This is a genomic window from Photobacterium sp. J15 (assembly GCF_963870815.1).
GTDB lineage: Bacteria > Pseudomonadota > Gammaproteobacteria > Enterobacterales > Vibrionaceae > Photobacterium > Photobacterium marinum.
Genome location: NZ_CAWMUI010000001.1, coordinates 3,515,173 through 3,630,515, shown reverse-complemented (window position 1 = coordinate 3,630,515; position 115,343 = coordinate 3,515,173). Strand labels below are relative to the sequence as shown.

General features: G+C 50.5%; 109 protein-coding genes (2 of these 109 only partly in view). 58 read left to right on the top strand and 51 right to left on the bottom strand.

The window, feature by feature from the left end:
• Positions 1-941, top strand: the 3' portion of a protein-coding gene (dinF, locus tag AACQ93_RS16320; protein WP_064606289.1) for an MATE family efflux transporter DinF. The gene continues 409 nt to the left of window position 1, outside the view; 941 of the gene's 1,350 nt are visible here — the last part of the coding sequence; its start codon lies beyond the left edge, outside the window; its stop codon occupies positions 939-941.
• A gap of 104 nt (positions 942-1,045) precedes the next feature.
• Positions 1,046-1,438 (top strand): 3D domain-containing protein, encoded by a 393-nt coding sequence (locus tag AACQ93_RS16315; protein WP_064606287.1) that lies wholly within the window; start codon positions 1,046-1,048, stop codon positions 1,436-1,438.
• 184 nt (positions 1,439-1,622) lie between these two features.
• Here AACQ93_RS16315 and nfuA read toward each other — a convergent pair whose 3' ends face one another.
• The gene (gene nfuA, locus AACQ93_RS16310) at positions 1,623-2,201 is read right to left on the bottom strand and encodes a Fe-S biogenesis protein NfuA (RefSeq protein WP_007469490.1); all 579 of its coding nucleotides are present in this window, start codon (positions 2,199-2,201) and stop codon (positions 1,623-1,625) included.
• A 123-nt stretch (positions 2,202-2,324) separates the two neighbouring features.
• Positions 2,325-3,020: a ComF family protein gene (locus tag AACQ93_RS16305; protein ID WP_064606286.1), complete on the bottom strand. Its 696-nt coding sequence runs from the start codon at positions 3,018-3,020 to the stop codon at positions 2,325-2,327.
• Between the two features lie 58 nt (positions 3,021-3,078).
• Between AACQ93_RS16305 and bioH the strand changes: the two genes are divergently transcribed.
• From bioH to AACQ93_RS16290, 3 genes are all read left to right on the top strand, one after another.
• Entirely contained in the window at positions 3,079-3,849 is a 771-nt protein-coding gene (gene bioH / locus AACQ93_RS16300) for a pimeloyl-ACP methyl ester esterase BioH (protein ID WP_064606284.1), read from the top strand.
• Positions 3,850-3,957: 108 nt separating this feature from the next.
• On the top strand, positions 3,958-4,329 hold the full coding sequence (locus AACQ93_RS16295) for a hypothetical protein (RefSeq protein ID WP_064606282.1): 372 nt from the start codon (positions 3,958-3,960) through the stop codon (positions 4,327-4,329).
• 41 nt (positions 4,330-4,370) lie between these two features.
• The gene (locus tag AACQ93_RS16290; protein ID WP_064606275.1) at positions 4,371-4,832 is read left to right on the top strand and encodes a hypothetical protein; all 462 of its coding nucleotides are present in this window, start codon (positions 4,371-4,373) and stop codon (positions 4,830-4,832) included.
• An 84-nt stretch (positions 4,833-4,916) separates the two neighbouring features.
• On the opposite strand, the gene AACQ93_RS16285 is transcribed toward AACQ93_RS16290, so the two are convergent.
• From AACQ93_RS16285 to AACQ93_RS16270, 4 genes are all read right to left on the bottom strand, one after another.
• Positions 4,917-7,247, bottom strand: coding sequence for a Tex family protein (locus AACQ93_RS16285; protein WP_064606272.1), 2,331 nt, complete (start codon positions 7,245-7,247; stop codon positions 4,917-4,919).
• Between the two features lie 143 nt (positions 7,248-7,390).
• Positions 7,391-7,864, bottom strand: a complete 474-nt coding sequence (gene greB / locus AACQ93_RS16280) for a transcription elongation factor GreB (protein ID WP_036801242.1) — start codon at positions 7,862-7,864, stop codon at positions 7,391-7,393.
• Between the two features lie 219 nt (positions 7,865-8,083).
• The gene (locus tag AACQ93_RS16275) at positions 8,084-10,183 is read right to left on the bottom strand and encodes a methyl-accepting chemotaxis protein (RefSeq protein WP_064606269.1); all 2,100 of its coding nucleotides are present in this window, start codon (positions 10,181-10,183) and stop codon (positions 8,084-8,086) included.
• Complete coding sequence (locus tag AACQ93_RS16270; protein ID WP_064606267.1) at positions 10,180-11,223, bottom strand: SGNH/GDSL hydrolase family protein; 1,044 nt, start codon at positions 11,221-11,223, stop codon at positions 10,180-10,182. The genes AACQ93_RS16275 and AACQ93_RS16270 overlap by 4 nt, the downstream gene beginning before the upstream one ends.
• 406 nt (positions 11,224-11,629) lie before the next feature.
• On the opposite strand from AACQ93_RS16270, the gene ompR reads away from it, so the two are divergent.
• A complete protein-coding gene (gene ompR / locus AACQ93_RS16265; protein WP_007469470.1) occupies positions 11,630-12,352 on the top strand; it encodes an osmolarity response regulator transcription factor OmpR in 723 nt (240 codons plus the stop codon).
• 27 nt (positions 12,353-12,379) lie between these two features.
• Positions 12,380-13,717 carry a two-component system sensor histidine kinase EnvZ gene (gene envZ, locus AACQ93_RS16260; protein WP_064606262.1) on the top strand — a complete coding sequence of 446 codons (1,338 nt, stop codon included), beginning with the start codon at positions 12,380-12,382 and terminating at the stop codon, positions 13,715-13,717.
• 79 nt (positions 13,718-13,796) lie between these two features.
• Here envZ and AACQ93_RS16255 read toward each other — a convergent pair whose 3' ends face one another.
• The 7 genes from AACQ93_RS16255 to AACQ93_RS16225 all read right to left on the bottom strand — a co-directional run bounded on the left by AACQ93_RS16255 (position 13,797) and on the right by AACQ93_RS16225 (position 22,612).
• Positions 13,797-15,167: a uracil-xanthine permease family protein gene (locus tag AACQ93_RS16255; RefSeq protein WP_064606771.1), complete on the bottom strand. Its 1,371-nt coding sequence runs from the start codon at positions 15,165-15,167 to the stop codon at positions 13,797-13,799.
• A gap of 376 nt (positions 15,168-15,543) precedes the next feature.
• Positions 15,544-17,625 (bottom strand): ATP-dependent DNA helicase RecG, encoded by a 2,082-nt coding sequence (recG, locus tag AACQ93_RS16250; RefSeq protein ID WP_064606259.1) that lies wholly within the window; start codon positions 17,623-17,625, stop codon positions 15,544-15,546.
• Positions 17,626-17,645: 20 nt separating this feature from the next.
• Positions 17,646-18,353: a tRNA (guanosine(18)-2'-O)-methyltransferase TrmH gene (gene trmH, locus AACQ93_RS16245; protein ID WP_064606256.1), complete on the bottom strand. Its 708-nt coding sequence runs from the start codon at positions 18,351-18,353 to the stop codon at positions 17,646-17,648.
• Between the two features lie 90 nt (positions 18,354-18,443).
• Positions 18,444-20,549 carry a bifunctional GTP diphosphokinase/guanosine-3',5'-bis pyrophosphate 3'-pyrophosphohydrolase gene (gene spoT, locus AACQ93_RS16240; RefSeq protein WP_007469462.1) on the bottom strand — a complete coding sequence of 702 codons (2,106 nt, stop codon included), beginning with the start codon at positions 20,547-20,549 and terminating at the stop codon, positions 18,444-18,446.
• A gap of 18 nt (positions 20,550-20,567) precedes the next feature.
• Complete coding sequence (gene rpoZ / locus AACQ93_RS16235; protein ID WP_007469460.1) at positions 20,568-20,843, bottom strand: DNA-directed RNA polymerase subunit omega; 276 nt, start codon at positions 20,841-20,843, stop codon at positions 20,568-20,570.
• A gap of 54 nt (positions 20,844-20,897) precedes the next feature.
• On the bottom strand, positions 20,898-21,524 hold the full coding sequence (gene gmk / locus AACQ93_RS16230) for a guanylate kinase (RefSeq protein ID WP_064606254.1): 627 nt from the start codon (positions 21,522-21,524) through the stop codon (positions 20,898-20,900).
• Between the two features lie 224 nt (positions 21,525-21,748).
• A complete protein-coding gene (locus tag AACQ93_RS16225) occupies positions 21,749-22,612 on the bottom strand; it encodes a YicC/YloC family endoribonuclease (RefSeq protein WP_064606252.1) in 864 nt (287 codons plus the stop codon).
• A gap of 240 nt (positions 22,613-22,852) precedes the next feature.
• On the opposite strand from AACQ93_RS16225, the gene rph reads away from it, so the two are divergent.
• Both rph and pyrE read left to right on the top strand, forming a co-directional pair.
• Positions 22,853-23,569 (top strand): ribonuclease PH, encoded by a 717-nt coding sequence (gene rph / locus AACQ93_RS16220; protein ID WP_007469451.1) that lies wholly within the window; start codon positions 22,853-22,855, stop codon positions 23,567-23,569.
• Between the two features lie 120 nt (positions 23,570-23,689).
• Positions 23,690-24,331 (top strand): orotate phosphoribosyltransferase, encoded by a 642-nt coding sequence (gene pyrE / locus AACQ93_RS16215; RefSeq protein ID WP_007469449.1) that lies wholly within the window; start codon positions 23,690-23,692, stop codon positions 24,329-24,331.
• 79 nt (positions 24,332-24,410) lie between these two features.
• On the opposite strand, the gene slmA is transcribed toward pyrE, so the two are convergent.
• From slmA to coaBC, 3 genes are all read right to left on the bottom strand, one after another.
• Positions 24,411-25,001 (bottom strand): nucleoid occlusion factor SlmA, encoded by a 591-nt coding sequence (gene slmA / locus AACQ93_RS16210; RefSeq protein ID WP_007469447.1) that lies wholly within the window; start codon positions 24,999-25,001, stop codon positions 24,411-24,413.
• 185 nt (positions 25,002-25,186) lie between these two features.
• Positions 25,187-25,642, bottom strand: a complete 456-nt coding sequence (dut, locus tag AACQ93_RS16205; protein ID WP_064606250.1) for a dUTP diphosphatase — start codon at positions 25,640-25,642, stop codon at positions 25,187-25,189.
• The gene (coaBC, locus tag AACQ93_RS16200) at positions 25,629-26,852 is read right to left on the bottom strand and encodes a bifunctional phosphopantothenoylcysteine decarboxylase/phosphopantothenate--cysteine ligase CoaBC (RefSeq protein ID WP_064606248.1); all 1,224 of its coding nucleotides are present in this window, start codon (positions 26,850-26,852) and stop codon (positions 25,629-25,631) included. The genes dut and coaBC overlap by 14 nt, the downstream gene beginning before the upstream one ends.
• A 223-nt stretch (positions 26,853-27,075) precedes the next feature.
• On the opposite strand from coaBC, the gene AACQ93_RS16195 reads away from it, so the two are divergent.
• The 7 genes from AACQ93_RS16195 to AACQ93_RS16165 all read left to right on the top strand — a co-directional run bounded on the left by AACQ93_RS16195 (position 27,076) and on the right by AACQ93_RS16165 (position 32,810).
• Positions 27,076-28,749 carry a methyl-accepting chemotaxis protein gene (locus tag AACQ93_RS16195; RefSeq protein ID WP_064606246.1) on the top strand — a complete coding sequence of 558 codons (1,674 nt, stop codon included), beginning with the start codon at positions 27,076-27,078 and terminating at the stop codon, positions 28,747-28,749.
• Positions 28,750-28,855: 106 nt separating this feature from the next.
• Positions 28,856-29,530, top strand: coding sequence for a RadC family protein (gene radC / locus AACQ93_RS16190; RefSeq protein ID WP_064606244.1), 675 nt, complete (start codon positions 28,856-28,858; stop codon positions 29,528-29,530).
• 171 nt (positions 29,531-29,701) lie between these two features.
• Positions 29,702-29,938: a 50S ribosomal protein L28 gene (gene rpmB / locus AACQ93_RS16185; protein ID WP_007469437.1), complete on the top strand. Its 237-nt coding sequence runs from the start codon at positions 29,702-29,704 to the stop codon at positions 29,936-29,938.
• 13 nt (positions 29,939-29,951) lie between these two features.
• Positions 29,952-30,119 (top strand): 50S ribosomal protein L33, encoded by a 168-nt coding sequence (gene rpmG / locus AACQ93_RS16180; RefSeq protein WP_004405486.1) that lies wholly within the window; start codon positions 29,952-29,954, stop codon positions 30,117-30,119.
• Between the two features lie 208 nt (positions 30,120-30,327).
• Complete coding sequence (locus AACQ93_RS16175; RefSeq protein WP_198160135.1) at positions 30,328-30,813, top strand: hypothetical protein; 486 nt, start codon at positions 30,328-30,330, stop codon at positions 30,811-30,813.
• A 22-nt stretch (positions 30,814-30,835) separates the two neighbouring features.
• Entirely contained in the window at positions 30,836-31,651 is an 816-nt protein-coding gene (gene mutM / locus AACQ93_RS16170) for a bifunctional DNA-formamidopyrimidine glycosylase/DNA-(apurinic or apyrimidinic site) lyase (protein ID WP_064606242.1), read from the top strand.
• A 154-nt stretch (positions 31,652-31,805) separates the two neighbouring features.
• Positions 31,806-32,810, top strand: a complete 1,005-nt coding sequence (locus AACQ93_RS16165; RefSeq protein ID WP_064606240.1) for an NAD-dependent epimerase — start codon at positions 31,806-31,808, stop codon at positions 32,808-32,810.
• Between the two features lie 59 nt (positions 32,811-32,869).
• Here the strand turns inward: AACQ93_RS16165 and coaD are convergent, their stop codons facing one another.
• On the bottom strand, positions 32,870-33,352 hold the full coding sequence (coaD, locus tag AACQ93_RS16160) for a pantetheine-phosphate adenylyltransferase (protein ID WP_064606238.1): 483 nt from the start codon (positions 33,350-33,352) through the stop codon (positions 32,870-32,872).
• A 41-nt stretch (positions 33,353-33,393) separates the two neighbouring features.
• Positions 33,394-34,431 carry a glycosyltransferase family 9 protein gene (locus AACQ93_RS16155; protein WP_064606236.1) on the bottom strand — a complete coding sequence of 346 codons (1,038 nt, stop codon included), beginning with the start codon at positions 34,429-34,431 and terminating at the stop codon, positions 33,394-33,396.
• Positions 34,432-34,523: 92 nt separating this feature from the next.
• On the opposite strand from AACQ93_RS16155, the gene AACQ93_RS16150 reads away from it, so the two are divergent.
• A complete protein-coding gene (locus AACQ93_RS16150) occupies positions 34,524-35,234 on the top strand; it encodes a 3-deoxy-D-manno-octulosonic acid kinase (protein ID WP_064606234.1) in 711 nt (236 codons plus the stop codon).
• Here the strand turns inward: AACQ93_RS16150 and waaA are convergent.
• Complete coding sequence (waaA, locus tag AACQ93_RS16145; RefSeq protein ID WP_064606233.1) at positions 35,224-36,510, bottom strand: lipid IV(A) 3-deoxy-D-manno-octulosonic acid transferase; 1,287 nt, start codon at positions 36,508-36,510, stop codon at positions 35,224-35,226. The genes AACQ93_RS16150 and waaA overlap by 11 nt on opposite strands.
• Before the next feature lie 203 nt (positions 36,511-36,713).
• Here waaA and AACQ93_RS16140 point away from each other — a divergent pair, with 203 nt between their 5' ends.
• From AACQ93_RS16140 to AACQ93_RS16095, 10 genes are read left to right on the top strand one after another with little or no spacing between them, the layout of a single operon-like run.
• A complete protein-coding gene (locus AACQ93_RS16140; RefSeq protein ID WP_064606231.1) occupies positions 36,714-37,772 on the top strand; it encodes a UDP-N-acetylglucosamine 2-epimerase in 1,059 nt (352 codons plus the stop codon).
• Between the two features lie 4 nt (positions 37,773-37,776).
• Positions 37,777-38,547: a glycosyltransferase family 2 protein gene (locus AACQ93_RS16135; RefSeq protein ID WP_064606228.1), complete on the top strand. Its 771-nt coding sequence runs from the start codon at positions 37,777-37,779 to the stop codon at positions 38,545-38,547.
• 46 nt (positions 38,548-38,593) lie between these two features.
• Positions 38,594-39,784: a UDP-N-acetylglucosamine 4,6-dehydratase gene (locus AACQ93_RS16130; RefSeq protein WP_064606226.1), complete on the top strand. Its 1,191-nt coding sequence runs from the start codon at positions 38,594-38,596 to the stop codon at positions 39,782-39,784.
• A gap of 27 nt (positions 39,785-39,811) precedes the next feature.
• A complete protein-coding gene (locus AACQ93_RS16125; RefSeq protein ID WP_064606222.1) occupies positions 39,812-40,957 on the top strand; it encodes a LegC family aminotransferase in 1,146 nt (381 codons plus the stop codon).
• Position 40,958: 1 nt separating this feature from the next.
• On the top strand, positions 40,959-41,951 hold the full coding sequence (locus AACQ93_RS16120; protein ID WP_064606220.1) for a GNAT family N-acetyltransferase: 993 nt from the start codon (positions 40,959-40,961) through the stop codon (positions 41,949-41,951).
• 11 nt (positions 41,952-41,962) lie between these two features.
• Positions 41,963-42,964 carry an N-acetylneuraminate synthase gene (gene neuB / locus AACQ93_RS16115; RefSeq protein WP_064606218.1) on the top strand — a complete coding sequence of 334 codons (1,002 nt, stop codon included), beginning with the start codon at positions 41,963-41,965 and terminating at the stop codon, positions 42,962-42,964.
• Entirely contained in the window at positions 42,964-44,127 is a 1,164-nt protein-coding gene (gene neuC, locus AACQ93_RS16110) for a UDP-N-acetylglucosamine 2-epimerase (protein WP_064606216.1), read from the top strand. The genes neuB and neuC overlap by 1 nt, the downstream gene beginning before the upstream one ends.
• 2 nt (positions 44,128-44,129) lie before the next feature.
• Positions 44,130-45,119 carry a hypothetical protein gene (locus AACQ93_RS16105; RefSeq protein WP_064606215.1) on the top strand — a complete coding sequence of 330 codons (990 nt, stop codon included), beginning with the start codon at positions 44,130-44,132 and terminating at the stop codon, positions 45,117-45,119.
• Between the two features lie 17 nt (positions 45,120-45,136).
• Complete coding sequence (locus AACQ93_RS16100; RefSeq protein WP_064606214.1) at positions 45,137-46,192, top strand: nucleotidyltransferase family protein; 1,056 nt, start codon at positions 45,137-45,139, stop codon at positions 46,190-46,192.
• On the top strand, positions 46,192-46,890 hold the full coding sequence (locus tag AACQ93_RS16095) for an acylneuraminate cytidylyltransferase family protein (RefSeq protein ID WP_064606213.1): 699 nt from the start codon (positions 46,192-46,194) through the stop codon (positions 46,888-46,890). Before AACQ93_RS16100 ends, AACQ93_RS16095 begins: the two co-directional genes overlap by 1 nt.
• Before the next feature lie 158 nt (positions 46,891-47,048).
• On the opposite strand, the gene AACQ93_RS16090 is transcribed toward AACQ93_RS16095, so the two are convergent.
• Genes AACQ93_RS16090 through lpxM form a run of 4 tightly spaced genes read right to left on the bottom strand, consistent with a single transcriptional unit; the run spans position 47,049 to position 51,447 of the window.
• The gene (locus tag AACQ93_RS16090) at positions 47,049-48,137 is read right to left on the bottom strand and encodes a glycosyltransferase family 52 (protein WP_064606211.1); all 1,089 of its coding nucleotides are present in this window, start codon (positions 48,135-48,137) and stop codon (positions 47,049-47,051) included.
• An 18-nt stretch (positions 48,138-48,155) separates the two neighbouring features.
• Positions 48,156-49,247, bottom strand: coding sequence for a glycosyltransferase family 4 protein (locus AACQ93_RS16085; RefSeq protein WP_064606209.1), 1,092 nt, complete (start codon positions 49,245-49,247; stop codon positions 48,156-48,158).
• Positions 49,244-50,485 (bottom strand): O-antigen ligase family protein, encoded by a 1,242-nt coding sequence (locus AACQ93_RS16080; protein ID WP_064606207.1) that lies wholly within the window; start codon positions 50,483-50,485, stop codon positions 49,244-49,246. Before AACQ93_RS16080 ends, AACQ93_RS16085 begins: the two co-directional genes overlap by 4 nt.
• Positions 50,486-50,496: 11 nt before the next feature.
• Positions 50,497-51,447, bottom strand: coding sequence for a lauroyl-Kdo(2)-lipid IV(A) myristoyltransferase (gene lpxM, locus AACQ93_RS16075; RefSeq protein ID WP_064606205.1), 951 nt, complete (start codon positions 51,445-51,447; stop codon positions 50,497-50,499).
• Positions 51,448-51,772: 325 nt separating this feature from the next.
• On the opposite strand from lpxM, the gene AACQ93_RS16070 reads away from it, so the two are divergent.
• Entirely contained in the window at positions 51,773-52,417 is a 645-nt protein-coding gene (locus tag AACQ93_RS16070) for a TetR/AcrR family transcriptional regulator (RefSeq protein WP_064606203.1), read from the top strand.
• A 34-nt stretch (positions 52,418-52,451) separates the two neighbouring features.
• Here the strand turns inward: AACQ93_RS16070 and AACQ93_RS16065 are convergent, their stop codons facing one another.
• Genes AACQ93_RS16065 through gpmM form a run of 3 tightly spaced genes read right to left on the bottom strand, consistent with a single transcriptional unit; the run spans position 52,452 to position 55,926 of the window.
• A complete protein-coding gene (locus AACQ93_RS16065; RefSeq protein ID WP_064606202.1) occupies positions 52,452-53,168 on the bottom strand; it encodes a divergent polysaccharide deacetylase family protein in 717 nt (238 codons plus the stop codon).
• A 50-nt stretch (positions 53,169-53,218) separates the two neighbouring features.
• Entirely contained in the window at positions 53,219-54,367 is a 1,149-nt protein-coding gene (locus AACQ93_RS16060; RefSeq protein WP_064606763.1) for a peptidoglycan DD-metalloendopeptidase family protein, read from the bottom strand.
• Between the two features lie 17 nt (positions 54,368-54,384).
• Positions 54,385-55,926 carry a 2,3-bisphosphoglycerate-independent phosphoglycerate mutase gene (gene gpmM, locus AACQ93_RS16055; RefSeq protein ID WP_064606200.1) on the bottom strand — a complete coding sequence of 514 codons (1,542 nt, stop codon included), beginning with the start codon at positions 55,924-55,926 and terminating at the stop codon, positions 54,385-54,387.
• 433 nt (positions 55,927-56,359) lie between these two features.
• Between gpmM and AACQ93_RS16050 the strand changes: the two genes are divergently transcribed.
• The 4 genes from AACQ93_RS16050 (at position 56,360) to cysE (ending at position 59,446) form a co-directional block, all read left to right on the top strand.
• The gene (locus AACQ93_RS16050; protein ID WP_007469392.1) at positions 56,360-56,809 is read left to right on the top strand and encodes a rhodanese-like domain-containing protein; all 450 of its coding nucleotides are present in this window, start codon (positions 56,360-56,362) and stop codon (positions 56,807-56,809) included.
• Between the two features lie 138 nt (positions 56,810-56,947).
• Complete coding sequence (secB, locus tag AACQ93_RS16045) at positions 56,948-57,418, top strand: protein-export chaperone SecB (protein ID WP_007469390.1); 471 nt, start codon at positions 56,948-56,950, stop codon at positions 57,416-57,418.
• 17 nt (positions 57,419-57,435) lie between these two features.
• Complete coding sequence (gene gpsA / locus AACQ93_RS16040) at positions 57,436-58,452, top strand: NAD(P)H-dependent glycerol-3-phosphate dehydrogenase (RefSeq protein WP_064606198.1); 1,017 nt, start codon at positions 57,436-57,438, stop codon at positions 58,450-58,452.
• Positions 58,453-58,624: 172 nt separating this feature from the next.
• Positions 58,625-59,446 carry a serine O-acetyltransferase gene (gene cysE, locus AACQ93_RS16035; RefSeq protein ID WP_007469385.1) on the top strand — a complete coding sequence of 274 codons (822 nt, stop codon included), beginning with the start codon at positions 58,625-58,627 and terminating at the stop codon, positions 59,444-59,446.
• Positions 59,447-59,578: 132 nt separating this feature from the next.
• Here the strand turns inward: cysE and trmL are convergent, their stop codons facing one another.
• The 3 genes from trmL to AACQ93_RS16020 form a co-directional block, all read right to left on the bottom strand.
• Entirely contained in the window at positions 59,579-60,043 is a 465-nt protein-coding gene (trmL, locus tag AACQ93_RS16030) for a tRNA (uridine(34)/cytosine(34)/5-carboxymethylaminomethyluridine(34)-2'-O)-methyltransferase TrmL (protein ID WP_064606196.1), read from the bottom strand.
• A 124-nt stretch (positions 60,044-60,167) separates the two neighbouring features.
• The gene (gene cpxA, locus AACQ93_RS16025) at positions 60,168-61,529 is read right to left on the bottom strand and encodes an envelope stress sensor histidine kinase CpxA (RefSeq protein WP_064606193.1); all 1,362 of its coding nucleotides are present in this window, start codon (positions 61,527-61,529) and stop codon (positions 60,168-60,170) included.
• The gene (locus tag AACQ93_RS16020; protein WP_064606191.1) at positions 61,526-62,221 is read right to left on the bottom strand and encodes a response regulator; all 696 of its coding nucleotides are present in this window, start codon (positions 62,219-62,221) and stop codon (positions 61,526-61,528) included. Before AACQ93_RS16020 ends, cpxA begins: the two co-directional genes overlap by 4 nt.
• A 198-nt stretch (positions 62,222-62,419) precedes the next feature.
• Between AACQ93_RS16020 and AACQ93_RS16015 the strand changes: the two genes are divergently transcribed.
• Positions 62,420-62,923: a CpxP family protein gene (locus AACQ93_RS16015; protein ID WP_064606190.1), complete on the top strand. Its 504-nt coding sequence runs from the start codon at positions 62,420-62,422 to the stop codon at positions 62,921-62,923.
• A 560-nt stretch (positions 62,924-63,483) separates the two neighbouring features.
• Positions 63,484-64,446, top strand: coding sequence for a 6-phosphofructokinase (gene pfkA, locus AACQ93_RS16010; RefSeq protein WP_064606188.1), 963 nt, complete (start codon positions 63,484-63,486; stop codon positions 64,444-64,446).
• 138 nt (positions 64,447-64,584) lie between these two features.
• Here the strand turns inward: pfkA and tpiA are convergent, their stop codons facing one another.
• Complete coding sequence (gene tpiA / locus AACQ93_RS16005; RefSeq protein ID WP_064606186.1) at positions 64,585-65,355, bottom strand: triose-phosphate isomerase; 771 nt, start codon at positions 65,353-65,355, stop codon at positions 64,585-64,587.
• A gap of 382 nt (positions 65,356-65,737) precedes the next feature.
• On the opposite strand from tpiA, the gene AACQ93_RS16000 reads away from it, so the two are divergent.
• Positions 65,738-66,085 carry a 5-carboxymethyl-2-hydroxymuconate Delta-isomerase gene (locus AACQ93_RS16000; protein WP_064606761.1) on the top strand — a complete coding sequence of 116 codons (348 nt, stop codon included), beginning with the start codon at positions 65,738-65,740 and terminating at the stop codon, positions 66,083-66,085.
• 96 nt (positions 66,086-66,181) lie between these two features.
• On the opposite strand, the gene AACQ93_RS15995 is transcribed toward AACQ93_RS16000, so the two are convergent.
• The 6 genes from AACQ93_RS15995 to AACQ93_RS15970 form a co-directional block, all read right to left on the bottom strand.
• A complete protein-coding gene (locus tag AACQ93_RS15995; RefSeq protein WP_064606184.1) occupies positions 66,182-66,535 on the bottom strand; it encodes a DUF3135 domain-containing protein in 354 nt (117 codons plus the stop codon).
• Positions 66,536-66,751: 216 nt separating this feature from the next.
• On the bottom strand, positions 66,752-67,495 hold the full coding sequence (locus AACQ93_RS15990) for a ferredoxin--NADP reductase (protein WP_064606182.1): 744 nt from the start codon (positions 67,493-67,495) through the stop codon (positions 66,752-66,754).
• A gap of 9 nt (positions 67,496-67,504) precedes the next feature.
• Positions 67,505-68,125, bottom strand: a complete 621-nt coding sequence (locus AACQ93_RS15985; RefSeq protein ID WP_064606180.1) for a helix-turn-helix transcriptional regulator — start codon at positions 68,123-68,125, stop codon at positions 67,505-67,507.
• A gap of 174 nt (positions 68,126-68,299) precedes the next feature.
• The gene (gene glpX / locus AACQ93_RS15980) at positions 68,300-69,307 is read right to left on the bottom strand and encodes a class II fructose-bisphosphatase (protein ID WP_064606178.1); all 1,008 of its coding nucleotides are present in this window, start codon (positions 69,305-69,307) and stop codon (positions 68,300-68,302) included.
• A gap of 183 nt (positions 69,308-69,490) precedes the next feature.
• Entirely contained in the window at positions 69,491-71,008 is a 1,518-nt protein-coding gene (glpK, locus tag AACQ93_RS15975) for a glycerol kinase GlpK (RefSeq protein ID WP_064606176.1), read from the bottom strand.
• Positions 71,009-71,057: 49 nt separating this feature from the next.
• Positions 71,058-71,900, bottom strand: coding sequence for an MIP/aquaporin family protein (locus tag AACQ93_RS15970; RefSeq protein WP_064606174.1), 843 nt, complete (start codon positions 71,898-71,900; stop codon positions 71,058-71,060).
• A gap of 715 nt (positions 71,901-72,615) precedes the next feature.
• Here AACQ93_RS15970 and zapB point away from each other — a divergent pair.
• Positions 72,616-72,858: a cell division protein ZapB gene (gene zapB / locus AACQ93_RS15965; protein ID WP_064606172.1), complete on the top strand. Its 243-nt coding sequence runs from the start codon at positions 72,616-72,618 to the stop codon at positions 72,856-72,858.
• A 55-nt stretch (positions 72,859-72,913) separates the two neighbouring features.
• Here zapB and rraA read toward each other — a convergent pair whose 3' ends face one another.
• The 7 genes from rraA to priA all read right to left on the bottom strand — a co-directional run bounded on the left by rraA (position 72,914) and on the right by priA (position 80,738).
• Positions 72,914-73,399 carry a ribonuclease E activity regulator RraA gene (rraA, locus tag AACQ93_RS15960; RefSeq protein WP_064606170.1) on the bottom strand — a complete coding sequence of 162 codons (486 nt, stop codon included), beginning with the start codon at positions 73,397-73,399 and terminating at the stop codon, positions 72,914-72,916.
• Between the two features lie 114 nt (positions 73,400-73,513).
• Positions 73,514-74,425, bottom strand: coding sequence for a 1,4-dihydroxy-2-naphthoate polyprenyltransferase (locus AACQ93_RS15955; RefSeq protein ID WP_064606168.1), 912 nt, complete (start codon positions 74,423-74,425; stop codon positions 73,514-73,516).
• Between the two features lie 153 nt (positions 74,426-74,578).
• Positions 74,579-75,910, bottom strand: a complete 1,332-nt coding sequence (hslU, locus tag AACQ93_RS15950; RefSeq protein WP_064606166.1) for an HslU--HslV peptidase ATPase subunit — start codon at positions 75,908-75,910, stop codon at positions 74,579-74,581.
• Between the two features lie 10 nt (positions 75,911-75,920).
• Entirely contained in the window at positions 75,921-76,448 is a 528-nt protein-coding gene (gene hslV / locus AACQ93_RS15945) for an ATP-dependent protease subunit HslV (protein WP_064606164.1), read from the bottom strand.
• A gap of 170 nt (positions 76,449-76,618) precedes the next feature.
• The gene (locus AACQ93_RS15940) at positions 76,619-77,197 is read right to left on the bottom strand and encodes an SPOR domain-containing protein (RefSeq protein ID WP_064606162.1); all 579 of its coding nucleotides are present in this window, start codon (positions 77,195-77,197) and stop codon (positions 76,619-76,621) included.
• Between the two features lie 160 nt (positions 77,198-77,357).
• Positions 77,358-78,362, bottom strand: coding sequence for a DNA-binding transcriptional regulator CytR (cytR, locus tag AACQ93_RS15935; RefSeq protein WP_007469337.1), 1,005 nt, complete (start codon positions 78,360-78,362; stop codon positions 77,358-77,360).
• Between the two features lie 174 nt (positions 78,363-78,536).
• Positions 78,537-80,738, bottom strand: a complete 2,202-nt coding sequence (gene priA, locus AACQ93_RS15930; protein WP_064606758.1) for a primosomal protein N' — start codon at positions 80,736-80,738, stop codon at positions 78,537-78,539.
• 246 nt (positions 80,739-80,984) lie between these two features.
• On the opposite strand from priA, the gene rpmE reads away from it, so the two are divergent.
• Together rpmE and AACQ93_RS15920 are read left to right on the top strand one after the other, a co-directional pair.
• The gene (gene rpmE / locus AACQ93_RS15925; RefSeq protein ID WP_007469331.1) at positions 80,985-81,197 is read left to right on the top strand and encodes a 50S ribosomal protein L31; all 213 of its coding nucleotides are present in this window, start codon (positions 80,985-80,987) and stop codon (positions 81,195-81,197) included.
• A 288-nt stretch (positions 81,198-81,485) separates the two neighbouring features.
• On the top strand, positions 81,486-82,736 hold the full coding sequence (locus AACQ93_RS15920; protein WP_064606160.1) for a malic enzyme-like NAD(P)-binding protein: 1,251 nt from the start codon (positions 81,486-81,488) through the stop codon (positions 82,734-82,736).
• Positions 82,737-82,818: 82 nt separating this feature from the next.
• Here AACQ93_RS15920 and metJ read toward each other — a convergent pair whose 3' ends face one another.
• Positions 82,819-83,136, bottom strand: coding sequence for a met regulon transcriptional regulator MetJ (gene metJ, locus AACQ93_RS15915; RefSeq protein WP_007469326.1), 318 nt, complete (start codon positions 83,134-83,136; stop codon positions 82,819-82,821).
• Between the two features lie 183 nt (positions 83,137-83,319).
• Here metJ and AACQ93_RS15910 point away from each other — a divergent pair, with 183 nt between their 5' ends.
• From AACQ93_RS15910 to metF, 3 genes are all read left to right on the top strand, one after another.
• On the top strand, positions 83,320-84,483 hold the full coding sequence (locus AACQ93_RS15910) for an O-succinylhomoserine (thiol)-lyase (protein ID WP_064606158.1): 1,164 nt from the start codon (positions 83,320-83,322) through the stop codon (positions 84,481-84,483).
• A 2-nt stretch (positions 84,484-84,485) separates the two neighbouring features.
• Positions 84,486-86,906, top strand: a complete 2,421-nt coding sequence (locus AACQ93_RS15905; RefSeq protein WP_064606156.1) for a bifunctional aspartate kinase/homoserine dehydrogenase II — start codon at positions 84,486-84,488, stop codon at positions 86,904-86,906.
• Positions 86,907-87,210: 304 nt separating this feature from the next.
• The gene (metF, locus tag AACQ93_RS15900; protein ID WP_064606154.1) at positions 87,211-88,110 is read left to right on the top strand and encodes a methylenetetrahydrofolate reductase; all 900 of its coding nucleotides are present in this window, start codon (positions 87,211-87,213) and stop codon (positions 88,108-88,110) included.
• Positions 88,111-88,187: 77 nt separating this feature from the next.
• Here metF and AACQ93_RS15895 read toward each other — a convergent pair whose 3' ends face one another.
• The gene (locus tag AACQ93_RS15895; protein ID WP_007469317.1) at positions 88,188-88,757 is read right to left on the bottom strand and encodes a PadR family transcriptional regulator; all 570 of its coding nucleotides are present in this window, start codon (positions 88,755-88,757) and stop codon (positions 88,188-88,190) included.
• Between the two features lie 461 nt (positions 88,758-89,218).
• Positions 89,219-91,849 (bottom strand): phosphoenolpyruvate carboxylase, encoded by a 2,631-nt coding sequence (gene ppc, locus AACQ93_RS15890; RefSeq protein ID WP_064606152.1) that lies wholly within the window; start codon positions 91,847-91,849, stop codon positions 89,219-89,221.
• 602 nt (positions 91,850-92,451) lie between these two features.
• Between ppc and argC the strand changes: the two genes are divergently transcribed.
• The 4 genes from argC to argH all read left to right on the top strand — a co-directional run bounded on the left by argC (position 92,452) and on the right by argH (position 97,519).
• Positions 92,452-93,465, top strand: coding sequence for an N-acetyl-gamma-glutamyl-phosphate reductase (gene argC / locus AACQ93_RS15885; protein ID WP_064606150.1), 1,014 nt, complete (start codon positions 92,452-92,454; stop codon positions 93,463-93,465).
• Between the two features lie 11 nt (positions 93,466-93,476).
• Entirely contained in the window at positions 93,477-94,256 is a 780-nt protein-coding gene (gene argB, locus AACQ93_RS15880) for an acetylglutamate kinase (RefSeq protein ID WP_007469311.1), read from the top strand.
• Positions 94,257-94,382: 126 nt separating this feature from the next.
• Positions 94,383-95,597 (top strand): argininosuccinate synthase, encoded by a 1,215-nt coding sequence (locus AACQ93_RS15875; protein WP_064606148.1) that lies wholly within the window; start codon positions 94,383-94,385, stop codon positions 95,595-95,597.
• Between the two features lie 44 nt (positions 95,598-95,641).
• On the top strand, positions 95,642-97,519 hold the full coding sequence (argH, locus tag AACQ93_RS15870; protein WP_064606146.1) for an argininosuccinate lyase: 1,878 nt from the start codon (positions 95,642-95,644) through the stop codon (positions 97,517-97,519).
• Between the two features lie 124 nt (positions 97,520-97,643).
• On the opposite strand, the gene AACQ93_RS15865 is transcribed toward argH, so the two are convergent.
• From AACQ93_RS15865 to AACQ93_RS15855, 3 genes are all read right to left on the bottom strand, one after another.
• A complete protein-coding gene (locus AACQ93_RS15865) occupies positions 97,644-97,907 on the bottom strand; it encodes a DUF3624 domain-containing protein (RefSeq protein WP_064606144.1) in 264 nt (87 codons plus the stop codon).
• 140 nt (positions 97,908-98,047) lie between these two features.
• Positions 98,048-99,499, bottom strand: a complete 1,452-nt coding sequence (locus AACQ93_RS15860) for a dihydrolipoyl dehydrogenase (protein ID WP_064606142.1) — start codon at positions 99,497-99,499, stop codon at positions 98,048-98,050.
• Between the two features lie 92 nt (positions 99,500-99,591).
• Complete coding sequence (locus AACQ93_RS15855; protein WP_064606140.1) at positions 99,592-100,320, bottom strand: glutathione peroxidase; 729 nt, start codon at positions 100,318-100,320, stop codon at positions 99,592-99,594.
• A gap of 170 nt (positions 100,321-100,490) precedes the next feature.
• On the opposite strand from AACQ93_RS15855, the gene oxyR reads away from it, so the two are divergent.
• Positions 100,491-101,393: a DNA-binding transcriptional regulator OxyR gene (oxyR, locus tag AACQ93_RS15850; protein WP_064606138.1), complete on the top strand. Its 903-nt coding sequence runs from the start codon at positions 100,491-100,493 to the stop codon at positions 101,391-101,393.
• Positions 101,394-101,471: 78 nt separating this feature from the next.
• On the opposite strand, the gene AACQ93_RS15845 is transcribed toward oxyR, so the two are convergent.
• Positions 101,472-104,018 carry a penicillin-binding protein 1A gene (locus tag AACQ93_RS15845; protein ID WP_064606136.1) on the bottom strand — a complete coding sequence of 849 codons (2,547 nt, stop codon included), beginning with the start codon at positions 104,016-104,018 and terminating at the stop codon, positions 101,472-101,474.
• Positions 104,019-104,162: 144 nt separating this feature from the next.
• On the opposite strand from AACQ93_RS15845, the gene pilM reads away from it, so the two are divergent.
• The 9 genes from pilM (at position 104,163) to dam (ending at position 113,047) form a co-directional block, all read left to right on the top strand.
• On the top strand, positions 104,163-105,164 hold the full coding sequence (gene pilM / locus AACQ93_RS15840; RefSeq protein WP_064606134.1) for a type IV pilus biogenesis protein PilM: 1,002 nt from the start codon (positions 104,163-104,165) through the stop codon (positions 105,162-105,164).
• Positions 105,161-105,760: a PilN domain-containing protein gene (locus tag AACQ93_RS15835; RefSeq protein WP_064606132.1), complete on the top strand. Its 600-nt coding sequence runs from the start codon at positions 105,161-105,163 to the stop codon at positions 105,758-105,760. Before pilM ends, AACQ93_RS15835 begins: the two co-directional genes overlap by 4 nt.
• Positions 105,753-106,349, top strand: coding sequence for a type IV pilus inner membrane component PilO (locus AACQ93_RS15830; protein WP_064606130.1), 597 nt, complete (start codon positions 105,753-105,755; stop codon positions 106,347-106,349). The genes AACQ93_RS15835 and AACQ93_RS15830 overlap by 8 nt, the downstream gene beginning before the upstream one ends.
• A gap of 1 nt (position 106,350) precedes the next feature.
• Positions 106,351-106,881, top strand: coding sequence for a pilus assembly protein PilP (locus AACQ93_RS15825; protein ID WP_064606128.1), 531 nt, complete (start codon positions 106,351-106,353; stop codon positions 106,879-106,881).
• A gap of 18 nt (positions 106,882-106,899) precedes the next feature.
• Positions 106,900-108,615, top strand: coding sequence for a type IV pilus secretin PilQ (locus tag AACQ93_RS15820; protein ID WP_064606126.1), 1,716 nt, complete (start codon positions 106,900-106,902; stop codon positions 108,613-108,615).
• 310 nt (positions 108,616-108,925) lie between these two features.
• Positions 108,926-109,447: a shikimate kinase AroK gene (gene aroK, locus AACQ93_RS15815; RefSeq protein WP_007469286.1), complete on the top strand. Its 522-nt coding sequence runs from the start codon at positions 108,926-108,928 to the stop codon at positions 109,445-109,447.
• A gap of 19 nt (positions 109,448-109,466) precedes the next feature.
• A complete protein-coding gene (gene aroB, locus AACQ93_RS15810; protein WP_064606124.1) occupies positions 109,467-110,546 on the top strand; it encodes a 3-dehydroquinate synthase in 1,080 nt (359 codons plus the stop codon).
• Between the two features lie 14 nt (positions 110,547-110,560).
• Entirely contained in the window at positions 110,561-112,114 is a 1,554-nt protein-coding gene (locus tag AACQ93_RS15805; protein WP_064606122.1) for an AAA family ATPase, read from the top strand.
• Positions 112,115-112,222: 108 nt separating this feature from the next.
• Complete coding sequence (gene dam / locus AACQ93_RS15800) at positions 112,223-113,047, top strand: adenine-specific DNA-methyltransferase (protein WP_064606120.1); 825 nt, start codon at positions 112,223-112,225, stop codon at positions 113,045-113,047.
• A gap of 31 nt (positions 113,048-113,078) precedes the next feature.
• Here the strand turns inward: dam and AACQ93_RS15795 are convergent, their stop codons facing one another.
• Positions 113,079-113,300: a DUF2970 domain-containing protein gene (locus tag AACQ93_RS15795; RefSeq protein ID WP_007469278.1), complete on the bottom strand. Its 222-nt coding sequence runs from the start codon at positions 113,298-113,300 to the stop codon at positions 113,079-113,081.
• A gap of 196 nt (positions 113,301-113,496) precedes the next feature.
• On the opposite strand from AACQ93_RS15795, the gene rpe reads away from it, so the two are divergent.
• From rpe to trpS, 3 genes are all read left to right on the top strand, one after another.
• A complete protein-coding gene (gene rpe, locus AACQ93_RS15790) occupies positions 113,497-114,171 on the top strand; it encodes a ribulose-phosphate 3-epimerase (RefSeq protein ID WP_007469276.1) in 675 nt (224 codons plus the stop codon).
• Positions 114,171-114,860 (top strand): phosphoglycolate phosphatase, encoded by a 690-nt coding sequence (locus tag AACQ93_RS15785; protein ID WP_064606118.1) that lies wholly within the window; start codon positions 114,171-114,173, stop codon positions 114,858-114,860. The genes rpe and AACQ93_RS15785 overlap by 1 nt, the downstream gene beginning before the upstream one ends.
• Before the next feature lie 92 nt (positions 114,861-114,952).
• On the top strand, positions 114,953-115,343 hold the start of the coding sequence (gene trpS / locus AACQ93_RS15780) for a tryptophan--tRNA ligase (protein ID WP_007469273.1). 626 nt of this gene lie beyond the right edge of the window; 391 of the gene's 1,017 nt are visible here — the first part of the coding sequence; its start codon is at positions 114,953-114,955; its stop codon lies beyond the right edge, outside the window.

Sequence of the window (115,343 nt, the reverse complement as noted above, 5' to 3'; positions counted from 1 at the left end):
TTCGGATTTGGGGGGCGCCGGCAGCATTGGCTAACTTGGTGATCATGGGCTGGCTACTGGGAACCCAGAATGCCAGATTGCCAATGTGGCTGCTGATCATCACTAACGTGGTCAATATCGTGCTCGATATGCTATTTGTGCTCGGCTTTGGCTGGAAAGTACAGGGCGCGGCAGCAGCATCGGTGCTGGCAGATTACAGTGGCCTGGGGTTGGGGCTGTGGTTTGTTTCTCGGGTTTGGTTGTCACAGGCATTGCCGCAGCTGCGGGAGAAAATCAGCTCGGTCCGCCATGGTATGGGGCAGTTGTTGAAACTAAACCGCGACATTTTCCTGCGCAGCCTGTGCTTGCAGACGGCATTTACCTTTATGACATTCCAGGGCGCGACCCTGGGAGATAACGTGGTGGCGGCCAATGCTGTACTGATGAGTTTCCTGATGCTGGTCTCTTATGCGATGGACGGTTTTGCCTATGCGATGGAAGCGCTGGTGGGTAAGGCTATCGGGGCGCGTAGCCGTGATGCGCTTGGCCGCTCTCTGGTTGGGACGACCTTCTGGAGCCTGATCATTTCGCTGGTGCTGACGCTGGCCTTCACCCTGTTTGGTCGCGAGATCATCGGTATGATTTCAGATATTCCTGCCGTACGTCAGGAAGCCACGCAGTATCTGCCTTGGCTGGCCGCAGTGCCCTTGGTATCTATGTGGTGTTTTTTGCTGGATGGGATTTTTATCGGTGCAACACGCGGTACCGAGATGCGTAACAGTATGTTTGTCGCGATTTGTTTCTTTTTCGCGGTTTGGTGGTTGCTGAGTGGATGGGGCAACCATGCCTTATGGGGCGCAATGCTCGGATTTATGGCGATGCGCGGGATCAGTCTGGCTGTGATTTTTACGTATCAGTGGCAGAAAAATATTTTTCTTGAGTCTGCCTGTGCAAACAGTTAGTTAGCCTTTTTCAACTAAAATTGGCTAATTTTTCAACAAAAAATACTACCTGTCATAGTATAAGTCTGTTTAAAATGCGAACGATTTATGAACAGGTAGTCGACATGAAACAAGCAATCATCGGGATCTTTTTTGCGCTGATGGCACTGAGCTGGGGAGCTTCGGCACAGGCTGGTATTCAGGGGAAATCGTTGCGCGTTACTGCCACTGCCTATAATTCGGTACGTGCGCAGACTAATGATAATCCGAGTATTGCCGCCTGGGGTGATCGGCTTAAGCCGGGAATGAAAGCCATTGCGGTATCCCGTGATTTGCTAAAGATGGGGATCACCCATGGAACCCGGGTTAAGATCTCCGGCTTGCCGGGTGAGTACGTGGTGTTGGATAAAATGAATAAGCGCTGGTCCCGCAAGATTGATATCTACATGGGGACTGATGTCCGGGCTGCGAAAAAGTGGGGTCGTCGCAAGGTGACCATTACCGTAATTAAAGCCTGATAGCCAGAGCGATATTCAGTTAATTGGAAAACTGAGCAGATATAAAAAACCAGCCGTCGACGGCTGGTTTTTTTCTGCCTGTAACCGGGCAGGATTAGAACTGTATAAGAAAGTGTTGCTTTGGCCGGTAGGGTAGCGAGCTGGCAACACTTGCTTTGTCTGGCTCTTATTCAGGTTGGCACGCTTAGTAGTAAGAGTGCTCACCGCGTGCGTGTTCAGTGACATCGCGAACACCGGTCAGTTCACCGGCAAACTGAGCCAGCAGTTCTTTCTCGATGCCTTCTTTTAGCGTTACGTCAACCATAGAACAGCCGTTACAGCCGCCGCCGAACTGAAGGATTGCAATGCCGTCTTCAGTGATTTCAGACAAGGATACATGGCCACCGTGACCGGCCAGCTGCGGATTAACCTGAGTTTGGATAACGTAGTCGACACGTTCCATCAGTGGAGCGTCGTCGGACACTTTACGAACCTTGGCATTCGGTGCTTTCAGGGTAAGTTGCGAACCCATCTTATCTGTCACCAGATCGATTTCTGCATCTTCCAGGAAAGGCAGGCTTAGCTCATCAACATAGGCTGAAAACAGGTCGAACTTGATTTCAGTATCGCTGGCTTCAACGGCTTCAGGCGGGCAGTAGGACACGCCGCATTCTGCGTTTTGTGTACCCGGGTTAACCACGAATACGCGGATGTTGGTACCTTCCGGCTGCTGGGCAAGAAGCTTGCCGAAGTGCTGCTGAGCATTTTCAGTAATAATAATCATAGACACGACGTAATACCTGACTTAATTAGTAAGATTAATTCTATTCTACTCCGAGACGCCCTTTCTATCACCCCTTATTCTTCGCAACTATGATTTCATCACATATCCAGGTGATTTTTGTGATCATTTTGCCGGAGGGGTATAGCAGATACAGTAGATGTCGACTTGTTTTACCCCGTGTCGAAGCAGCAATCGTGTCAGTTCGGCTACTGTGCTGCCTGTGGTCACGACGTCATCGACAATTGCGACATGGTCGGGAAGGGCTTTTGCTTTAAGTATAAAGGCCCGGCGCAGGTTTCTCTTTCGCTCCTGTCTGCTGAGTTGCCGTTGCACTTTAGTATTGCGGGTGCGGCGGATGGTATCCGGCTGACATTGGCTGCCTGTTATATCGGCAATGGCACGGGCTAGCAAGGTGCTTTGGTTGAAGCTGCGCCACAGTCGCCGCTGCGGATGCAAGGGTACTGGGATTAGCAGTGGTGCCGGATTCGTTATTTGCCGGGCAAGCTGTTGTCCCAGAGGCTCGGCCAGCCAGAATTTGCGGCGGAATTTGAACTGGTGAACCAACTGGCGCAGCGGGAAGTCATATTCGCCGAGTCGGTAGATGTGCTGCCACGGCGGCGGTTTCGACAGGCATCGGCCGCATCGGCTGACTGGGGTCAGAGTTGTGCTGCCGCAGCGAGTACAGTAGGGTGGTTGGGGAAAATGACTGAGGCAGTGTCGGCACCAGATCGCCTCACCGCGGTGTAGCGGCAGATGACACAGCTGGCATTGCGGTTTGGTCCACTGAAAGATTGATCTCAGCGATGAAGGGGATAACATCCTTGCCATCCTTTCAGGCTGCAACCAGCCTGTTCCGTAGTTAAAGAAGGAAGTGTAAATGACAGCCAAGCTTCACTGGCAAACTGAAGGGCAAGGTTCGGATCTGGTTCTCATTCACGGTTGGGGAATGAACGGGGCGGTCTGGCAGCAGTTGTTGCCTTTGTTGACGCCGCACTACCGGGTGCATGCGGTGGATCTGCCGGGTTACGGACACAGCCGGGAACTGTCTGCGGAATCTGTTGAGGAAATGGCACACATGTTGCTTGAAAATTCACCAGAGTCTGCAGTGTGGTTAGGCTGGTCCCTTGGCGGGCTGGTGGCAACCCGGGCGGCGTTATTGGCGCCTGAGCGGGTCGGCAAACTGGTGACCGTGGCCAGTTCACCGCGCTTTGCAGCTCAAAACACATGGCGGGGAATTAAACCTCAGGTTCTGGATGACTTTCGTCGCCAGTTGGGGGAAGACTTCCAACAGACAGTGGAGCGTTTTATGGCGCTGCAGGCGATGGGAAGCCCGACGTCAAGGCAGGATATCAAGCAGCTGAAACAGGCGGTATTATCACGTCCTCAGCCTGCTCCTAGTGCGCTGGAAATCGGCTTAAAGCAGCTTGCCGAGGTGGATTTGCGCGAGCAGTTGAGCGAGGTTTCACAGCCCTGGCTGCGCCTGTACGGTCGGCTGGACGGATTGGTGCCGGTAAAAGTTGCTTCTGAACTGGATGAGCTGGCTCCTCAGTCGCAACGGCAAGTGTTTGCCTCTGCATCTCATGCGCCGTTCATTTCCCATCCGGAAGAATTTGTGCAGGCCCTGCGTTCGTTCACCGGGCATCACTGATCATTTCCCCTGTCATGTGTGGCGGATCGGCAACATTTTTGTAAACATTTTTTTTATGTTGCCGATAACACTATAAATGGAGTTGCTCTGTGACAGAGAGAGGCCATAATGACAGTAGGAAGTGTTGCGAGTACAAATACTTATTCGCCAGCGACGCTAAAGGCGTCAGCTGCAGCTTCAGCCAAAGCTGCGGAAGGGACTCAGGCGGCAGATAAAACATTAACCGCAGGTGCCGGTGACAGTACGGTGTCGATCTCGGAAGAGGCGAAACGTATGCAGGCGGCAGATGCGGGCAAACACAACACCAAGGCTGATGAGGATAACCCGCAGGCAGCAACGAAGGCAGAGTCATTTGCCTACGGTGCATTGGGGATGGATCACCCTGATGAAGTGAAGCAGAATACCGATGATTTCTATACTGCAGGGCAAGTGCTGTCAGCCCTGGGTACGGTCGCTACGGTAGTGCTCGCGATAGCCTGATTACCCCCATCATCAGCTGATGGCCGGAGAAGTGCATCAGCATGATTGTTTCACCCGTACAAGTGGGAGCACCGACTATAGCTCCTTCCGTTAACCCGCCAACTGAACAGGTTGCGCGGGATAATCGCGTGCGTGAAAAAATTGTTCCTCCGAATCAGGCTGCTGAATCTGCACGGGAAAAACCGCTGAGCAGTGAGGAAAAGCAGCTAAAGAAGCCATCCTGGGATCCCAGCGAACACCCTGACTACAATGAACTGCCGGTGGCCGAGAAAAATTATGGTTACCAGGAGGACATGGAGCAGCTGGTGAAGGCCCTGTCGGTTGACACTTATACCAAAGATGTCAGTGAGCTGGGTTACTCAATGCATATAAAGCTGCCAAGAGACCTGCTTGATGAGCTGGAACAAATCAGCGATACCGAGCGCACTAAAGGGGTGGTAGCTCACTACTACGCCCAGTCTGTGGTCCCCAATCCGCCGACTGAATATCTGGTTGTGTTATAGAAAGAATATTTCACAGTGAATCAAAAAAGAGCCGGCATTTATTGCCGGCTCTTTTGTTATCACTGGAAACTCGCTTCGGGTGTTTTACTTCTTCTTCGCGTTGGCAAAAGCCGCGGCAAAGGCACCGCCCATCGCACTGTTGCCTGCTGGGGCATTGCTGCGTGGGTTATTGCGAGGCTGTCGCTGCTCACGAGGCTGCTGTCGCTGGCCTTGTGGTTTGCGGGTCGGTTTTTCCTGTCCCGGCTCGTCGTTCAGGCGCATTGACATGCCGATACGCTTGCGCTGCAGATCCACTTCCATCACTTTGACCTTGACGATATCACCTGCTTTGACGACTTCGCGCGGGTCAGATACGAACTTGTCGGACAGGGCTGAGATATGCACCAAGCCGTCTTGGTGAACACCGACATCGACAAAGGCTCCGAAGTTGGTGACATTGGTGATCACACCTTCCAGGATCATTCCCGGAACCAGGTCTTTCACTTCATTGACGCCTTCGGCGAAGGTCGCGGTCTTGAACTCCGGACGCGGGTCGCGGCCCGGCTTGTCCAGCTCGCTGATGATGTCGGTCACGGTTGGCAGACCGAATTTCTCATCAGTGTAGTCGGCGGCTTTCAGGCCGCGCAGGAACTCGCTGTTGCCGATAATCGCATCCAGGGCTTTATCGTTGGCAGCAGCAATGTTTTTCACTACGGCGTAGGATTCCGGGTGAACAGCTGAGCTGTCGAGCGGGTTTTTACCGTTCATGATCCGCAGGAAACCGGCACACTGTTCGAATGCCTTAGGACCGAGGCGGGCGACTTTCTTCAGTGTGGTGCGGGCTTCGAAGCGGCCATTCTCGTCACGGTAGTTAACGATGTTCTGGGCGATGGTGCCGTTCAGGCCGGCAACTCGGGTCAGCAGTGCCGGTGAAGCGGTGTTCACATCCACGCCGACGGCGTTTACACAGTCTTCGACTACGGCATCCAGGCGCTTGGCCAGCATGCTCTGGCTGACATCGTGCTGGTACTGACCGACACCGATAGATTTCGGATCGATTTTCACCAGTTCGGCCAGCGGGTCCTGCAGGCGGCGGCCGATAGAAACGGCACCACGCAGCGACACATCCAGGTTCGGGAATTCATTGGCCGCCAGTTCTGATGCTGAGTAAACCGAGGCGCCGGCTTCGCTCACCATCACGCTCTGGATTTTCAGGTTGTTATCTTTTAGCAGGGTGGCAACAAAGCTGTCGCTTTCGCGGGATGCGGTGCCGTTGCCGATCGCGATTAGGTTGACGTTGTGCTTGGTGATCAGGGCTAGAACAGTCGCTTCGGACTGGGCAACCTGACGCTGCGGCTGGTGCGGATAGATGGTGGCGGTATCCAGCAGCTTACCGGTTTCATCAACCACGGCGACCTTACAGCCGGTACGCAGGCCCGGGTCCAGAGCCAGGGTGACGCGCGGGCCAGCCGGGGCGGCCATCAGCAGATCTTTCAGGTTGTCGGCAAATACCTGTATGGCACCGTCTTCGGCTTTTTCACGCAGTGCGCTCATCAGCTCGGTTTCCATGTGCATCAGGATCTTGATGCGCCATGCCCAGCTGATCACTTGCTTGCGCCAGCTATCAGCCGGCTGGCTGCCTGGCTTCACACCATAGTGGTCGGCAATCATCACTTCGCAGTAAGAGCCGCGTACGCCTTCTTCCTGCTGCGGGTCGGCATTAAGAGACAGCTGAAGGAATCCTTCATTACGGCCACGGAACAGCGCCAGGGCACGGTGCGACGGGATCTGCTTCAGCTGTTCGCTGTATTCGAAGTAATCCTTGAACTTGGCTCCTTCCTGCTCTTTGCCTTCTGCAACGCGGGAGGTCAGTTCGGCATTACCTTGCAAATGGCGGCGGATTTTATCCAGCAGGGCTGCGTCTTCGGCAAAGCGCTCCATCAGGATTGCGCGGGCACCGTCCAGGGCGGCTTTGGTGTCAGCTACGCCTTTGTCGGCATCAAGGTATTGTGCGGCGGTGGCTTCCGGCTCGTTTTCTGGCTGGTTCCACAGGGTTTCTGCCAGCGGCTCAAGGCCCGCTTCAATCGCAATCTGGCCTTTGGTGCGGCGTTTTGGCTTGTACGGCAGGTACAGATCTTCCAGGCGGGTTTTGCTGTCGGCACCTTTGATTTCGGCTTCTAGCTCCGCAGTTAGTTTGCCCTGCTCAGTGATGGATTTGAGGATAACCTGGCGGCGATCGTCCAGTTCACGCAGGTAACCGAGGCGGGATTCAAGGTTACGCAGCTGGGTATCGTCCAGTCCGCCGGTGACTTCTTTACGGTAGCGGGCAATGAAAGGAACTGTGTTACCGTCATCCAGCAGGGTGACGGCTGATTTTACCTGGTCTTCGCGTACCGCGAGTTCTCTGGCAATCGTCTGATTGATAGCGTTGCTCATCCGTTGGTATCTCTTGGTTGTTCAGGGCAGCCCGGCTCCGCGGGCTGTCGTTATTATTGGAATATACCGGAGTGCCGGCCGGTTGTTATAACAAGGGTAGCCGGGTGTTCGGTATTATGTGTTAGGTTCTTGTCAGCTCATGGTTATTTGACGTACCGGATGTGGTTGACGAACCACTCTTTTTTGCCGGCTGGCGTGCTGACTTCAAATTCGTCATCGACTTCTTTTTTCAGCAGGGCCCGGGCCATTGGGGAGTCGATAGAGATGTAGTCGTTGCGGCCGTAGATTTCATCTGGGCCGACGATACGGAAGGTTTTGGTTTCGCCGTCTTCGTTTTCAATTTCGACCCAGGCTCCGAAGAAGACTTTGCCGTCTTGCTGTGGTGAGTAGTCAACCACCTGGACCTGTTCCAGCCGTTTGCGCAGATACCTGACCCGGCGGTCGATTTCGCGCAGGCGCTTTTTGTTGTATTGGTAATCCGCGTTTTCACTGCGATCGCCTAAGCTGGCGGCCCAGGTGACTTTCTTGGTGACTTCAGGGCGTTCCTCTTTCCACAGGAAATCGAGCTCGTCTTTGAGCTTGTTGTAGCCTTCGCGCGTGATTAAGTTGGTCTTCATTGTTGTTGTCCAGCTTCCTAATGCCTGCCAAATAGTCTTATGGTTTGTCGGTGGCGTCAATCTCACCGGTTGAAAATATTGTGGCTGAAAATCAAGAAGGCGAGAGAATTCTCATTTGGCGGGGGCAGGTTTTATCCGAGAGGGGCCCGGCGGTGATTTCGTTCAGGCCCGAACCTTTAGGGCGGGCCTGAACAAAGGGGGCTAGCTCAGAGCCTCTGATCAGAAGTTAAACTTGTTCAGTTTGGCTTCGACGTCACTGGTCTGGGTCAGCATGCCCTGCGCTTCGTGGCTGGACATCTCCGCACCTTGCGCGGCTTTGGTGGTGATGTCAGTGATGGCGCTGATGTTGCGGTTGATGTCTTCCGTCACCTGATGCTGCTCTTCGGCGGCGGTGGCAATCTGGCACATCATTTCCTGGATGGTTGATGTGGTTGCCATCAGTGCATCCAGCTCTTCAACCGCTTTCTTGCTGCCTTCAATGCTATTGTGGCTGAAAGTCTGGCTACTGGTGATGGTATCGACGGTCACCTGGATCTGACTCTGGAAGCGGTCGACCATTTGTTGGATTTCTTCTGTCGAGCTCTGGGTCTTGGATGCCAACTGGCGGACTTCATCGGCGACAACCGCAAATCCCCGGCCGTGTTCGCCGGCACGGGCCGCTTCAATGGCGGCATTCAGTGCCAGCAGGTTGGTTTGATCCGAAATAGTACGGATGACTTCCAGAATCGAGCGGATCTGATGGCTCTGGGTTTCCAGTTCGGTAATGGTTGCGGTGGCGTTTTCCATTGCCTCGCCCAGCTGGTTGACCATATCAGCACTGTCATTGACTACGTTACCGCAGCGGGTAATCGCCTGGTTGGCTTCTTCCACCGAGCCGGCCGTATTGGCGACGTTGTAGGCTACTTCACTGGCGGTGCAGGCCATTTCGTTAATCGCGGTGGCCACCTGTTCCAGCTCCAGACGTTGCTGCTGGACATCGGTATGCGAGGTTTGGGCTATATCGGCTGAGTGGTTGGCAGCTTGCTTCAGCTGGCCGACGGAGCCGGCAATATCGCGGATCATCCCCTGCAGGGAAGCCATCAGGGCATTAATGCCAGACATTAGTTCGCCGGTTTCATCTTTGCGGGTGACATCCATCCGGTAGGTCAGATCCCCGCCAGCCTGGCTGAGTTGCTGTACCAGCTGAACCACCTGCTGGATCGGAGTGGAGATGCGCTTGGCCAAAATATACAGCACGGCCAGTGCCGCTACGGAGATTAGTACCCCGGCCAGAACCTGGCTGTTGAGGAACTCATCGAAGGAGGATTTCAGCTCGTGTTGCAGCTTATTAATTTCACTCAGCTGCTCGGCTTTCGGTACCGAGATCCACAGCATCCACGAAGTTGCAGTGTTGCCGACTTTAATCGGGGTTGCCAGGCTTGAGTACTTGTCGGTTGATAGCCACAGCTGTTGGCCAGCCTGGAACTGAGAGCGGTATCGGTTCCAGTCCGGCAGGACATTACCCAGCTTCGCGTCCGGGGCGGTATCGGCTGCGACTACCCCGCGGTAGCTGATGATGCTGATATGGGCATTCGGACCGAATTTCTCTTTCTGAAGTTTAAGTGCCAGTTCATTGATGAAATTCACCGACAGGTCGATACCAATCATACCGATAGTGCGACCGTTAGCTTTTATTGGGGCAACCAGGTTGGCCATCAGCACCTGTTGACCCTGAACGTTATAGGCCCAAGGGTCGATCAGGCAACTGCGACCACTTTCGACCGGGCACAGATACCACTCACTGACGCGGGTGCCGTTGTTAGTCTGCTTCTGAATGTAGAAGCGATCTGTGTCGACTGATGATGGCTTGAGCTGGTTGTCGCCACTGCGGGTCCAGTACACATTGAACTGGCCTTTGCCGTCGATTGCTTCGTAAAGATCATCTTTGCCATCCCAGGCATTCGGCTCGAATGCAATATAAGCACCGAGGAATTGCTGGTTGCCAGCCAGCAAGTCACGCACCATCAGTGACAGCTCTTCACGGGTGACTTTGTTCTGTCCGTCGCGGTTATCTGCCATTCCGGAGATGACGCTGGCCATGGCCTCGACCGAGTTCATCGCTACTGACAGCTGGCTCTGGATCTGGCCGGAATGGAACTTACCGGTTTCCTCAAGCAGCTGGCTCAGGGTGTGATCGGCAAAAGCATGGGTTTTGCCGTAGACCATCTCTTCCAGCTGGTTGGAGTATTTCACTCCAACCATTAGCACTGCCAGCAGCGAGAAAAACAGGCACGTTGCCGCGCCTATAATGATTTGGTGACGTATGGATTTGAAATTCATAATGTCCTTCCGCTTATGACGAGGCTGGCCGCTTCTTTAGCCATGATCTTGTGCATTGCCGTTGTCGGGTGGAGGCCATCCCAGAAAAGGTTGCGGTTCGGCTGGGCAATGACTTTGCCGGTTGCATAGCTGTAAGCTTCGCCAGTCACGTTTGTCAGGGTGATCGCCAGCTCCTTGTCCTGGTATTTACCTTTGGTTTTTACCTCGTTGCTGACTTTGTTGAACAGGTCAAAGGCATCAAAGTAATAGATCTCGACGTCCGGGTGGGCTGCAGCCAGCTGGTCCAGGCCGGCTTTCAGTGCCTGGTTGTGTGACTGGATAAAACGGGTGGTTTTTTTCTGTTGGCCGGCAAACCACGGCGCATCGACAAAGTCAGGGATGTTGGCAGCCAGGACTTGTTTGGCTCCGGCATCGATCAGGGTTTCGATATCGGTAAGGGCGAAGCCAGCGGCCTTGTTACCGGTCTGGTCAAGATCGCCGAACAGGGTGAACCACAGGTTGTTGGTACCACTCATATAGCTGACCAGCTCATTGCCTGTGAACTGACCTTTGTTGGCGATGCGCAGTTTGATTTGCTGGCCGGTGTTAGTCAGTACGTCAAGGCCGGACTTGGCAGTGAAGCCGTTGGCTGCATCAATATCAAGGAAGTTGCCAAGGCCGGACATTGCACCGCCGACAGCCCAGTTGGTGCCTGGCAGCGCGTTGTGGTGATAGTGGTAGGTGATTTGTTTGCCTGCCTGATCTTTTAGTACAACCTGACTGTCAATTTCACCGTGACCGCGAACTGGTGCTGGTTTGGCAAGGAAACCGGCCAGGTATTCTGTCCATACCGGTCCGTTGCTGAAGCGACCGTCAAAGTTTGGCTTGTCGGCACGGATGCCGATTTTACCGGACGTTGCCTGGTTCATATCAACGGTGATCATGTGCTTGTTGCCGATGTCGGACAGGCTGTCACCGAAGTTGGTGATGCGGTCGAATTCTGCGGCATGGGAGCAGAATGGCAATAGAGTCAGAAGTGTCGTTAGTGCGTATTTTTTCATGATTGTTATCTTGGCTGATGTAACTGCGGCAATGCGGAGTGCAATTGCATGGTGTCAGTTACAGATGTATGTTGTGACAGAATAGAAGATTGCTATGCAACGATGATTTGTATGTATAAATTCAGTGCAAGCAATTGATTATTGTGATTATAGGGAATGGTATTTTGTTATCAAATTTATCAGTGCTAACCATATGATATATATGGTGAATGAGACAAACCTGACTCATATGGGAAAAATTAATCGTGAAATTGTTAGCCGGGGCACGACTTAAGTTTTGTGCACTATGGACATAATACGTAACAATTTATTTCTCTGTTTGCGGGGTAACCGCCAGGTGGTTTGGGTAACATAAACAGCAAATGCACTGTGGTGATTTTTGGTGCGAAGATGATGCAGGTAGGTAATGATGCAGGAAAATTTTAAGATTCTGGTTGTTGATGATGACATGCGCCTGCGTGCGCTGTTGGAGCGCTATCTGTCGGAGCAGGGCTTCCAGGTCCGCAGCGTAGCGAACGGTGAGCAGATGGACCGTTTGCTGGCCCGCGAAACGTTTCATTTAATGGTATTGGATTTGATGCTGCCGGGGGAGGATGGCCTGTCGATTTGCCGCCGCCTGCGCAATGCCAATAACATGTTGCCGATCCTGATGCTGACCGCCAAGGGCGATGAAGTTGACCGGATTGTCGGCCTTGAAGTCGGTGCTGATGATTATCTGCCGAAGCCGTTTAACCCGCGTGAGCTGCTGGCCCGTATTCGTGCCGTATTGCGCCGCCAGATCATCGAAGTACCGGGTGCACCGAGTGCCGAAGGCAAGATGATTGAGTTCGGTGAGTTTCGCCTTAACCTGGGTACCCGTGAGATGTTCCGCGGTGATGAATCCATGCCACTGACGTCCGGTGAGTTTGCGGTGCTGAAAGCCCTGGTGACAAATGCCCGGGAGCCGATGTCCCGTGATAAGCTGATGAATATGGCCCGCGGCCGTGAATATTCAGCGATGGAGCGCTCGATTGACGTTCAGATTTCCCGCCTGCGCCGGATGATTGAAGAAGATCCGAGTCGTCCGCGCTATATTCAGACGGTCTGGGGCTTGGGCTATGTCTTCGTTCCTGACGGCAAAGAGGCATAAACTGAATCCTAATCTGAGGCAATCATAATGCGGATGTTCCCGCGCAGTACGTTTACCCGTACCCTGATCCTGCTGGCTGGCTTGCTGATAGCCAGCCAGATTTTTTCTTATCTGGCCGTCCTGAACTATGCCTTGCTGCCCAGCTTGCAACAGTTCAACCGGATTCTGGCTTATGAAGTGCGGCTGATGCTCAAAGAAGATGTTGAGCTGGCTGACGGTGAGACTTTCCACCTTGATACCCCGGTCCGGCGCCGGTTGCTGGAGCAGTTGGGGGTTACCCTGCATCCGGATGGCAGCCCGGATAACCAGGAGTTCCTGCAGGCCACTGAGATTGAATACCTAAGCGAAGAGATGACCCGGGCTCTGGAAGCGCCGACGGAAGTGCGGCTGGTGCTGGGGGCGGACAGCTATGTGTTGTGGATGCGCTGCACGGCGATGCCGGGCTTTCTGATGCGGATCCCGTTGTCTGAATTGCAGGAAGAGGATTTTGCGCCGCTGTTCCAGTACAGCCTGGTGATAGCTCTGATGGTGATTGCCGGTGGCTGGCTGTTTATCCGGATCCAGAACCGCCCGCTGGTGGCACTGGAGAAAGCCGCTTTGCAAGTTGCACGGGGAGAGACGCCACCGCATTTGCCTGAGCGCGGCGCATCGGAAATTCGTGCGGTAACCAAATCGTTCAACCGCATGTCGGAGGGCATCAAGCAGCTGGAAGAAGACAGGGCATTGCTGCTGGCTGGGGTTAGCCATGACTTGCGCACACCGCTGACTCGGATCCGGCTGGCAACTGAGATGATGTCGCCGGAAGACAGTTATCTGGCTGAGAGCATGATTAAGGACACCGAAGAGTGTAACGAGATCATCAGCCAGTTTATGGATTACCTCAAATCGACCAAAAAGCAGGAAGAAGAAGCGCTTGAGCTCAATTCACTGCTGCAGGAAGTGGCGGAAACCGAAGGCGGTTATGAACATGAGATTGAGCTGGCGCTGGATGATATTCCCGGCGTGGTGCACGTTAACGGGGTTGCGATCAAGCGTTCGGTAGCCAACCTGGTAACCAATGCCCTGCGTTATGGTAACGGCTGGGTGAGGATTGCCAGCGGTGTAACCGCCGATCGCAAGACGGCCTGGTTCTGTGTTGAAGATGACGGCCCGGGGATTGAACCGGAACAGGTAGCGAAGATGTTCCAGCCGCTGACTAGGGGAGATACTGCCCGTGGTTGTGAATCGGAAGGGACCGGTCTTGGCCTGGCAATCGTAAAGCGGATTATTGATCAGCATGAAGGGTCGATTTCCGTTACCAACCGCAGTGATGGTGGTTTGAAGGTACAGGTTAACCTGCCGCTGAATGCCGCTAAGAAGCTTTAATCATCTAGAATTCGTCTACATAAAAAGAAAGCGAGAGCCTGTGTGGCTCTCGCTTTTTTATCGGCTTTATTTCTTGCTGTTATTTTTTCTCTTCCGGCAAAACCAGATTCAGGATAATCGCCGTGATACCGCCTGCCGCCATTCCAGATGACAAGATGCTCTTAATCCATTCCGGCATGAACTGAAGAATCTCCGGCTTCTGGGCGATACCCAAACCCATAGAGAAAGACAGAGCCATGATCAGGATGGCGCGGCGGTCCAGCTCGCAACGGGAGATGATCCGTACGCCGGAAGCGGCAATGGTGCCGAACATTACAATGGTCGCACCGCCCAGCACCGGTTCTGGGATCAGCTGAACAAGGTTAGCAACCCCAGGGAACAGGCCAAGCAGAACCAGCATACCCGCTACGAAGTAGCCGATGTAGCGGCTGGCAACTCCAGTCAGCTGGATGATGCCGTTGTTCTGGCTGAAGGTGGAGTTCGGAAAGCTGTTGAGCACTGCGGCCACTGCCGAGTTGATACCGTCTGCCAACACGCCGCCTTTGATGCGTTTCATATAAACCGGGCCGGCAACCGGCTGCTCAGAGGTTTCTGATGTCGCAGTGATATCACCGATAGCTTCCAGTGATGTGATCGCAAAGACAATAACCAATGGGATCAGTAGTGACCACTCAAAGCCCAGTCCGTACTGCATTGGCTGTGGGATCGCAATCAGTTCAGCGTTGCTCATACGGGAGTTGTCTACCATGCCGCTCATCCAGGCAAGCAGGGTGCCGGCAGCCATGGCTATCACAATGGATGAGACGCGCAGGTACGGGTTTTTCACCCGGTTCAACAGCACAATCAGGCCTAGAACCGTACCGGCTAGCATCAGGTTATCCAAGCTGCCGAAGGTACCGTTTTCAATCGCGGCATAGCCGCCGCCCATGGAAGTCAGACCGATCTGGATCAGGGTCAGGCCGATCAGGGTAACCACAATGCCGGACACCAGTGGGGTGATCACGCGCTGGGCGTGTTGCAGGACGCGGGAGATAAGTACTTCTGTCAGAGAGGCAACCAGAATTGTGCCGAAAATTGCCGCCATCATGGTCGGCACGTCTGCGCCACCGGCTTTCAGTGCCAGCCCGGCACCGATGATTGGACCAAGGAAATTAAAGCTGGTGCCCTGAATCGAGAGCAGGCCGGAGCCAACCGGGCCGAAAGTGCGGATTTGGATGAAAGAGGCAATGCCTGAAGCAAACAGTGACATGCTGACGATCGTATTGGTATCGCCTGCCGGAATGCCGAGGGTCTGGCAGATGATCAGCGACGGGGTGACGACGGCAACAAACATGGCCAGCAGGTGCTGGACCGCGGCGAACAAGGTTTGCGGCAGGGGCGGACGGTCCTCAAGACGGTAAATCAGATCGGACTTTACAGGTGTTTCGATATCACTGTGTTGGCGAGTCATGGCCATGTATTTCCTTGGTGTCTCTCTGTGGTCCCGACTATTACGCTGAATGGGTAGCAGTCCGTGGCGGATGGATAACTCTGTGATTGCTGTTAATCAGATCCAGACCGTCACCGGGAGAGAGGGGGTGGATGAAATTTGTGCGCTATTGTAATTATCTTTCTGCAAATAGCAAACGTTTGCGTGATTTTGTTTAAATTATTTTCTGTTAGCAGGAGAAGCCGGGGTTAAGGTCGGAAAAGTTAAGTAAAGTGTGTAGTTGCAGATGTTGACTTGGATGCCGGGATCACAGTGGCGAATCAAATCGAATATATCAATGGAAAAGCAGGCCAGAAAGCCTGTTTTTTTACAGTTTCTGGCCGCAATTAAGCTGACATTAGGCGTTGGAGTAATTTTCTCGCTGACCCAGCCAGCGATCGATAATCGCTTTGGTGTTATCCGGGTAATTGTCGTGAAGATAGCGCGCCAGTTTCTGGACCTGGGGGATCAGATGCTGGTCGCGGACCAGATCGGCAATCTTGAATTCCGCGATACCGGTTTGCTTGGTGCCGAGCAGTTCACCGGGGCCGCGGATTTCCAGATCCCGCTGGGCAATCACGAAGCCGTCGCTGCTTTCGCGCAGTACGCCCAGGCGTTTCTGGGCTGTTTTGGACAACGGGGCATGATAGAGCAGGACACAATGGCTGGCGACATTGCCCCGACCGACGCGACCGCGCAACTGGTGGAGCTGAGCCAGACCCAGGCGCTCCGGGTTTTCAATGACCATCAGGCTGGCGTTAGGCACGTCGACCCCGACTTCAATCACAGTGGTGGCAACCAGGAGGTGAAGTTCACCTTCTTTAAAGCGCTGCATCACTTCCTGTTTTTCTGCCGGTTTCATCCGTCCGTGTACCAGCCCGATTTTCAACTCCGGCAACTGGGCTGTCAGCTCATCGGCCGTATCGGAGGCGGCTTGGGCCTCCAGTACTTCGGATTCATCAATCAGGGTGCAGACCCAGTAGGCCTGACGGCCTTCGTTAAGGCAGGCAGAGCGGATCCGCTGGATAATCTCAGCCCGGCGCGAGTCCGGCAGGGCGACGGTCTGGATCGGTGTCCGGCCCGGCGGCAACTCGTCGATGACGGACGTCTCCAAGTCGGCATAGGCGGTCATCGCCAGGGTTCGCGGGATTGGCGTAGCCGTCATGATCAACTGGTGCGGGTAATGGCCGTTGCTGGCCCCTTTTTCCCGCAGTTCCAGCCGCTGGTGGACACCGAAGCGGTGCTGTTCATCAATGATCACCAGTGCGAGGTTGTTAAACATTACCTGCTCCTGGAACAGGGCATGGGTGCCGACGACCATTTTAGCTTCGCCGCTTTCAATCCGGGCCAGTTCACTGTCGCGTGCTTTGCCTTTGAGCTTGCCAGCCAACCAGCCAACTTCTATTCCCATTGGTTTCAGCCAGTTGGCAAAGTTGATGGCGTGCTGTTCAGCCAAGAGTTCGGTCGGAGCCATCAGGGCAACCTGATAGCCGTGCTCGATAGCCCGCAAGGCGGCGAGGGCGGCGACCAGGGTTTTGCCTGAACCGACATCCCCTTGCACTAGGCGCATCATCGGGTGCGCCTGAGCCAGATCGTGCTCAATATCGGCTACTACTCGTTGTTGGGCTCCGGTTGGGCTGAACGGCAGGCTGTCGAGTAGTTTCTGTTTAAGGGTATCGCTTGGCGGCAGCGACCAGGCGTCATGTTGCTGGCTCTTGTTACGCACAGCCAGCATCGACAGGTTCTGGGCCAGCAGCTCTTCAAGGATCAGCCGTTGCTGGGCCGGATGTTTACCTTCTTCAAGCTGGTCGAGCGAAACGTCCGGTGTCGGGCGGTGCATGATGTGCAGGGCCTGAGACAGTGTCATCTGACGGTCATACAAACCTTCCGGTAGCAGCTCGCGCACTGCGGCTTTGTCGAGCAGAACCATTGCCTGATCGGTCAGGTTACGCAGGGTCAGTTGGCGCAGGCCGTCGGTGGTCGGGTAGACCGGGGTCAGGGTTTCTTCAACGCTGAGTTCTGTCGGTTCGGAAAAGACCCGGTATTCAGGGTGGATGATTTCCAGCCCGAATTTGCCCCGCTTGATCTCACCGTAGGCTTTGACCTGTTTACCTTCGCTCAGGCTGTTTTTCATTGCGGCGTTGAAGTTGAAAAAACGCAGCGTTGCCGTACCGGTTTGGTCGCTGATTTTCACCGTCAGCATTCGACGTTTACCGAAACTGATATTGCTGCTGAGGATCTCGCCCTGCACCGTCAGGTGCTGACCGGGCATTACGTTGGCCAGCGGCCAGATCCGGGTGCGGTCTTCATAGCGGAGGGGGAGGTGGAACAGCAGATCCTGGACCGTGTGCAGGCCAATTTTTTCAAGCTTTTCTGCCATCTTGGCCCCAACGCCGGACAGTTCGGTCAGGGCTATGGTATCAAGTAGTTGTCCGCTCATTGCTGTTCCTGTTTTCGCTGTTATTTGGCTTTTCGCTTCGGCTCGGTTGCCTGCATGATGCTCCACCATTCATCGTCAGCGACAATCTGGCCTTGTTCGTCCAGCGGCGGGTAAGGCAGGCCTTTACGGCGGGCAACTTTGGCCAGTACCGGGTGGCCGCGCTCGAACAGAATACGGTGGACTACGTCGTCCGGCAGCTGGGTCTTTTCCCTGTCGTACATGCCAGCAAGCTGGCGCTGGCGCTGCGCTTCGTAGAGGATCAGGGCACTGGCAACCGAAACATTAAGAGACTGTACCATACCCACCATTGGAATAATGATGTCCTGATCGGCTAAGGCCAGTGCTTCAGGCGTGATCCCGTTTTTCTCGCCGCCGAGGATAATGGCCGTCGGTTTGGTGTAATCCACTTCACGGAAATCAATGGCGGTATCCGACAGGTTGGTTGCCAGCACCTGCATACCCTGGGCTTTCAGGGTACTGACGGCATTAACCATGGAATCGTGGGTTTCCAGCTCAACCCAGTTACGGGCACCGGCTGATGTATTGCTCAGGACACGCATGCCTTCTTCCGGCCAGACGGCATGGACTTTGTGGACGCCAACCGCATCAGCGGTACGGATAATGGCTGATACATTGTTAGGTTTATGCACTTCTTCCATGCACACCGTCAGATCTGGCTGGCGGGTGGCCAAAACCGACTGAATACGTTCAAAACGTTCAGGAGTCATAATCTTGCTTGTCTTTCTTTGATAAAGAAAACGCCCGTAGACGGGCGTTTCGGTTCAGTGCAGGAGCAAGGCTGTGCCTCGTTCTTGCTGTCAGTTCTTCCGGCGAGATACACGCACCACATTCGGCATCACCCTGATACGGCGCATGATATTCGCCAGATGGATACGACCTTTCGTCGTCAGCTTCACCGTGATGGTGTACAGACGGCCATCTTTCTCTTCCGTTGCCAGCCCCTGGATGTTGGAACCAGTCGCGGCAATGGTGTTGGTCAGATCGGCGAGGGCACCCTGGTGGTTAAGCATATCGACCTTAAGGTTAGTCAGGAATTCCTGCTCGAAGTCCTCACTCCACTCGACGGCCATATATTTATCCGGCTCGCGCTGGTAGCCACGGATATTGGCACATTCTTCACGGTGGATAACCAGGCCTTTACCCGGGCTGATATGCGCCATGATTGGATCACCGTGGATTGGGTGACAACAGTTGGCAAAGGTCAGCTGGATACCGTCAGCTCCGCGGATAGCCAGTCGGCTGTCGGTTTCGCGTTCGGTCAGCTCATCGGCATTGCCAAGCAGGCGACGGGCGATAACTACGCTCATCAGTTTGCCGAGGCCGATTTCAACCAGCAGATCATCCAGGCTTTCAAGACGCAAATCTGCCAGTACCTGTTCCAGGTTTTCCGGATCGATCTGGTCGATATTCAACTCGCCCAGAGCATGGTTGAGCAGGCGGCGGCCCAGGTTGAGAGACTCCTCGCGGCGCATGGTTTTCAGCACCTGGCGGATTTTGGTCCGGGCACGGGAAGTCACTACATAGTTGAGCCATGCGGCATTCGGGCGGGCACCCGGTGCACTGATAATTTCTACGGCCTGGCCGTTTTTCAGTGGCTTGCTCAGTGGGTATGGCTGGCGATCGACACGGGCACCAACACAGGCATTACCGACATCGGTATGCACGGCGTAGGCAAAGTCGACCGCGGTTGCTCCGACAGGCAGTTCAACAATGCGGCCTTTTGGCGTGAAGACGTAGAGCTCATCCGGGAACAGATCAGATTTAACGTTCTCGATGAATTCGAACGAGCTGCCGGCACTTTGCTGTAGTTCCAGTAGGCTCTGCATCCAGCGCTTGGCCTTAACCTGCGCGGTTGTGCCGCTGTTGCGCTCGCCGTCTTTGTAAGCCCAGTGGGCGGCAACGCCTTTGTCGGCCATTTGGTCCATATCTTCGGTACGGATCTGGACTTCGACCGGTACTCCGTGCGGGCCGACCAGTGATGTATGCAGTGACTGGTAGCCATTGGCTTTCGGGATGGCGATATAGTCTTTCATCCGGCTCGGGCGGGGCTTGTACAGGTTGTGAACCTGACCCAGTACGCGATAACAGGTGTCCAGATCTTTGACCAGTACGCGGAAGGCGTAGATGTCCATGATCGAGTGGAAACGCTGTTCCTTGTTCTTCATCTTGTTGTAGATGGAGTACAGGTTCTTCTCGCGACCCAGCACAGTGCCGTCAATCCCCGCATCATTGAGGCGACCCTCAATTTCAGCGTGGATTTTGTTAATCATTTCTTTGCGGTTGCCGCGGGCGGCTGCCACTACTTGCTTTAGTACCCGGTAGCGGTTGGGATACAGCGCTTCAAAGCCGAGCTCTTCCAGTTCAGTTTTGATGTTATGGATACCAAGGCGGTGGGCCAGCGGAGAGAAAATCTCCAGGGTTTCGCGGGCAATGCGGCGGCGCTTGTCCGGACGTAGGGCACCCAGGGTGCGCATGTTGTGCGTACGGTCGGCCAGTTTGATCAGAATAACGCGGATGTCATGGGCCATGGCCATGATCATCTTGCGGAAGTTCTCGGCTTGCGCTTCTTTGCGGTCGCGGAACTTCAGTTTATCCAGCTTCGATACCCCGTCGACCAGTTCGGCTACCGTCGCGCTGAAGCGACTTTCGAGATCTTCTTTGGTGACCTCGGTATCTTCGATAACGTCATGGAGGAGGGCTGCCATCAGCGTCTCGTAGTCGAGGCGCATTTCCGCGAGGATGCGGGCTACGGCAATCGGGTGGATGATATATGGTTCCCCGCTGGAGCGGGTCTGCCCTTCATGGGCATCTCGCGCAACGAGGTATGCCTGCCTGAGGGCCTCAATATGGGGCTCAGGCAGGTACTCTGTTGCAACTTCTTTCAGGCTATCAAAAAGATACAATTCGCCCGGTTCCCTGAATTAACGGTTGTTGCCTGCAATAGCACTTACTGCTGCCAGTTCAGCTGCTTCTTGCTCTTGAAGTTCCTGACGCTCACGTGCATCCAGGATATCTTTAGTGATCAGACCTTCTTCGATTTCACGAAGCGCGATCACTGTGTACTTGTCGTTCTCTTCCGGAACCAGTGGATCCTTACCGCCTGTTTGCATCTGACGTGCGCGGCGAGCAGCAATTTGGATTAGATCGAAACGGTTGCCAATTTTATCAACAGCGTCTTGAACGGTTACGCGTGCCATGGAGGACTCCAGTGGTTAACTAACAAAATTAAGAGGAAAATTGTACAAAATTGTTTATTCTTCTGCCAGTAGGCAGTCAAGCATATTAGCATGCTTCACCGCTTGTTTGGCCTCTTTCAGGCGCTCGGCGCGAAGAATTGCCTTCATATCCATAACGGCGACATCAAAATCATCATTTACAATGACATAATCATATTCATTGTAATGGGAAATTTCTGAACGCGCTTCGGACATACGCTTGGCAATGACTTCTTCACTGTCCTGGCCGCGCGTGTTCAGACGACGCTCCAGTTCAGGACGGGAAGGTGGCAGAATAAAGATGCTGCGGGCTTCCGGCATTTGCTTGCGGATCTGTCGCGCACCCTGCCAGTCGATATCCAGGAATACATCGATACCCTTATTCAGGTTCTCTTCAATCCATGGACGAGAAGTGCCGTAGTAGTTACCGAATACTTCAGCATACTCCAGAAATGCACCTTCATCGATCAGCGCTTTGAACTCTTCCACAGCGACAAAGTTGTAGTGCACACCGTTTACTTCCCCAGGACGCATGTCACGGGTGGTATGTGATACCGAAACTTTCATTGCATATGTTGGGTTATTTTCCAGCAGTGCTGAAATCAAGCTCGATTTACCGGCGCCGCTTGGCGCAGAAACGATATACAGGGTGCCTTTGCTCATTGTGTTGCTCACCAAGTGGTAGAAGGGCGCGCAGGGTATCATGAACTGCGTGAAAAATGAATCAGCTGACTGATGAAAAATTCAACTTGGTCAGTTTCTTTATTGCCAGTATCTGGCTGTTTGATGACATTTGTATGACGAGGTTTCGCTGCGGTGTCAGAGGTAAGTGTTAGGTTTTGGGCATTAATAAAAGAAAGCCCCGGCATGACCGGGGCTTCTGAGCGTTATTCGATATTCTGAATCTGCTCGCGCATTTGCTCAATCAGTACCTTGAGCTCAACCGCTGAGGCGGTGATGTCGGTATTGATAGACTTTGAGGCCAGGGTGTTCGATTCGCGGTTGAATTCCTGCATCATGAAGTCCAGACGGCGGCCACAGGCGCCACCTTTTTTCAGGATCTTGTGGGTCTCTTTTACGTGAGAATCCAGGCGATCCAGCTCTTCGGCGACATCAACTTTTTGTGCCAGCAGGATCAGTTCCTGTTCAATGCGGGTCGGGTCCAGTTCTACTTTTGCTTCTTCAAAGCGGGTTGCCAGGCGTTCGCGCTGCCAGTTCATAATTTCCGGCATATGGGCGCGAACTTTTGTCGCTTCTTCGGCAATGGCGGTCAGGCGCTGTTCAATCAGGGCCTTCATGTTGTCGCCTTCGCTGGCGCGAGCAGCGATAAAGTCGTTAACGGTTTCGTCAAACCCTTCCAGCAGGGCTTTGTTGATGGCATCCAGATCCTGCTCCGGTGCTTCCATCACGCCTGGCCAGTTCAGTACCTGGAACGGGCCGACACTGCCTTCACCAGCAGTTTCTTTCACCCACTGAGCCGCCTTGATAACCTGCTTTGCCAGCTCTTCGTTGATACGAAGGTCGTTGCTGGTTGCTGCGTTAGCTTCAAAACGCAGGTTACATTCCACTTTGCCGCGCGCCAGGCGCTTACGGAAACGCTCGCGAAGTACTGGTTCCAAGCTGCGGAATTGCTCCGGCAAACGCAGGTAGGTTTCCAGGTAACGTTGATTGACAGAACGGATTTCCCAAACGGCAGTGCCCCAGTCGCCTTTAACTTCGCGACGGGCATAGGCGGTCATGCTATGAATCATTGGCTGATGGCCCTTTACTAGATGAGGATTACAGCTACGTATCTGGCTTACTAGCCGCTACGGGCAAGGAAGCACTATTAAAACGTTGTCGGCGTAGCTGCGACGATGCGCTGATTATACGCACCATTGACTATAAAAGAAATCTGACCCTCGGTGATTGCGTTTCATGGTGTGGTGTACATTGGCGGGCGGTTCTGGCTATAATCGCCGGTTAATATCAGCCAGCTAAAGGTAACATCAATGCGTCCAAGCGGAAGAAACGCCAGTCAAGTACGTCCTATTACTATCACCCGTAACTTTACAGCTCATGCTGAAGGTTCGGTGCTTGTTGAGTTTGGTGATACCAAAGTTATCTGTACCGCCAGTGTTGAAGAAAATGTGCCACGCTGGCTGAAAGGTAAAGGACAGGGTTGGGTTACCGCTGAATATGGCATGCTGCCACGCGCGACTCACTCGCGTAACCGCCGTGAAGCGGCGAGCGGCAAGCAGGGTGGCCGTACTATGGAAATCCAGCGCCTGATCGCACGCAGCCTACGCGCCGCTGTGGATCTGGAAGTGCTGGGTGAGCAGATGATCACGGTTGACTGTGATGTTATCCAGGCTGACGGTGGTACTCGTACTGCATCAATTACCGGTGCCATGGTTGCCCTGGTTGATGCCATCAACTACATGCTGGAAAACGGCATGTTGAAGAAAAGCCCGCTGAAAGGCATGGTGGCTGCGGTTTCTGTCGGCATCTATAACGGTGAGGCGATTTGCGATCTTGAATATGTTGAAGACTCGGCTGCCGAAACCGATATGAATGTGGTGATGACCGAAGAAGGCAAGATGATTGAGATCCAGGGGACGGCCGAAGGCGAAGCCTTCAGTCATGAAGAATTGCTGGCGATGCTGGCCCTGGCGAAAGAGGGCATTGCCGATATTATCAACGTTCAGAAGCAGGCGTTGGAAAATTGATTTTGAAGCGGTTCCTATTGGAGCCGCTTTTTTTTGGCCTGAACTTATCCTCCATGGATAAAGGAAACAGGTTTAGTCATAGCACTCGCGTAATTTGAATCGCATATATAAGGAGAAACCATGAAAGCATATCAGCGTCAGTTCATCGAATTTGCTCTGGAGAAAGGAGTTCTGAAGTTTGGTGAGTTTACTTTGAAATCTGGCCGTAAGAGCCCGTACTTTTTTAATGCGGGTTTGTTTAACACGGGTCGTGACCTGGCACGCCTGGGCCGTTTTTACGCTGAAGCTTTGGTGGATGCAGGTATTGAATATGACGTGCTGTTCGGCCCGGCTTATAAGGGTATTCCGATTGCAACGACGACTGCGGTTGCTCTTGCGGATCATCATGATGTCGATACGCCGTACTGTTTTAACCGTAAGGAAGCCAAAGACCACGGTGAAGGCGGTAACTTGGTCGGCAGTGCACTGGAAGGCCGCGTAATGCTGGTTGATGATGTGATCACGGCCGGTACTGCGATTCGGGAATCGATGGAAATCATCAAGGCTAACGGTGCGGATTTGGCCGGGGTGCTGGTTGCCATCGACCGTCAGGAAAAGGGTAAGGGTGAGCTGTCAGCGATTCAGGAAGTAGAACGTGACTTCGGTTGTGCCGTAATTTCGATTGTGTCGCTGGGTGATGTGGTGAGTTACCTGGAAGAGCAGGATGGCATGGAAACCCACCTGGAAGCGGTGAAAGCCTATCGTGCTGAGTACGGGGTTTAATTTAACCGCCGGACCCGAAAACAAAAAGCGAGAGGTATTGACCTCTCGCTTTTTTATTCTGAAAGCATCGTTGATGCTCTTAGCCGAGCTGGGCGCTTAGCAGCTGCCAGTATTCGTCGAAGCTGTCAGTGGGCTTGTATTTGAAGTTAGAGCGGACAAAACGGTTCAGGCTGCCTTCAACCTGGCCCAGAAGCTGGGCTGCCAAGATGTTTTCATCGACCGGGAAGCCTTTGCCTTCGCGCAGTTTACGCTCGCGCAGGATTTGGCGCAGCTGGGTTTCAATACGCTCAAACAGCTGGTTGATACGCGCTTGCAGGCGGTCCTGTTCAAACATCAACGCATGGCCGGTCATGATGCGGCTCAGGCCCGGGTTGCGCTCAGCAAAGCCCAGGATCAGCTGTAGAACCATGCGCAGGCGGTTCAGGGTGTCTTTTTCGTCATCCAGGATACGGTTGATTCGTGTGGTGATGGCGTCTTCGATAAACTCAATCAGCCCTTCGAACATTCGGGCTTTACTTGGGAAGTGGCGATACAGTGCGGCTTCAGAAACCCCTACCTGAGCTGCCAGCTTGGCTGTTGTAATTCGCTGACTGCCTTGGGCAGATTCCAGCATTTGTGCCAGCGCCTGCAAAATTTCTTCGCGGCGATTGTTCTTTTTGTTGCCTGCCATGAATAACCGATCCTTTTCGAAATGAGACTGTCACCGGACAGTTTGAAACCCGCATATCTTAGCGACGGAGCTGAACGGTGAAAAGCATGAGCTTTAGATACTGATCTATTTATCGACAAAAAAAGCCCAACCTGAAGGGCCGGGCTTTATATTTGCGCTTATTTGTTTACTTCGCCAGCAGAGGTTTAGCTACGGCCTGAGTGGCCGAAACCGCCTTCGCCACGGTCGGTGGCGTCAAAGTCTGAGACGATGTTGAAGTCAGCCTGAACCACAGGAACAAAGACCAGCTGGGCAATGCGGTCGCCCGGCTCAATGGTGAATGTGCTGTGGCCGCGGTTCCATACAGAAACCATCAGCTGGCCCTGGTAATCCGAGTCGATAAGGCCAACCAGGTTGCCCAGTACGATACCGTGCTTATGGCCCAGCCCAGAGCGCGGCAGGATAGTGGCCGCCAGACTCGGGTCGGCAATGTGGATTGCCAGGCCGGTCGGTACCAGGTGAGTCTGCCCCGGCTCAACCGTCAGGGCTTCATCCAGACAAGCACGCAGATCCAGACCCGCAGAACCTTCAGTTGCATAGGCCGGAAGCGGGAACTCGTTACCAACTCGTGGGTCGAGGATTTTCAGATCAATTTTTTTCATGCTTGTTCTCTTTGTATAGGGTGATGATTTCACTGATTAGCTGCTGGCCCAGTTCATGTTTGGTGCAAAGCGGCAAAGCTTTGTCGCCGGCAGACCAGAACAGGTGCAGGGCATTGTTGTCGCTGTTGAAACCCTGACCCTGCTGCGAAACATCATTGGCGCAGATCAGGTCCAGGTTTTTGCGGCTCAGTTTACCGCGCGCGTATTGTTCCACATCCCGGGTTTCAGCTGCAAACCCGACTGTGAACGGACGCTGTTCGGTCAGTGCGGCAACGCTGGCGACGATATCCGGGTTTTTCACCAGGCGCAGGATCATTTCATCTTCGCCGTCTTTTTTCTTCATCTTCTGGTCTGCAACTTCTGCCGGGCGGAAATCAGCCACTGCCGCACAGGAGATGAAAATATTGTGTTGGGTTGCTGCATCCATCGCGGCCTGATGCATTTGTTCGGCGCTGGCGGTATCAATGCGTGTAACACCAGCCGGGGTTGCCAGGTTGACAGGGCCGCTGATCAGGGTGACTTCCGCACCGCGTTTAGCCGCGGCTTCAGCAATGGCATAACCCATCTTGCCCGAGCTGTGGTTGGTCAGGTAACGCACCGGGTCAATGGCTTCACGTGTCGGGCCGGCAGTAATCGCGATTTTGATGCCTTCAAGATCGGCTGGCTGGAAGAAATCTTCAGTCAGGTGAACCAGAACCATCGGGTCTAGCATACGACCCGGACCGACATCACCGCAGGCCTGCTCGCCGCTGTCCGGCCCCCAGATGTGAAAGCCGCGACGCTTCAGGGTCGCAATATTTTCCTGAGTGGCAACATTGCGGTACATCTGCTGATTCATTGCTGGTGAAACGGCAATTGGCGAGTCTGTTGCCAGGCACAGAGTGGACAGCAAATCATTGCCCATGCCGGCACTGACGCGGGCGATCAGGTCGGCGGTAGCTGGTGCCAGCAGCACCAGATCTGCCCATTTTGCCAGCTCGATATGACCCATCGACGCTTCCGCCGCCGGGTCGAAAATGCTGTCTGAAACCGGGTGGCCGGATACCGCCTGCATGGTCAGGGGAGTAATAAATTCCTCGGCTGCCCGGGTCATGACGACACGGACTTCAGCGCCGCGCTCAATTAGGCGGCGTGTCAGTTCGGCGCATTTGTACGCCGCAATTCCACCGCTGATACCCAGAAGTATTTTCTTTCCTGCCAGTGTTTGCATCGTTTTGCCTGTCTCTCTGAACCTGTGAATTCGGCAACAAGATAGCACCAAAGGGCCGGAGAATCATCGGCCGAGATCAACTGGGAATCTCGGAGAAGTGCAAATTTTTGTTATTTATTCCTTGGGGGAATGTCATTTTTGTCGGGTTGGTCATGGAATAAAACCCTGCAATAAATAGGGTGAAAGAAGAAAAATTATTCTAAGTAATGCAGGAAATACCCAGATGGAATTACGTTGCCGCGGCAAATTGCTGCTACTTGTTTTACTGCCCGTTGTACTTGTTGCCGGCCTTGTTAACTTTGTTTATCTCTCCGAACAGAAGACCAACCTTGCGGAACAAATCAATGCCTACCGCACCCAGACTGTCACCATGAAGAAAGAGGAGTTGAAAGGCGCCATCCAGTTAGCCAGAACGGCAATTAATGATCTCTACAGCGCCGATCAGAACGGTGAAAATATTCAGGCGGCGAAGAAGATTCTGACCGCGATGCGTTTTGGCGAGGACGGCTATTTCTTCGCTTATGATTCGCAAGGCGTTAATACCATGCATGCGGCCCAACCGAAGCTTGAAGGTAAAAATCTGATTGGTGTCGTTGATGAAAACGGCGTGAAGGTGATTGCCGGATTGATTGAGGCGGCCAAACAAGGTGATGGCTTCCTCCATTTTAGCTGGCACAAACCGTCTATTGACGCGACTGCGCCGAAACTGGGTTATGCCGAGTACCTGGCAAAATGGGACTGGGTGCTGGCGACCGGTGTCTACATTGATGATATTGATGCAGACGTAGCAGCATTCCAGCAGCAGGCTGAAGCGAAATTCCAGCGCCAGGTGTGGATATCTCTCGGCATGACGCTGGCGGTGATTATTTTTGCTGGCTTGATTGTGCTCTGGGTGACCGGACGGGCGATGCAGCCGCTGAACCATATGGTTGAGGCTTTGAAAGACATAGCAGCCGGTGGCGGGGATTTGACCGCACGTCTGGATGTGACGGCAAATGATGAAATCGGCGATCTGGCAACAGCCTTCAATGATTTTATGGCAAAACTGCAACAGCTGATCGGTGAAATCCAACAAGTCGCAACGCATGTTGATAAAGCCTCCCATGCTCTGCAACAGCAAACGGAAGCCGCAGGCGGACAGATGGAGCAGCATAGCCGCGAAACCGATCAGGTGGTGGCGGCAGTCACTGAGCTGAGCGCTTCTGCCCGTGAAGTAGCGAATAACACCATCAATACCGCAGAGGCGACGCAGGAAGCGACTAACCAGACTCAGGCGGCGCAACTGGAAGTCGATACTGTGGTCAGTAGCATTGAGCAGTTGGCCGGGGATGTCGACAGTGCAGCACAGGCGATGGATGTGCTCAATGAGCAGGCCGAGCAGATTAACTCCGTGTTGAGCGTGATTGGTGCCATTGCCGAGCAGACAAACCTGCTGGCCTTGAATGCAGCGATTGAAGCGGCGCGGGCTGGTGAGCAGGGACGGGGATTTGCCGTTGTGGCCGATGAAGTGCGTTCCCTTGCCGGGCGTACCCAGCAAAGTACACAGGAAATCAACCAGATGCTGGCAGAGCTTCAGTCAGGAACCCGTAAGGCGGTTGAGGCGATGGCTGTGAGCCAGCAGCGAAGCCAGACCACGTTAGGTGAGTCACATAAGATCACCGAAAGCCTGGCTACGGTGACGGAAGCGGTGGCTTGTATCAATACTATGGGCACGCAAACGGCGACGGCGGCTGAAGAGCAAAGCTGTGTTGCCGAAGAAATTAATACTAACCTGGTGTCGATTCAGCAGATCCTGAGCCGCTTGGTTGAGGCGCTGTCCGGTACTCAGGCGACTACTGCCCAACTGGCCGCTTCTGGCGAGCAGATGCGTTCGCTCGTAGGTCAGTTCAGGGTGTAATGTAACCACCTGAAATTATTGCGAGGGTTTTCCCACAACTTAAGGGGAGTGCTTGTTCTTCCTATTCGGTCGTCCTCTTCTGTAGTTTGTGACAGAAGGGGACAACATGTCTTTAAAATTATTACCGATTGCCTCCCGGCCGAGGGAGAAGCTGTTATCTCACGGTCCGGCTGCCCTGACTGATGCCGAGCTGTTGGCAATTTTTTTGCGCACCGGGGTTACCGGAATGAATGCGCTGGAGTTGGCGACGCACTTACTGGATGAATTTGGCTCGCTGCGGGCTTTGTTGGCGGCGGGAAAAGAGGATTTTTGTCGTCATAAGGGGCTTGGGCCTGCGAAATATGCTTTATTGCAGGCGGTAATGGCGATGAGTGAACGCCATTTTGCTGAAACTTTGTCCAAAGGAGATGCCCTGACCAGCCCTGAATATACCCGTCGGTACCTGAGTCAGGTTCTGCGGGACCGTCATCGCGAAGTTTTTTTTGTGTTATTTTTGGACAATCAGCATCGAGTTCTGTCTGGAGAGGCATTATTTGAAGGAACAATCGACGCTGCAAGCGTATATCCGCGGGAAATTGTAAAAAGATCACTGGAACTTAATGCAGCCGCGCTCATTTTAGCGCATAATCACCCGTCAGGCGTCGCAGAGCCAAGTCAGGCCGACCGTCGAATAACGCGCAAGATCAGTGATGCACTAGCCTTAGTGGATATTCGTGTCCTCGATCATTTTGTTGTCGGCGATGGAGAAATTACTTCTTTTGCTGAACGAGGTTGGCTATAAAATGAGCCGAAATCGAACAAAATGTTGCGAAAGGATCTGCTCGGGACTTGAGCAACTGGTTTTGACTTAGTATAATGCGCGACCTTTGATAGCTATGGTTAGATGAAAACTTGATTTTCATTTGGCTAACCATGGTTGATATCGAGCTGAAACGATTTGGAGAAGACAGTAATGTCCCGTGTATGCCAAGTAACTGGTAAGCGTCCTGTAACGGGTAACAACCGTTCACACGCACGTAATGCCACCAAGCGTCGTTTTCTGCCGAACCTGCAAACTCATCGTTTCTGGGTAGAAAGCGAAAAACGCTTCGTTAAACTACGCCTTTCTGCAAAAGGTATGCGTATCATTGATAAGAAAGGCATCGAAGCTGTTCTTTCTGATATGCGTGCTCGCGGCGAGAACGTTTAAGAGGATTTGAACAATGGCTAAAGGCATTCGTGAGAAGATCCGCCTAGTATCATCTGCTGGTACAGGTCACTTCTACACTACCGACAAAAACAAGCGTAACATGCCAGGCAAATTCGAGATCAAAAAATTTGATCCTGTAGTTCGCAAGCACGTTATGTACAAAGAAGCTAAAATCAAGTAATTGGTTTTATCTGTTCTTTGATAAAAAACCCGGCATTAAGCTGGGTTTTTTTATGTCTGCTATATACTCCCTTTCTTCGACTTTCTTCTATTTGCCCATTTATTGTTATGATTTAATGAAAGCTTTATCAGACCAAATTGATTTCAGAGCAATTTTGCAGGCCGATTAGCTGTTCTCAATTTGGTGGTTATTGAGTAGAAGGAAAATCATGGCAATTAAACTGTCACGCCGGGGTTGGAATAATGTCATCATTATTGCTGTTATTCTTTTTATTGCTGTGGTGCAGTTTCCGGAATTAATTCGACAGCGACAGGCTCCTGTTGAACAGGCCGAGTCAGACACCTCCCTGCAATCACTGCTGCCTGAACCGGCACAAATCACTAAGCTGTATCTGCCTCATCATACGTTTACCTTACAAGAGAGCCTCTGGGTGGCCGAGCCTGCCATCAATGTCTCACCAAAAGTTGTGGTGGATAACTGGCAGTCTATCAGTGGTACAGTAGTGGGGGATGAGATGATGGCTCAGCTGAAATCTCAACTTGGCACACCGAGAACGGTTGAGATCTGGTTGCAGTCGTTGGAAGAGCCGGTTCGGGTAACTGTCTATCAGTTACCACAGTTTTGGCTGCTGCAAAGCTGGCAGGGTGCCTGGTTGGCGATTTCTGTCGAAGAGTCCTACCTGTTTCCCCTTTGATAACTATTAATGGAATAGCATCATGCCTGAGTTACCAGAAGTTGAAGTAAGCCGGATGGGAATATCGCCTCATGTGGTCGGGCAGACAGTGGAACGGATTACTGTCCGTAACCCGAAGCTGCGTTGGCCGGTGCCGGAGGAAATTCGACAGATTGAAGGGCAGGTGATCCGCAAGGTAAGTCGCCGGGCAAAATATTTGCTGTTGGAAACGGCTGCCGGGGCGGCGATTGTCCACCTGGGGATGTCTGGTAGCCTGCGGGTGTTGCCGGCAACGACGCCACCAGAGAAACATGACCATGTTGATTTGGTGTTAGCGAGTGGCGAATTGCTTCGATACAACGACCCGCGTCGGTTCGGAGCCTGGTTGTGGCAGACGGCTGATGAAGAACACTCGGTTCTGGGTAAGCTCGGCCCTGAGCCGCTGAGTGATGCATTTACTGCGGACTATTTGTTTGAGCGGGCGCAGGGTAAGCGCACAGCGATCAAACAGTTCATTATGGACAACCAGGTTGTGGTTGGGGTGGGGAACATTTATGCCAATGAGTCCCTATTCAGCGCCGGAATCCACCCGAAACAGGCGGCGGGCAAAATTTCCCGCCAGCGTATGGGCGTGCTGGTGGACGAAATTAAAGCCGTGCTGGCCTTTGCGATTAAACAGGGCGGAACAACCCTGAAAGACTTTAAAAATGCCGATGGCAAGCCGGGTTATTTTGCCCAGGAGTTATTGGTTTACGGTAAAGGTGGTGAGCCTTGCCCGCGTTGTGATAAGCCGTTGAGTGAAATGAAAATCGGCCAGCGGGCGACTGTTTTTTGCAGTGATTGTCAGAAAGAGGGTTAGTTTTACTTAACCCTGCTTTCAGCATCATTGACCATATTTTTGCCGTTTTTGTATGTTGCAAAGCAGAGCGGAGTGCTAAGATCCTGCGTTATTGATTTACTCTCAGTAGGTATGACTTGTTGCACCGTCTGGTGGGACTGGGTTGAGGAATGTTATGAAATATCTTGTGACCGGCGCAGCCGGCTTTATTGGCAGTGCTGTGGTTGAACGCCTGTGTGAGCAGGGACATGAGGTTATTGGTATCGATAACCTTAATGACTACTACGATGTTGCTCTGAAAGATGCACGTCTTGAGCGCATTACTCATCCGACATTTACTTTCATCAAGATGGACTTAGCCGATCGTGACGGTATTGCGAATTTGTTTGCTGAGCAGAAGTTTGATCGAGTTATTCACTTGGCCGCTCAGGCAGGGGTTCGTTATTCCATCGATAACCCAATGGCATATGCCGACAGTAACCTGATTGGCCACCTGACAATCCTGGAGGGTTGCCGTCATCATAAGGTGCAGCATCTGGTTTATGCATCATCTAGCTCTGTTTACGGCCTCAATCAAAAGATGCCGTTTGATACTGCTGACAGCGTTGATCACCCGGTATCGCTATACGCAGCGACGAAGAAGTCGAATGAGCTGATGGCACACACTTACTCCCATCTTTACGGGGTTCCGACTACCGGCCTTCGTTTCTTTACCGTCTATGGTCCGTGGGGGCGTCCGGATATGGCATTGTTCAAATTCACGAAGAAGATCGTGAATGGCGAGCAGATTGATGTCTATAACAACGGCGATATGCGCCGTGACTTTACTTATATCGATGACATCGTTGAAGGTATTATCCGTATTCAGGATGTGATCCCAGAGAAGACTGAAAATTGGACGGTTGAGTCCGGCACGCCAGCAACCAGCTCAGCGCCATACCGGGTCTACAATATCGGTCATGGCAGCCCGGTTAAACTGATGGACTTTATTGAAGCGATGGAAGAAGCGCTGGGTCAGGAAGCGAAGAAAAACTTCATGCCGATGCAACCGGGTGATGTTTACGCTACTTATGCTGACACGGAAGATTTATTTAAGGCGACAGGCTATAAGCCGCAGGTTAAGGTGAAGGAAGGCGTGAAAGCCTTTGTTGACTGGTACCGTGACTTTTACAAATGCTGATTTGTAGTCCGGAGTTTAAAAAGGAGGCGTAAGCCTCCTTTTTTATTTTGAGCAACGGATTAACCGTGCAGCTTTTTCATAAGGGCGTCAGCGACATATGGATCGACAAACTGGCTGACATCGCCTTTGTGAAGGGCGACTTCCTTGACGATGGTCGAAGAGATAAATGAGTTTTCTTCTGCCGGCGTCAGGAACACGGTTTCAAGTTCAGGCATCAGGCGGCGGTTCATGTTCGCTAGCTGGAATTCATACTCAAAGTCAGAAACAGCGCGTAGACCACGAACCAGAACGTTGGCCTGGTATTCTTTAGCAAAATCAACCAATAGGCCGGAGAAGCCGACAATCTCGACATTGTCCAGGTGTTTGGTGATGGTTTTAGCTAGTTCAACCCGCTCTTCCAAATCAAACAGGGGCTTTTTGCTCGGACTGAACGCAATGCCAACGACCACATGGTCGAACATGGCGGCCGCGCGCTCAATGAGGTCAAGGTGGCCGTTGGTGATTGGATCAAAAGTACCAGGGTAAATAACTCGGGTTGTCATAATTAATACCAGTGAAAATGATGTTATTGAGCTTCAACGTATTATGGTACCAACATATCGAGAGTAGATTTTACTCCATCCAGATCAATATCTTTCATGATATCGCTGCCTTTAACTCGGGTACCCCAAGGCAGTTCGTCGGCTGGTTTGCCATGTTGTTGCTCGGCATGCTGATTGTAAACACTTGCTACATAATCAAGGCTGTTATAGGGGCCGGTGCGTTTCGGGTTGCTGTGAGCATACAAACCGATCACCGGAGTGCCTTGAGTTGTGGCCAGGTGTGCAGGTCCTGTATCTGGGGCTAAAACGACATTCGCCTGACCCAGCAGTGCGGTTAATTGTTTCAGGTCGGTTTTGCCAGTCAGGTTTTCAACCGGGTGCTGACACAGTTTTTCTATTGCTTTACCCAGTTCGATTTCGCGTGGAGCCGGAGAGCCGCACAAAATTACCTGCATGCCTTTGTCGCAAGCATAGTCAGCCAGTTGGGCATAGCGCTCAGTCAGCCAGTTTCGTTCATCTTTACTGGCTGCCGGTGAAATAACCAGAGTGGGTTTATCGCCTGTATACTGTTTGGCAAAGCTGATGTCCTTTTCAGACAGCGGTATATTCCATTCCGGGGCGTCAAAGGGCACGCCCAGGTATTTGGCAAACTCAGCAAAGTTATCCAGAACATGATAAGCGTCAGTGTTTGGCAGATGCTTGTTCGTAAACAGCCACTGTCCTTCTCTGCTGCGGTTGCGGCTAAAGCCGATTTTGTATTTTGCTTTTATCCCCACTGATAGAATGCTGGCTCGCAGTGCTGCCTGCATGTGGAGTAGGGCGTCAAATCGCTGCCCCTTCAGCGATGACCAAACCGTTTTCATACCGGAAAAGCCGGTTTTTTTGTCAAAGACGATAACTTTGATGCCCGGTAGATCGCCAATCAGTTGAGCTTCGATTTTGCCTGTGATCCAGGTGATTTCGGTTTGTGGCCAGTGTTTCTGGATAGCCTGTACGACGGCAATGGCATGGCAGACATCACCGATGGCTGATAACCGAAGAATACATAACGATTTTGGTGGAGAAGCAAAAAGCGCCATTGCTTATACCCATTAATGATTTGGACATGGAATTATGCAGTTCAGGTAACTGATTGTAAAATACTCTGTCAAATCCGGTCTGGAGTTTTAACGTGCAAGAAATCAAATCTGAAAACCAGCGTATCTGGTTTAACCCCGAGTTGTTACCTGAGCAGCCTGATGCTTGTTTTGATCCTGTTTTCTGGCAACAGGCAGGCCGGGTGATAGGCTCAGCTGAGGGCAGGGGGACAACCTGGTTTGTTCAAGGTGAAAAGCTGGATATGGCGTTGCGTCATTATCGTCGTGGCGGATTGTTTGGCAAACTGGTGGCAGATTCGTATTGCTTCCTTGGCTGGCAAAAGACACGTTGCGCGGAAGAGATCGCGCTTCTGGATAAACTTGTACGTGGCGGGGTAAGGGTGCCACGGCCAGTCGCTGCCAGAGCGATTCGCAAAGGACTGTGCTATCAGGCCGATATCCTGGTTGAAAAGATCGCGGAGGCGAAAGATCTTGTCGGGATATTACAAAAGGAAGAACTGCCGACAGCCACTTGGCTGGCTGTGGGGGCCATGGTTCGCAAAATGCACGATCTTCAGGTGTGCCATACCGATCTCAACAGCCATAATATTTTGCTCGATAGCCAACAACAGGTTTGGCTGATTGATTTTGATAAATGCTATGAGCAGGCTGGAGAAGCCTGGAAAGAGAAAAATCTGGCCCGCCTGCACCGCTCGTTCATTAAGGAGCAGGGCAAGCGGGGTATTCACTTTAGTGAGCAATGCTGGCAGGCGTTGCTTGATGGGTACGAAAGGTTTAGTTGTTGAGCTGCTCGTTAAGGGCTGAAAGGGTTTTCTGAACGGCCCCCTGGTTTTGCCTTACAACCGAAAGGGCCGCGGCTCCCATTTTTTGACGCTGCTCCGCCTGCTCAAACAGTTTGATCAGCATCTCTGCCAGTGATTCCGGCCCGTCACAGACCCATACAGCCTCGGCGTTTGTCAGCTGTCGGGTGATATCGGCAAAGTTGTAATAGCTTGGCCCGGTGATCGTCGGTTTGCCCAGTGCAGCCGGTTCCAGCATATTGTGTCCGCCAACGGCATCACCAATTAGGCTGCCGCCCATGAAGGTGATGTCTGCTGCGCCAAGGAAAGTTAGCATTTCGCCCATGGTATCGGCCAGATAGACCTGAGTATCCGCGGTGACAACACCTTCCCGGGTGCGACGGACACAGCTAAATCCGCTGTCAATACAGAGTTGCTCTACCTGGTTAAAGCGTTCGGGATGTCGTGGAACCAATATGAGCAGGCTTTCCGGGAAAGACTGTTGAACCATACTAAAAGCACTCAGAACCTGTTCATCCTCTCCTCTATGTGTACTTGCGGCAACCCAGACAGGACGCTGGTTGCCCAGTTGTTGGCGAAGTTCGGCTGCCTGCTCTGATACACGGTCAAAAATTTGAATATCAAATTTAATTGAGCCTGTGACCGTTACGTTATTGGCCGGAATACCGAGAGAGATAAACCGTTCGGCATCATCCTGGTGCAGGCAAAGCAGGTGGTTGATATGTTTGGCCAGTAAGTTGAACAGTGGCTGAAAGCGACGATAACGGTTTGCCGAGCGGGCTGACAGACGTGCGTTCATGACGATGACCGGAATACCTGCATTGTGCACAGTCGCCAGGGTATTTGGCCACAGCTCTGTTTCCATGATCAGCATAGCCTGAGGTTGGATTGCTCTGAGGAAGCCTTTCACACACCAGCTGAAATCAATCGGCATATAGCGGTGTTCAACTAAGTCCCCGAGTTTGGCAATTTGTTCAGCACCAGTGCTGGTTGTGGTGGTGACTATGACAGGTTGTTCTGGATGCTGTTCTTTAAGCGCTTTTATAACCGGAATTGCTGCAATTGATTCGCCAACAGAGACAGCATGGATCCATACGGGCTTGATGCCATTTTCAAATGTGCTGAGTGCTGGCGTGAAACCGAAATGTTCTTTCCATCGCGGGCCGAATGCTGGTTTGCCTTCTTTTTTTTTGTAGAGACCATACAGAAGCAGCGGGGCCGCTAAACTAAGCAGTAAGGTGTATAACCAGCGAAAGATCATGTTATCTCGTCCTGTGTATCGACTGTCATTATCCAGACGAGAGTGTAAACGATGTCGGTGTGGCTTTGCGATTTTTTACCAACCTTTTGTTGTGAAAGCAGGGAACTGCAGGATTTTCTGGTATGATTGATCGTTTAAAAATGCTCTCAAACTGCTTTTAATCTGTACAGAAGCATCGTTGAAATATCAATCTGGAATTAGCAATGCAACCAAATAGTAATGTGGCAAACAAGGGGCCTTTATATCGTTTCTTGTTTTATGTTGAGCAAAACTATTCTTTTTCGATTCTCCGGCCTCTACAGCAACATGCGAAGTCGTTGGGGCATGAAGTGAAGTGGTTGCTTGTTGGTAAGGATGTATCCAAAAGCTTTTTACTGCCGGGTGAGGAAGCGTTGGATCGTGTCGATAGTGCGGTAGCATACCGTCCTGATGCGGTGTTTGCACCGGGAGATAGGATCCCCAGCTTTATCCCTGGCCTGAAGGTTCAGGTTTTTCATGGTCTCAATGAAAGCAAGCGCGGAAACTTATATCCGGAGCGAGGTCTGTTTGACCTCTATTGCACTGAAGGTCATGAGCGAACAGGAACGTTGCAGCCGCTTGCTGAGCAGCGTGGTTATTTTAAAGTGGTTGAAACGGGCTGGATCAAGCTTGACAGCCTGTTCGGCTTCACTTCGTCTGATGTTGAAGATAACGACAGGCCGCAAATTGCATTTTCCTCTACTTTTTCCCCGAGTCTGTCTTGTGCTGAGTTGGTTTATGAACAGATTAAAGCGTTGAGTCAACAAGGTAACTGGCAGTGGCTGATTACTCTTCACCCTAAGATGGCACCGGAAACGGTAGCTAAATACCGGGCTTTGGAGAATGACAATCTGATGTTTTTCGACAATGACCGAGTGATTGAATTATTGCATCGCGCTGATGTGATGGTGTGTGATAATTCGTCAATCTTTCAAGAATTTTTGTTGCTGGGTAAACCCGTGGTGACGGTAAATAACCGCGAGGTGCAACCGAGCTTTATCAATATTACTCAGCCTGAGGATTTGGCTGGCGCAATTGAGCGCGCATTAAATCCGGATGCGGAGTTGCTGGCGCAAATTACCCAGTATGGTCCGTCGATCACGCCTTACCTGGACGGTAAGTCTGCCCCTCGCGTTTTGACGGCGGTAACTGATATGTTGCAGGCCGGCTGGCAAGATCGCAAACCTAAGAACATCTGGCGCAATCTGAAAATGAGAAAGTCGCTTGGCTATTGGAAGTGGTAACTGTATGCGAAAACATACCCTATCTGTAATACTCATCACCAAAAATGAAGCTGACCGGGTTGAAGGCTGTTTGCAGTCTGTAGCTGCGGTAGCAGACGAAATTATTGTGTTGGACAGTGGCTCGACGGATGAGACTGTCGAGATCTGCCGTCGCTATACTGATAATGTTACCATCACTGACTGGCCTGGTTTTGGCAAGCAAAAGCAGCGGGCGCTGGATAAAGCAAAATGTGACTGGGTGTTGTCGATTGATGCCGATGAGGCGCTTGATAGTGATATGCAGAAAGCCTTAGTTTCACTATTGGAGCAAGATTCCATTGAACATACCGCTTACCGTCTGCCATGGGGCGTGACTCTTTATGGTAAGACATTAAAGTATGGGCGAAGTGCTCGTTCAGTATTACGCCTTTTCAAGCGAGAAGGTTCCCGTTATACCCTGGATGAAGTGCATGAAACAGTGATTCCACCAACCGGTAGTACAGGCGTAATGAAGGGCTTCTTACTGCACTATACGCATCGTGATTATGGGCACGGCCTCGATAAAGCCGCGCAATATGCTTGGTTGGGGGCGCAAAAATATCACCGCAAGGGGAAAAAATCCCGAGGGTTGTTCCTGGCGCTGTTGCGGGCTATCTGGACTTTCTTCCATATTTACATTATTCGCCGGGGATTCTTAGACGGAAGTGTGGGCTTTATTATGGCAATGACCTATGCCCAGGTGAACTTCAATAAATATGTTGGCTTGTGGCTGCTTGAGCGTGAAGACAGACGCTAATATGGTCATCCAGTGTAATGAATAATTTAATATCAAGGTTACTAGCATGAATGCAATTTTACCGTTAATCGGGCGTGAGCAGGCACTGTTTGACGTCGATATCACCTCACATGAGCAACAGTTGAAATCCATTGTTTCCAGCTCTCGATTTCTGGTTCTGGGTGGGGCGGGTTCAATTGGGCAAGCAGTAACCAAGGAAATCTTCAAGCGCAACCCGAAAAAGCTGCATGTTGTTGATATTAGTGAAAACAACATGGTAGAGCTGGTTCGCGATATCCGCAGTTCGTTTGGCTACATCGATGGCGACTTTCAGACATTTGCTTTGGATATTGGCTCAATTGAATATGATGCCTTTATTAAGGCTGATGGCCAGTATGACTATGTGCTAAACCTGTCCGCCCTTAAGCATGTCCGCAGTGAAAAAGATCCATATACCCTGATGCGGATGATTGATGTCAATGTATTCAATACCGACAAAACTATCCAGCAGTCGATTGATGCCGGTGTGAAAAAGTACTTCTGTGTGTCGACGGACAAGGCAGCAAATCCGGTGAATATGATGGGTGCCTCTAAGCGCATTATGGAAATGTTCCTGATGCGAAAGAGTGAGCAAATTGCCATTTCGACAGCCCGTTTTGCCAATGTCGCTTTTTCTGATGGCTCATTGCTACACGGTTTTAACCAACGCCTGCAGAAGCACCAGCCGATCGTGGCACCGAATGACATTAAACGTTACTTTGTGACTCCACAGGAATCCGGCGAGCTGTGTCTGATGTCCTGTATCTTCGGTGAGAACCGCGACATCTTTTTCCCTAAGCTAAGTGAATCGCTACACCTGATTTCGTTTGCTGATATTGCGGTGAAGTACCTTAAGCAGCGTGGCATTGAACCGCATCTTTGTGACACAGAGGATGAAGCTCGTGAACTGGTTAAAACCTTGCCAGCCCAAGGTAAGTGGCCATGTCTGTTCACTTCAAGTGATACAACCGGTGAAAAAGACTTCGAGGAATTCTTTACCGAGAAGGAAACACTGGATATGGAGAGCTTCGAAAATCTGGGTGTGATCAAAAATGAAGCCCTGTACAAACCTGAGTTACTGGCTCTGTTTGAACAGCGAATTGGTGAGATGAAAGACAAGCGCGAGTGGAAGAAAGAAGAAATCGTTGAGCTTTTCTTTAAGATGATCCCTGATTTCGGCCATAAAGAAACCGGTAAATACCTAGATAGCAAAATGTAATGGGTAGTCATTAAGCAGGATTTTTTTATGAGCCAGGCAATCGTAGAGTTTGTCCGTGATATCTATAAAACGGATCAGTTTATTCCACTACATGCGCCTACCTTTAACGGTAATGAAATGGCGTATGTGTCTGAAACTATTCAGAGCACTTTTGTATCGAGTGTCGGTAAATTTGTTGACGATTTCGAGCGGAAAATTGAAGCCTATACACACAGCCCGAAAGCGGTCGCTACTGTAAATGGTACGGCGGCGTTGCATGCTGCACTTTATATGGCTGGCGTTGAGCGCGGCGATCTTGTTATTACACAGGCGCTGACGTTTGTTGCAACCTGTAATGCGCTCTATCACATGGGCGCAGAGCCGATTTTTGTCGATGTGTCTAAAGTCAGTCTCGGACTGTGTCCGAAAGCCGTTGAAGCCTACCTGGAGCAGAATGCAGAGCTGAATGAGCGAGGCTGCTGTATTCACAAGCATACAAGTCAGCGTATACGGGCTGTGGTACCGATGCACACCTTTGGTCATCCGGTTGAGCTTGATGAGTTGGTTGACGTGTGTCGTAAATGGAAATTGACTTTGGTTGAGGATGCCGCCGAGAGTCTGGGCTCATTTTATAAGGGTAAGCATACTGGTACGCTGGGCGAATTTGGCGCAGTGAGTTTCAATGGTAATAAGATCATCACTACAGGTGGTGGTGGTATGGTGTTGTGCCGTGATGCAGAGGTCGGTGCCCGTACTAAGCATGTGACAACCACTGCGAAGGTGCCTCACCCGTACGAATTCTTTCATGACGAGCCGGGCTTTAACTACCGTATGCCAAACCTTAATGCGGCATTGGGGTGTGCGCAGATGGAAGTATTGCCTACCTTCCTTGGACAGAAACGTAAACTGGCCCAGCAGTACCAGGATTTCTTTGTTGGGACTGACTTCCAGTTTGTTCAGGAGCCTGAGTATGCGCAGTCGAACTACTGGCTTAACGCTTTGATTTGTCCTGATGCGGATACGCGTGATGAACTACTGAAAGTGACCAATGAAAACGGCGTGATGACACGTCCGATTTGGAAGTTGATGCACCGCTTGCCGATGTTTAAGGATGCAATGCGAGGTGATCTGTCAGTGTCTGAGTGGGTGGAATCGCACTTAGTTAATTTGCCAAGCTCACCGGTAGAGATTTGATATGCAGAATCATTCTATCGACCTGTCACGCGATATTTACTACCAGAAGCCATATTCAGAGCTCTATATTGAGGATGAATGCGAGCTGTTTGATTATGTGTTTAAAGATGGCGATAAGCAGGTTTTGTTTCGCTCAATAAAATGGCCGATCAAAAGTGTTGCAGGTGTGCCAGTCAAAGAAGAGCTTTATGATCTGGAAACACCATATGGTTATGGTGGCCCACTGACAAACAGTGATGATGAAGCGTTTTTACAGCAAGCGTTTGAGTCTTATCGCCGGCATTGTCTTGCTCAGAATATTGTTTGCGAATTTATCAGGTTTCATCCGTTTAATTCCGTGTCGCAGAACAAATCACTGTTTGATTTTATTGCGCAGGAAAGAACCGTAGTGGTGGTGGATCTGGCGGTATCGACAGAGGAGCGCTGGGCCCGGTATTCCAAGACCACGCGCAATATTTTACGCAAAGCCCATAAGAAGTTGCACAAGCATGTCGGTAGCCAGGACCTAGATAAATTTATCCGCCTGTATGAAGAGACGATGGATAAAAATGCCGCGGCAGATTTTTATTATTTCAAGCCGGATTACTTTGAAAAGCTTGCTGCTATTGATGGCGTTGAGTTGGTAGAAGCTATGCTTGATGACGAGGTTGTGTCCTCGGGGTTCTTTATGCATGGCAATGATATTTCCCATTATCATCTTTCTGCGAATAATCAGGCCTATTTGCGGGAGAATGGCAACTACCTGTTACTTGATTATGCCTTTGAGCAAGCCAAGGAAAAAGGTTGTCGCTGGATGATGCTTGGCGGCGGACGAACGTCAGATGAAAATGACAGTTTGTTTAAATTTAAAGCTAAATTTTCGGATCAGAATCTCCCGTTCTATATCGCAGGGATAGACTTTATGCCAGAGATCAGGGCTCGGCTAAATAAGCTATGGCAGGAACAACATCAGAACGAAACTGCCCCAAGGCTATTCCAGCTATATAGGAAGTGAAGAGGGATAATATGAAAAACAGAACATTTATTATTGCTGAAGCAGGTGTAAACCATAACGGCGATATTAATCTTGCGAAAGAATTGATCGATGCTGCACATGAAGCCGGTGTTGATGCGGTGAAATTCCAGACTTGGAAAACCGAACTTCTGGTGACTGAAGATGCCGAAATGGCAGAGTACCAGAAAGAAAATACTCAGCAGGTCGAGTCGCAGTTTCAGATGCTGAAGCGTCTGGAGCTCAGCTATGATGATTTCAGTGAGTTGAAATCATATTGTGACAATAAAGGGATCACTTTCTTATCAACGCCGGATGAAGAGCAAAGTGCGACCTTCCTGGATCAGCTTCAGGAACAGTTCAAAATTGGTTCGGGTGAACTGACGAATACACCGTTCTTGCGTCATATTGCCAGTTTTAAAAAGCCGGTAATTTTATCTACAGGAATGGGTTACTTGTCAGAAGTCGAACACGCCATTTTCACGTTGGAAGAGGCCGGTTTGGCTCGTGATGAAATCACCGTACTTCACGCGACGACAGATTACCCGACAGCACCGGAAGATGTGAATCTCAGTGCGATGGTTACCATTGGCAACGCCTTCCCGGGTATCTGTGTCGGCTATTCAGATCATACGTTGGGGATTGAAGTACCAGTTGCTGCAGTAGCGATGGGCGCAGTGGTTATTGAGAAGCACTTTACGCTGGATAAAACCATGAAGGGCCCGGATCATAGTGCCAGCCTGGAGCCTCAGGAACTGAAAGCGATGGTGCAGGCGATTCGCAATATTGAAGCTGCTTTAGGTAGTGGCTGGAAAGTGCCGACAAAAACGGAAAAAGAAAATCGAAATATTGTTCGCAAGAGTATTGTTGCAGCTTGTGATATTGCCGAAGGCGCTGTGCTGACTCCTGATATGCTGGAAATAAAGCGTCCGGGCTCAGGGATCTCGCCAACTCGCTGGGATGAAGTCGTTAATAGTGTTGCGAAAAAAGCTTATGCGAAAGGAGAATTGATCTGATGCGTAAGATCTGTGTCGTAACAGCTACAAGGGCGGAGTACGGGCTATTGAAGTGCTTGTTGGATGACATTTCCAATGAGCCGACGCTGGCACTACAGCTGCTTGTGACTGGTTCCCACCTGTCGCCGGAGTTTGGTTATACCGTGGAGCAGATCCAGGGAGATGGCCACAAAATTGACAAAAAAATCGAAATTCTACTTTCTTCTGATTCGCCGGTTGGCGTTAGTAAAAGCATGGGACTGGCTCAGATCAGCTTTGCTGAAGCATTTGATGAGCTAAAACCGGATGTGGTGTTGGTGCTGGGCGATCGCTATGAACTGATACCTATAGTGTCTGCTGCCAATATCGCCCGCATCCCTGTTGCTCACCTGAATGGTGGTGAACTGACGGAAGGTGCTATTGATGAGCTGATCCGTCACGGTATCACCAAATTGTCTCAGCTTCATTTCACCGCGATTGATGAGTATGCCCGTCGTGTTATCCAGATGGGTGAACACCCGAGCCGGGTATTTAATGTCGGTGAGGTTGGTCTGGATAATATTTGTCGCATGAAGCTGATGAGTCAGGAAGAGTTTGAAACTTCGATTGATTGCAAAATGGCGGCTAAAAACTTACTGATCACTTATCACCCGGAAACGACAGAATCGGTTGATCAGATAGAAGAAGATTTCAGCCAGATCTTGGCTGCATTGGATCAATGTGAAGATACTTTATTGATCTTTACTAAGGCCAATGCAGATGTCGGCGGACGTACAATCAACCAAATGATTGATAAATATGTTGAAGCAAATAAAGAAAAAGCGATTGCATTTACGTCTTTAGGCCAGTTGAGATACTTATCTGCGTTGCAGTATATCGATGCCGTAGTGGGTAATTCTTCCAGCGGTATTGTGGAAGCGCCATCATTTAAAGTGGCGACAATTAATATTGGTGATCGTCAAAAAGGCCGCATCCGTTCCGAAAGTGTAATCGATGTTGCTGTTGATAAGCAGCAGGTGATCTCGGCACTGGAAACAATTTACCAGCCGGACTTTCAGGCGAAACTGGGTAGTGTTGTTAACCCGTATGGTCAGGGCAACAGTTCCCAGCAGGTGGTTGATGTACTTAAGTCTGTCGAGCTGAAGCAGCTGCGCTCAAAGCCTTTCTATGATGTGGAATTTTAATTATGTTTCATATCGGGGGAGAACAGGAGCTACGCGATAAACACTTCTTTAGTGAAGTCACCAATTCCGGTCGTTCTTCGTTACGTTTGATTATTGAAAACGCTGGTTTGGCCGAAAAGCATATCTTGGTGCCGAACTTTTTATGTGAAGTGATACTTGATGTTCTCAAAGAGTATCGAATAACGTATTCATTTTATGAAGTTGATGAGACGCTAAACTATCAGATGCCAGCAAACATCAATGAGTATGATGCGGTGTATTTCATCAACTATTTTGGGTTTAAGTTACCTTCACTTAAGCGGGCGTTAACGTTATGCACCCAACCGGTGATTGTCGACGATGTTTTTTCACCATACCCGTCGGTAGTCTCAGAGAGTGTTAATAGTTGGTATTCATTCAACAGTCTGCGTAAAATTTCACCCGTGGCTGATTTTAGCTTAGTGTATAGCAGTCAGCCGATTAAGAAAGCTAGAGTTCGCTGTCTTGATGACTTTGCGGCGGACAAATATCAGGCGAAACAGCTGAAGTCTCGTTTTCTTCAAAGTGGTGAAGGAGATGAAAGTGAGTACCTAAACCTATTTTCATCGGCGGAGAGTTTGCTTGATGACAGTGTTGGTATCTTTGAACCAAGCAGTCGCTCGGTAATCGAAGCGATTGAATTCTACGCGGGGCTAGAAACCGAAAGGTTAGCCAGAAAGGCCAATTTTGATTTGGCAAAGTCACTGTTGCCTGCTGATATTTCACTGGGTTTGAATTCAGATTTTTATTCTTATTTGCCCATTCTGATCGAGGGCAGAAATGATGTCAGACGTCAGTTAATGGATTCAAATGTTTTTCTGGCAATCCACTGGCCGGATATTGATGGTGTGGAAAATGTGCTGAGTGGCCGAATACTTTCGTTGCCTCTGGACTCACGTTATTCCGTAGAAGAGATTAAACAGCTGTGTATCCAAATAAAACAAGTATTAAAACAACCTGGTATTCATAGCTAATGTTTTAAAGGTTTAATATGAAAAATAGCTGGCAAAAAATTATTATTTCACAGCAGGCTACTATACGTGATGCCTTGAAAGTTATTGATAGCCAGGCTCTGGGCATTGCATTAATTGCCGATGAAAATAACACCCTTATGGGGACCATCACTGATGGCGATATTCGTCGAGGTTTGCTGAGTAGTCTCAATATGGATGATGCTGCTATTCAAGTGATGAATCCTAATCCGATCGTCGTCGAGCCTAATGCCGAGAAAGAGAAATTGATCCACCTGATGGAATCAAAAAGCATTTTTGCGTTGCCGGTTGTTAATAATGGTGTGATTGAAGGGCTGTACACCCTACATGAATTGCTGCACAGACCTCAATATGATAACCCGATATTCCTGATGGCAGGAGGGTTCGGTACCCGCTTGAGACCTTTGACTGATGAATGTCCGAAGCCATTGTTGAAGGTGGGCAATAAGCCAATATTAGAGATCACGCTGCAACGATTCATTGATGCCGGATTCAAAAACTTTTATATCTCTACCCATTACTTACCTGAAATGATCCGGGCATACTTTGGTGATGGTAGTAACTGGGGAGTCAATATCCAGTATGTTCATGAGGATAATCCGTTAGGAACCGGCGGGGCTTTAGGTCTGCTGCCTGAAGATATTCCTCAGTTGCCGCTCATCATGATTAATGGCGATATCTTGACTAATATGGACTTCTCTAAGCTGTTGGAATTCCATAATAATGAAAATGCAGACGCCACTATGTGTGTTCGTGAGTATGATTACCAGATCCCGTATGGTGTCATCTATGGTGAAGGCCACCGCATCAGAAGTATGGTAGAAAAGCCTGTTCAGCGCTTCCATATCAATGCCGGTATATATGTGGTGAATCCTGAAATTTATAACTCGGTAGAGAAAGATACCAGAATTGACATGCCAACCTTGTTGGAAAATAAAATAGCTAAGGATAAGAGTGTGTTGATGTTCCCAGTACATGAGTACTGGCTGGATATTGGTCAGATGGATGATTACCACCGAGCGCAGCAGGATATCATCTCATTAGAGTTAGATTAATGAACAGAATATTAGCTATCATTCCGGCCAGGGGCGGAAGTAAAAGGTTACCCCGGAAAAATGTCTTGCCTCTTGCTGGTAAGCCGCTTATTCAGTGGGCGATTGATGCAGCTAAAGAAGTGGCTTCCATTGATACTGTGATGGTGTCAACGGATTGCCCGGAGATTGCCGAAATATCGAAGCAGTGCGGTGCTGAAGTACCTTACCTGCGCTCGGCAGAGCTATCGAGTGATACGGCAAGTAGTATTGATGTGGTACTTGATGTCATCAGACACTATGAGTCTCAGGGGCAGGTTTTCGATTCTATTTTGTTGCTTCAGCCGACTTCTCCTTTACGTACAGCTGCAGATATTGAAAAAGCGGTAGCCTTGATGGCCGAAAAGGATGCAAACGGAGTTGTCTCGGTGACGGAATGTGAGCATTCACCGTTGTGGTGTAATACCTTACCAGATGATCTTGGTATGGATAACTTCATTCCTGAAGAGTTGACGGCTACGCGAAGCCAGGATTTACCGACGTATTACCGACTAAACGGAGCTGTGTATCTGGTCAAAACTAACGTTGTTAAGAAGGAATCAACTCTGTTCCCTAAGCAGAAATCTTTCGCGTTAGTCATGGATAACAATCACTCTGTTGATATTGATAATGAGCTGGACTTCAGGCTAGCAGAGATGATTAAAGCCTCTAAAGTTGATTAGAAGCCGTTAGTATTAGCTTAATAGTAAAGAGAAAGACCGTGCACCAGGGGTAATTGGGCACGGTCTTTTTGTTATGAATTAAATTGGCTATTAACATTCATGGTGCCAACGGTTTTATGGCCTGTATTGAATGTATGGTTCTGGGGAACCATTTACTTTCAGTTGATTTGCGACAGTTCGATTTTTTCCCGAATAATACGTTGCAGCTCATCGTGATTATTTTGCCATGACAGCATGATCGGCTCGGAATTGCTGATTTGGTTTGCATCAAGCAGCTCGACTTTATTGCAGATATGCTCAAATCCCAGGCCAGCAGATGAACTAATCGAGATAATATTCACTTTATTGTCATAGCTTAATAACAGCAGCTCCAGAGGAAGTTTTGATGGTGCTAGCTGAATATTCGGGTATCTTTTCTGGTAGCTCTTCGGGTCTTCTGCTGGGTGGGTTTTCAAAACGATCGTGGCACCAGTTTCATTTAGCCGGGAGATCATTTCATCATAGATTCTGAAATGGATATCTGCGTCTAATACTTCTTTATGGAATACCGGTTGCGTGGCAATAATAAATGCATTGCTGTCACTGTGCTGCTGCGACTGGTAGCCGAAGAATTTGTTTAGGTAGCCAATATTTTCTGATTTTGTGATAAAGTCTATTTGTCTTGCTTTGTGCCGGATTTCAGTTGGAATCGCGTTCGGTGTTACAGCATAGATAGCCTTGCAACGGCGACTTTCGCCAAATAGTTGGTAGGTTACTGTTTTTCCTTGAAGTAATCGAATAAGCCACTTTGATCTCGAGACGTTTTTCTTCGTGTAGTTGGCCATCCCGTCTTCGATCATTTGATATTCAGGCACTAATAGCCTGAATAACCGCGACATCTTGTTTCTTTCGTTGAAGACAAATAGTTCAAGTACTTCGTTGTTTATCGTTGTTTTTAATTCAGGAAACAGGCTGCTAAGTAAGCGGGTGAACTGTTTTTTGCCTGCTTCAGGAAGATAAACATTGCGCATCGCAAGGAAGCGAAAGAGCTTACCTTGCAATGAGTGACTGAGTTTTTTACCTACTGTTTTGCGACTTAACAAAGATACCGTTATGTGTTCAGGCAATGCTGTTAAGTCGAAACTGTCTTTATCGATCTCCTGATAGTCGTAAAAGAAGATGATATGGCTGGGTACTTGCTTTTCATATGTCGCTTTCAGCAGGCTAAATAGCAGGTGGCGTACCGTTGAGCAAATATAGACATTCATGATGTGTTCTCGGTTTAGCTATTGCTGGCAGTTACCAGCTTGTAGCGATTCAAAAAATGCCAGATGTTTTTTAACGGTTTGCTGAGCATTGAATTCGGTATTCAGCTTATGCTTAGCCGCTTGGCTGAACTCTGCGATTTTTTCCCTGTCATTAATCAGCTTGTTCATTGCTTCCGCCAGAGCTTTGGCATCTCCGGTTTGAACTATGTAGCCTGTTTTACCGTCATCGACCAACTCTGGTGAGCCACCTGTTGTGGTAACAACCGAAGTGGTACCGTTAGCCATTGCCTCAATAATGGTACGGGGTAAGCCTTCGCCGCTGATCGATGGCTGAATCTGGAAGTCTGCCATCGCCATGATGGAAGGAACATCTTTGCGGTGACCAACCAGGTGGATACGTTCCGCCATCGGGCTGTTTTTTATCTCTTCCAGATGAGGTTCATAGCCGCTACCAACTAAAATAAGGTGGAAGTCAGGGTTATTAATATAGTGTGTAGCTTGCGCCAGAATGGAAATACCTTTACTCGGACGAACATGTGCGGCGCAAATACCGATAATATGTTTGTCATTCAGGCCAAATTCCTCGCGTGAAGTTGGTGGAACTAGATACCAGTCGAGTTGGTGGCCTTTGTAAATGGTTTTTATTTGATCTGGCTTTTTCCAGACTCGCTTGATCACATCCTGGCGGACAGCTTCCGATACACAAACAATGCCGTCCACGCGAGGGTGGAGATGAGTCAGGTATGCACTTGGATCGTGACGGTATAAACCACCAGTGGTTCCTCGGTAAGTGATTAATTTTGCCTTGGTGCCAATGCAGGCAAAAGCCGCATTGGGAATCGTCTTGGAGTTAAAGGCATAGCAGACATCATAATCACCGCCTTTTAGTTCTTTGTGCAGAGTACGAATGGTCTTGCAGCAAATTTTTCCACTCGGGTAGCAGTCGATGACTTTTACGCCCTGATCACGGAAGCGCTTGACATACTCGGCATCCCCCTGGGTTGCAACAGTCACTTTATGGCCTTGGTTAACCATTTCAATAAACATTTCAGCTTCAGGGCGTACACTGTTCCAGGCATGGTGATAGGAGCTGGCAATGAGTATTTTCATGATGAACTTCTCGCTGGTGAAATGCATGCGGCTAGTAAAATTAATGTCATAACAGAGTAAAATATGATCCCTGAAGTATGGTTAAAATATGCTTGAGTCAGGCAATAGCCAATCATCATTACGATACTGACAGTTCCGCATTGGCATAAAGTTTGTGTTGTTGCTGATTCACATCGTTGTCGATGCTTTTCAAATATTTTGAGAGGAATATAGAAAAAGGCTAATAACGGGATTAAGCCGATGAGCCCCATAACAGACATGCTTTCTAAAAATTGGTTGTGTGAATGATAAGGTAGTCTAGAAATGCGCGGGTTAATTAAACCTTCTTTTCCATGCCTCTTTCTTGCTTCAAGTCGACCTTCCTCTCCGTGTCCTACTATAGGGCTTTCAGCAAAGGAGTAGATGGCACTTTTCCATAAATCAAGGCGGATACCGACAGAGGTATATTTATTATTTGTTTGGTATGCCTGAATGTTTGCAATCGATTTATTTATGCGGCCACTGACACTGTTATTGCCCCAGGATATTGCACTAAAGCATGTGAAACCAATTAATACAGCAAAAAGTACTTTTTTTGTGAACAGATCTCGGTTCACATACAGCAGATATACAAATGTTAGTGGTATTAGGAGCCACCCACCTCGAGAGCCGGATAAGATGCTGGCTGTAATGCCCATTCCTGTAGCAATGATTGCTAGGCCTAAGAGAAGCCATTGCTTTTTTCGTAAAAAATATAAACTAATACATAAGCTAAGCATTGCCAGTGTTGCTGCCATATTGCCACTTTGAATCTGCATATAACCATCAATCCAGGCCGGGCCAAGAGCCCCATCAAATGCCCTTTTACCTGGAAATGTTACGGCAAAATAGGCGCCAACGAGGCCTGTAACTATAGAACCGCAAAGAATCCCGGTACTAAGCCATGAAAACTTAGGAGGGTAACGTAGTAGTGCCAAGAAAATTGGTAAGGCTAATACAGCTCTGCTGGGCTGATCTAAATTTGAAAGCTCTCCACCTGTAATAATGGTAGAGACAACAAAGCTTAGGAAGTATGTTGAAAAAGCGATGATGGCTAGTCGGGCATCACTGGTGACCCATTTTGTTTCGTATGTAATCAAACATGGCAGTGAGGCCAGAAGTAATAAGATAGCAGCATAGTTATAGCCTTTGCCAAAAGCGATGCAGAGTGCAGGGAATAATGCTGCTGCAGATATTACAGCAATATGACGGTAATTCATTGTTTATCTTTTTACTTCTTGTACGGGTTTAAGGTGCCATCTGGCCGGGTTTTCAGTAGACGTAAAATCCACATATATTGCTCAGGACTATTGCTTAGAAACTCCTCAAGGCATGCGTTCATCATGCGAGCATTTTGTTCCTCTGTCTCCAGTGGGAATGGGTCTAGTGGTGGTTTGATTTCTATTTCATATTGACCAGTTTCAAGGTTATAGCTTGCACACAGCGGAAGGACGCTTGCTTTGCTCAACTTTGATAGTCTTCCCAATCCTGACATCGTTGCTTTTGTTGCTGCGAAGAAGTCAACGAAGACACTATGCTCAGGGCCAAGATCTTCATCGGGCAGATAGTATCCCAGATAGCCTTCTTTGATTGAGCGAATGAAAGGTTTGATACCGCTTCTGCGCTCATACAGCCTGCCGCCATATTGTACACGCTGTTTGTGCATTAACCAGTCGGTCACGTCATTCTTTTGCTTCTTGGCCATGCCGACGACGGGTAAGCCACGAGATGCTAACAATACTGCCGGTACATCTATTGCCCAGGTATGTGGTACCAGCAAGATTGTGTTTTGACCGGAGTGACGCTGAGCTGTTAAGTGTTCTTCACCTTTTATCACCGTATTCTGCTCCAGCCATTTTCGGCTTCGTGTTGACATGGCGGCAAACCCCATCAGGTAAGTGCCTGCGGTGATTAAGCTTTGTTTTAATAATGCTTCGCGCTCTTCATCGGATTTTTCCGGAAAGCACATAGCAAGGTTAACTCTGGCCCGAATATTGGCTTTGCTTTTGCGCTTCATGATTAAACCAGCAAAAACAGTTGCTAACGCAAGGCGGACACGATGTGGTAGTAAGCTGAACAAGGCTGCAAAGCCGACGGCTAACCAAGTTCCCCAAAATTTAGGATGTAAAAATGACCACTTAAAGTGTGGGTGATAGGCTTGTGGATCGAAGTGGTCTTTCATTAAATGACATTCACTATTTTGATTAACTATTTTCAAGGTGTTAAGTCAGTTTGTTTCGTTGCTTGCTCTGTATTTTTGTCTTATGAGTATGATTCACATAGGTATGTGGTGCTGAACTCATATGGATGATACATCTAGTATTAAAAATCAATCAGGTGGTTTTTTGTATTTTTTAGTAAGTTACCAGTATTGCTTACCTACCTGAGTCAATTCCCGGATTTTTGTCATCAAGACATTGGACTACGGCCGCATAAGTGCCACCGTGATGAATCTTCTTTATGATAACATTACACTATTGCCATCGGGCGACGGAAGTGAGAAGCGAATGAAGACCCGCGATAGAATTATTCTGGCAGCACTGGAGCTTTTTAACGAAAGCGGTGAGCCTAACATTACCACGAACCATATTGCCGCTCATTTAGGGATAAGCCCCGGCAATCTGTATTATCATTTTCGAAATAAAGAAGAGATTATACACAGTATTTTTGATGAATACGCCCGCGATTTGAGTATTCGTTTTCAGCCACAGGCAGAAGTTAACGTAACTGCTGATAATTTATTGGGATATCTTGATGGTGTCTTTATGCTGATGTGGCGCTATCGATTTTTCTATGCCAATTTGCCGGATATCTTGCGCCGGGATTCGGAGTTGCAGCAAAAATATCTGGCTGCTCAGGAGCAGTTGCATAGTAATATCATGGCGATGATGAACAGCTTTCGTGCCAGCGGTTTGCTGGATCTTGATGATAAAGAGCTGCTCAGCCTGGCCAATACCCTTAAGTTAGTTGCTTCCAGCTGGATTTGTTACCAGACCACCCAGGCAGTTGGTGCCAAGATTACTAAGGGCGTGATCTATCAGGGGGTATTACAGATGCTGAGCATCGTTCGCCCGCTGACAACAGCCAAGGGCAAAGAGCAGGTTATGCAGCTGGAATCTCACTACTGTGAGCAGGTACAGCGAGATATTTAAAGGCTGAGATCTTGAATCGCCGAGCCTTGATGTCCTAACGGTATAAGGAAGAGATGCGTACCAGCTGAATATCTTGTTCGGCCAGTGTTGGCAGCAGTTTTTCTAAGGTCGCCAGTGTTTCAGGATAGGGATGGCCGATGGCGATGGCAAATCCGTTTCTTTTGGCTCGCTTGATAGCCAGTCTTAGCTGCTGGCTGACAAATTCCCGGGTGCGGAAGTGGTCAAGGAAAACATGACGGCGCAATGCCGGTACGCCGTGTTGCTTTGCCTGGTGCAGGGCAACAGATTTTGCCGTGGTACGGCTATCAAGAAAGTTTATTCCCTGGTGCTCTAGTACCTCCATCACCCAATCCATTGCTTTGGGGTTTTGAGTCAGGGCACTGCCCATGTGGTTGTTCATGGCGATAGCATTGGGTACTCGGCTCAGGGCATGGCGCAGGGTCTGTTGCAGTTCTGCCTGCGACATCGCATCTGTGAGGGTCGTGAGTTCTAGCGGGGCTGCTTTCAGCGGCTGCATCGGCATGTGGAGCAGGGTGTCGCGCCGTTCTTGCTTCGCTTGGTAGGCGGTTTCCAGGTCGAAAGGGGTGTCAGGCAGAATAGAGATACTTACTTCAGGCGGAAGGTCAGACAGTGCCGCCGGCATCGACTGGTAACCCAGATCATCGATCACAATGGCTAGTCTTGCTGCCTGTAGGTTGCCAGAGAGCAGTAATCCGATCAGCACGCTGAGTCCGATTGCGATCCGTCGCATTAAATTCTGTCCTTATAAAACGTTACTTAAATTTGAGTTGCAAATCTTAGTTATTTCGTCAGCCAGCTTACCGGATTTGTCGGTGAGCCTTTGCGGCGAATTTCAAAATACAGAGCGGATTGATCCTGGCCGCCACTGTCACCCACTAGAGCGATGGCATCGTTGGCCTGAACCGTATCTCCGACTTTTTTCAACAGCGTCTGGTTGTAGCCGTAAAAACTCATATCGCCTTTACCGTGGTCGATAACCAGCATCAGGCCGTAGCCACGAAGCCAATCTGCAAAGACAATTTTACCAGGGTAAACGGCTTTAACTTGGCTGCCAGCTGATTTGCTGATCACCATGCCTTTCCAACGCAGTTCGCCCTGTTGTGAACTGCCGTATTTATGCAAGACTTTGCCTTTGACTGGCCACGGCAGTTTGCCTTTACGTTTGGCCAGGCCATCCATCGGTACACGGCGCGCAGCTTCAGCGGCGGCTTTAGCCTTGGCTATTTCGTCAACCAGCCTCTTTTCATTGGTCTTCAGCTCAGTCAGGTACTGAGTATCGGACTTAAGTTGAGTTTTGATTGTGTGTACCGTTTTCTTGCGCTTGCGTTGTTCGGCTTCAAGCTTGCTTTTTTCTGTTTTTAGTTCAGCCAGTGTGTTTTTTTGCTGTTGTTTTTGCTGTTTCAGCTGATGTTGCTTGAGTTGCAGTTCTGTGGTGGTAACCGCAAGCTCATCAAGAGCACGGACGCGGGCCGCACTGAGTCGTTCGGCATAAACAGACATCCGGTCAAGTTCAGTACTGTCTTCACCGCTGAGTAAACTGGCCAGTTGGCTGTTTTTACCTTGTCGGTAATGATTATTAAGGAGTTCCTTGAGCATTTCCTGCTGGCCAACTTGCTGTTGATGAAGTTGTTGCAGTTGTCCGTGGAGTTGGCGGATTGATGACTCAAGGGTAGAGAGTTCGCCTTCAGCAGCGTGGATTTTTCTGGCCGCAGCAGCAATTGCAAGTTCTTGCTGTTTTAGCGATTTCTGGAGCGACGTGATTTTTTTCTGCTTGCTGCTGAGTTGGGATTGCTGGCGAGATATTTCTTGTTTTACACCTTCGAGCTGGTTCTGGTTGGCAGCAAGGCTTGGTAAGGAAATAACCAGGCATAACAAAGCGCCAGTGCATAATGCACTGGCGCGGAGAGTTTGGTTTAGGTATTTGATCATATCCCGCATGGGATTGATTATTTCAGATCAAACAGCACCTGACCAGTCATCTCTGAAGGGATTTCGATATCTGACAACGCCAGCATAGTTGGTGCTAGATCAGACAGTTTACCGCCTTCTTTCAGAGTTAGTGATTTGTTACCTACGTAAACCAGTGGTACCGGCAGGTTAGTGTGTGCCGTGTGGATGCCGCCAGTTTCAGGGTTAACCATCATTTCTGCGTTACCGTGGTCTGCAGTGATCAGCATCTGGCCGTCAACTTCACGGATAGCTTCAACCACTTGGCCAATGCAGCCGTCCAGTGCTTCACAAGCTTGAATGGCAGCATCGTAAACACCTGTGTGGCCAACCATGTCGCCATTCGGGTAGTTACAGATGATAGTGTCGAACTCACCGCTCTTGATAGCTGCAACCAGCTTCTCAGTCAGTTCTGGTGCGCTCATCTCTGGCTGAAGGTCGTAAGTGGCTACTTTCGGAGAAGCAACCAGTGAGCGAGACTCGCCGTCAAATTCATTTTCAACACCGCCGTTGAAGAAGAAAGTAACGTGTGCATATTTCTCTGTTTCAGAGATACGCAGCTGTTTCTTACCTTTCTTAGACAGCCACTCACCCAGAGTGTTGTCTAGGCTTGCTGGCGGGAATGCGATTGGCAGTTTGATGTCTGCTGCGTACTGAGTCAGCATTACGAAATCAGCCAGCGCCGGGAACTGAGCACGTTCGAAGCCTGCAAAATCAGTTTCGAAAGCACGAGTGATTTGACGGGCACGGTCAGCACGGTAGTTCATGAAGATCACAGCATCGCCATCTTCAATAGCCGCAACGTCCTGGCCTTCAGCACGGATTTCAGTTGCTTTAACGAATTCGTCGTTTTCGTCACGAGCGTAAGCCGCTTCCAGACCAGCAACTGCAGATTCAGCGCTGAACTCAGCTTTAGCCGCTGTTAGCAGATCGTATGCAACTTCGACGCGGTCCCAGTTGTTGTCACGGTCCATAGCGTAGTAACGGCCGACCAGTGAAGCAACACGACCTTTGCCCAGCTCAGCGAAGATTGCATCGAAACGCTCAAGAGAGGCTTTTGCGCTGCGAGGTGGGGTATCACGGCCATCCAGGAAGCAGTGCAGGTAAATCTTTTCTGCACCACGCTTAGCTGCCATTTCTACAGCTGCTGCAATGTGGTCTTCATGGCTGTGTACGCCGCCTGGTGACATCAGACCCATGATGTGAACAGCTTTGCCTGCTTTGATTGCTTTGTCCATCGCAGCTGCCAGTGCTTCGTTCTCGAAGAAGTCGCCGTCAGCGATAGATTTAGTGATGCGAGTCAGGTCCTGATAAACAACACGGCCAGCGCCGATGTTAGTATGGCCAACCTCAGAGTTACCCATCTGGCCTTCCGGCAGACCAACATCCATGCCTGAAGCAGAGATCAGGGTGTTGGCTTCATTTGCCATCAGAGCGTCCATCACAGGCGTCTTGGCGTTAGCAATTGCGTTGTTAGCGTTGTCTTCGCGGTAACCCCAACCATCCAGGATAACCAGAGCCAGTGGCTTCTTAGCAGACATATGCTGTCCTCTCGTAAAGTTAGAAATCTGAGTTTAATTTAGACCAATTACATTAAACATCTGATGAAAGTTGAAATATCTAACGTAATTCGTCTGGTTTATGTGTAATTTTACTACAACTTATGCCAAAAACTGTAGGGTAAGATCAAACAATGCTGTAAATAGATTGTTATCTTCCAACGAGAAATATAATCATTTCCACGTTTTAGTTTAAGTCTCTGGGGACATTTTTTTGCAATTTCATTGTAAACCTGGAGTAAGTCGCCGTTGTTTAAGGCATATACTAATATCGCCGGGATCAAGTGAGCCATGGCGCGTAATTGCTGACTCTGGCTGTACAACAAGATCGACACGGGTATACTCAGGTTCCTTTTAGGTGGAGTTTGGCCCTGAATCCCAGGTGTCTGATACTAGGAAAAATAGAGCGAAAATCATGCAGCAATACATCGACTTTGTTACAAGTAATCCCATTTTATCTTTGGTATGGGTTGGTTTGGTGGTAGCCGTAATTGCTTCTTATGTGAAGCAGAAGGCGGCGGGCTATGCTGTTGTGGACCCGAACCAGGCTGTCAGCATGGTAAACCGTGAAGAGGGTGTGTTTGTCGATATCCGTAGCCGTGACGAATACCGGCAGGGCCATATTGCGGGTGCGCTTCACATTTTGCCTAGCCAAATTAAAGAACAAAACTTCTCAGAGCTTGAAAAGCATAAAACTGCCCCAATCATTGTGGTATGCAAGACGGGCCAGACCGCGCAAGAGTCTGCAGGCCTGTTACATAAAGCCGGCTTTGAGAATGTTAATTTACTGAAAGATGGCCTGATTTCCTGGAATGAAGCCAATCTGCCCCTGGTACGCAGTAAATCAAACAAAGGTAAGAAGTAACTTCTTGCTGCCAAGGTTTGTGCACCCTTTGAGTGCGCACTGGCTACAATCTGATTCGTGCAGCGCGTGAAGATTGTCATGGCTGCGAATAATTATGATCTCATGTGATGAGATATGAGAGAGAAAAAGGACATTAAAATGGCTGAAGCAGCAAACAACGAAGCGCAACAGAACTTCCAAATCCAGCGTATCTTCCTGAAAGACGTTTCTTTTGAAGCGCCAAACTCTCCGGACATGTTCCAGAAAGAGTGGAACCCGGATGTAAAACTGGATCTGGACACACAAAGCCGTGAACTTGGCGAAGGTGTGTTTGAAGTTGTGCTACGTCTGACTGTGACTGTGAAAAATGCTGACGACACTGCATTCCTGTGTGAAGTTCAGCAGGGTGGTATCTTCACTGTTGCAGGTATGGAAGCGCCTCAGCTGGCACATTGCCTGGGTGCATTCTGCCCGAACATCCTGTTCCCTTATGCACGTGAAACTATCTCAAGCCTGGTAGTGAAAGGTACATTCCCGCAGCTGAACCTGGCTCCGGTAAACTTTGATGCGCTGTTCATGAACTACCTGCAGAACCAAGCGCAAGCAAACACTGAAAACACTGAAGCTTAATTAGCTGATTAGCCGTTATGAATCAAAGCGTAGATAAAGCAATCACGATGACAGTGCTGGGTGCCGGCTCTTACGGTACCTCACTGGCAATCTCACTGGCCCGCAACGGTGCAAATGTTATCCTTTGGGGACACGAGCCGGAGCATATGGCCCAGCTTGAGATGGACAGATCTAACGAAGCCTTCCTGCCGGGAGTTCCGTTTCCTGAGTCGCTGATCGTGTCAGCAGATCTGGAAGCCGCGGTGAAGGCCTGCCGTGATTTGCTGGTGGTAGTACCGAGCCATGTGTTTGGCGAGGTATTGTCGAATGTGAAGCCTTTCCTGCGTGATGACTCGCGGATCTGCTGGGCAACTAAAGGCCTTGAGCCTGAGACCGGTCGCCTGTTGAAAGAGGTGGCGGTTGAGGCATTGGGTGAGGATGTGCCGCTGGCTGTCCTGTCCGGTCCAACGTTTGCCAAAGAGCTGGCAGCCGGTATGCCGACGGCAATTGCTGTGTCTTCCCCGGATGAAACTTTCGTTCGCGAACTGCAGGAAAAAATCCACTGCAGCAAGACGTTCCGTGTTTACAGCAATGCCGATTTTATCGGTATGCAGCTGGGCGGAGCGGTGAAGAACGTGATTGCGATTGGTGCCGGTATGTCAGATGGCATCGGTTTTGGTGCCAATGCCCGCACTGCGCTGATCACTCGTGGTCTGGCGGAAATGTGTCGCCTTGGTGCCGCATTGGGTGCGCAGCCGGAGACTTTCATGGGCATGGCCGGACTGGGGGATTTGGTACTGACCTGTACCGACAACCAGTCACGTAACCGTCGTTTTGGTCTGGCGTTGGGCCAGGGTAAATCGGTAGACATTGCTCAGGAAGAAATAGGCCAGGTTGTTGAAGGTTATCGCAATACCAAGGAAGTGTGGCTGCTGGCCAAGCGTCATGGTGTTGAGATGCCGATCACCGAGCAGATTTATCAGGTGCTTTACCAGGGTAAAGATGCCCGTGAGGCAGCCAAAGATCTACTGGCCCGTGAGAAGAAAGACGAATAACGGTTAACTTCTTCGTTGTCGGGTTACTTCTTTATGGCTCGATGACACCAGAAGCTGAAGATTGAGACAACGCGGGCCGGGTGCTCGCGTTGTTTTTTTTTCATAGCAGGTTACAGTTAACAGATAACCAAATATCAGATTGAATAAACGGACAATCGAGACAGAGGGTGACGTGAAGGAATGTCAACAACATGAGATCTGGCAGGCGATCAAGCGGGAAGCGCGGGAGCAGTCAGAGCAGGAGCCGATGTTAGCCAGTTTCTACCATGCAACGATCATTAAGCATGACAATCTGGCTGGAGCACTCAGTTATATTCTGGCTAATAAGCTGGCCACACCTTCGATGCCAGCAATGGCAGTACGCGAAGTGGTTGAGGAGGCGTATGCAGCCGACTGTATGATCACGGAATCTGCCGCTTGCGATATCCGGGCCGTGGTTGAGCGAGACCCGGCTGTAGGGATGTTCCTGACGCCTCTGTTATACCTGAAAGGTTTTCATGCCCTGCAAGGTTATCGGGTAGCTAACTGGCTCTGGAAGCAGAACCGGATTGCGCTGGCTGTTTATCTGCAAAACCAGATCTCAGTTGCCTGTCAGGTGGATGTGCACCCGGCGGCGACTATCGGTCAGGGGATTATGTTCGACCACGCGACCGGTATTGTGATTGGTGAAACGGCAGTGGTCGAAAATGACGTGTCCATCCTGCAGGATGTGACGTTGGGTGGTACAGGTAAAGAGTGCGGCGACCGTCACCCGAAAATTCGAGAAGGGGTGATGATTGGTGCCGGTGCTAAGATCCTGGGTAATATTGAAGTCGGCGAAGGGGCGAAAATTGGTTCCTGTTCCGTGGTATTGAACCCAGTGCCGCCGCATACAACGGTTGCCGGGGTGCCGGCGAAGATTGTCGGCCGTCCGAGCAGTGAAAAGCCGGCGATGGATATGGATCAGCGGTTTAATGGTACATCCCAAACATTTATTGCCGGTGACGGTATTTAACCTTTAACTGTTGATGGATTAAATTTAAAAGCGAGAGCTGCGGCTCTCGCTTTGTCGTTTTTAAGAGGTTATTTTTCGCGAACCTCGAACCTCGAACCTCGAACCTCGAACCTCGAACCTCGAACTTCGGACTTATACCGCGCCTTCAAATCCCAGTTGACGCCATACTTCATAGCCGATGATGGCCGCGGCATTGGACAGGTTCAGGCTGCGGCTGTCCGGATGCATCGGGATGCGCAGGCGCTGTTCCAGTGGCAGGCCTTCAATTATTTCAGCTGGCAGGCCACGGGTTTCCGGGCCGAATAACAGCACATCACCGGCCTGGAATTTGGCATTAGTATGGTAGTTGGTTGTCTTGGTGGTGCAGGCAAAAATGCGGCGTTCACCAATGGCTGTCAGGAAAGCCTCAAAGTTTTTATGACGGTGAACATGAGCGAGATCGTGGTAGTCCAGCCCGGCTCGGCGTAGTTTTTTCTCTTCCAGATCGAAGCCCAAAGGTTCAATCAGGTGCAGCGTGGCACCACAGTTGGCGCAAAGGCGGATAATGTTGCCGGTATTTGGAGCGATTTCCGGTTCATAAAGGGCGATATCAAACATACGGGTGGCTTCAGCTAAAAATTTGCCCCTATTGTAACCAAAACAAAGGGGACGAAAACCAACCGGAGAGAAAAAGCGGAAACGGACAGACAGTCGGTCCGTTTCCGCTGATGATATTGTTTGATTACCGGGCGAGTGGCAGCGAAATGCTGACTCTGAGTCCGCCAAGCGGACTTCGGTTGGCCTTGATACTACCGTTGTGCTGGCGGATCGCGCTTTCGGTGATTGCCAGCCCTAGGCCTGTGCCACCGCTGCTGCGATCTCTGGCTGTCGATACCCGATAGAAGGGACGGAAAATATCGTCCAGCTCTTCATCCGGTACCCCTTCACCGTTATCGTCGATCAGGATCGTAAGCTCTTGGTTGGTGGTGGCGAAGGTTACCTCGATAATGTCGTTGCCATACTTGATGGCATTACGCACCACATTTTCCAAGGCGCTGATCAGCAAGTTTGGGTTACCACTGAGTGGCCACTCTTCGAGCGGGGTATAAGTCAGCTTTTTCTGGCTTTGCTCAGCTTCGAAGCGGGCATCTTCCAGCATTTCATACCAGAGGGTGCTAGCGTCTGCGTTTTCACGCTCCTGATGACTGTTAACCTGCATGCGTGAAAGCTCCAGCAGTTCGCTGATCATTTTCTCCAGCCGCTCAGCTTCGGTATCAATTCGCTCCAGTTCCTTACTTTCACCTTGTTTGCGTGTGGCCAGAGCAGTGGCCATCCTTAACCGGGTCAGCGGTGAGCGCAGCTCATGGGAAATGTCAGACAGCAGGCGTTGCTGGCCGCTGATCATCTGGTTGATGGCCTGGACCATTTGGTTGAAGCTGGCTCCGGCTTGTTTGAATTCACGGGGACCGGATTCAAGTTTCGGATTGGCTTCAAACTCTCCGGTTGCCACACGTTCAGCGGCTTGTTGCAGGCGACGGGCCGGAATACTGATGGCCCATGCTAACCAAAGCAGCAGCGGTGTGCTGACCAGCATAGTCAGTAACAGGAGCTGAAAAGGTTTGTCCATAATCTGGATGAAAAACGGCGGCGGTTCCCGCCATATCCGGCCGATGTACATCAGCAGCGTTTGTTGCTGGTGCTCGACGGTAAATGGCCCGGCCATCATCCAGCGGCCATAAAGCTTTTGCTTCGGATCCTCCGGGTTATCGGCCATGGTGATGAAATTACGCAGTGCCTTATTACGCTTCTGAGGCGTAATAATTTCCCCGTCGGTGGTGGTGAAGTAGAGCTGAAAGCCCTTATGACGCTTATGCTCGGTGAAGTGTCGCAACTTTTCTTGCAGCGGCTCCCGGCCAAAGGCAATGCGATCTGAAATACTGAGGGCCGAGTCCTGGTAACGTTTGAGCTGCGGTTCCGGGATTGTATGCTGGGAACGCGGATCGAGGTGCGGTAGCAATAGCAGCACGACGACAATGAGCAGCAGCGTCAGCCAGAAAGTGGCAAAGATTCGGCCGTAAAGGCTGGAAAAACGGGGCAGTTTCATCCGGCTTCCTCAACAAGCAGGTAGCCTTTGCCGCGCAGGGTTTTGATGCGTGGCTTTCCGTCACTGCGCTCAGGCAATTTCTTGCGAAGATTGGAAATATGCATGTCGATAGCTCGGTCAAACTGAGCCAGCCGCTTGCCCAAGACCTCGAGGCTCAGTTCATTTTTGGAAATGATCTTGCCGGGATGGCGGATGAAGTGGCTCAGCAGTGCCAGCTCAGTTCCCGTCATATCTATCAGCTGCTCATTGCAATACACTTCTTGTCGTCCCGGATAAATGGTGATGTCCTGATAAATCAGGCTGTCAGATGCATGGTGGGCATCATTACTGTTGTGTTGGGTCCGGCGCAGGATTGCACGCATTCGGGCCAGTAATTCCCGGTCACTGAAAGGTTTGGGCAGGTAGTCATCGGCACCGAGCTCCAGCCCCAGCACCCGGTCTATTTCTTCACCTTTGGCGGTCAGCATCAGTACAGGGGTACTGTGCTGTTCGCGCAGTTTTCGCAGCATTTCGGTGCCGTTCATTTTTGGCATCATGACATCAAGCAGGATCAGGTCAATGGTGTCATCAACTTTACTCAGTCCTTGTTCCCCATTATTGGCCTCTATGATGTCGAAACCTTCCATCTCAAGAATGTCGGTTAACAGGGCTGTAAGTTCGGTATCGTCATCGACCAGCAGTATCTTTGCCATGGGGTTACCCTATGCATTTAGTTGCCTTTGTGGGAAGGCGTGGTAAGGTTAATCAGTCAGCTCCAGTATCGCCAAACTCCTCCTTTCAGCCAAGCTTCCTGAAGTCGGCTTTACGCAGTTTTACGTTTGGCAGACAGCACTTTACCTTGCAGGGATTATTCTACACTTAAACCTGCTGACGGAAACTGGAGAACAATCATGAACAAATTCAAGAAAACATTGTTAATTGCAATCGCGCTGCCTTTTGCCTTAGGTTCAGCCAGCGCTTTGGCTTATGGCGGCGGTCATAAAGGTGGTCACCATGGTGGCTATCATGAAGGTCGGGGTGGCTGCGGTAACTTTGACGGAAAACAGATGTTCCGTGATTTGGATCTGACAGATCAGCAGCGTGACCAGATGCGGGATTTCCGCCGCACTAACCGTGATGCGATGCGAACTGAGTACCGTGAGCACTTTGATACTATGCGCGGTTATCACCAGCAGATGCAGAACCTGATGTTGGCGGAAAACTTTGATGAAAATGCAGTACGTAACCTGGCCAAGCAGATGTCAGATCTGCAAATTGAACACCGTGTCACTATGTTGAAGAAGCGTCATGAGATGCTGGCAGTTCTGACTCCGGCGCAAAAAGAAAAACTGAAACAGCTACAGGATGAACGTCGAAGCCAGTGTGAAGCCCGCTGGGCCGATGATGATTTGTAATCCTTTTCATCCAGATACAGCCGCAACTTGAGTTGCGGCTTTTTGTTATTCAGGTCTGTCGTGCTGCGATGAAAATCATATTTCCTGTCATTTTTTGTTATTAATTTTCATCATAAAACAGCTATACTGCGGGGTATTGCCCAGTGAGTGCTGATGAACAGGCGTGATTATCATGGATGAAAACACCCAGTTACCCACGGTTATCACTCTCCCTCATGCACGGCTGGTGGCTCTGATGACAGGTTATATACTTTAAGGCATGACGTTACTTTGGCTGTTTACACAGTCTGTGCTTTGCCCGGTCGTCAACCAGAATGCTAACAGTTTCGTTTCATATCCGTTGCCCTTTCAGGCAATAGTCACCCGGGTGAATGAAGTCCGAGGTGATCGTGATGTGAATCAACAAAATTTTTTATCAAAATTGTAATACTCCTACATTAGTAGGAAAGTTACAGTTTGCACGAGATAAGCCCGGTAAGCCGGCTTATGATGTCAGGCGGGGGAACCCTGGCAACTCGTGCCGGATTTGAATTTTCATTTCCCAAAGTCAGAGGGTAACCATGATTAAAAAGATTGGTGTATTGACCAGTGGTGGTGACGCACCTGGTATGAACGCGGCGATTCGCGGTGTTGTGCGTGCTGCATTGTCTGAAGGCCTGGAAGTTTATGGTGTTTATGACGGCTATCAGGGCCTGCACCAGAACCGCATTGAGAAGCTGACTCGCTCAAGCGTTTCAGATGTGATCAATAAAGGCGGTACTTTCCTGGGTTCTGCACGTTTTCCTGAGTTTAAAGATGAGAAAGTGCGTGCTCAGGCAATCGAGAACCTGAAAATTCACGGTATCGACGCTTTGGTCGTTATCGGTGGTGACGGCTCTTACATGGGTGCGAAGAAGCTGACTGAGATGGGTTATCCATGTATCGGCCTGCCAGGTACGATTGATAACGATGTTGCAGGTACTGACTACACTATCGGTTACCTGACTGCAATGAACACAGTTATCGATGCGATTGACCGCCTGCGTGACACATCTTCCTCTCACCAGCGTATCTCTATCGTAGAAGTAATGGGCCGCCATTGTGGTGATCTTACTTTGATGTCTGCGATTGCCGGTGGTTGTGAGTACATCATCACGCCAGAAACTGGTCTGAATAAAGAAGAGTTGCTGGCGAAGATCAAAGAAGGTATCTACAAAGGCAAGAAGCACGCGATTATTGCACTGACCGAGCTGATGACTGATGCCAATGAGCTGGCGAAGTACATTGAAGATGAAACAGGTCGTGAAACTCGTGCGACTGTTCTAGGTCACATCCAGCGCGGTGGTCAGCCAACTGCATTCGACCGTATCCTAGCTTCACGTATGGGTGCATACGCGGTTGAGTTGTTGCTGAAAGGTGAAGGTGGTCGTTGTGTGGGTATCCAGAATGAGCAAATGGTTCACCACGACATCATCGATGCAATTGAGAACATGAAGCGTCCGGTTCGTAACGATCTGTACGAGCTGGCTGACAAGCTGTTCTAAGCATCATTTACTATAAGCATACTTTATTGAAAAACCGGTCGAGATGACCGGTTTTTTTATACCTTGGCTATTTAGTCTGGGTATAAAAAAAGCCACCCGGAGGTGGCCTTAGTAATTCATTTACCAATCAGGTAATGATTATTTTTTTGCTTCAGCAGCAGCTTTAGCGATAGCAGCAAAGCTTTCAGCGTCCAGAGCAGCACCACCAACCAGTGCGCCGTCGATGTCTGGCTGAGCGAAGTATGCAGCTGCGTTTTCTGGCTTAACAGAACCGCCGTACTGGATTACAACGTTCTTAGCAACTTCTTCGCTTTGCTCTGCAATGTGAGCACGGATAGCAGCGTGGATGCGCTGTGCATCTTCAGCAGTTGCTGCTTTACCAGTACCGATAGCCCAGATTGGTTCGTAAGCGATGATAGCGCCGTTCAGAGCTTCGACGCCCTGAGTCTTGATTACTGCGTCGATTTGACGAGCACATACAGCAACAGTTTCACCAGCTTCGTTCTGAGCTTCAGATTCACCGATACACAGAACAGGAGTCAGACCGTGCTCTTTCAGGAATGCGAATTTCTTAGCAACGAACTCGTCAGACTCGCTGTGGTAGTCGCGACGCTCTGAGTGACCGATGATGATGTGGCTTGCACCGAAGTCTTTCAGCATCTCAGGAGAGATATCACCAGTGAATGCACCTTTAGCGTTTACGTCAACGTTCTGTGCACCCAGGATGATTTTGTTTTCTGCTTTACCGATTAGCTGTTCAGCCAGGTCAAGATACATAACTGGTGGAGCAATGGCTACGTCTACACCTTCAACACCCTTAAGTGCCGCATCAAGGCCCTTAAGTAGGTTAGATACCATTTCCTTGCTACCGTTTAGCTTCCAGTTACCCATAACCACAGGATGGCGCATAGCTTTTCTCCAAATCAATTTGATGTAAAAAGTTAATACCAAAAAGCGTAATTATCTGATCATTTCAAACAACTATGCTGTTTGGTATCAGCTGATGTTGTAAGAATATAACAGCTTTAGCTGATATATTTTCTGTCCGAAATCATTTCTGTGCTCGGTTGTACCTTTTTCGTCACCAAAAGTGAACTCTTGGTGGGAAATATTTTTAAATATTTCATTTTGTCGGATGATTAAGACGAAAAAAGACAGTGATCAGTGATTGAAATATAGCCTATTTGTTTGGCCTGTCAGCAGATGATCGGGTAAGTTGACCATGCTGTTATATCAAAATGCTGTATTTTCAATAAGTCACAGCGAGTGATAAGCATCCATGGAGGAAGTTGTGCCAAATCTTGTTATGGAGTACGCCGATCCCGTTGCCGAGCGCGTCAATGTCCCGGGATTACTGGAAGATTTACACCAAACCCTGCTGTCCTGCGGGTTGTTTGAGGACAATTCGGTAAAGTCTCGCAGCTATCCCTGTCATACCTGGCTAGTGGGCCCGGAAGGGGATTTGAAAACCTTTATCCATATTGAACTGCGAATGCTCTCAGGGCGTAGCGCTGAGCAGAAACGGGAACTGTCCCGGCGGTTGATGGCGATACTGGAGCAACATGCCAGTGAGATCAACAGCCTGACTGTCGATATCCGCGATATGGATCGTGAGTGTTTCCTTAAAGCGACGCATTAATGTAAGAATCGGTACCTTCTGATACCACACCCTGTCATTACTTAGGGTGTGGTTTTCAGTTCAGATGACGCAACAGTTACTTGATTACTTGATGGTTTAGCGGCGCAGATCGGCCTGATCGGAAAGTGCGTCCTGTGGCGGCTCTGGTCGGATAAAAGGTTTGATTTCAGCTTGTTGCTCTGTAAGGGAGTCCGGATCATTGAGGGCCTGAGCAAAACGCTTGAGCTGGTTTTGCAGTTCTGACATCAACAAGATATTGGTGTGATTAGGGTTTTTTCCCCGAGCTATAACTTGGTTAATGTGGCTCATCTGAGCGCGCAATCTTGGCTGCATCTCATCGCTGGCATTGTTAATGATTTCTTCACTCATCGAAAGCCGGAGGGCTTCCAGCTCCTCAGGGGCTTGTTCTGCCATGTATTTCAGCTCGTCAAACGGTGGTAAGTTCTGCATTACTGTTCCCCTCGCAATCTCAACTTCCGTTCTTCTTGCTCCTCTTCGGATACGCAAAGAAGTTAATAAGAGTTATGTCATTAAAGTTAGTTAGCCAGCCTGTGGCTAAGTGGCTCATTTTTGAGATTGGGAAAAAACGTTATGAAAAGCAGAGCGCTTACATTGGGGTAACGAAAGAGGGAGCCGCCCGCATTTAGCGGGCGGGGAAGGGATTGATCACCAATAATGTTCCATGGTGATTTGACCTGGCTTGCGGCGCAGGTTTTTGACAAAGCCCATGGTTTCGAGAATCGCTTTGGTTTCTCTGACCATCTCCGGATTGCCGCACAGCATGATCTGGCTTTGCTCCGGGTTGAGAGTCAGGCCGATATGGCGTTCCAGCATTCCGTCGGCAATGGCTTGCGGGATTCGGCCCGGTAGGCTCAATGGTGCCGGTTCACGGCTGACGAATGGCTGGACGACAAGTTGGTCCGGATGACGTTCCAGTAGTTCATTGATTTCAGCCTGATAGCTGAGATCGGCCGAAAAGCGGACGGCATGGATCAGGGCAACTTTGCGGAAACGACGCCAGACATCCGGCTCTCGCAGGATCGACAAGTAAGGGCCTATGGCGGTGCCTGTTGCCAGCATCCACAGGTGCTCACCCTCGGGGATTTCATCTAAGGTGAAAAAGCCGTTAGCACGGGCTGAGATCATTACGCTGTCGCCTGCTTCCAAGGCGTGAAGGCGTGGGGATAGTACCCCGTCAGCCACCCGGGTGGCGTAAATCTCGATTTTGTTATCGCTCGGCGGATTGACGAAGGAGTAGGCTCGCTGGACAATCTGTCCGTCGATTTCCAGTCCCAGCTTGGTAAATTGCCCGGCCCGGAAAGGCTCGATATTGGCTCGCAGGACAAGACTAAATAAGTCACTGTTCCAGTGACGATTGGTGATAACCTCTGCAGGGATCCAGTCAGCCATAATGTTCTCCTAGTCTAATTTATGTATTCGATAAGCGCAGCGCCTCTCTCCGGCAATAATGTGTTCATCTCTGACTACCTGAAACCTGTCGCCAACCAGGCGCTGGAAGACGGCAAGTTCAGAATTACATAACGAAGGGCAACGGGTGGCGGCATGGCAAATCGGGCAGTGGTTTTCCACCAGGATAAAGTCATCGCCGTCCCGGGACAGTTCAGCCATATAGCCTTCCTGCTCCCTCATTGTAGTCAGTTTTTCCAGTTTTTCTTTTACATCAGCGCAGTTGGCTAATGCTTTTTGGTATTGTTCAAAGGTTTGATTCTCCCGGCGTTCAACCACCTGGTTTAAGCCGTCGGAGCCAAAGAGCTCCTCAACAGAATCAAGCATTTGAATAATAAATTCACCGTGGCGGTCAGCAAACCGGCGGTGCCCTTTGCCAGTCAGGTTCCAGTGCCTGGTTGGCCTGCCGACTTTGGCCCTGATATCTTCATAATCGACTAGGCCTTCATCTTCCAGTGCTTGCAGATGCTGGCGTACGCCCATGGTGGTGAGCTTGAACTCCTCAGCCAGCACCTTGGCGGTCACCGCTCCTTCTCGCTTGATGCGGTAGAGTATTTTGTCGATGGTCTTCATAGTTGCTGCTTTTTTCTTCATCAATTCTATTATGTAGTCAGCAAAAATTATAAAGCAACAACTTTACTAACTAATTGTTGCTGGTGGGGGAAATAAGACAACTCAGAATCAGGGATGAGAAAGAAAAAAGCGCGCCGGACGGGCGCGCTTTGAAAGTCTCTGCAACGAGTAAGGTTACAGGATGTGTTCTTTGATCGCGTCGTCTTTGCGATCCAGGTAGTGTGTTGATTTGATACGACGGATAGTGCGGCATTTACCACGGATAAGCAGGGTTTCTGTGGTCGCGATATTGCCCTGGCGGCTGATACCGTCTAGCAGATCACCTTTAGTGATACCGGTGCCGGCAAAGATCACGTTGTCGCTTTGTGCCATGTCTTCCATACGCAGCACGGTATTTGGCTCAATACCCATTTCATGGCAGCGGTCGATTTCTACCTGACCCAGCTCGCGGTTCTCTTCGGTGTCACCTTTTACTTGATGGCGTGGTAGCAGGCGACCGTGCATGTCACCGCCCAGGGCACGGATAGCCGCAGCAGAAACGACACCTTCCGGGGCTCCGCCAATGCAGTACATGACATCGACTTCGCTGTCTGGCATACAAGTCAGGATAGAAGCGGCAACATCACCGTCCGGGAAAGCATAAACACGTACGCCCATCGCCTGCATTTTAGCAATTACTTCATCGTGGCGAGGTTTTGCCAGGGTAGTGACTACTAATTCATTCAGGGATTTACCCAGTGCTGTTGCAATGCGTTCAAGGTTTTCCGTTAGCGGCAGGCTCAGGTCGATGCAACCTTTAGCTCCCGGGCCGACAACCAGTTTTTCCATGTACATGTCCGGAGCTTTCAGGAATGAACCTTTTTCACCGGCAGCCAGTACAGCCAGGGCATTGTTCTGGCCCATTGCAGTCATGCGGGTACCTTCGATCGGGTCTACAGCGATATCTACCGCGTCGCCACCGGTACCTACCTGCTCGCCGATATACAGCATAGGCGCTTCATCAATTTCGCCTTCGCCAATCACAATTTCCCCTTCAATTTCTGTCTGGTTCAGAAGGGTGCGCATAACTTCAACGGCTGCGCCGTCTGCTGCGTTTTTGTCGCCGCGGCCAAGCCATTTGTAGCCAGCCAGTGCTGCACCTTCAGTGACACGGGAAAATGCCATTGCTAAATCGCGTTTCATGATTACTCCGGAAAATGAAATCTGTGTGGGCTATAAATTCTGGCGGCGATTCTAACACAGCTCGGAGTAATCGTTTGCGTAAAATTTGTTTTTGAATCTAAAGGAAGTTGATTGTGAAGCGGCTGGAAAAGAAAAGGCCTGCATCAGCAGGCCTTGGTTAAGTTATGTTGAGTGGGCGAGATATCAGATATCTTCGTCTTCTACAGCCCAGCCTTTGGCACATTCAACAGCACGCTTCCAGCCTTTATAACGGCGCTCGCGTTTTTTATCGTCATCGCAAGGGGTGAATCGGCGATCCAGTACCGCCTTGTCTTTCAGCTCGTCAATACTGTTCCAGAAGCCCACGGCCAGGCCTGCCAGATAGCCGGCACCCAATGCGGTAACTTCAGTGACAACCGGACGGTGAACTTCTGTTGCCAGGATGTCAGACTGGAATTGCATCAGGAAGTTGTTGGCTACAGCACCGCCGTCAACACGCAGTGAAGCCAGCCTAATGTCGGAATCTGCCTGCATGGCATCTAGTACATCGCGGGTCTGGTAGGCCACACTTTCCAGTGTTGCGCGGATAATGTGGTTGGCGTTAACACCGCGGGTTAGGCCGACAACAGCACCACGGGCATACGGATCCCAGTACGGGGCCCCCAGGCCAGTGAAGGCAGGTACGACATAAACACCATTAGCACTGCCGACTTTCTCTGCAAAGTATTCAGAGTCTTTGGCGTCATCTAACAGTTTCACTTCATCACGCAGCCACTGGATGGAAGCACCGCCCATAAAGACCGCCCCTTCCAGCGCATAAGCCACATCACCCTGAGGACCGCAGGCCAGTGTTGTGAGCAGGCCGTTATTTGAGGTGACTTTTTCCTTACCGGTATTCATTAGCAGGAAGCAGCCAGTACCGTAGGTGTTTTTCGCCTGGCCGGCTTCGACACACATCTGGCCGAACAGGGCTGCTTGTTGGTCACCGGCAATACCGGCGATTGGAATACGGGTACCGCCTTTACCACCGATGTTGGTTTGGCCGTAAACTTCTGATGAAGGCTTGACTTCCGGCATCATGGATAGCGGGATATCGAGTGCTTTCAGCAGTTTTTCATCCCACTGCATGGTATTGATGTTGAATACCATAGTACGGGATGCGTTGGTGTAGTCAGTTACGTGGACACGTCCCTGGGTCATCTTCCAGATCAGCCAGGTATCAACGGTACCGAACAGCAGGTTACCAGCTTCGGCTTCTTCACGGGCACCTTCTACATTGTCCAGGATCCACTTGATCTTGGTACCGGAGAAGTACGGGTCAACAACCAGACCGGTGTTTTCACGGATGTAGTCGGTCAGACCTTCTTGTTTTAGTTTCTCACAGATATCTGCGGTGCGACGGCATTGCCATACAATCGCGTTATAAACCGGCTTACCGGTATTTTTGTTCCACACAATGGTGGTTTCACGCTGGTTGGTAATACCGATACCGGCAACCTGATCGGAGCGGATGCCGGCTTTCGCCAAAGCTTCAACCAAGGTTGAGCTCTGAGTCGCGTAGATTTCCAGAGGATCATGTTCAACCCATCCTGCTTTCGGATAGATCTGAGTAAATTCACGTTGTGACGTGCACACAATGTTCGCGTTGTGATCCAGCACAACGGCACGTGAGCTTGTTGTGCCTTGATCAAGTGCAACAATGTATTTTTGCTCAGTTGTCATGATGGTTTCCTCGGTTATTCGTTATTGGATAAGGGTAGTAGAACGTACGTTATGCTTTGGCTGCTTCAGTTTCTTCAGCTGTTTCTTGTTTTGCTTCAGCATTGCCAGGCAGGAAGGCACCGATAGCTTTTGGATACAGCCAGCCGCCGAAGCACGCACCGAAGACTGGTGCCAGCAAAGGTACAAACATATAAGGAATATCTTTACCACCGGTTAGCGCCATATCGCCCCAGCCAGCCAGGAAGGCAAAGAATTTAGGACCAAAGTCACGGGCAGGGTTCATGGCAAAGCCGGTTAGTGGGCCAAGCGAGCCGCCGATAACCGCAATCAGGATACCAATCAGTAATGGACCCATCGCACGGTTTGGTGCGCCGTTTTTATCATCAGTAATGGCCAGAATGCCGAACATCAGTACCGCGGTGATCACGAATTCCACAGCGAAGGCACCGCCGAAAGACAGGGCTGCATTTGGATAAGTGGAGAAGATACCTGCGCTTGCCAGGCTGGCTTCAGTACCACGGACAATTTGGTTAGCGGCTTCATACTCGGTAAAAAGGTTGCTGTACAGGCTGTAGACCAGCGCTGCAGTAAAGAAGGCACCAAGCATCTGGGCAATGATGTAGGGAGCGACTTTTCGTTTGTCGAAACCATGGAACAGAGCCAGGGCTATGGTCACCGCCGGGTTAATATGGGCGCCGGAAATACCAACTGTACAGTAAATGGCAATTGCTACGCCGAGGCCCCAAACGATACTGATTTCCCACTGGCCAAAATTGGCGCCGGTCAGTACCAGAGCTGCGACACAGCCCACACCGAAGAATATCAGCAGCCCAGTGCCTATAAACTCAGCGATGCATTCGCCAAGCAACGTATGTTGTTTTGGTGTAGTCATCTTTCAGTCCTTTTGTCGAATGTTGTAGGGGTACTACTTATTTTGTTTTTATGCGGAAATTACTGTACTCGATCTCACCTTATTTAAAATGTTGTCAGCTAAAAAATGTGTGTTCGAGCATAAAACATTTTCATTTTTGAGCGAATGCGCAAACGATTGCGACTTTTTTGACCGAGAACGAATTAGGCTAGTGTAGTTGCAATCAAGTGAATATTGGTGGCGGGTTTTTGCTCTTAAGTTGCTAATTTTGCAATAAAAAATCCGACCAAGAAAGGTCGGATGTGCCAGATGGGGCAAATCTTGGATTTATCCAAGAGAGATACGATCGTTTTCAAAATTAGCATGGCAAAACTGCATTAAAATAGAGTTAGATCGCAATTCTACGCATTTTGCTCTATTTAGGTGCTGCTTTTCCGAGTCTTCGCCCAGTTATCTTTCTCTTGATTACAGTGATGCTCAGGTTGCTGGTTGCTTGTCTGAAAGTCAGTGTACAAGGGGACGGCGGGCTATATCCGGTATGACTTTGCTCTGACAGAACGTCAGATCATCATCAGAACTGCACATTTTTTCCCCGTTTGCTGCAAAGGGGCTGATTTGTAGATGCCAGACGGCGGCAGCCCCGTTAGAATAGGCGAATAAAGCAACGTAAACATGCCTGTGTGATGTTACCTTATCAGTTTAAGGTAAGAGGATAGGCTTAGATCAGGTGGACAATATGTCATTAGAAATGTTGGAAAAGCTGGAAGCCAAAGTACAAATGGCTGTTGATACAATTTCTCTTCTGCAAATGGAAATTGAAGAACTTAAAGAAAAGAATGACGCTCTGGCAAATGAAGCCCAGGAGCTGCGTTCTGGCCGTGAAGCGTTGGAGCAGGATAACGAGAAGCTGCGCAATGATCATCAGGCGTGGCAGGAGCGCATTCGTAACCTTCTTGGAAAGATGGACGACGTTGAATAAAAAAACAGAGCCTGATGGCTCTGTTTTTTTATCTGACTCTTTTGGAGTACTGGGATCACTCAATATCGAGTGGTTCCGGCGATAAAATAACACCGGTATTATCAGCGTAGATGTGATCCTCCGGCAGGAAGGTAACGCCACCGAAGTTCACCGCCACATCAATTTCTCCGACACCTTGTTGATCTGCGCCAACCGGGATTGAAGCCATCGCCTGGATACCGATATCCATTTCATCCAGATCATCGACATGGCGTACACATCCATAGACAATTAATCCTTCCCAGTCATTATTGACTGCCTGCTGAGCAATATCTGCATCGACCAGCGCACGTCTCAGCGAACCGCCACCATCAATCAGCAATACCCGACCGGCTCCGGGTTCTTCAAGAACATTACGGATCAGGCCGTTGTCCTCGAAACACTTAACCGTGGTTACCTGGCCGCCAAAGGAGCTGCGACCACCGTAAGAGCTGAACATAGGTTCAACGACATCCACCTTATCAAGGTAAATATCGCAGAGTTCGGAGGTATTGTATTCCATAAGCTCGCTTCTTGTTGTGGCAGTTGAAAAGGAGATAACCTGTTGAAAGTATAACCAGCCGGCAAGGCATTGCAATAATGGCCCTCACAAAGCAGGGCCAAATAATCGGGATTATCAGGCTGCAGCCAGTACCACGCCGGCAGCAAACAGCAGGTTGGTCAGCAGGGCGCATTTAACCATAGTTGCCATCATCGGACGCAGAGCGGCACCGTCTGCCGACTGTAGTACCTGCTTACCGTGCTTGAACAGCAGTGGCAGGCTCAGAGCAAACAGCCAGCCGAACGGTGAGTGCAGCTCCAGCGCGGCAAATAGTGACAGGCAGAGCATGCTGCCGGCCAGCAGAAACAGGTGATATTTACGGCCCCAGTCCGGTCCCATTCGTACTGCAAGTGTTAGCTTGCCGCAGGCGCGGTCATTATCGATATCACGCAGGTTATTGATATTCAGCACACCGACAGCCAGCAGACCACAGGCGGTAGCCGGCAGCATAATGACGGAATCAATCTGTCCTGCCTGAAGATAATAGGTGCCGGCGACGCCCAGCCAGCCGAAAAACATCAGGACAGACAAATCACCCAGTCCGCGGTAGCCATAAGGTTTGTTACCGACGGTATAGGCAATGGAGGCGGCAATGGCCATCAGGCCCAGCAACATAAATCCAAACATATCCTGAAGGTTGTTGCAGGCGATAAATATCAGGCTAAGCCCACTGACAATGGTCATGATGATATTAATGATCATGGCTTTGCGCATTGCCGTCGGGGTAACCAGTCCTGACTGGATCGCCCGTTGCGGGCCGAGGCGCTCGTCATTATCAGTGCCTTTGACAGCGTCGCCGTAATCATTGGCCAGATTGGATAAGATCTGGAGTAAGAGTGCGGTCAGCAGGGCCAGGCCTGCGACTAAAGCAGAGAAACTTCCTTGCCATCCTGCCACTGCACTGCCGCATACGATTGATGCGATGGCTAAGGGCAGGGTTTTTGGCCTTGCTGCATCCAGCCAGATTGCGAGTGAAGATGATTTCATAATGTGTTGCTTACTTCGGAACCAGTCGAATCCGTATTATGGCGCAACTTTCAATATGGGCAACTTTATCGCCACTTTGTTTGTTTAAGAACAAAAAAACGGTGCCATAAGGCACCGTTTGGATAAGGAATATTCTGTCTCGGAATCGAGAGATTACAGAATGAAGCGGCTTAGATCTTCGTCTTCAACCAACTCGCCCAGGCGTTTGGTTACGTATGACTCGTCAATCACGATTTTGTCGCCAGACTGTTCCGCAGCGTCAAACGACAGCTCTTCCATCAGACGTTCCATTACCGTGTGCAGGCGACGGGCACCAATGTTTTCGGTGCGCTCATTAACCTGCCAAGCCGCGTCGGCCAGCTTGTTGATACCGTTTTCAGTAAATTCGATATCGACGGATTCGGTTGCCATCAGGGCTTTGTACTGCTCGGTCAGCGAGGCATTCGGCTCAGTCAGGATGCGTTTGAAATCACCGCTGGTCAGGGCTTCAAGCTCAACACGGATTGGCAGACGGCCCTGCAGTTCCGGGATCAGATCAGATGGTTTTGCAACCTGGAATGCACCGGAGGCGATAAACAGGATATGGTCAGTTCGAACCATGCCGTGCTTGGTCGAAACGGTTGAACCTTCGACCAGTGGCAGCAGGTCACGCTGAACACCTTCTCGGGATACGTCTGGGCCAGAAGATTCGCCGCGCTTACAGATCTTGTCGACTTCATCCAGGAATACGATGCCGTGGTTTTCAACCGCGAAGATAGCCTGCTCTTTCAGCTCGTCCTGATTTACCAGCTTAGCTGCTTCTTCTTCGGTCGCGGCTTTCATCGCGTCCTTGATCTTCATCTTGCGCTTTTTGGTGGTATTGCCTGCCAGGCTTTGGAACATGCCTTGTAGCTGGTTGGTCATGTCTTCCATACCAGGAGGAGCCATGATCTCTACACCCATCTGCGGCGCAGCAATTTCCATTTCAATTTCTTTGTCATCCAGCTTGCCTTCACGCAGCTTTTTGCGGAATGACTGGCGAGCAGCGGAGCCAGAATCGGCTTCTTCGTTCTGGCCCCAGGCATCGCGTGCCGGCGGGATCAGAACATCCAGAATACGCTCTTCAGCCAGCTCTTCGGCGCGGAAGCGAACTTTTTCCATTGCCTGCTGGTGAGTCATTTTTACAGCAACATCGGTCAGATCGCGGATGATAGTTTCCACTTCCTTACCAACATAGCCCACTTCGGTGAACTTAGTTGCTTCTACTTTGATAAACGGTGCATTGGCCAGTTTAGCCAGGCGACGGGCAATCTCTGTTTTACCCACACCGGTAGGACCGATCATCAGGATATTTTTCGGGGTAACTTCAACGCGCAGCTCTTCAGGCAGCTGCATACGGCGCCAGCGGTTACGCAGGGCAATTGCTACGGCACGCTTGGCTTTGTCCTGACCGATGATATGGCGGTCAAGCTCGTGGACGATTTCGCGTGGAGTCATCTCGGACATATCGGCTTCCTTACTTGGTCTCAAGTTCTTCGATGGTGTGGTGGTGGTTGGTGAAGACACAGATATTGCCGGCAATATTCAGTGACTTCTCGGCGATGTCACGGGCATCCAGATCTGTGTTTTCCAGCAGGGCTGTTGCCGCTGCTTGGGCAAAGTTACCACCGGAGCCGATAGCAATAAGATCATGTTCAGGCTGAACCACGTCACCGTTACCAGTGATGATCAGCGAGCTGTTTTCGTCAGCAACTGCCAGCAATGCTTCCAGTTTGCGAAGCATGCGGTCGGTTCGCCAGTCTTTGGCGAGTTCCACGGCTGCTTTAAGCAGGTGGCCTTGGTGCATTTCCAGCTTACGCTCAAAACGCTCGAATAGGGTGAAGGCATCAGCAGTGCCGCCGGCAAAGCCTGCTAGAACTTTGTCGTGGTATAAACGGCGCACTTTGCGAGCGTTACCTTTCATTACAGTGTTGCCCAGGGAAACCTGACCATCACCGGCGATAACGACTTTACCGTTTCGACGTACAGATACGATAGTTGTCACGGTGTTACCTCTTTGAGTCTCTCCGGCCAGTGCCGGTATCGGTATTAAGTGTATATCTGGGGATGGGGTTTTCTGTTTTCAAGGCATCTGAACCGGAAAAAGAACAAGTGAAAAAAGAAAAGGATGCAAGTGCATCCTTTTCTGTGAACTTATTGGAAGAGTGGCTCTGGTTATTCCCAGAACCAGATGGCACACGGTTCAATGCCGGCCCGTCGCAGCATGTTGCGATCGCTTTCCGCTTTTCGTTTTTGCGGATAAGGACCGAGGATCACGCGGTACCAACTACCTTTTTCGCCCTGGCTGACCTTGATCTGGCTGCTCAGACCTTGGAAGGCAATCATGGCTTTGCGTTCTTCTGCCTGATTGCGGCTTCGGTAGGCACCACACTGCATCAGATAAGGGCGGGTCGGAGTTTGTTTCTTCGGTGCTTCAACCTGAACTTCTTTGTTTTCCAGCTCTTCGATGTAGCGCCATTTTTCTTCAGGCTTTGGCGGCAGCGGCTTGGTCTGTGGCTTTGGTTTAGGCTTCGGCTGAGGTTTAGGAGCCGGTTTTGACTGAACGGTCTCAGCTTCCTGCTCGGGTGCCGGATTGGTCGACAGGAAATAAAGACCATAGCCCAGTGCACCTACTAGGCACAGAGCGATAAAGGCCCATTTAAATGGAAATCCTGATGATGGCGGAGCTTTACGGCTTTTGCGCGCCGGCTTCTTCGGGGCGCGTCCGCGTTTTACATAATCTTTCGTGGCCACAGTGACGATCAATACAACGGGAATGAATTCACGCTATGTTACAAATTTGCGCCAGATCTGACTAGTACCGAGACGGCTTCCAAAGTGAAAGCTTGCAATATTATGGGTGATTTTTGTGAGCTTATGCCCAAATCATAAGCTCACTGAATAACCTGATGACTTAGTGGGAAGGTGGCGCTGCACTTTCTCTGATCACCAGCTTGGCATCAAGCAGGCGTGATCCGGAGGCGATGTCTCCGCCTTTGAGGATATCAAGCAGCATTAGCATCGACTGACGGCCGATTTCATAGCGAGGTTGAGAAACCGTAGTCAACGGTGGATCACAGTACTCGGCAAACTGGATATCATCGAAGCCGACAATTGACAGATCCTGCGGTACCCGGAAGCCAAGACGCTTGGCCTGCTGCATAGCACCGATTGCCATCACATCACTGTGACACAGCAAGGCTGTTGGTGGTTCAGGCAGAGAAAGCAGGGCGGTTACGGCACGGGCACCGGCGGCAAAGGTAAAGTCGCCTTTGACGGTGTAAGCCGGATTGAGCTCAATCCCGGCACGACGCAAGGCCTGTTGATAACCCTGGGAGCGGAACTGGCACAGAGCGGCAGTGTCCGGACCGGCAATCTGGGCAATACGTTTATGGCCCATCTGGGTGAGGTAGTTTACGGCTTCGAAGGCCGCTGTCAGGTTGTCGATGTGGACGGTTGGCAGCTCAAGTTCCGGGGCAAATTCACAGGCCATCACCATAGGCGGCAGGTTCTTTTGCTCGGGTTTGCTGACATCGAACGGGAGGTCGGTACCAAGGAGGAGCATCCCGTCTGCTTGTTTGGTAAAGACCAGGTTTACGAATGAGTTTTCGCGGGTTTTCTGTTGACCGCTGTCACCTAGCAGGACCAAGTAGCCATGTTCCATGGCCGCTTCTTCGATACCGCGGATGATTTCGGTAAAGTACGGGTCACAAATATCCGGGACGATTGTGACGATGGTTTTTGATTCGTTTCGACGAAGATTTCTAGCCAGTGAGTTGGGGGAATAGCCAGCATCCATGACGGCCTGCTCAACTTTTTTACGGGTTGAAGCCGACACTTTTTCCGGGTTCATCAGCGCACGGGATACGGTGGCTGTTGAAACACCGGCGAGCTGGGCAACATCCTTCATTGTCGCCATAATTGCAGTTCCTCTCTATATATTTCTCTCTCTTATATTGCCGGAGGATCATTGCCAAATCGGGCAGATACCTATACCAGCGAGCCTGCTATTGTAGGCCCTCTCCGGCGGATTAAACATGCCCAAAATAGCATAAATTACATTCATTGTGTGACTTCTATCGCATTGTTCATTTTAAGTTAAATCCTGCGGTTCGACATCGATTGACCAGCGAACTTTTCGTGCTAGAGGGAGCAGTTGAATCGCCGGTTTGGCGATGGCAAGCAGCTGTTGCAAGGTCTTACGGTTTGGTGCCTGAACCAGTAGCTGCCAGCGATAACGTCCGGCGCGGCGCGACAAAGGGGCCGGATTCGGCCCCAGAACCGGTGTTTCGTGGCTGTAAACTGGACTGGATTCAAAAATGCCGCGAACTTGCTGTAAAAACTGCTCAACATGCTCACTATTGTTGGCTTCTGCGCGGAACAATGTCATGTAAGTATAAGGTGGTAGGAAGGCTTGTTTGCGCTCATCCAGGGCGCTGACGGCGAACTCATCATAGCCTTTATGCAGCAGGGCCTGGAGCAAAGCATGCTCCGGATGGTGAGTTTGAAGGATCACTTCGCCGGGTTTGCTCGCCCGTCCGGCTCGTCCGGCAACCTGGACAAACAATTGTGCCAGGCGCTCAGAAGCGCGGAAGTCATTACAGAATAGGGCGCTGTCGACATCAATTAAGGCGACTAGGGTGACATCCGGAAAGTGGTGTCCCTTGGCCAGCATCTGGGTGCCGATCAGGATTTGGTATTCGTTGTTGCGAATTGCCTCAAGATAGCTTTCCAGACTGCCTTTGCGACGAGTACTGTCGCGATCAATCCGGACGGTTTTGTATTCGGGGAACAGGGTAGCCAGCTGCTGTTCCAGCTGCTCGGTGCCGACGCCGACTGCATTTAGCTGGGTTGAGCCGCAGTTACCACATTGAGGCATCACTGGACGCTGGGTGGCACAGTGATGGCAGCGCAGTTCACCGGACTGCTGGTGGAAGGTGTAATACGCATCGCAGCGTTTACATTCGGCCAGCCAGCCACATTCATGACAGATGATCGCCGGGGAATAACCGCGGCGATTGAGGAACAGCATTACCTGGTTTCCTGCATCGAGGTGCTTTCTCATTCGGGCTATCAGCGGTGCTGACAGCCCGGCCTCAAGGTAAAGGCCTTTGACATCCAGAACCCCGTGGCGTGCCTGCTGGGCGTTCCCGGCGCGGCGGGTCAGGGTCAGGTGGTGATATTTCCCGGTTTTTGCATTATGCAGGCTTTCCAGCGCTGGCGTGGCTGAGCCGAGCACCACCGGGATGTTCTCCCGGCTGGCCCGCATCACTGCCAGATCACGGGCGTGGTAGCGCAGGCTGTCCTGTTGTTTGTAAGATCCATCATGCTCTTCGTCGACAATGATAATGCCGAGGTTACTGAATGGCGTGAACAGCGCGGAGCGGGTACCAATAATGATCCCGGCCTGGTTATCGCGCCCGGCCAGCCAGGCTGACAGCCGCTCGGTATCATTCAGGCCGGAGTGCACTGTTTCCAGCGGTACATTGAAGCGACGGCGGAAGCGGTTGATAGTCTGCGGCGTCAGGCCGATTTCCGGTACCAGGATCAGGGCCTGCTTCCCTGCCGCCAGCACAGGTTCCAACAGGTTGAGGTAAACCTCGGTTTTGCCTGAGCCGGTCACCCCTTCCAATAAATAGCAGCCAAACTCCAGGCTGGCGTTGACGGTCGCCACCGCCAGTGCCTGCTCTTCATTTAGCCTTGGCTTTTCTTCTGTTACCGCAAAATCCCTGAGCCAGTCCGTAGAGGCTGGCTTTTCTTCAATGGCTTGAATCCAGCCTTTATCGCTCAAAGTCTTGAGAGTGGCGGTACTGACTTCGTCGGCCAACAGGGATTCATGGCTGCTTTTACCATTGCGCAGGGTATTAAGTACCTGCACCTGACGCGGTGCCCGTTTTAGCGAGGCAATCGACTGGTCACGTCCGGTTTCGGTGATCTGCCACATTTTCAGGCTGGTCGGTGAGGCTTCTCGCCCTTTGCGCAGCAGGGTTGGCATGGCATTAGCCAGGGTGTCACCAAGTGGGTATTGGTAATAGCTGCTGGCCCAGGTCAGTAGGCCAAACAGGGGCGGTTGCCATAGCGGCTGGTGATCCAGCACGCTAGAAATCGCTTTAAGCTGCTCCAGCGGAAAATCGGATTTGTCGGTGATGGCCATGACGATACCGACCAGTTGCTGACGGCCGAAGGGAACCCTGACCCGGCCGCCGATCACAGGATGTGCCTCGGGCTTGATCAGATAATCGAACTGTTTATCCAGGGGAACAGGGAGGGCCACTCGGGCAATTTGGGGCGTCATAACTAACCGCATAATCCGCATGTACTAAGATGAAGAAGTGTACCTTGCTTGGCGATTGCCAGCAAAGTGGTGAAAAAAGGAGCGCATTGGTTGATCTCGGCGGTTTGATTGATTACTATACGCCGCCTAAATTTAGCGTATTGATATCAGCTTGCTGATGGTAATACGTTATCCTGTTATTAATGACGTGTGGTGCCCGGCTTTGGATCGGGAGAGCGACACGGCCTTACATATTGAGGTTATCCCATGAAACAAGGTATTCACCCAGAATACACAGCAGTGAACGCTAAATGTTCTTGCGGCAACACTTTCGTATTCAACTCTACTCTAGGTAAAGACATCAACCTAGATGTATGCGACAAGTGCCACCCGTTCTACACTGGTAAGCAGCGTCAGGTTAGCACTGGCGGTCGTATCGACAAGTTCAACAAGCGTTTCGGTGCTCTTTCTAGCAAGTAATTGCCAGATGAATTCCGATAAAAAGGGATGCGAAAGCATCCCTTTTTTTTATATCTGCTATCCTTCATTTATTCTCGCCTTGTTCATTATTTAATTTTCTTATCCCCAAGTAGCACGAAAACTACCCATTTTCTTGTCGTGATATCAAAAATATGTAATACCTGAGTCGGCGGGTTGGGATTATTGGCTCGACCAGCTGAGCCTCGCTATGATTTTGTATCACTATAGAATATGATCTAGCTCTCATTACCGAACTGAACATCATTTTCATTCAGGATCAGGAACACTATGTCAGAAGATTTTCGCCAACAGGCACTTCACTATCACGCTTACCCGGTACCAGGCAAAATTGCCGTTGAACTGACCAAACCGGCAAACACGGTTGAAGACCTTGCATTGGCATACAGCCCGGGTGTGGCTGAACCAGTCCGTGAGATCGCACAAAACGCCGAGAACGTTTACAAGTACACTGGTAAAGGCAACATGGTTGCAGTAATTACCAACGGTACGGCTATCCTTGGCCTGGGTAACCTTGGTCCACTGGCGTCTAAGCCGGTAATGGAAGGTAAGTCACTGCTGTTTAAGCGTTTTGCTGGTCTTGATTCAATTGATATCGAAGTGAAGCACCGTACTATCGACGAGTTTGTTGATACGGTTGCGAACATCGCTGATACCTTCGGTGGTATTAACCTGGAAGATATCAAGGCACCGGATTGTTTTGAAATTGAAAAGCGCCTGATTGAACGTTGTCAGGTACCGGTTTTCCATGATGATCAGCACGGTACTGCTATTGTAACTGCGGCTGGAATGCTGAATGCGCTGGAACTGCAGGGCAAAGAGATCAGCGAAGCTGTGATTGTCTGCTTGGGCGCCGGTGCGGCTGCTGTGGCGTGTATGGAGCTGCTTATTAAGTGTGGTGCCCAGCGCGAGAAAATCTACATGCTTGACCGTAAAGGTGTTATCCATACCCGTCGTGAGGATATCAACGAATACAAGCAGCTGTTTGCTAACAACACTGACAAGCGCACGCTGGAAGATGTGATTGAAGGTGCTGATATCTTTGTTGGTGTATCTGGTCCGAACCTGCTGGCTCCTGAATCGCTGAAGCTGATGGCTGACAAGCCTGTTGTATTTGCATGTTCAAACCCTGATCCTGAAATCAAGCCTGAGCTGGCGCACGAAGTGCGTGATGATCTGATCATGGGTACCGGTCGTTCAGACTACCCGAATCAGGTGAATAACGTTATTTGCTTCCCGTTCATTTTCCGTGGTGCACTGGATGTTCGTGCCAGCCAGATCAACGATGAAATGAAACTGGCGGCGGTGAATGCGATCCGCGAACTGGCAAAAGAGCCGGTACCGGCGGAAGTGGTTGCAGCGGCTGGTGCTGACAAACTTGAGTTTGGTTCTCAGTACATTATTCCTAAGCCAATGGATCCGCGCCTGCTTCCTCGCGTTGCTAAAGCGGTTGCTCAGGCAGCTGTTGACTCAGGTGTTGCGCAGATTGCAATGCCGGCGGGTTACATGGAAAACATCTAATATTGTTGTCGGTAAGACTTCGGATATGAAAAAACCAGCCATCGGGCTGGTTTTTTTGTTCTTGTGGTTAGGAAGATGGCGCTTATTCGTTGATGTCTTCTGGCTTGATGCCCATCTCTTCCATCTTCGTTTTGGCTTCAGCCGGCAGGTCATCCGGACGATCTTTACGGATGTCCTCATCAGTCGGTAATGGCTGGCCAGTGTAGGCATGCAGGAAGGCTTCACACAGCAATTCACTGTTTGTTGCGTGACGCAAGTTATTGATCTGACGGCGTGTACGTTCATCAGTCAGGATTTTCAGAACCTTCAATGGAATCGAAACAGTGATTTTCTTTACTTGTTCGTTTTTCTTACCGTGTTCCGCATATGGGCTAATGTATTCGCCATTCCACTCTGCCATTTTCTACCTTCTCAGCGATGTTGGACTTGTTAAAAGAATATATGGGGGAATTTTAGCGGGATTTACCGCCATAAGCAAAGACATATAGACGTCTGGAAGTGTTGACGTCTTAAATTATTCTGGCTAATGTTGTTGCTTAAAAGTTAGTCAAGGCAAGGCCAGTCTCAGACAAGGAAAGTAACTATGAGTGACAAGAAGCCAGCGACCGTTGCCGTACGCGCCGGGATCTGTACTGATACCCAGTTTAATGCGGTGGTTCCACCGATATATCTCACTTCAACCTACAGCTTCCCACAAATGGGGGAAGTTCCTCAATACGATTATTCCCGCTCAGGCAACCCGACCCGAAATATGCTGGCAGAAGCGTTATCTGAGTTGGAGGGCGGTGCCGGCGGTATTGTTACCAATTGTGGCACATCTGCCATCAATTTGCTGGTATCGGCTTTGCTCGGCCCAGATGATTTAATTGTTGCCCCGCATGACTGTTATGGCGGGACATACCGTTTGTTTGATTCCCGGGCGCGGAAAGGGGACTTTAACGTGGCCTTTGTTGATCAGGGGGATCCTGAAGCGCTAAGCGCAGCGCTGGCCAGAAAACCTAAGCTGGTGTGGGTCGAAACTCCGTCTAATCCGTTATTGAGAGTGATTGATGTCGCGGCACTTTGTGAGAAGGCCAAAAAAGTGGGGGCTCTGGTCGCGGTTGATAACACTTTCCTGTCGCCAATCTTGCAGCAGCCGATTGCTCTCGGGGCTGATTTCGTCATCCATTCCAACACCAAATATATCAATGGTCATTCCGATGTCGTCGGTGGTGTGCTGATTGCCAAAGAGGCTGAACAGGCCGAGGAGCTGGCTTGGTGGGCGAACTGTATCGGAGCGACCGGGGCGGCGTTTGATGCTTACCTGACCCTGCGCGGGCTGCGGACTCTGGCTCCGAGGATGAAGACGCATGAAGAAAACAGTGCCCGGATTCTGGCGTACCTGCAAACCCAGCCGTTGGTGGGACAGATTTACCATCCGAGCCTGACAGAACATCCCGGTCACGAGATTGCATTAAAACAGCAGCGTGGCTTTGGCTCAATGCTGAGTTTTGAGCTGGACGGGAGCGAGCAACAGCTGGCGGAATTTGTTAAGACGCTGAAGTTTTTCTCGCTGGCTGAGTCGCTGGGCGGAACTGAAAGTCTGATTGCCCATCCGGCCAGTATGACCCACAGGGCAATGTCTGACGAAGCTCAGGCAGAAGCCGGGATCAAACCATCATTACTGCGCCTTTCGGTCGGTCTGGAAGATCCGGATGATCTGATTGCCGATCTGGATCAGGCATTTACTAAAGCGGCGGAGGTATAAGGATGAGCCAGCCAGTACAACGACAGCTACATAAATTTGGTGGCAGCAGCCTTGCCGATCCTGAGTGTTACCGTCGGGTCGCCGCAATTTTGCAGGAATACTCCGGCAGTGATGATCTGATTGTCGTCTCTGCTGCCGGGAAGACAACGAACAAATTGATCGCCTGGACTGAACTGCTGGGGAAAGACGGCCGTCACGCCCATGAGTTATTGCAGGAGATCCGTCAGTTCCAGCAAGGTCTGATTGAGGCATTGCTCAGTGGCAGTGTCGCCGATGAGCTGGCAACCCAACTGCATCTTGAGTTGGCACAGCTGGCATCTCTGACGGATTCTGATTTAGCAGCAGCTGTGGTGGCAGATGTACTGGGTCATGGTGAGCTTTGGTCGGCCCGGTTGTTGTCGGCGGTACTGGAAGCGCAGTCCATGCCTGCTATCTGGCTCGATTCTAGAACGTTTTTGCGGGCGGAACGTGCCACCCAGCCGGAAGTGGATCGTGCCGCCTCCTGGCCGTTGTTGAAAACTCAGTTGGCTCAGCACAGCCAGCACAGAATCGTTATCACCGGTTTTATGGCTCGTAACCAGGCCGGGGAAACCGTACTCTTGGGCCGTAACGGCTCGGATTATTCGGCGACCGTTATTGGTGCGCTGGCGGAAGCGGGCAGGGTGACTATCTGGAGTGATGTGGCTGGGGTGTACAGTGCCGATCCGCGTAAAGTCGGGGATGCCTGCCTGTTGCCGCTGCTGCGACTCGATGAAGCGAACGAGTTAGCCCGGCTGGCCGCTCCGGTGCTTCACAGCCGGACTTTGCAGCCAGTGGCACAAAGTGCCATTGATCTGACTTTGCGCTGTAGCTTGCAGCCGGAATCCGGCTCGACCCGGGTAGAACGGGTGCTGGCTTCAGGTCGGGGAGCCAAAATTATCACTTCACTGGATGATGTCTGCCTGATTGAACTTGATGTTGCCCGTTCCCATGATTTTGAGGTCATTCTGACCGAACTGGGCCGCACGTTAGAGAGCGCTCAGCTTCAGCCGTTGGCACTCAGTGCTGAGTCGGATCAGGGTCGGATACGTTTGGCCTATACCGCTGAAGTTGTCAACGGTGTGCTTGCCGTGTTGCAGGATGCTGGTGTCGCGGCAGAGTTGCGTTTGCGTGACGGATTTACCCTTGTCGCAGCCGTTGGTGCCGGAGTGGTGAACAATGCGGTGCATTGCTACGGTTTTTATCAGCAATTGAAAACTCAGCCGGTGGAGTTTGTCACAGAATCAGATTCCGGGTTGAGCCTGGTGGCGGTTCTTCGTAAGGCTGATACTGATGCCTTGGTCGGGCAAATCCATCAGGGCTTGTTCCAGGCTCAGAAACGTATCGGTCTGGTATTGTGTGGTAAGGGGAATATCGGCAGCCGCTGGCTTGAATTGTTTGAGCGAGAGAAGTCGGCGCTGGAGAAACGTCATGGCAAGAGCTTTACCCTGGTCGGGGTAGCAGACAGCAATCGTCACTGGATTAATTTTGATGGACTGGAGCCGTCGCGGGCACTGACTGCGTTTGATGATGAGGCCACTGAGTATGGAGAAGGTGAATTGCTGCAGGTGCTGGCAACTCATCCCTACGATGATTTAGTGGTGCTGGATGTAACGGCAAGTGCCCAGTTGGCGGCAAAATATCCGCAAATTGCCGAAAGCGGGTTGCATCTGATTTCGGCCAATAAGGTGGCTGGTTCGGCTCCGGGGACACAATTTCGTGCGGTACAGGACGCCTTTGCCAAAAGCAGCCGTTACTGGCTCTACAATGCCACAGTGGGAGCCGGGTTGCCCGTCAACCATACAGTGCGGGACTTGCAGGAGAGCGGTGATGAGATTATCGCTTTGTCCGGGATTTTCTCCGGTACTCTTTCCTGGCTGTTCCAGCAATATGACGGTTCAGTGCCGTTTTCTTATTTGGTGGAGCAAGCCTGGCAGCAGGGACTGACCGAGCCGGATCCGCGGCGGGATTTAGATGGCAGTGATGTGATGCGCAAGCTGGTGATTCTAGCCCGGGAATCTGGCCTGGACCTGGAGCCGGAACAGATCCGGGTTGAATCCCTGGTGCCGTGTGAACTGGAAGCGTTGAGTCTGGATGACTTTTTTGAACAGACCGGGGAGCTTGATGCCATGCTGGGTGAGCGATTGGCTAAGGCACAAAAGGAAGACAAGGTATTGCGCTATATTGCCCGGTTGGATCGTAAGGGGAAAGCTGCGGTTGGTGTGGAAGCGTTGCCTAAAGAGCATGCACTGGCGAATTTGCTGCCGTGTGACAATATCTTTGCCATTGAAAGCGGCTGGTATCGTGACAATCCGCTGGTGATCCGAGGTCCTGGTGCTGGCAGGGATGTTACTGCCGGCGCATTGCTTTCGGATATTAATCGGCTGGCGGCTTTGCTTCAGTAACTTAAATTGGTTGATGATCGCTCTGAATACATAGAAGCTAGAATCAATATCTATCTTGTTTTTCTCAGTTGGAACTTTGTTCTTATTTGCAATAAAAAGCCCGCATCTTGCGGGCTTTTGCTTATTTTGTGTCGGTTTACTATGTTGAAGATTATGCAATTTGAACTTGAGAAATATTCATGATCACTTTGTTGACTTCAAATTGGTTACAATACATCCTGTAGACATATAGACGTCTAAATGGTTATTCAAGGCGTTACGATTCAGGGAGCAGGCCAGGGGCCAGAACAGGAAGGAAGAGACTATGGGGTATTCTCACGCAAGCCATATTGATGTGCTGAACCAGAACCTTGCTGATATCAACGGTGATATCAATGTTTCATTTGAATTTTTCCCGCCAAGTAGTGAGGCGATGGAAAAAACGCTATGGAACTCGATTCACCGCCTGAAAACCCTACAGCCTAAGTTTGTATCGGTAACCTACGGGGCGAACTCGGGAGAGCGTGACCGTACTCACTCCATTATCAAAGATATCAAAGAGCAGACCGGGCTGGTGGCTGCGCCGCATCTGACTTGTATCGATGCTACCCGTGATGAATTGCGTGCGATTGCCCGTGATTACTGGAATAACGGCATTCGCGATATTGTAGCCCTGCGCGGCGATTTGCCGGAAAAAGGTGTGAAGCCTGATATGTATGCTGTCGACCTGGTGGAGTTGCTGCGTAAAGAAGCCGACTTTGATATCTCCGTTGCGGCTTACCCTGAAGTGCACCCTGAAGCCAAGAGTGCCCAGGCCGACCTTATCAACCTGAAGCGTAAAGTCGATGCCGGTGCCTGCCGAGCAATAACCCAGTTCTTTTTTGATATTGAAAGCTACCTGCGTTTTCGTGACCGTTGTGTGGCAACTGGGATTGATGTGGAAATCGTACCGGGGATTTTACCTGTGTCCAATATGAAGCAGGCCAAGCGCTTTGCCTTAGCCAATAATGTAAAAATTCCAGGCTGGCTGGAAAAGCAGTATGAAGGGCTGGATGATGATTTGCTGAGCCGCCAGATGGTCGGTGCCAGCAATGCAATTGATATGGTTCGGGTGTTGAGTCGTGAAGGGGTGAAGGATTTCCACTTCTATACCTTGAACCGTGCTGAGCTGACTTACGCTATCTGTCATACGCTAGGCGTTCGGGCCCAGGTAGAAGCTCAGTAAGGATAGAGTCTAGAAACAAGATATTAAAAAAGCCGCTGATTCAGCGGCTTTTTACTTTATATAGATGCGACAGGCAATTAGCCGTTCAGAGCAACCTTGCTGTCTGCGCTATCCATGTCTTTCAGTTCAGCCAGCACTTCTTCAGCCCAGTCGATCCACGCCTGGCGGTTGTGGATACCGCGACGCAGTGTCAGACGGTCAAGGCGTGCCTGGCGGTCCATGTTTTTGTAATCAGCGAAATGAACTTTTTCCAGCTCGTGGTAGTGGTTCATCAGGGTGTGCGACTCTTCAATAAGCCCTTCAAGCTGCTGTTGCATTGGCTCAGAGTTGTAAACACCGCAAACCAGCAGTTTAGCTGAGAACTCATCACGGATGGTTGGATTACGAGCAGGCTCCTGGAACCACTCGAACAGCGCCTGGCGGCCAAGATCTGTGATTGAGTAAACTTTACGGTCAGGTTTGCCTTCCTGAGGCTCCAGCTTACAGGTTACCTGGTTGTTGGTAGCCATCTTGTTCAGCTCACGGTAAACCTGCTGGTGGCTGGCTTTCCAGAAGTAGCCGATACTGTGGGAAAATTCTTTTGTTATATCGTAACCGGTTGCATCGCGATTGCTCAGCACGGTCAAAATGACGTGTGGTAGTGACATCTCTTCTATCCGTTAAAATACTACAAATATAAAAAAACAATCAGACAGACGTTACCCTTCGCTCTTATGGCGTTTGTTATAATCGTCTTGTTGCAGTGCCTGATCGAGATCACGTAGCATACACTTCAATGTGATCTTTATCGACACTAATAAGTGATAATAATCATTTTGGACAACGGTCAATTGTTCATCTTGTGATGTTAGTCTATATCTCAATGCTTACGGCGCACTGCAATATCGCGAGATTCACTTTGATTCACAGTGCTTGTAACCAATTTAGACTATGCGACTAGTTACATTTCGTCTCAATATTGAGCCGGAGGCAAAATAATTATTGTTATGCCTATAGGTGTGTATCTGTGTTGTCCAAACGGTGTAATTTACCGTAAATAATACTAAAAAGGCCACCCAAAGAACGGGCGGCCTTCTTTATATACCTCGAAAGTATTAGTTGTCAGCGGTTAGCCGGTGTTGCGCATACCGGTAGCAATACCGGCAATGCTGACCATCAGAGCCTCTTCCAGCATCGGAGAAGGTTGCTCCTGCTGGCGGGTACGGTACAGCAGCTCGGCCTGAAGCATGTTCAGCGGCTCTACGTAGATGTTACGTAGGCGAATGGATTCCGCACCCCATGGATCCTGCTCCATCAGGTGGTCGCTGTTTTCTACATTCAGGACTGCCTTGATGTCTTTTTGCAGCTGATCGCGTAATTGCTGACCCAGTGGCCACAGTGACTTGTCAGTCAGGCGTTGGTCATAGTACTGCGCGATACCGATGTTGGTCTTGGTGTAAACCATTTCCAGCATGCCCAGGCGGGTTGAGAAGAACGGCCACTCCCGGCACATTTCTTCCAGCTGTTTGGCGTGGCCTTTGTCGATGGAATACTGGATAGCTTCACCGGCGCCCAACCATGCTGGCAGCAGCAGACGGTTCTGGCTCCAGGCGAAAATCCACGGGATAGCACGCAGGCTTTCTACGCCACCTTTTGGATTACGTTTGGCCGGACGCGAACCCAGCGGCAGTTTGCCCAGTTCAAGCTCAGGTGTTGCCGCACGGAAGTAAGGGACAAATTCTTCGTTACCGCGTACTACGTTGCGGTAGGCCTCGCAGGAAACTTCAGACAGCACATCCATCAGTTCACGCCAGCTCTGCTTTGGTGCCGGTGGCGGTAGCAGGTTGGCTTCCAGGATAGCGCTGGCATACAGGTTCAGGCTGTTGACTGCCACTTCCGGCAGGCCAAGCTTGAATCGGATCATCTCACCTTGCTCAGTTACGCGCATGCCGCCTTTAAGGCTGCGTGGCGGCTGAGAGAGCAGGGCTGCATGAGCCGGTGCACCACCACGGCCGATAGAGCCACCGCGACCGTGGAACAGGGTCAGTTTCACGTTGGCTTCTTCACACACATCAACCAGGGCTTCCATTGCGGCGTATTGTGCCCAGCCTGCGGCCATGACACCGGCGTCTTTGGCGGAGTCAGAGTAGCCGATCATTACCATCTGGAAGTTCTGGATGAAACCGCGATACCAGTCGATGTTCATCAGTTGGCGAATTACCGACTCGGCATTGTTAAGGTCTTCCAGGGTTTCAAACAGCGGACAGACATCCATGCGGAAGGTACAGCCGGCTTCTTTAAGCAGCAGGTGAACGGCTAGCACATCCGAAGCGGTACGGGCCATGGAGATAACATAAGCGCCTAAGGCTTCGCGTGGCTGCTCGGCAATCGCTTGACAGGTTTCTATAACTTCTTTGACTTCCGGTGATGGTTCCCAGTCGCGTGGCAACAGCGGGCGCTTGGAAGCCAGCTCGCGAACTAGGAAGGCAACTTTATCTTGCTCGCTCCAGTGGTCATAGTCACCTAGGCCAAGGTAGCGGGTCATCTCGGAAATAGCGTCAGAGTGGCGGGTGCTTTCTTGACGGATATCCAGACGTACCAGGTGGATGCCGAAACATTTGATGCGGCGCAGTACGTCCAGCAGCAGGCCGTCAGCAATGATGCCCATGCCACACTCATGCAGCGACTGGTAACAGGCGTGGAGCGGGTTCCACAGCTGATCGACGTGATCGATAATGCCGAAATTCGGTACCGCCAGTCCTTTGATTTTCGCATCCAGCACATCACGGGTATTGGTCAGCTTGGTGCGGAGATCTTTCAGAATGGCACGGTAAGGTTCATGTTCGTGGCCGGCCAGTTCGCGGACCTGAGCATTACACTCGACCATGGATAGCTCGCTGACCAGCTCCTGGATATCAGCCAAGTACAGGTCTGCCGCTTTCCAGCGTGACAGAAGCAGTACTTCACGAGTGACATTAGACGTCACAAACGGGTTGCCGTCACGGTCACCGCCCATCCAGGATGAGAACTGAACCGGAGCGGCATCAATCGGCAGGCTTTCACCAAGGTGATCCGTCAGCTTTTCATCAAACTGACGCATGAATTCCGGTACAGCTTGCCATAATGAGTTTTCAACCACGGCATAACCCCATTTGGCTTCATCAAGCGGGGTCGGGCGTTGTTTACGGATCACGTCAGAATGCCAGGCCTGGGCAATCAGCTGTTCCAGACGTTGTTCAGTGCGGTGGCGCTCACGGTTAGACAGTTCGCTCAGTTCAAGCTTGGACAGGCACTTATTGATTTGTACCAGCTTGTGGATCATGGTGCGACGGGCAATTTCCGTCGGGTGCGCTGTCAGAACCAGGTCGATTTTCAGATCACGGACAGCCTGGATTGAATCTAACTGGTTGATGTCGCTGTCTTTGAGTTTGCCAAACAGCGCATCGACCGCATCCGGTTTGCAGATGTGTTCTTCACAGTGACGGGACACCGTGTGGTACTGCTCGGCAATATTGGTGAGGTTTAGGAACTGGCTGAAAGCACGAGCAACAGGTAGCAGCTGATCGTCAGGCAGGTTCTGCAGTTCATCAATCAGCTTCTGGCGATCATCCTGATTTCCTGCGCGGGCAGATTTAGATAGTTTGCGTATGGCTTCCACTTTTTCCAGCAGTGGTTCGCCATGCGCATCTTTGATGGTATTACCCAGCAGGTGGCCGAGCATACTGACATTGCTTCTTAACGCGCTGTACCTTTCGTTCATATCGCTTCCATCTCGTAATTTTGTTACATCCAATTCACTATATGTTAGTGACAATCTATCCGTGATCCCACTTTCAGGTCAACTTTGATTACATTTACCGATAAGAAATCGAATCTACATTGATTTTTGTCATGATATAAGAACCAAACTGTAACAAAGTTTCGTAAAAACGAGTCACCAAAGACACGAAAAGCCAGTGTCTACGCGCCTTTCCCTTGCTTTTTTCGCTTGTTACACCTTTCTCATTCCTTTCTTTGCTTACTCCGTTTAGCAACTTTTTTCACATTTGCTGTTGACAGGGTATAAAACAGACGGTAAACATAATAATGCACTCAGGGTGAATAGAAATTTAATTTCGTTTTGCTCTCGAATGCGAAATGATACAGTCAGTCCAAAGCATAGATGAAAGACGGTAATTGTAGGAAGTCATTAACATGAACCAGGCGAGCATTCACAATCTGAATTCCCTCCGACGACGCTAAGTCTCATTCGCCTGGTGCCACTGTGCGCCCCATCTTCTGCTGCACCTGCAGCACATTCACAAACAGTAAGTTTTACCACTAACTCGCTAACAACTAGCAAATCACAAGACGGAACTAACTATGTTGAACACCCTGATTATCGGTGCCAGCGGTTACACCGGCGCAGAGCTGGCAAAAATGGTGCACCTGCATCCCCACCTTAATCTTGCCGGGCTGTATGTTTCGGCGCAGAGCCTGGATGCCAATAAACCTATCAGTGAGCTGCATGGCCAGCTGAAAGGCATTGTTGATCTGCCGCTTCAGCCACTGGTTGATGTGGCTGCGGTGGCCGAGAGTGTCGATATCGTGTTGCTCGCGACTGCCCATGAGGTTAGCCATGATCTGGCCCCGACTTTTCTTGCCGCGGGTTGTCAGGTGTTTGATTTATCCGGGGCGTTCCGGGTTCAAGGCGACAGTTTTTACAGTGATTACTACGGCTTTGAGCATCAGCATACCCACTGGCTTGAGCAGGCGGTTTACGGGTTGGTTGAGTGGAACAGCGATGCGATCAAGAATGCTCAGTTGGTTGCGGTGCCCGGCTGTTATCCGACAGCTTCACAGTTGGCACTGAAGCCACTGCTGGAAGCCGGACTTATCGACAAGGCGCAGTGGCCGGTGATCAACGCGGTCAGCGGGGTATCCGGCGCCGGGCGTAAAGCCACACTGACCAACAGTTTCTGCGAAGTCAGCCTGCAGGCCTACGGGATTTTTAATCATAGGCACCAGCCAGAGATAGCTTCTCACCTCGACTGTGAGGTGATCTTCACTCCCCATCTCGGCAATTTCAAACGCGGCATCCTGGCCACGATAACAGCCAAACTTTTACCCGGTGTTGGTGAGGAGCAAGTCGCTGCCGCTATGGCCAAGGCCTATCAGCACCAGGATGAGCCAAATGCCGTCAGATTACTCGGCGAGCAGGCGGCAAGTATCCAAAATGTTGTTAATACTTGCTTTTGCGATATTGGCTGGCTACTACAAGATCAGCACATCATTTTAACATCAGCTATTGATAACTTACTGAAAGGTGCATCGTCGCAAGCGGTGCAGTGCATAAATATTCGAAATGAATTCCCGGCGCTGACGGCGTTGGTTTAGGAGATAACACCATGAGTCAGGTTCCTTTGGTTATTAAGTTAGGTGGTGCTGTGCTGTCGTGCACTGACACGCTTGAGAAGCTTTTCAGCGCGATTGGCGAGTATCAGGTCAAGGCCCAGCGTCCATTGCTGCTGGTTCACGGCGGCGGTTCCCTGGTTGATGAGCTGATGACACAGCTGCAGTTTGAGACTGTAAAAAAAGAAGGGCTCAGAGTAACACCGAAAGAGCAGATCCCTTTGGTTGCCGGGGCGCTGGCTGGGACGGCAAACAAGGTTTTGCAGGGACAGGCGATCAAATCCGGTGTTGCAGCGGTTGGCCTTAGCCTGGCTGACGGCGGCCTGTGTCAGGTTTCTGAGCTGGATCCGGAGCTGGGCGCGGTGGGTAAGGCAACGCCCGGAAACAGTGCCCTGGTCAGCCAGATCATGGCTGCGGGTTATTTGCCAATCATCAGTTCCATTGGCCTCGACAGTAACGGCGAGCTGATGAACGTCAATGCCGATCAGGCAGCGGTGGCTGTTGCGGCGACCCTGGATGCTGAGCTGGTGTTGCTGTCGGATGTCAGCGGGGTACTTGACGGTAAAGGACACCTGATTGCCAGCCTGACTGAGCAGGAAGCGGAAACGCTGATCACCCAGGCGGTGATCACCGACGGCATGGTAGTCAAGGTTCGTGCCGCGTTTGAGGCCGCCAAAGCCCTTGGCCGTCCTATTGAAGTGGCAACTTGGCGTTACCCGGACAAGCTGGCGAACCTGTTTGAAGGTCAGAGTATCGGTACCCGGTTTTCGGTTTGATTCTCAGTTTGAATTTTATCCGGTGGGCTGAATCGCGCTGCCGGAACCATAAAGATTAATTAACCATTTTTGCAATGAATTTCGCCTGTACGGGATGACCGTCGAAAAGGCAGTGAGGAGAGCATTATGAGCAAGGTAAGTAAAGTCGTATTGGCCTATTCCGGCGGTTTGGACACATCAGCCATCATTCCCTGGCTGAAGGAAAATTATGACTGTGAGGTAGTTGCCTTTGTTGCCGATGTCGGTCAGGGCGACGCTGAACTGGAAGGCATTGAGGAGAAAGCGCTGGCATCAGGGGCATCTGCCTGTTACATCGCTGATCTGAAAGAAGAGATGGTAGCGGATTATATTTACCCGAGCCTTAAGACCGGTGCGGTTTATGAAGGTAAGTACCTGCTCGGTACCTCGATGGCTCGTCCTATCATCGCCAAGGCTCAGGTTGAGTGTGCACTGGAAGTGGGTGCCGATGCTCTGTGTCATGGTTGTACCGGTAAAGGGAACGATCAGGTGCGTTTTGAAAGTGCTTACGCTGCACTGGCTCCCCAGCTTACTGTCATTGCTCCGTGGCGTGAGTGGGATCTGCGCAGCCGTGAAGCTTTGCTGGATTACCTTGCTGAGCGTGATATTCCGTGTACGGCTTCACTGGAAAAAATCTACTCGCGTGATGCCAATGCCTGGCACATTTCAACAGAAGGCGGTGTGCTGGAAGATACCTGGAATCAGCCGAACGAGCTGTGCTGGGTATGGACCAAAGATCCTGAAGAGGCACCTGAAAAGCCGGAAACCGTATCGCTTATTGTGGAAAAAGGCGAAGTGGTTGCCGTAGACGGTGAAGTCATGTCTCCGTTCAATGCCCTGACTTACTTGAATGAGAAAGGCGCAGAGCACGGTGTCGGCCGTATCGATATTGTTGAGAACCGTCTGGTCGGTATGAAATCCCGTGGTTGTTACGAAACCCCGGGTGGCACCATCATGATGGAAGCGTTGCGTGCGGTTGAACAGCTGGTGCTTGATAAAGAATCTTACGAGTTCCGTCAGAGCATTGGCCTGAAAGCCTCACACCTGATTTATGACGGTCGCTGGTTCACACCGCTGTGTAAGTCTTTGCTGGCTGCGGCCGATGAGCTTGCTCAGGATGTGAGCGGTGAAGTTGTAGTGAAACTGTATAAAGGTCAAGCTACTGTGGTTCAGAAACGCTCGCTCAACAGCCTGTATTCGGAAGAGTTTGCGACCTTCGGTGAAGATGAGGTTTATGACCACAGCCACGCAGAAGGGTTTATCCGCCTGTACTCGCTAGCCAGTCGTATTCGTGCGTTAAACGAACAGAAGAAAAAGCAATAAAACACTAATGAGCAAGTTGAGTAGCGAAGTATAGGAGAAGTGCCATGGCATTATGGGGCGGACGATTCAGTCAGGCAGCTGACACCCGGTTTAAGCAGTTCAACGATTCCCTGCGTTTTGATTACCGCCTGGCGGAGCAAGACATCGTTGGTTCTATTGCCTGGTCAAAGGCATTGCGTCAGGTTGGTGTCCTGACGGAGGAGGAGCAGCAGAAGCTGGAGCTGGCACTGAATGAGCTCAAGCTGGCGGTAATGGAAGACCCGCAGCAAATTCTCCAGTCCGATGCCGAGGATATCCACAGTTGGGTTGAACAGCAGCTGATCAGCAAAGTCGGGGATCTGGGTAAGAAGCTGCATACCGGTCGTTCCCGTAACGATCAGGTGGCGACTGACCTGAAATTATGGTGCCGCCAGCAGGGCCAGCAGCTATTGCTGATGCTGGATAAACTGCAAAACCAGTTGGTAACGGTAGCCCGAGATCATCAGGGAACGGTACTGCCGGGTTATACCCATTTGCAGCGTGCCCAGCCGGTGACGTTTGCCCATTGGTGCCTGGCGTATGTTGAAATGTTCGAGCGTGACTACTCGCGCCTTCAGGATGCACTGCACCGTTTGGATACCTGTCCGCTCGGCTCCGGTGCGCTGGCCGGAACTGCGTACCCGATTGACCGGGAAATGCTGGCTCACAGCTTGGGTTTCCACCGTGCCACCCGTAACAGTCTGGATTCGGTTTCGGACCGGGATCATGTGATGGAGCTGTTGTCGACGGCCTCAATTTCGATGCTGCACCTGTCACGGATGGCAGAAGATCTGATCTTCTACAACTCCGGTGAGTCGAATTTCATCGAATTGGCCGATACCGTGACATCTGGCTCATCACTGATGCCGCAGAAGAAAAACCCGGATGCGCTGGAGTTGATCCGAGGTAAATGTGGCCGGGTTTACGGTGCCATGACCGGGATGATGATGACGGTTAAAGCTCTGCCTCTGGCGTATAACAAAGATATGCAGGAAGACAAGGAAGGGCTGTTCGATGCCCTGGATAGTTGGAATGACTGCATGGCAATGGCGGCGCTGTGCTTTGACGGTATCAAGGTCAATAAGGACCGGACGCTGGAAGCAGCGATGCAGGGCTACTCGAATGCTACTGAACTGGCAGATTACTTGGTTGCCAAGGGGATACCGTTCCGTGAAGCACACCATATTGTAGGTGTTGCTGTGGTGGCAGCCATTGATAAAGGCTGCGCGTTGGAAGAGTTGTCTCTTGAGGAAATGAAGGCGTTTTCGCCGGTAATTGATGAGGATGTTTATGCCATCCTGACGATCGATTCCTGTCTTGAGAAACGTTGTGCTTTGGGTGGTGTAGCTCCGAATCAGGTCGATTATGCGATTGGTCAGGCGGAGAAGCGGCTGGAGAAACGGTACTCGCCGGGTGTTAAGGTGCGTGGTGCCCGCTTGACAGATCTTGATGCAATTGAAGGGATGGTGGCTTACTGGGCCGGATTGGGCGAGAACCTGCCTCGGATGCGTAATGAACTGGTGCGTGATATCGGCTCGTTTGCCGTTGCTGAACACCATGGGACTGTGACTGGCTGTGCATCGCTTTATGTTTATGATTCCGGCCTGGCCGAAATCCGCTCGCTGGGGGTCGAGGCCGGCTGGCAGCATCAGGGGCAGGGCAAGGCGATTGTCGATCACCTGATTGAAAAAGCGGATCAGATGGCGATCAAAACAGTCTTTGTGCTGACCCGTGTTCCGGAATTCTTTATGAAGCAGGGCTTCACGCCGACATCAAAGTCGCTGTTGCCGGAGAAAGTAATGAAAGACTGTGAGCGCTGCCCGCGTCAGCATGCTTGTGATGAAGTGGCGCTGGAAGTGCGACTGGATCAGGAACAGCAAATTCGTGTCGTGAATGTAGCCTGACGGAGCTGGCGCAATCTAAAAGTTGCAACAAAGTTGAACAATATCAGGCCGGTGACTCGCAGACGCGGGGCATCGGCTTTTTTCATCATTAAGCAACTGAAAGTGAGATGATGTGAAGGGCTGCTTATGGCGCAGTTTGCTGCTGGCGGTTTTTTTTCTTCATCCTGAGTGCAAGGGCAACGACGAAGTGGGCTAACAGTAACAGGCTGAAGCTGGAGGCAGCAAAGAGCAAAGTAATGGACTCAACCATTCTCGGGGTGGGTAAATAGAAGTAGAACCAGGCTCCCCAGCTGCACAGGCTCAGCACTGTCAGCTGGATCATGCACTGACGGCAGCGGCCGAGTTTTTGTCTGATCAGGTTGGTTGCTTTGCAGTTGCGACAGCCCATTGTGGTTCCTTGTTGCCGATGAATATTGGCTGTTGATGATTGTAACGAAAAAAGCCCTCCGGGAGGAGGGCATAATCGCTAGTGCAGGAGAGTGATAATCGTGTCTTTGTCTTTTGAACCTTCTGACCAAAGCGCTTGGCTTAGCAGCCCGGGCCACAGTCAAGACAGTGTTTGATCATTTCCGGGCCCAGATGCAGTTTGGCATTCAGATCGCGTAGTGCAGTGCGGACACCTTCTTCAATAACCGGATGGTAGAAAGGCATATCCAGCATTTCGGCTACCGTCATCTTGTTCTGGTGCGCCCAAGCCAGCAGGTGCGCCAGGTGTTCGGCATTCGGTCCCATCATTTCTGCTCCCAGGAAGCGTCCGGTACCGTGCTCACCGTAGACACGCAGCAAGCCTTTGTTGCGCAGCATCACTCGTGAACGGCCCTGGTTTTCAAATGAAACTTCACCGATTTCAAAGCAGCCGCAGGTTCCCAGGCGCTCGGTGATTTCCTTGTAGCTTTCACCGACCATCGCCAGTTGCGGATCAGAGAAGACCGCTGAGATTTTTGAGCGGCGCAGGCCGGCTCGGATATCCGGGAAGCGTCCGGCATTGTCTCCGGCAATACGACCCTGATCGGCTGCTTCGTGCAGCAGTGGCAGCTGGTTGCTGGCATCACCGGCAATGAAAATCGAATCAACCGATGTTTGCAGGGTAAAGTGATCAGCAACCGGGACACCGCGTGCATCCAGCTCGACAGCGGTATTTTCAATAGCCAGTTTATCGACATTCGGGCGACGGCCGGTGGCTGCTAGTACGTAATCGACATTGATACTTTTCAGCTCACCGTCTTTACCCAGATACTGGATTTCAACTTTGTCGCCCTGGCGCTTCATGCTTTCGACTTTAACGTCGGCATCGAGATAGAACTCTTCATTAAAGGTCTTGTCGGCATAAGCCATCACTTCCGGGTCGGTGAGCGGGCCAACTTGGCCTCCGATACCGAACATTACCACTTTCACGCCCAGTCGTTTCAGTGCCTGACCTAGTTCCAGGCCAATAACGCCAGGGCCGAAGACTGCGACAGATTCCGGCAGATCATCCCAGTTGAAAACGTCATCGTTGATGATCAGGCGATCGCCGAGTTCATTCCATACCGCCGGATAAGCCGGGCGGGAGCCGGTTGCAATCACAATGCGGTTAGCGGTGATTTGGGTATGGTCATCAACCATCAGGGTATTGTTGTCGAGGAATTTTGCATAACCGACAATTTTGTCTGCAGCCGGAATTTCATCTACCCCTTCCAGAACAAAGCCGACAAAGCGGTCACGCTCGCGTTTAATTCGGTCCATCACTTCACGGCCGTTAATCACGATTTCGCCTTGCGGGTGGACACCAAATCCCGGTGCCTTTTCGATCTGGTGAACGCTTTCTGCTGCCGCGATTAACAGTTTGGACGGCATACAACCGACGCGGGCACAAGTGGTGCCGTATGGGCCGCCTTCAATCATCACAACGCTGTCGGTATGGGCCTTGGCTGCACGATAAGCGCCAAGTCCGGCAGTACCGCCGCCGATAACGGCAACATCAACATTCAGGGTTCTCATTTCACTCTCTCCAATCAGGTCTTCTTTTAAGGGCTGTGTATCCGGTTAATTTGGCGGGGCTATGTTGCCCCGCCGTTTTTTAGTTATGTGGATTAGCCTAGGTATGCTTCCAGTTCTTCGCTACCACCGATGTGCTTACCACCGATGAATACCTGAGGTACGGTGCTGTGGCCAGATACTGCACGCAGGCTGACAGTTGTTGCATCTTTGCCCAGAACCACTTCTTCAAACTGCAGGCCTTTGTCAATCAGGTTCTGTTTTGCTTTGGCACAGAATGGACAACCAGGTTTGGTGAATACAGTGATTGATTCCTGTAGTTTGTGCTCTGGTGCGATGTACTGAAGCATAGTATCGGCATCAGACACTTTGAACGGGTCGCCTGGTTCTTCGTTTTCGATGAACATCTTCTCGATAACGCCATTTTTCACCAGCATGCTGTAGCGCCATGAACGAGGGCCGAAGCCTAGCTCTTCTTTGTCTGTCAGCATGCCCATGCCTTTAGAGAACTCACCGTTACCGTCTGGGATGAAGGTGATGTTTTCAGCTTCCTGATCTGCTTTCCATGCATTCATTACGAAGGTGTCGTTAACAGAGACACACAGGATGTCATCCACACCGTGCTCAGCAAATACTGATGCCAGCTCGTTGTAACGAGGCAGGTGGCTTGATGAACAGGTTGGGGTGAACGCGCCCGGCAGGCTAAATACCACAACAGTCTTGTTGGCAAACAGCTCGTCGGTTGTGATGTCTACCCACTGGTCGCCCTGGCGAGTGTGGAAAGTAACTTGTGGGATTGCCTGGCCTTCTTTAGATGCGAACATAATCTTTTCCTTTAATAATCTTGTTGATATTTAATGGGTTGTTTCTGTCAACCGGAGCTTACTCTTCACAGCTCCCTTTTGATGTGATGATTATGTCGTTTTCGGCTTGATAGCTCTAATCGTTTGAAACTATAGTATTGATAGTTTAAACCTATTAAAAACAGGTGAGCATGAATATCCGGGATCTTGAATATTTGGTAGCGCTGTCTGAGCATCAGCATTTCAGAAAAGCTGCAGAGGCGTGTTTTGTCAGCCAGCCGACACTGAGCGGCCAGATCCGCAAACTGGAAGATGAGATGGGTGTGGCCCTGCTGGAACGTAGCAGTCGCCGGGTGCTATTTACCGATGCCGGGCTGAGCCTGGTAGCCCAGGCGCAAAAAGTGCTGATGGAGATAAAAGTCTTTACCGAGCTTGCCAGCCAGCAGGGGGAGGCTATGGCCGGGCCGCTGCATATCGGTTTTATTCCGACGGTCGGCCCTTACTTGCTGCCGCACATTATTCCCTTACTCAAGGAAGCTTTCCCGAAGCTGGAATTGTTCCTTCACGAGGCCCAGACCCATCAGTTAGTTGAGCAGCTGGAAACCGGTAAGCTGGACTGCATTATTCTTGCGGCGGTAAAAGAAACTGAGCAGTTTAAGGAGATCCCGCTTTATCATGAGCCGATGGTGCTGGCCGTACCGGACGAACACCCCTGGGCCGGACAGGAAGAGCTGGCAATGGAGGCGCTTAACGGTGAAACCCTGCTTATGCTAGGTGATGGTCACTGCTTGCGAGATCAGGCTATGGGATTTTGTTTTGCCGCTGGAGCCCGTGAAGATGGCAGCTTCAAGGCGACCAGCCTGGAGACGCTGCGTAATATGGTGGCAGCTGGTAGTGGCATCACCTTGCTGCCTAAGCTGGCAACACCGGGGGAGAAAAGCCGGGATGGTATCAGCTATATCAAGGCGTGTGAGCCGGTACCTACCCGGTTGATCACTCTCGCTTATCGTCCGGGCTCTCCACTACGGGCTCGCTATGAAAAAATAGCCCAAACAATCCACGACCATTTGGCTGAACGACTGGCACTGGAATAAGCCTGAATAAATAGAGCAATAAGCATGTATAAAAAAGAGCGCCGATTGGCGCTCTTTGTGTACAGGTATTTGAAGGCGTTAGAACAGTTCGTTTGAGCTGTCAGCGTCGAAGATTGTCTCCGAGCCGCCTTCACCGACTAATTCTGTCGGCTCTGTGCCTTTCTCGTAATACTCAAACATTGATGTGTAGTCATTATGGTTGCTGAGCTTGCCGGTTTCACGGTCGATGCGCACTTTCACGATATCAGCAGGTAGTTGCTTGCGCTGTACCGGAACATCTTCCAGTGCCTGTTTCATAAAGGAAATCCAGGCTGGCTGGGCAGTCTTGGCACCGGCTTCAGCACCACTGGTCTGGTTCTTGTCCAGGTTATTGTTCCAACCTGTCCGGCCCAGAGCTCGGCTGTGATTATCAAAGCCCACCCAGGCGGTTGCGACAATGTTAGGGCCGAAACCTGAATACCAGGCATCTTTTGAATCGTTAGTGGTACCGGTTTTACCACCGATATCGCGACGTTTCAGTACCTGACCACGCCAGCCGGTACCGTTCCAACCGGTGCCATGGCGCCAGTCACCACCGCCCCAGATATTACTGGTCATCATTTCACGAACCAGGAATGCGTTTTGCTCAGAGATCACCTGAGGTGCAAAGTGCTCCGTCTGGTTGTCTTTTTCAATCGCACTGCCGCCAGCCCCCAGTTCCTGTTCGCTGATGGCTATGTCATTCAGTACCGCACGGCTGGCTGCGACTACGTGGCCGGCTTGCTGTTGTTCCAGCTGGCAGTCGGCATTGCAGGCGATGTTAGGGTGAGCCTGGTAAACCAGGTTGCCGTAGGCATCTTCGACTCGTTCGATGAAGTACGGTTCAACAAAGTAGCCGCCGTTGGCAAAGACGGCAAAGCCCTGCGCCATTTCCAGCGGGGTCAGGCTTCCTGCACCCAGGGCAATTGCTTCAGCACGAGGCAGATCTTTCCGTTTGAAGCCAAAGCGGGTCAGGTAGCTGATAGTCTGGTCCAGGCCGACACTTTGCAGGACACGCACCGCCATTACGTTCTTCGACTGGGCCAGGCCAAGGCGAAGACGGGTCGGGCCGTTATAAGTTGGTGGTGAGTTCTTTGGACGCCATGCTGTTCCCATGCTCTGATCCCAGCGGTTGATCGGTGCATCGTTGATCAGGGTGCCCAGAGTCATGCCGTTATCCAGTGCTGCAGAGTAGATAAATGGCTTGATGCTTGAACCTACCTGGCGAATCGATTGAGTAGCACGGTTAAACTTACTGTGTACGAAGTTGAAACCACCCACCATGGCTTTGACCGCACCGTTTTGCGGTGAAACAGCCACGAAAGCCGTGTTGGCATCTGGTACCTGGCTCAGTACCCAGTCCTGCTCTTTTTGCTGAACCCAGATTTGCTGACCAGGTGCCAGGATATCGGCGGCTGCTTTCGGCACCGGCCCTTGACGTTTGTCTGTCATAAAGCGGCGGGCCCACTTCATACCATCCCAGTTGATAGTCTGTTGCTCGCCGTCTTTGGTGATCACATCCGCTGTTTTATCGTTGACAGCGATGACAACGGCAGGCAGTAGGTCACCGTAGCTTGGCTGTTTTTTCAGGTGGCTGATGATTTTGTCCTGATTCCAGGCCATTTGCTCAGGTTGCCACAGGGTGGCGACGGCACCGCGGAAACCATGGCGCTGGTCGTAGGCCAGCAGGTTGTTGATAGCTGCTTGTTGGGCGGCGCGCTGTAGTTTCGGATCAACGGTGGTGTAAATGCGCATGCCTGAGGTGTAGGCATCTTCTCCATAGCGATCAACCAGCCATGCCCGGGCGCGCTCTGCAAAGTACGGGGCATTCAGTTCGATTTCGGCACCATGGTAGCGGGCGATAATCGGCTCTGATTTCGCCTGAATAAGTTCAGATTGGGTAATGTAACCTTCGTTGAACATACGGCTTAGCACCACGTTACGGCGGGTGGTGGCACGGTCGAGGGAGTATATCGGGTTCATCGTCGACGGTGCTTTCGGTAGGCCGGCGATGATGGCAATTTCACTTAAGGTCAGTTGGTTAACTTCTTTACCAAAGTACACCTGGGCAGCGGCACCGACACCATAGGCGCGGTAACCCAGATAAATTTTGTTGAGGTAGAGTTCCAGAATCTCATCTTTGCTCAGCAGCTGTTCGATATGGATGGCAATGAAAATCTCTTTAACTTTACGCATGATCTTTTTCTCGTTGGAGAGAAAGAAGTTACGCGCCAGCTGCTGGGTAATGGTACTTGCCCCCTGTTTGGCTGAGCCTGAAACGGCAACCACGAAGGCGGCTCGGGCAATACCGATAGGGTCGATGCCCGGATGGTCGTAGTAACGGCTGTCTTCCGTTGCAATGATGGCGTTAATCATCTGCGGCGGGATGTCATTGAGCGACAGCGGAATACGGCGCTTTTCACCAAACTGTGAAATCAGTTTGCCGTCGACACTGTATACCTGCATCGGCGTTTGCAGCTCGACATTTTTCAGAGTGGCTACATCCGGCAGTTCAGGCTTTACATAAAGGTAAAACCCAAAAATTGTACCGACTCCAAGGATTATGCAAATTAATGCAAGAATTAATAATCGCTTTATGAACTTCACTTGAGATTTCCCGTTACACCAACATTCGACCGTTCAATACGTCTCGCCCAATAGTATAAAGATAACTCGAAGAAAATTAACGCCAAAGATTAGTGTTTATTGGAAAGAAAAGGGCTTTTCCGTTACCAGGGAGCAGAGCACGGTATGTTTCGGAACCCACCGATTATAGGAATTGATATTGGCCACCATAGCGTTAAAGCGGTCGTGCTGTGTCAAAAAAAAGAACGAATAGAACTGTTTGCCTTTACCGAGGCGGTTTTGCCCGCGTCGATAATCAATGACCAGCATAGCGTGAATACATCGGCGTTATTGTCAGTTATACGTAAATTAAAAAAAAGTTTGCCATTTGGTGCAAGGAACGTGGTGCTGGCATTACCAGACAGTGCTGTGATCAATAAGGTTATTCAGCTTGATACAAATTTAAGTGATGAAGAAGCTGAATTTGCTGTCAGCCAGGCGCTCAGCGCCTCATCGCCGTTTCCAGTTGAAGAGCTCAGACTCGATTTTTTTCCGTTGTCACCAGAGTCCCTGGTTTCGTCAGTGACTGCGCCGTATCAGATTATTGCAGCTCGGAAAGATGCGATTGACAGTCGGGTTGAAGCCATCAGGAAGGCTGGGTTGAAACCAAGGGTGGTCGAGTTGCAGACGCACGCATTGTTGTGGCTCGCCGCTCACGCTGCCGAATTTAACCTTCAGCAGGATCTGTGGGGCATTGTTGATATCGGCAAACGCTGCACCGAGTTCTGTGTTAAGCCGCCGGGTGGTTCGGCCTACCACAGGGAAGTGGCATTCGGAACCGCCCATCTCAATATGACGGCTGGTGAAGATGTCATGCAGGTGTTTACGCCGGATCAGGCTGAGATTGAGCAATTTACCAAACAGCTTGCGGATCAGCTCAAACGCCATTTGCAGCTTTATAACTCAACCCACCCCAGGACACCGCTGAAAGGGATCTGGTTATCCGGTGGCAGTCAGCATGTTGTGTTGGATGAGCTGTTGGGGCGATTGCTGAATATTGAAGTGCAGTGGATGAATCCCTTCCGTTATTTGCCTGCCGGAAAGACGCTGGGTGAGATGGCTGACAATAGTTTTTACAGCCAGTATGCAGTGGCAACCGGGCTGGCTCTGAGAGGGATAGCAGCATGATAGATAAGATTAACCTGCTTCCCTGGCGAGAAGAAAAGCGCAGGTTGCACCGGCAGCGTTTTTTTTCTCTGCTCGGTGGTGCGGTTGCCGTTGCGGTGTTGCTGTTATGGGGCGGTGCGAGTTATAGCGGCCAGCAACAGTTGGTCCAACAGGAACGTAACCGACACTTACAGCAGGAAATTACTCGTTTGGAGAGAAAGCTGGAGTTGTTGCCGGAACTGGAAAAGCAGCGTGAGGCGTTGAATCAGAGGCTTGGGGTTATCGCCGAAATACAACAGGATCGAAACAGGGTGACGCATTTGTTGAGCATTTTACCCGGCTTGGTTCCGCAGGGGGTTTATTTAGATGATGTTGTGTTGGCTGCCGACAGGATTGCGGTGAATGGAATCGGTGACTCTAACGGACGTCTGGCGACAATGTTATCTAATGCAGAAGTTTCGGAGTGGTTTAAAGATGTCACTATGCACTCCATTGTGGCAACGAAAGGAAAAAAGAATCAGGACTTAACCCGGTTTAAGGCTTCTTTCATTATGACTCATCCGGCAGAACCGGCTCAGAATGTGGTTGCAGTTAATAAGGAGAAGCTGGGTGAGTGATTGGCAGGATTTGGAACTGGATGAAATTGCCGACTGGCCACTGCTGCCTCAGTCTGTAGTGGCCATTTTGTTATTAGTCATGCTGGCTTTTGCCGGACACTGGTTTTGGTTAACCCCGATGGAGGATGAGTTAAATCGACTAAAGCAGACGGAGACTGAGCTTCGCGGGCAGGTACGTATTCGGGCTAGTCAGGTGGCTGCTTTACCAAGGGTAAAACAACAGGTTGAAGAGCTGAAAGGACGTTATCAAAAGGTGGTTGAGCAATTACCTGAAGAGTCAGAACTGGCCAGTCTGTTGTCCGGGGTTAATGATATCGGCATTCGTAACGGGTTGGAATTTCAACGTATTGAGTGGGCACCGCGGGTAGGTCACCCCCTTTATGACGAATTACCCATGAATATTGAGCTGACCGGTGGTTATGAGGATATCGGTGAGTTTGTTGCCTCTGTTGCCAGACTGTCGCGTATCGTCACCCTGAATGATTTTGAGCTGAAACTTATTGGCCAGCAGAGCAATAAAGAGCAGCTGTCATTGAAAGTGTTGGCTAAAACTTATCGCTTTAAGTCACCAGAAATAAAGGAACCATAGTATGTATCGATATGGTGTATTGATTCTGGCTGGTGCGCTGCTGCTCGGATGCAGGGCTAATGATGAGCCGATTCGGGATTTTATCGCTCAGGCGCATGATGAAGCGAAGGCAAGAGTTGAGCCATTGCAGGAGCAGTACGAATTTGTCGCGGATGAGTTCGTGATGACCAGCGACCGGATCCCGTTTCTTCGACCTCGGCCGGAGCAGGCAGATAAAAGTACCGGGGAGAGTAAAAACTGCTGGCAGCCTACTCATAACAGGAAACAGATGCCGCTGGAGCGTTATCCGCTGGAACAGCTGAGTATGAAAGGCATTTTGGGTGGCGGTAAGCAACTCTGGGCGCTGATTTATACCCCTGAGGGCCAGCTGTTCAAAATACGTGAAGGGCATTATATCGGCTTGAACAGCGGGAAAGTACTTCGGGTCAGTCAGAAAAGTATTGAGATAGAAGAAGTGTTACCTGATGGCGTCGGTTGTTGGCTTAAGCGGTCGGTTACCTTGCCTTTGCTCACCACTGATTCTGTAGTATAGAAAGGAATAAGTATAACGATGAAAAGGAAATATCCGACAACCATTACCGGATCGGCCTTCTGGCTGTGCGTGATTTGCCTGCTGGCGTTCTCTGTTACGTTTCAGGTCCGGGCTGGCGTGGTGGCGGACAATCAGATCACCAATATTGACTTTAAACGTAACGGTAAAGGTCAGGGTGTGCTGGGGGTAGAGCTGGCTAAGGCGCAGTCTTTGGTTGATATCCGTCGTTCAGGGAAAAAATTGTACATTGATATCGTCGGGGCGGGACTTAGTGATGACATGGTTTATGTTCTTGATGTGGCTGATTTTGCTACTGTTGTCATGTCGGTGGAAACATTTCGTATCGAAAATGGTTCCCGGTTGGTTCTTACAATGTCGAAGGCATTTCTCTATGACTATACCCTGAATGGTTCATTGTTGAATGTCATGGTTGAAGGTGTCTCGGAGGATAAAAAGCAGCACAAAGAAGCCACCATTGCTTACAAGGGGAAACCGATATCCATTAACTTCCAGGATGTACCGGTGCGTAATGTTTTGCAGTTAATTGCTGAATATAACGACTTTAACCTAGTCGTGTCTGATTCGGTGCAGGGGAACGTAACCCTTCGCCTTGATGATGTGCCCTGGCCACAGGTATTGGATATTATTTTACAGGTTAAAGGGTTAGATAAACGCATCCAGGGTTCGGTGGTACTGGTGGCACCGAAGCAGGAACTGGCTCAGAACGAGCAACAGGCTCTGGAGGCCAAACGCAAAGAAGAAGAACTGGCTTCGCTGCGTTCTGAAATCATTCAGATTAATTATGCCAAGGCCACGGATTTGTCGTGCTTGCTACAAGGTGGTGATGATGGGATCAGCATGCTGTCGCCACGGGGTTCTCTGCATGTGGATGAAAGAACCAACTCGCTGATTATCAATGATCTTCCGGAGAGTCTGGCCAATATTCGGGATATCGTTCAGGTATTGGATATTCCGGTGAAGCAGGTACAGATTGAAGCCCGAATAGTATCGGTCGATGATGAAGATGTTGAAGAGATGGGGGTGCGCTGGGGGATCCTCAGCAGCAGCGGTAATACCACGGTAGGTGGTTCGATTGAAAGTAACCTTGGTTCAATTGGGGTATTGGATCAGACTGCTAATGTAAATGACTTTTTGAATGTGAACTTGGCCGCGCAAACCCCGGGCGCATCCAGTATTGCCTTTCAGGTCGCCAAGCTGGGTGACATCCTACTTGATTTGGAATTATCAGCGTTACAGTCTGAAGATAAAGCTGAGATCATTTCCAGTCCGCGCCTGATGACGACCAATAAGCAGACGGCTTATATCGAACAGGGTACTGAAATACCTTACCTAGAAGCATCATCGAGCGGAGCTGTGTCGGTCGGGTTTAAAAAAGCCGTATTGAGCCTGATGGTCACACCGCAGATCACACCGGATGATAAGTTGGTGCTGGATCTGGTAGTGACTCAGGACAGCAAAGGGGATACGGTGAGCACCGGTACCGGTGAGGCGGTATCGATTAAAACCCAGCGCATTGGTACCCAGGTTTTGGTTGAAAACGGTGAGACCATTGTACTGGGCGGTATTTTCCAGAATGAGCTTCACAATAAAGTAGAAAAAGTGCCGTTACTGGGGGATTTGCCGGTGTTGGGAGCTCTGTTCCGACATAAACTTAAGGAGTTAAAGAAGCGTGAGCTGCTGATTTTTGTCACACCTAAGATTGTGATGCAGTAGGTCCGATGTGAGGAACTCATGGCGACGAGGGCATGGGATATTGCCGTTTGTCGCCTTTAACTTGTTGCATTAATTAGTTAATTTCTTAGTTTCTTTATTGTTATCCTGCCCGGATTTACACCTGTAGACGGGTGTTGGTGGGGAATTAATTGGCAACGAGACTTTCTGGCTATTGCCAAAGGACACCGAGTCCTGAGATAATTTTCGGTCTTAATCACGAATAAATGTGAGGAAGTTGGCGCCTCGGGCTTATTTTATTGATAGCCTGCGGGCGGTGTCGTTTTATTAACCGCGCGTAAATTTGCTAAAAATGGCTGAAAAACGAAATATTTTCCTGGTCGGCCCAATGGGTGCCGGCAAAAGCACTATTGGTCGACATCTGGCACAGCAACTACATATGGAATTCTTCGATTCTGATACAGTGATCGAAGAACGTACCGGAGCTGATATCAGCTGGGTATTCGATGTCGAAGGTGAAGATGGTTTTCGTGTTCGTGAGGAGAAGGTGATTAATGACCTGACTCAGGAGCAGGGTATCGTTCTTGCTACAGGTGGCGGTTCTGTGAAAAGCAAGGAGAACCGAAACCGCCTGTCTGCTCGTGGTATTGTGGTTTACCTTGAAACAACTATCGAAAAACAGTTGGCACGTACTCAGCGTGATAAGAAGCGTCCACTGCTTCAGACACCGGAAGAACCACGTGACGTGCTGGAAGCGCTTGCAGAGGAACGTAATCCTTTGTACGAAGAAGTTGCCGACTATGTAGTACGTACTGATGATCAGAGTGCTAAAGTAGTGGCTAACCAAATCATCAAGATGCTTGAAGAGCGTTAATCACATAGAGAAGCTGACCATGGAACGGATCAACGTCAATTTAGGTGACAGAAGCTACCCAATCTCAATCGGCGCCGAGTTATTCAATGACCCGGCGCTATTTTCCTCTGCCATCCAGGCCGGACGACGTGTTGTCGTGGTCAGTAACGAAACGGTGGCGCCATTGTATGCCGAACAGGTAATGGCGACCATCCGCTCTCTCCTATGTGATGTTGCTCTGCTGTCGCTGCCTGACGGCGAACAGTATAAGACGCTTGATACTTTCAACCGGATCATGACTTTTCTGCTTGAGGGCAATTATGGTCGTGATGTGGTGATTGTCGCACTTGGAGGCGGCGTAATTGGTGATGTGGTGGGATTTGCTGCCGCAAGCTACCAGCGCGGCGTTGATTTTATCCAAGTGCCGACAACCTTGCTCTCTCAGGTGGACTCTTCCGTTGGTGGTAAAACTGCCGTGAACCACCCGCTGGGCAAGAATATGATTGGGGCATTTTATCAGCCCAAGGCAGTAGTCATTGATAACTACTGCTTGAAAACCCTGCCTGAGCGAGAGTTTGCTGCCGGTATGGCTGAGGTGATTAAGTACGGTATTATCGCAGATGCTGACTTTTTTACCTGGCTGGAGCAAAACATCGAAAAGCTGCAGGCACTCGATAATGAAGCACTTTCTTATGCGATTGGCCGGTGTTGTCAAATCAAGGCTGATGTCGTTGCTGCGGATGAGAAAGAGTCCGGTGTTCGTGCTCTGCTGAATCTTGGTCATACTTTTGGTCATGCTATTGAAGCTGAGATGGGCTATGGTAACTGGTTGCACGGTGAAGCTGTCGCAGCCGGTACCGTTCAGGCGGCACAGACAGCTTTCCTTCACGGTTTGCTGTCAGAAGGCGATGTCCAGCGAATTACTCGCCTGCTGGAAAGGGCCAACTTGCCGGTTGAAGCACCGGCATCGATGGATTTTGATTGTTTTATGAAACACATGATGCGGGACAAGAAAGTATTGTCCGGCCAGCTCAGGCTGATACTGCCAACTTCGATTGGTAGTGCTGAAGTAGTTGCCGACGTACCCCATGAGGTCCTGCGCCGTGTGATTCATGCTTGAAGCTGTGAATTACCATGACGCGTGACATTCAGGTCGCCATGCTGGATCTGGACAGCCAGATCCAACTTCTTTCCCGTATTCAATTTCTTACTCGTTTTAGTTCCAACCTTATTCAGATCACCGGCCGTGAAGGCGCCGGTAAGACCTGGCTGGCTCAGCGTTACCTTGACCAATGGGCCGGTAATAGTAACCAGGCGCTGTTAATGTGTCATCCGGCCCAGAATGACAGCCAGCATCGTTCTATTATTCTTAAGCAACTGGCTTTTCAAGCCGTCTTCAATGAGCAGGATCCGCTGCAGCAGAGTGTTGATCGGCTGTTTGTTGACAGTGGTGCTAACCTGTTGATTGTTATTGATGATGCACAGTTACTCAGCCCGTCTCTGATTGCCGAGCTTTGGGCGCTGGTACAGAGCGCGCAGGCTCGCCCGGGGTGGCAGGTCAATGTGCTATTGTTTAGCCAAAGCGGTAAGTTGGATAAGTATCTGAGCCGGGTGTCTCATGGTCAGGGACAGGCACCGCTTGAACTGGAAATTACCGATTTAACGGAACAAGAAGTACAAACCTTTGTCGAAGTGATTTTTGCCAGCGATAGGCTGGACGCGCCAGGAAGGCGATCTATTAAAGAAAAAGCGGCAGCAACGGCACCGACACCGGGCGCCTTGATGCAGCTTCAGCAAACGGAGCAGACGAATATGGCAGGTTCTTCTTCACGTAAAATTTCCCCGATGTTGCTGCTGGTGGCATTACTGGCACTGGTGGCTGCCGGCGTGGCGTTTATGTTTATTCCGGGTGATGAGCCAGCTTCTGTTGCTGAGCAGAGTGAACCACAGGACGATGAAACTCTGCCGGAACCTGTATTGTCGAGCGGGCGTTTTGACCAACAGGAGTTGATCGCCGCTGAAGAAACACCACTATCGCAACCGGAAACGGAAGTGGTTGAAGAGCGAATGGAGGATGATACTGATTCGCTGCCACCTCAGGTGGTGACTGAAGGACTAACGGTTGGGCGCAACAGCGAAGAGAGCAAGCGAGTAGTAGTGCCTTCCGATGTGGTTGATGCCATGATCACCGAACAGGAGCAGGGTGGTACCGGAGAGCAGGCTCTGGCGATGCGGCCTGATGTTGAAACGGCTGTCTCTGATATGCTGGAAGAGCAAACAGCTCCGGTTTCGGAAACCGCTTCGGATGCAAGACCTTCTGTTTCTCAGGCTCCGCCGGAAGAGGTTGCTCCGGTAGCCGTTGTTGCAGCACAGCCAAGTGCCCGCCGTTCTGTGCCGGGTGCTGAGCTGAAAACTGTGGATCGTCGCCATTATGCGTTGCAGTTGGCCGCTCTGAAGTCGATGTCGGCGGCGAATCAGTTTATTGCCGAATATGATATTTCCCGGATCGCGACTATCTATGAAACCCGCCGTAACGGTGAACCCTGGTTCATTATTATCACCGGTGATTACCCTGATATGATTTCAGCACGTAAGGCAGAAACCCGTTTGCCGCAAAGGCTTCAAGCTGTGCAGCCATGGGTGAAATCTTATGCGCAAATCCACCGTGAAATTGATCGGGTGAAATAATCGCACCAGTTAGCAGATATTTACGTGAATTGGTATCAGACCGGGTGTGAAATGAGGTACAATCCGCCACCTTTCGTAACAATATCGGTATTGGTGGTGGGTAGCTGAATGAAAAAGCAACGAGCATTCCTTAAATGGGCTGGGGGGAAGTACTCTCTGGTCGAGGAAATCGAGCGTCATTTGCCACCTGCACGGAAATTGGTTGAGCCGTTTGTCGGGGCCGGTTCGGTATTTTTGAATACGGACTTTGAGCAGTATCTGCTGGCTGATATCAACCCGGATCTGATCAACCTGTACAATATCCTCAAGGAAAAGCCTGAGCAATTTGTTAAAGATGCCAGGGCGATGTTTACTCCGGAGTTCAACCAAAAAGGGGCCTACCTGGAAATCCGCGATGAGTTCAATCAATCGCGAGATCCGTATCAGCGTTCGTTGTATTTCCTTTATATGAACCGTCATGGTTTTAACGGCTTGTGTCGTTATAACAAAAAGGGTGGTTTCAATGTGCCGTTCGGCTCTTATAAAAAGCCGTATTTCCCGGAAGAGGAAATGTACGCGTTTGCTGAAAAAGCCAAGCGTGCCACTTTTGTTTGTGAAGGTTACCAACAGACTTTTTCCCGAGCTCGTAAAGGTTGCGTGATTTATTGCGATCCGCCATATGCACCGCTGTCGACCACGGCAAACTTTACCTCTTATGCCGGTAATGGTTTTAGCCTGGATGATCAGGCTGCACTGGCTGATGTTGCTGAGAAAGCTGCGGCAGAGCGTGATATTCCGGTACTGATCTCGAACCATGACACTACGTTGACCCGTCGCCTATACCATGGTGCGGAGTTGTCGGTGGTGAAGGTTAAGCGCACAATCAGCCGTAATGGCGGTGGTCGTAATAAGGTGGATGAACTGCTGGCGTTGTTCAAGCCAACTTCTTCCTGATTTACTCTTCTTGAAGTAACTGGACCTGTTATTAGCGGGTTGCCGTCACGGCCATAACAATGGCAAGCAGCAGCCCGATAAAGATTGCAATAGCGACAATACCGGCAGCAATAAATGGCCAAGGGCTTTTTTCGCTGAAATCCTGTTGGCGGTTTTGCTCTGACTGCACACCAAACAAAGCTGCGGCTACACTGAGCGCAAGGTTCTTTTTCTTGCCAGTCGGTTTCTGTTCTTGCTCTGATGTTTCGCGCATTTTGCTCCTTCTCTCGTTGATTACGGTTATCTTCTCAATATTTTTCGCACCTTGTACCTTGCACTTGGCTTCTCTATTTCTTCCTTACTTATTGCTCTGGTAATTATTTGGTGTGATATAAGACAACATTAGCCGGATCGGGTAGAATTGCGTCGATTTCGATAACGTTTTCGTATGTACCGTATAGAGGCTGAACATGAAGGACTTTTTGATCGCTCCATCTATCCTGTCTGCAGACTTTGCCCGTCTTGGTGAAGATGTCGAGAAAGTACTGGCTGCAGGTGCCGATGTCGTGCACTTTGATGTGATGGACAATCACTATGTGCCGAACCTGACTTTTGGGGCCCCGGTGTGCAAGGCACTGCGTGACTACGGTATTACCGCTCCGATTGATGTGCACCTTATGGTCAAGCCTGTTGACCGTATTATCCCTGACTTTGCCAAGGCCGGCGCCACTATGATCACGGTGCATGCCGAGGCAACCGACCACCTTGACCGCACTCTGCAGCTGATTAAAGAACACGGCTGTCAGGCGGGTGTAGTATTTAACCCGGCAACGCCGCTGCATTACCTTGACTACATCATGGATAAAGTAGATCTGATCCTGCTGATGTCAGTTAACCCTGGCTTCGGTGGTCAGTCATTTATTCCGTCTACTATGGATAAGCTGCGCGAAGTGCGTAAGCGCATTGATGCTTCTGGTCGTAAGATCCGCCTGGAAATTGATGGTGGCGTGAAAGTCGACAACATTCGTGAAATCGCTGAAGCGGGAGCTGATATGTTTGTTGCCGGTTCTGCTATTTTCAGCCAGCCGGATTACAAAGCTGTTATTGATGAAATGCGTGCAGAGCTGGCTAAGGTAACGCGTTAATGGCACATCTCGAAGGTATTCGTTTTATTGCTTTCGACCTTGATGGAACGCTGATCGACAGCGTTCCTGATCTGGCTGATGCAACTGACAAGGCCGTTCAGGCCCTGGGTTTTCCGCCGGTAACGGTTGAGCAGGTGACGACCTGGATTGGTAATGGTGCTGATATTCTGATCAGCCGGGCATTGAGCCGCAGCCAGGAAATCGACCCGGATTTGGATCCGGCTCTGCATCGAGAGGCCCGCCAACTGTTTAACCGTTTTTATGAAGAAGGCGGCCATAAACAGAGCAAGTTGTACCCGGGGGTAAAAGAAACCCTGGCAGCATTCCATCAGGCTGGCGTGCCGATGGCGATTGTGACCAACAAGCCATCCCAGTTTGTACCGCATCTGCTCGAGCAACATGGTATTGCCGACTATTTTGTCGATGTGATCGGTGGTGACACTTTCCCGTTGAAAAAGCCGGATCCATATGCCTTGCACTGGTTGATGGAAAAACATCAGCTGGCGGCTTCAGAGATGCTGATGGTCGGTGATTCGCGCAATGATATCTTGGCGGGTAAAGCGGCAACATGTTATGTTGTCGGACTGACCTATGGCTACAACTATGGCCAGCCAATCAGTGCCAGTGATCCCGATATTGTGCTGGATCACTTCAGCCTGCTGGCAGATGTGGTTAAACTAGGCAGCTAGTACGTTCAGCCCCAATTGGCTGACAGCAAGTTTTGAATTTTAGTCAGCGGCGAAAGCCGCTGCTTATTTGAGTGACATAGGAAAATCTCATCATGACTAAACCCATTGTATTGAGTGGCGTGCAGCCTTCTGGCGAATTAAGTATCGGTAACTATCTGGGTGCGCTGCGTCAGTGGGAACAGATGCAGGATGATTATGATTGCCAGTACTGTGTTGTCGATCTACACGCCATCACTGTACGCCAGGATCCTCAAGCACTGCGTGAAGCAACGCTGGATGCGCTGGCGGTTTGTCTTGCTGTTGGTGTTGACCCTAAGAAGAGCACACTGTTCGTTCAGTCGCACGTGCCTGAGCATGCCCAGCTTGGCTGGTTGCTGAACTGCTACACCCAAATGGGTGAGCTGAGCCGTATGACCCAGTTCAAAGACAAGTCGCAGCGCCACGCAAACGACGTTAACGTCGGTCTGTTCGACTACCCGGTAC

Coding starts and splice junctions, on each gene's coding strand:
- AACQ93_RS16315 (WP_064606287.1), top strand. CDS start 1,046: ATGAAACAAGCAATCATCGGGATCTTTTTTGCGCTGATGGCACTGAGC.
- nfuA (WP_007469490.1), bottom strand. CDS start 2,201: ATGATTATTATTACTGAAAATGCTCAGCAGCACTTCGGCAAGCTTCTT.
- AACQ93_RS16305 (WP_064606286.1), bottom strand. CDS start 3,020: ATGTTATCCCCTTCATCGCTGAGATCAATCTTTCAGTGGACCAAACCG.
- bioH (WP_064606284.1), top strand. CDS start 3,079: ATGACAGCCAAGCTTCACTGGCAAACTGAAGGGCAAGGTTCGGATCTG.
- AACQ93_RS16295 (WP_064606282.1), top strand. CDS start 3,958: ATGACAGTAGGAAGTGTTGCGAGTACAAATACTTATTCGCCAGCGACG.
- AACQ93_RS16290 (WP_064606275.1), top strand. CDS start 4,371: ATGATTGTTTCACCCGTACAAGTGGGAGCACCGACTATAGCTCCTTCC.
- AACQ93_RS16285 (WP_064606272.1), bottom strand. CDS start 7,247: ATGAGCAACGCTATCAATCAGACGATTGCCAGAGAACTCGCGGTACGC.
- greB (WP_036801242.1), bottom strand. CDS start 7,864: ATGAAGACCAACTTAATCACGCGCGAAGGCTACAACAAGCTCAAAGAC.
- AACQ93_RS16275 (WP_064606269.1), bottom strand. CDS start 10,183: ATGAATTTCAAATCCATACGTCACCAAATCATTATAGGCGCGGCAACG.
- AACQ93_RS16270 (WP_064606267.1), bottom strand. CDS start 11,223: ATGAAAAAATACGCACTAACGACACTTCTGACTCTATTGCCATTCTGC.
- ompR (WP_007469470.1), top strand. CDS start 11,630: ATGATGCAGGAAAATTTTAAGATTCTGGTTGTTGATGATGACATGCGC.
- envZ (WP_064606262.1), top strand. CDS start 12,380: ATGCGGATGTTCCCGCGCAGTACGTTTACCCGTACCCTGATCCTGCTG.
- AACQ93_RS16255 (WP_064606771.1), bottom strand. CDS start 15,167: ATGACTCGCCAACACAGTGATATCGAAACACCTGTAAAGTCCGATCTG.
- recG (WP_064606259.1), bottom strand. CDS start 17,625: ATGAGCGGACAACTACTTGATACCATAGCCCTGACCGAACTGTCCGGC.
- trmH (WP_064606256.1), bottom strand. CDS start 18,353: ATGACTCCTGAACGTTTTGAACGTATTCAGTCGGTTTTGGCCACCCGC.
- rpoZ (WP_007469460.1), bottom strand. CDS start 20,843: ATGGCACGCGTAACCGTTCAAGACGCTGTTGATAAAATTGGCAACCGT.
- gmk (WP_064606254.1), bottom strand. CDS start 21,524: ATGAGCAAAGGCACCCTGTATATCGTTTCTGCGCCAAGCGGCGCCGGT.
- AACQ93_RS16225 (WP_064606252.1), bottom strand. CDS start 22,612: ATGATTCATAGCATGACCGCCTATGCCCGTCGCGAAGTTAAAGGCGAC.
- rph (WP_007469451.1), top strand. CDS start 22,853: ATGCGTCCAAGCGGAAGAAACGCCAGTCAAGTACGTCCTATTACTATC.
- pyrE (WP_007469449.1), top strand. CDS start 23,690: ATGAAAGCATATCAGCGTCAGTTCATCGAATTTGCTCTGGAGAAAGGA.
- slmA (WP_007469447.1), bottom strand. CDS start 25,001: ATGGCAGGCAACAAAAAGAACAATCGCCGCGAAGAAATTTTGCAGGCG.
- dut (WP_064606250.1), bottom strand. CDS start 25,642: ATGAAAAAAATTGATCTGAAAATCCTCGACCCACGAGTTGGTAACGAG.
- coaBC (WP_064606248.1), bottom strand. CDS start 26,852: ATGCAAACACTGGCAGGAAAGAAAATACTTCTGGGTATCAGCGGTGGA.
- AACQ93_RS16195 (WP_064606246.1), top strand. CDS start 27,076: ATGGAATTACGTTGCCGCGGCAAATTGCTGCTACTTGTTTTACTGCCC.
- radC (WP_064606244.1), top strand. CDS start 28,856: ATGTCTTTAAAATTATTACCGATTGCCTCCCGGCCGAGGGAGAAGCTG.
- rpmB (WP_007469437.1), top strand. CDS start 29,702: ATGTCCCGTGTATGCCAAGTAACTGGTAAGCGTCCTGTAACGGGTAAC.
- rpmG (WP_004405486.1), top strand. CDS start 29,952: ATGGCTAAAGGCATTCGTGAGAAGATCCGCCTAGTATCATCTGCTGGT.
- AACQ93_RS16175 (WP_198160135.1), top strand. CDS start 30,328: ATGGCAATTAAACTGTCACGCCGGGGTTGGAATAATGTCATCATTATT.
- mutM (WP_064606242.1), top strand. CDS start 30,836: ATGCCTGAGTTACCAGAAGTTGAAGTAAGCCGGATGGGAATATCGCCT.
- AACQ93_RS16165 (WP_064606240.1), top strand. CDS start 31,806: ATGAAATATCTTGTGACCGGCGCAGCCGGCTTTATTGGCAGTGCTGTG.
- coaD (WP_064606238.1), bottom strand. CDS start 33,352: ATGACAACCCGAGTTATTTACCCTGGTACTTTTGATCCAATCACCAAC.
- AACQ93_RS16155 (WP_064606236.1), bottom strand. CDS start 34,431: ATGGCGCTTTTTGCTTCTCCACCAAAATCGTTATGTATTCTTCGGTTA.
- waaA (WP_064606233.1), bottom strand. CDS start 36,510: ATGATCTTTCGCTGGTTATACACCTTACTGCTTAGTTTAGCGGCCCCG.
- AACQ93_RS16140 (WP_064606231.1), top strand. CDS start 36,714: ATGCAACCAAATAGTAATGTGGCAAACAAGGGGCCTTTATATCGTTTC.
- AACQ93_RS16135 (WP_064606228.1), top strand. CDS start 37,777: ATGCGAAAACATACCCTATCTGTAATACTCATCACCAAAAATGAAGCT.
- AACQ93_RS16130 (WP_064606226.1), top strand. CDS start 38,594: ATGAATGCAATTTTACCGTTAATCGGGCGTGAGCAGGCACTGTTTGAC.
- AACQ93_RS16125 (WP_064606222.1), top strand. CDS start 39,812: ATGAGCCAGGCAATCGTAGAGTTTGTCCGTGATATCTATAAAACGGAT.
- AACQ93_RS16120 (WP_064606220.1), top strand. CDS start 40,959: ATGCAGAATCATTCTATCGACCTGTCACGCGATATTTACTACCAGAAG.
- neuB (WP_064606218.1), top strand. CDS start 41,963: ATGAAAAACAGAACATTTATTATTGCTGAAGCAGGTGTAAACCATAAC.
- neuC (WP_064606216.1), top strand. CDS start 42,964: ATGCGTAAGATCTGTGTCGTAACAGCTACAAGGGCGGAGTACGGGCTA.
- AACQ93_RS16105 (WP_064606215.1), top strand. CDS start 44,130: ATGTTTCATATCGGGGGAGAACAGGAGCTACGCGATAAACACTTCTTT.
- AACQ93_RS16100 (WP_064606214.1), top strand. CDS start 45,137: ATGAAAAATAGCTGGCAAAAAATTATTATTTCACAGCAGGCTACTATA.
- AACQ93_RS16095 (WP_064606213.1), top strand. CDS start 46,192: ATGAACAGAATATTAGCTATCATTCCGGCCAGGGGCGGAAGTAAAAGG.
- AACQ93_RS16090 (WP_064606211.1), bottom strand. CDS start 48,137: ATGAATGTCTATATTTGCTCAACGGTACGCCACCTGCTATTTAGCCTG.
- AACQ93_RS16085 (WP_064606209.1), bottom strand. CDS start 49,247: ATGAAAATACTCATTGCCAGCTCCTATCACCATGCCTGGAACAGTGTA.
- AACQ93_RS16080 (WP_064606207.1), bottom strand. CDS start 50,485: ATGAATTACCGTCATATTGCTGTAATATCTGCAGCAGCATTATTCCCT.
- lpxM (WP_064606205.1), bottom strand. CDS start 51,447: ATGAAAGACCACTTCGATCCACAAGCCTATCACCCACACTTTAAGTGG.
- AACQ93_RS16070 (WP_064606203.1), top strand. CDS start 51,773: ATGAAGACCCGCGATAGAATTATTCTGGCAGCACTGGAGCTTTTTAAC.
- AACQ93_RS16065 (WP_064606202.1), bottom strand. CDS start 53,168: ATGCGACGGATCGCAATCGGACTCAGCGTGCTGATCGGATTACTGCTC.
- AACQ93_RS16060 (WP_064606763.1), bottom strand. CDS start 54,367: ATGATCAAATACCTAAACCAAACTCTCCGCGCCAGTGCATTATGCACT.
- gpmM (WP_064606200.1), bottom strand. CDS start 55,926: ATGTCTGCTAAGAAGCCACTGGCTCTGGTTATCCTGGATGGTTGGGGT.
- AACQ93_RS16050 (WP_007469392.1), top strand. CDS start 56,360: ATGCAGCAATACATCGACTTTGTTACAAGTAATCCCATTTTATCTTTG.
- secB (WP_007469390.1), top strand. CDS start 56,948: ATGGCTGAAGCAGCAAACAACGAAGCGCAACAGAACTTCCAAATCCAG.
- gpsA (WP_064606198.1), top strand. CDS start 57,436: ATGAATCAAAGCGTAGATAAAGCAATCACGATGACAGTGCTGGGTGCC.
- trmL (WP_064606196.1), bottom strand. CDS start 60,043: ATGTTTGATATCGCCCTTTATGAACCGGAAATCGCTCCAAATACCGGC.
- cpxA (WP_064606193.1), bottom strand. CDS start 61,529: ATGAAACTGCCCCGTTTTTCCAGCCTTTACGGCCGAATCTTTGCCACT.
- AACQ93_RS16020 (WP_064606191.1), bottom strand. CDS start 62,221: ATGGCAAAGATACTGCTGGTCGATGACGATACCGAACTTACAGCCCTG.
- AACQ93_RS16015 (WP_064606190.1), top strand. CDS start 62,420: ATGAACAAATTCAAGAAAACATTGTTAATTGCAATCGCGCTGCCTTTT.
- pfkA (WP_064606188.1), top strand. CDS start 63,484: ATGATTAAAAAGATTGGTGTATTGACCAGTGGTGGTGACGCACCTGGT.
- tpiA (WP_064606186.1), bottom strand. CDS start 65,355: ATGCGCCATCCTGTGGTTATGGGTAACTGGAAGCTAAACGGTAGCAAG.
- AACQ93_RS15995 (WP_064606184.1), bottom strand. CDS start 66,535: ATGCAGAACTTACCACCGTTTGACGAGCTGAAATACATGGCAGAACAA.
- AACQ93_RS15990 (WP_064606182.1), bottom strand. CDS start 67,495: ATGGCTGACTGGATCCCTGCAGAGGTTATCACCAATCGTCACTGGAAC.
- AACQ93_RS15985 (WP_064606180.1), bottom strand. CDS start 68,125: ATGAAGACCATCGACAAAATACTCTACCGCATCAAGCGAGAAGGAGCG.
- glpX (WP_064606178.1), bottom strand. CDS start 69,307: ATGAAACGCGATTTAGCAATGGCATTTTCCCGTGTCACTGAAGGTGCA.
- glpK (WP_064606176.1), bottom strand. CDS start 71,008: ATGACAACTGAGCAAAAATACATTGTTGCACTTGATCAAGGCACAACA.
- AACQ93_RS15970 (WP_064606174.1), bottom strand. CDS start 71,900: ATGACTACACCAAAACAACATACGTTGCTTGGCGAATGCATCGCTGAG.
- zapB (WP_064606172.1), top strand. CDS start 72,616: ATGTCATTAGAAATGTTGGAAAAGCTGGAAGCCAAAGTACAAATGGCT.
- rraA (WP_064606170.1), bottom strand. CDS start 73,399: ATGGAATACAATACCTCCGAACTCTGCGATATTTACCTTGATAAGGTG.
- AACQ93_RS15955 (WP_064606168.1), bottom strand. CDS start 74,425: ATGAAATCATCTTCACTCGCAATCTGGCTGGATGCAGCAAGGCCAAAA.
- hslU (WP_064606166.1), bottom strand. CDS start 75,910: ATGTCCGAGATGACTCCACGCGAAATCGTCCACGAGCTTGACCGCCAT.
- cytR (WP_007469337.1), bottom strand. CDS start 78,362: ATGGCGACAATGAAGGATGTTGCCCAGCTCGCCGGTGTTTCAACAGCC.
- priA (WP_064606758.1), bottom strand. CDS start 80,738: ATGACGCCCCAAATTGCCCGAGTGGCCCTCCCTGTTCCCCTGGATAAA.
- rpmE (WP_007469331.1), top strand. CDS start 80,985: ATGAAACAAGGTATTCACCCAGAATACACAGCAGTGAACGCTAAATGT.
- AACQ93_RS15920 (WP_064606160.1), top strand. CDS start 81,486: ATGTCAGAAGATTTTCGCCAACAGGCACTTCACTATCACGCTTACCCG.
- metJ (WP_007469326.1), bottom strand. CDS start 83,136: ATGGCAGAGTGGAATGGCGAATACATTAGCCCATATGCGGAACACGGT.
- AACQ93_RS15910 (WP_064606158.1), top strand. CDS start 83,320: ATGAGTGACAAGAAGCCAGCGACCGTTGCCGTACGCGCCGGGATCTGT.
- AACQ93_RS15905 (WP_064606156.1), top strand. CDS start 84,486: ATGAGCCAGCCAGTACAACGACAGCTACATAAATTTGGTGGCAGCAGC.
- metF (WP_064606154.1), top strand. CDS start 87,211: ATGGGGTATTCTCACGCAAGCCATATTGATGTGCTGAACCAGAACCTT.
- AACQ93_RS15895 (WP_007469317.1), bottom strand. CDS start 88,757: ATGTCACTACCACACGTCATTTTGACCGTGCTGAGCAATCGCGATGCA.
- ppc (WP_064606152.1), bottom strand. CDS start 91,849: ATGAACGAAAGGTACAGCGCGTTAAGAAGCAATGTCAGTATGCTCGGC.
- argC (WP_064606150.1), top strand. CDS start 92,452: ATGTTGAACACCCTGATTATCGGTGCCAGCGGTTACACCGGCGCAGAG.
- argB (WP_007469311.1), top strand. CDS start 93,477: ATGAGTCAGGTTCCTTTGGTTATTAAGTTAGGTGGTGCTGTGCTGTCG.
- AACQ93_RS15875 (WP_064606148.1), top strand. CDS start 94,383: ATGAGCAAGGTAAGTAAAGTCGTATTGGCCTATTCCGGCGGTTTGGAC.
- argH (WP_064606146.1), top strand. CDS start 95,642: ATGGCATTATGGGGCGGACGATTCAGTCAGGCAGCTGACACCCGGTTT.
- AACQ93_RS15865 (WP_064606144.1), bottom strand. CDS start 97,907: ATGGGCTGTCGCAACTGCAAAGCAACCAACCTGATCAGACAAAAACTC.
- AACQ93_RS15860 (WP_064606142.1), bottom strand. CDS start 99,499: ATGAGAACCCTGAATGTTGATGTTGCCGTTATCGGCGGCGGTACTGCC.
- AACQ93_RS15855 (WP_064606140.1), bottom strand. CDS start 100,320: ATGTTCGCATCTAAAGAAGGCCAGGCAATCCCACAAGTTACTTTCCAC.
- oxyR (WP_064606138.1), top strand. CDS start 100,491: ATGAATATCCGGGATCTTGAATATTTGGTAGCGCTGTCTGAGCATCAG.
- pilM (WP_064606134.1), top strand. CDS start 104,163: ATGTTTCGGAACCCACCGATTATAGGAATTGATATTGGCCACCATAGC.
- AACQ93_RS15835 (WP_064606132.1), top strand. CDS start 105,161: ATGATAGATAAGATTAACCTGCTTCCCTGGCGAGAAGAAAAGCGCAGG.
- AACQ93_RS15825 (WP_064606128.1), top strand. CDS start 106,351: ATGTATCGATATGGTGTATTGATTCTGGCTGGTGCGCTGCTGCTCGGA.
- AACQ93_RS15820 (WP_064606126.1), top strand. CDS start 106,900: ATGAAAAGGAAATATCCGACAACCATTACCGGATCGGCCTTCTGGCTG.
- aroK (WP_007469286.1), top strand. CDS start 108,926: ATGGCTGAAAAACGAAATATTTTCCTGGTCGGCCCAATGGGTGCCGGC.
- aroB (WP_064606124.1), top strand. CDS start 109,467: ATGGAACGGATCAACGTCAATTTAGGTGACAGAAGCTACCCAATCTCA.
- AACQ93_RS15805 (WP_064606122.1), top strand. CDS start 110,561: ATGACGCGTGACATTCAGGTCGCCATGCTGGATCTGGACAGCCAGATC.
- dam (WP_064606120.1), top strand. CDS start 112,223: ATGAAAAAGCAACGAGCATTCCTTAAATGGGCTGGGGGGAAGTACTCT.
- AACQ93_RS15795 (WP_007469278.1), bottom strand. CDS start 113,300: ATGCGCGAAACATCAGAGCAAGAACAGAAACCGACTGGCAAGAAAAAG.
- rpe (WP_007469276.1), top strand. CDS start 113,497: ATGAAGGACTTTTTGATCGCTCCATCTATCCTGTCTGCAGACTTTGCC.
- AACQ93_RS15785 (WP_064606118.1), top strand. CDS start 114,171: ATGGCACATCTCGAAGGTATTCGTTTTATTGCTTTCGACCTTGATGGA.